Source organism: Kribbella sp. NPDC002412 (assembly GCF_053592935.1).
The window spans coordinates 56733-170235 of record NZ_JBSFBL010000010.1 but is presented as its reverse complement, the minus strand read 5'-3'; the positions used below and the strand labels follow the sequence as shown (position 1 = coordinate 170235).

At 69.5% G+C, this 113503-nt stretch carries 109 protein-coding genes and 1 tRNA gene (1 of these 110 running past the window's edge); 37 read left to right on the top strand and 73 right to left on the bottom strand.

Features of this window, described 5'->3' with window-relative positions; all coding sequences use genetic code 11:
- Positions 1-27 precede the first annotated feature (27 nt).
- The gene (locus ACWCOV_RS11315) at positions 28-1257 is read right to left on the bottom strand and encodes a branched-chain amino acid ABC transporter substrate-binding protein (RefSeq protein ID WP_449829127.1); all 1230 of its coding nucleotides are present in this window, start codon (positions 1255-1257) and stop codon (positions 28-30) included.
- 193 nt (positions 1258-1450) lie between these two features.
- Positions 1451-2041 (bottom strand): ANTAR domain-containing response regulator, encoded by a 591-nt coding sequence (locus ACWCOV_RS11310; protein WP_132320707.1) that lies wholly within the window; start codon positions 2039-2041, stop codon positions 1451-1453.
- Between the two features lie 181 nt (positions 2042-2222).
- Between ACWCOV_RS11310 and ACWCOV_RS11305 the strand changes: the two genes are divergently transcribed.
- Both ACWCOV_RS11305 and ACWCOV_RS11300 read left to right on the top strand, forming a co-directional pair.
- Positions 2223-2296, top strand: a tRNA-Leu gene (locus ACWCOV_RS11305).
- A 35-nt stretch (positions 2297-2331) separates the two neighbouring features.
- Positions 2332-2952, top strand: a complete 621-nt coding sequence (locus ACWCOV_RS11300) for a helix-turn-helix domain-containing protein (protein WP_449829126.1) — start codon at positions 2332-2334, stop codon at positions 2950-2952.
- Positions 2953-3018: 66 nt separating this feature from the next.
- Here ACWCOV_RS11300 and pyk read toward each other — a convergent pair whose 3' ends face one another.
- The 4 genes from pyk to gltB all read right to left on the bottom strand — a co-directional run bounded on the left by pyk (position 3019) and on the right by gltB (position 12211).
- Entirely contained in the window at positions 3019-4473 is a 1455-nt protein-coding gene (gene pyk, locus ACWCOV_RS11295) for a pyruvate kinase (RefSeq protein ID WP_449829125.1), read from the bottom strand.
- A gap of 99 nt (positions 4474-4572) precedes the next feature.
- Positions 4573-6126 carry a metallophosphoesterase family protein gene (locus tag ACWCOV_RS11290; protein ID WP_449829124.1) on the bottom strand — a complete coding sequence of 518 codons (1554 nt, stop codon included), beginning with the start codon at positions 6124-6126 and terminating at the stop codon, positions 4573-4575.
- Between the two features lie 95 nt (positions 6127-6221).
- Positions 6222-7688, bottom strand: coding sequence for a glutamate synthase subunit beta (locus tag ACWCOV_RS11285; RefSeq protein ID WP_449829123.1), 1467 nt, complete (start codon positions 7686-7688; stop codon positions 6222-6224).
- A complete protein-coding gene (gene gltB / locus ACWCOV_RS11280) occupies positions 7688-12211 on the bottom strand; it encodes a glutamate synthase large subunit (protein ID WP_449829122.1) in 4524 nt (1507 codons plus the stop codon). Before gltB ends, ACWCOV_RS11285 begins: the two co-directional genes overlap by 1 nt.
- A 248-nt stretch (positions 12212-12459) precedes the next feature.
- On the opposite strand from gltB, the gene ACWCOV_RS11275 reads away from it, so the two are divergent.
- Positions 12460-13275, top strand: a complete 816-nt coding sequence (locus tag ACWCOV_RS11275; protein ID WP_449829121.1) for an aminoglycoside phosphotransferase family protein — start codon at positions 12460-12462, stop codon at positions 13273-13275.
- 54 nt (positions 13276-13329) lie between these two features.
- On the top strand, positions 13330-14340 hold the full coding sequence (locus tag ACWCOV_RS11270; RefSeq protein ID WP_449829120.1) for a 1-aminocyclopropane-1-carboxylate deaminase: 1011 nt from the start codon (positions 13330-13332) through the stop codon (positions 14338-14340).
- Here the strand turns inward: ACWCOV_RS11270 and ACWCOV_RS11265 are convergent.
- The 12 genes from ACWCOV_RS11265 to hisI all read right to left on the bottom strand — a co-directional run bounded on the left by ACWCOV_RS11265 (position 14337) and on the right by hisI (position 23726).
- On the bottom strand, positions 14337-15062 hold the full coding sequence (locus ACWCOV_RS11265; protein ID WP_449829119.1) for a VIT1/CCC1 transporter family protein: 726 nt from the start codon (positions 15060-15062) through the stop codon (positions 14337-14339). The genes ACWCOV_RS11270 and ACWCOV_RS11265 overlap by 4 nt on opposite strands.
- Positions 15055-16116: a prolipoprotein diacylglyceryl transferase gene (gene lgt, locus ACWCOV_RS11260; RefSeq protein WP_449829118.1), complete on the bottom strand. Its 1062-nt coding sequence runs from the start codon at positions 16114-16116 to the stop codon at positions 15055-15057. Before lgt ends, ACWCOV_RS11265 begins: the two co-directional genes overlap by 8 nt.
- 87 nt (positions 16117-16203) lie before the next feature.
- Positions 16204-16917, bottom strand: a complete 714-nt coding sequence (locus tag ACWCOV_RS11255; protein WP_449829117.1) for a DsbA family protein — start codon at positions 16915-16917, stop codon at positions 16204-16206.
- Positions 16914-17366, bottom strand: coding sequence for a MauE/DoxX family redox-associated membrane protein (locus tag ACWCOV_RS11250; RefSeq protein WP_449829116.1), 453 nt, complete (start codon positions 17364-17366; stop codon positions 16914-16916). Before ACWCOV_RS11250 ends, ACWCOV_RS11255 begins: the two co-directional genes overlap by 4 nt.
- Positions 17367-17437: 71 nt before the next feature.
- Positions 17438-18100, bottom strand: coding sequence for an SCO family protein (locus ACWCOV_RS11245; RefSeq protein WP_449829115.1), 663 nt, complete (start codon positions 18098-18100; stop codon positions 17438-17440).
- Between the two features lie 7 nt (positions 18101-18107).
- Positions 18108-18932, bottom strand: coding sequence for a tryptophan synthase subunit alpha (trpA, locus tag ACWCOV_RS11240; protein WP_449829114.1), 825 nt, complete (start codon positions 18930-18932; stop codon positions 18108-18110).
- Positions 18925-20136, bottom strand: coding sequence for a tryptophan synthase subunit beta (trpB, locus tag ACWCOV_RS11235; RefSeq protein ID WP_449829113.1), 1212 nt, complete (start codon positions 20134-20136; stop codon positions 18925-18927). Before trpB ends, trpA begins: the two co-directional genes overlap by 8 nt.
- Before the next feature lie 75 nt (positions 20137-20211).
- Positions 20212-21018 carry an indole-3-glycerol phosphate synthase TrpC gene (gene trpC, locus ACWCOV_RS11230; protein WP_449829112.1) on the bottom strand — a complete coding sequence of 269 codons (807 nt, stop codon included), beginning with the start codon at positions 21016-21018 and terminating at the stop codon, positions 20212-20214.
- A 13-nt stretch (positions 21019-21031) separates the two neighbouring features.
- Positions 21032-21286, bottom strand: coding sequence for an HGxxPAAW family protein (locus ACWCOV_RS11225; protein ID WP_449829111.1), 255 nt, complete (start codon positions 21284-21286; stop codon positions 21032-21034).
- A 57-nt stretch (positions 21287-21343) separates the two neighbouring features.
- Positions 21344-21886, bottom strand: a complete 543-nt coding sequence (locus tag ACWCOV_RS11220) for a Trp biosynthesis-associated membrane protein (RefSeq protein WP_449829110.1) — start codon at positions 21884-21886, stop codon at positions 21344-21346.
- Positions 21886-23400, bottom strand: a complete 1515-nt coding sequence (locus ACWCOV_RS11215; RefSeq protein WP_449829109.1) for an anthranilate synthase component I — start codon at positions 23398-23400, stop codon at positions 21886-21888. The genes ACWCOV_RS11220 and ACWCOV_RS11215 overlap by 1 nt, the downstream gene beginning before the upstream one ends.
- The gene (hisI, locus tag ACWCOV_RS11210) at positions 23397-23726 is read right to left on the bottom strand and encodes a phosphoribosyl-AMP cyclohydrolase (protein WP_449829108.1); all 330 of its coding nucleotides are present in this window, start codon (positions 23724-23726) and stop codon (positions 23397-23399) included. Before hisI ends, ACWCOV_RS11215 begins: the two co-directional genes overlap by 4 nt.
- 64 nt (positions 23727-23790) lie before the next feature.
- Here hisI and ACWCOV_RS11205 point away from each other — a divergent pair, with 64 nt between their 5' ends.
- The gene (locus ACWCOV_RS11205; protein ID WP_449829107.1) at positions 23791-24885 is read left to right on the top strand and encodes a dipeptidase; all 1095 of its coding nucleotides are present in this window, start codon (positions 23791-23793) and stop codon (positions 24883-24885) included.
- Here ACWCOV_RS11205 and ACWCOV_RS11200 read toward each other — a convergent pair.
- Positions 24882-25736: a GNAT family N-acetyltransferase gene (locus ACWCOV_RS11200; protein ID WP_449829106.1), complete on the bottom strand. Its 855-nt coding sequence runs from the start codon at positions 25734-25736 to the stop codon at positions 24882-24884. The genes ACWCOV_RS11205 and ACWCOV_RS11200 overlap by 4 nt on opposite strands.
- A 167-nt stretch (positions 25737-25903) precedes the next feature.
- On the opposite strand from ACWCOV_RS11200, the gene ACWCOV_RS11195 reads away from it, so the two are divergent.
- On the top strand, positions 25904-26899 hold the full coding sequence (locus ACWCOV_RS11195) for a hypothetical protein (protein WP_449829105.1): 996 nt from the start codon (positions 25904-25906) through the stop codon (positions 26897-26899).
- 109 nt (positions 26900-27008) lie between these two features.
- Entirely contained in the window at positions 27009-27329 is a 321-nt protein-coding gene (locus tag ACWCOV_RS11190) for a Fe-S cluster assembly protein HesB (protein WP_449829104.1), read from the top strand.
- Positions 27330-27411: 82 nt separating this feature from the next.
- On the opposite strand, the gene ACWCOV_RS11185 is transcribed toward ACWCOV_RS11190, so the two are convergent.
- Entirely contained in the window at positions 27412-29208 is a 1797-nt protein-coding gene (locus ACWCOV_RS11185) for an ABC transporter ATP-binding protein (protein WP_449829103.1), read from the bottom strand.
- Positions 29205-31052: an ABC transporter ATP-binding protein gene (locus tag ACWCOV_RS11180; RefSeq protein WP_449829102.1), complete on the bottom strand. Its 1848-nt coding sequence runs from the start codon at positions 31050-31052 to the stop codon at positions 29205-29207. The genes ACWCOV_RS11185 and ACWCOV_RS11180 overlap by 4 nt, the downstream gene beginning before the upstream one ends.
- Before the next feature lie 99 nt (positions 31053-31151).
- Between ACWCOV_RS11180 and ACWCOV_RS11175 the strand changes: the two genes are divergently transcribed.
- Complete coding sequence (locus ACWCOV_RS11175; RefSeq protein ID WP_449829101.1) at positions 31152-31793, top strand: TIGR03085 family metal-binding protein; 642 nt, start codon at positions 31152-31154, stop codon at positions 31791-31793.
- On the opposite strand, the gene ACWCOV_RS11170 is transcribed toward ACWCOV_RS11175, so the two are convergent.
- The 4 genes from ACWCOV_RS11170 to ACWCOV_RS11155 all read right to left on the bottom strand — a co-directional run bounded on the left by ACWCOV_RS11170 (position 31779) and on the right by ACWCOV_RS11155 (position 36713).
- On the bottom strand, positions 31779-32369 hold the full coding sequence (locus ACWCOV_RS11170; RefSeq protein ID WP_449829100.1) for a DedA family protein: 591 nt from the start codon (positions 32367-32369) through the stop codon (positions 31779-31781). The two genes, ACWCOV_RS11175 and ACWCOV_RS11170, sit on opposite strands and share 15 nt — an antisense overlap.
- Positions 32366-33136 carry an MBL fold metallo-hydrolase gene (locus ACWCOV_RS11165; protein WP_449829099.1) on the bottom strand — a complete coding sequence of 257 codons (771 nt, stop codon included), beginning with the start codon at positions 33134-33136 and terminating at the stop codon, positions 32366-32368. Before ACWCOV_RS11165 ends, ACWCOV_RS11170 begins: the two co-directional genes overlap by 4 nt.
- A gap of 3 nt (positions 33137-33139) precedes the next feature.
- A complete protein-coding gene (locus ACWCOV_RS11160; protein WP_449829098.1) occupies positions 33140-35272 on the bottom strand; it encodes an alkaline phosphatase family protein in 2133 nt (710 codons plus the stop codon).
- A gap of 142 nt (positions 35273-35414) precedes the next feature.
- Positions 35415-36713, bottom strand: coding sequence for a family 43 glycosylhydrolase (locus tag ACWCOV_RS11155; protein ID WP_449829097.1), 1299 nt, complete (start codon positions 36711-36713; stop codon positions 35415-35417).
- A 180-nt stretch (positions 36714-36893) separates the two neighbouring features.
- Between ACWCOV_RS11155 and dacB the strand changes: the two genes are divergently transcribed.
- From dacB to ACWCOV_RS11130, 5 genes are all read left to right on the top strand, one after another.
- Positions 36894-38417, top strand: a complete 1524-nt coding sequence (dacB, locus tag ACWCOV_RS11150; RefSeq protein WP_449829096.1) for a D-alanyl-D-alanine carboxypeptidase/D-alanyl-D-alanine endopeptidase — start codon at positions 36894-36896, stop codon at positions 38415-38417.
- Positions 38418-38458: 41 nt separating this feature from the next.
- The gene (locus ACWCOV_RS11145; RefSeq protein ID WP_449829095.1) at positions 38459-39400 is read left to right on the top strand and encodes a GNAT family N-acetyltransferase; all 942 of its coding nucleotides are present in this window, start codon (positions 38459-38461) and stop codon (positions 39398-39400) included.
- A 238-nt stretch (positions 39401-39638) separates the two neighbouring features.
- Positions 39639-39842 carry a hypothetical protein gene (locus ACWCOV_RS11140; RefSeq protein WP_449829094.1) on the top strand — a complete coding sequence of 68 codons (204 nt, stop codon included), beginning with the start codon at positions 39639-39641 and terminating at the stop codon, positions 39840-39842.
- 40 nt (positions 39843-39882) lie between these two features.
- A complete protein-coding gene (locus ACWCOV_RS11135; protein ID WP_449829093.1) occupies positions 39883-40464 on the top strand; it encodes an ArsR/SmtB family transcription factor in 582 nt (193 codons plus the stop codon).
- Positions 40465-40475: 11 nt separating this feature from the next.
- Complete coding sequence (locus ACWCOV_RS11130; protein ID WP_449829092.1) at positions 40476-41732, top strand: MFS transporter; 1257 nt, start codon at positions 40476-40478, stop codon at positions 41730-41732.
- Here ACWCOV_RS11130 and ACWCOV_RS11125 read toward each other — a convergent pair.
- A complete protein-coding gene (locus tag ACWCOV_RS11125; RefSeq protein WP_449829091.1) occupies positions 41729-43309 on the bottom strand; it encodes an MDR family MFS transporter in 1581 nt (526 codons plus the stop codon). The two genes, ACWCOV_RS11130 and ACWCOV_RS11125, sit on opposite strands and share 4 nt — an antisense overlap.
- Positions 43309-43815: a MarR family winged helix-turn-helix transcriptional regulator gene (locus ACWCOV_RS11120; protein WP_449829090.1), complete on the bottom strand. Its 507-nt coding sequence runs from the start codon at positions 43813-43815 to the stop codon at positions 43309-43311. The genes ACWCOV_RS11125 and ACWCOV_RS11120 overlap by 1 nt, the downstream gene beginning before the upstream one ends.
- A 197-nt stretch (positions 43816-44012) precedes the next feature.
- Here ACWCOV_RS11120 and ACWCOV_RS11115 point away from each other — a divergent pair, with 197 nt between their 5' ends.
- The 3 genes from ACWCOV_RS11115 (at position 44013) to ACWCOV_RS11105 (ending at position 48562) form a co-directional block, all read left to right on the top strand.
- On the top strand, positions 44013-45644 hold the full coding sequence (locus tag ACWCOV_RS11115) for a Wzz/FepE/Etk N-terminal domain-containing protein (protein WP_449829089.1): 1632 nt from the start codon (positions 44013-44015) through the stop codon (positions 45642-45644).
- Positions 45645-45650: 6 nt separating this feature from the next.
- The gene (locus tag ACWCOV_RS11110) at positions 45651-47021 is read left to right on the top strand and encodes an O-antigen ligase family protein (protein ID WP_449829088.1); all 1371 of its coding nucleotides are present in this window, start codon (positions 45651-45653) and stop codon (positions 47019-47021) included.
- Positions 47022-47188: 167 nt separating this feature from the next.
- On the top strand, positions 47189-48562 hold the full coding sequence (locus ACWCOV_RS11105; RefSeq protein WP_449829087.1) for a right-handed parallel beta-helix repeat-containing protein: 1374 nt from the start codon (positions 47189-47191) through the stop codon (positions 48560-48562).
- A gap of 117 nt (positions 48563-48679) precedes the next feature.
- Here the strand turns inward: ACWCOV_RS11105 and ACWCOV_RS11100 are convergent, their stop codons facing one another.
- From ACWCOV_RS11100 to priA, 8 genes are all read right to left on the bottom strand, one after another.
- Positions 48680-49162, bottom strand: coding sequence for a MarR family winged helix-turn-helix transcriptional regulator (locus ACWCOV_RS11100; RefSeq protein WP_449829086.1), 483 nt, complete (start codon positions 49160-49162; stop codon positions 48680-48682).
- Positions 49159-49920, bottom strand: a complete 762-nt coding sequence (gene hisF, locus ACWCOV_RS11095) for an imidazole glycerol phosphate synthase subunit HisF (RefSeq protein WP_449829085.1) — start codon at positions 49918-49920, stop codon at positions 49159-49161. Before hisF ends, ACWCOV_RS11100 begins: the two co-directional genes overlap by 4 nt.
- A gap of 80 nt (positions 49921-50000) precedes the next feature.
- Positions 50001-50546: a hypothetical protein gene (locus ACWCOV_RS11090; protein ID WP_449829084.1), complete on the bottom strand. Its 546-nt coding sequence runs from the start codon at positions 50544-50546 to the stop codon at positions 50001-50003.
- A 50-nt stretch (positions 50547-50596) separates the two neighbouring features.
- Positions 50597-51529, bottom strand: a complete 933-nt coding sequence (locus tag ACWCOV_RS11085) for a lysophospholipid acyltransferase family protein (RefSeq protein WP_449829083.1) — start codon at positions 51527-51529, stop codon at positions 50597-50599.
- On the bottom strand, positions 51529-53109 hold the full coding sequence (locus ACWCOV_RS11080) for a lactate racemase domain-containing protein (RefSeq protein ID WP_449829082.1): 1581 nt from the start codon (positions 53107-53109) through the stop codon (positions 51529-51531). Before ACWCOV_RS11080 ends, ACWCOV_RS11085 begins: the two co-directional genes overlap by 1 nt.
- 33 nt (positions 53110-53142) lie before the next feature.
- Positions 53143-54339 (bottom strand): zinc-dependent alcohol dehydrogenase, encoded by a 1197-nt coding sequence (locus tag ACWCOV_RS11075; RefSeq protein ID WP_449829081.1) that lies wholly within the window; start codon positions 54337-54339, stop codon positions 53143-53145.
- On the bottom strand, positions 54336-56627 hold the full coding sequence (locus tag ACWCOV_RS11070) for an HAD-IB family hydrolase (RefSeq protein WP_449829080.1): 2292 nt from the start codon (positions 56625-56627) through the stop codon (positions 54336-54338). The genes ACWCOV_RS11075 and ACWCOV_RS11070 overlap by 4 nt, the downstream gene beginning before the upstream one ends.
- Positions 56624-57397: a bifunctional 1-(5-phosphoribosyl)-5-((5-phosphoribosylamino)methylideneamino)imidazole-4-carboxamide isomerase/phosphoribosylanthranilate isomerase PriA gene (gene priA / locus ACWCOV_RS11065; RefSeq protein ID WP_449829079.1), complete on the bottom strand. Its 774-nt coding sequence runs from the start codon at positions 57395-57397 to the stop codon at positions 56624-56626. The genes ACWCOV_RS11070 and priA overlap by 4 nt, the downstream gene beginning before the upstream one ends.
- A 123-nt stretch (positions 57398-57520) precedes the next feature.
- Here priA and ACWCOV_RS11060 point away from each other — a divergent pair, with 123 nt between their 5' ends.
- A complete protein-coding gene (locus tag ACWCOV_RS11060; protein WP_449829078.1) occupies positions 57521-58642 on the top strand; it encodes a cytochrome P450 in 1122 nt (373 codons plus the stop codon).
- Between the two features lie 29 nt (positions 58643-58671).
- Here the strand turns inward: ACWCOV_RS11060 and ACWCOV_RS11055 are convergent, their stop codons facing one another.
- On the bottom strand, positions 58672-59436 hold the full coding sequence (locus ACWCOV_RS11055; RefSeq protein ID WP_449829077.1) for a class I SAM-dependent methyltransferase: 765 nt from the start codon (positions 59434-59436) through the stop codon (positions 58672-58674).
- Between the two features lie 52 nt (positions 59437-59488).
- Between ACWCOV_RS11055 and ACWCOV_RS11050 the strand changes: the two genes are divergently transcribed.
- Complete coding sequence (locus ACWCOV_RS11050; RefSeq protein ID WP_449829076.1) at positions 59489-59965, top strand: GAF domain-containing protein; 477 nt, start codon at positions 59489-59491, stop codon at positions 59963-59965.
- Here the strand turns inward: ACWCOV_RS11050 and ACWCOV_RS11045 are convergent.
- Positions 59952-60731 (bottom strand): sulfite exporter TauE/SafE family protein, encoded by a 780-nt coding sequence (locus ACWCOV_RS11045; protein WP_449829075.1) that lies wholly within the window; start codon positions 60729-60731, stop codon positions 59952-59954. The genes ACWCOV_RS11050 and ACWCOV_RS11045 overlap by 14 nt on opposite strands.
- A 124-nt stretch (positions 60732-60855) precedes the next feature.
- Between ACWCOV_RS11045 and ACWCOV_RS11040 the strand changes: the two genes are divergently transcribed.
- Genes ACWCOV_RS11040 through ACWCOV_RS11030 form a run of 3 tightly spaced genes read left to right on the top strand, consistent with a single transcriptional unit; the run spans position 60856 to position 63335 of the window.
- Positions 60856-61656, top strand: coding sequence for a GNAT family N-acetyltransferase (locus ACWCOV_RS11040; RefSeq protein WP_449829074.1), 801 nt, complete (start codon positions 60856-60858; stop codon positions 61654-61656).
- A 24-nt stretch (positions 61657-61680) separates the two neighbouring features.
- Positions 61681-62073 carry a YciI family protein gene (locus ACWCOV_RS11035; RefSeq protein WP_449829073.1) on the top strand — a complete coding sequence of 131 codons (393 nt, stop codon included), beginning with the start codon at positions 61681-61683 and terminating at the stop codon, positions 62071-62073.
- A complete protein-coding gene (locus ACWCOV_RS11030; RefSeq protein ID WP_449829072.1) occupies positions 62070-63335 on the top strand; it encodes an RNA polymerase sigma factor in 1266 nt (421 codons plus the stop codon). Before ACWCOV_RS11035 ends, ACWCOV_RS11030 begins: the two co-directional genes overlap by 4 nt.
- A 13-nt stretch (positions 63336-63348) precedes the next feature.
- Here the strand turns inward: ACWCOV_RS11030 and ACWCOV_RS11025 are convergent, their stop codons facing one another.
- The 10 genes from ACWCOV_RS11025 to ACWCOV_RS10980 form a co-directional block, all read right to left on the bottom strand.
- Entirely contained in the window at positions 63349-64704 is a 1356-nt protein-coding gene (locus ACWCOV_RS11025; protein ID WP_449829071.1) for an FAD-binding oxidoreductase, read from the bottom strand.
- A gap of 194 nt (positions 64705-64898) precedes the next feature.
- The gene (locus ACWCOV_RS11020) at positions 64899-66662 is read right to left on the bottom strand and encodes a proline--tRNA ligase (RefSeq protein ID WP_449829070.1); all 1764 of its coding nucleotides are present in this window, start codon (positions 66660-66662) and stop codon (positions 64899-64901) included.
- A gap of 115 nt (positions 66663-66777) precedes the next feature.
- Positions 66778-67149, bottom strand: coding sequence for a DoxX family protein (locus tag ACWCOV_RS11015; protein WP_449829069.1), 372 nt, complete (start codon positions 67147-67149; stop codon positions 66778-66780).
- A gap of 23 nt (positions 67150-67172) precedes the next feature.
- On the bottom strand, positions 67173-67508 hold the full coding sequence (locus ACWCOV_RS11010; protein ID WP_449829068.1) for a hypothetical protein: 336 nt from the start codon (positions 67506-67508) through the stop codon (positions 67173-67175).
- A gap of 54 nt (positions 67509-67562) precedes the next feature.
- Positions 67563-68387, bottom strand: a complete 825-nt coding sequence (locus ACWCOV_RS11005; protein ID WP_449829067.1) for a GNAT family N-acetyltransferase — start codon at positions 68385-68387, stop codon at positions 67563-67565.
- A 27-nt stretch (positions 68388-68414) separates the two neighbouring features.
- Positions 68415-69671, bottom strand: coding sequence for an MFS transporter (locus ACWCOV_RS11000; RefSeq protein ID WP_449829066.1), 1257 nt, complete (start codon positions 69669-69671; stop codon positions 68415-68417).
- Positions 69672-69689: 18 nt separating this feature from the next.
- A complete protein-coding gene (locus ACWCOV_RS10995) occupies positions 69690-70172 on the bottom strand; it encodes an N-acetyltransferase family protein (protein ID WP_449829065.1) in 483 nt (160 codons plus the stop codon).
- On the bottom strand, positions 70169-70807 hold the full coding sequence (locus tag ACWCOV_RS10990) for a VOC family protein (protein ID WP_449829064.1): 639 nt from the start codon (positions 70805-70807) through the stop codon (positions 70169-70171). Before ACWCOV_RS10990 ends, ACWCOV_RS10995 begins: the two co-directional genes overlap by 4 nt.
- A complete protein-coding gene (locus tag ACWCOV_RS10985; protein ID WP_449829063.1) occupies positions 70804-70968 on the bottom strand; it encodes a ribbon-helix-helix domain-containing protein in 165 nt (54 codons plus the stop codon). Before ACWCOV_RS10985 ends, ACWCOV_RS10990 begins: the two co-directional genes overlap by 4 nt.
- A 42-nt stretch (positions 70969-71010) precedes the next feature.
- Positions 71011-71640 carry a CGNR zinc finger domain-containing protein gene (locus ACWCOV_RS10980; protein ID WP_449829062.1) on the bottom strand — a complete coding sequence of 210 codons (630 nt, stop codon included), beginning with the start codon at positions 71638-71640 and terminating at the stop codon, positions 71011-71013.
- A 60-nt stretch (positions 71641-71700) separates the two neighbouring features.
- Here ACWCOV_RS10980 and ACWCOV_RS10975 point away from each other — a divergent pair, with 60 nt between their 5' ends.
- The gene (locus ACWCOV_RS10975) at positions 71701-72078 is read left to right on the top strand and encodes a nuclear transport factor 2 family protein (RefSeq protein WP_449829061.1); all 378 of its coding nucleotides are present in this window, start codon (positions 71701-71703) and stop codon (positions 72076-72078) included.
- Positions 72078-72482 carry an SRPBCC family protein gene (locus tag ACWCOV_RS10970; protein WP_449829060.1) on the top strand — a complete coding sequence of 135 codons (405 nt, stop codon included), beginning with the start codon at positions 72078-72080 and terminating at the stop codon, positions 72480-72482. Before ACWCOV_RS10975 ends, ACWCOV_RS10970 begins: the two co-directional genes overlap by 1 nt.
- On the opposite strand, the gene trxA is transcribed toward ACWCOV_RS10970, so the two are convergent.
- Entirely contained in the window at positions 72465-72797 is a 333-nt protein-coding gene (trxA, locus tag ACWCOV_RS10965) for a thioredoxin (RefSeq protein WP_449829059.1), read from the bottom strand. The genes ACWCOV_RS10970 and trxA overlap by 18 nt on opposite strands.
- A 5-nt stretch (positions 72798-72802) precedes the next feature.
- On the bottom strand, positions 72803-73162 hold the full coding sequence (locus ACWCOV_RS10960; protein ID WP_449829058.1) for a MerR family transcriptional regulator: 360 nt from the start codon (positions 73160-73162) through the stop codon (positions 72803-72805).
- A 65-nt stretch (positions 73163-73227) separates the two neighbouring features.
- On the opposite strand from ACWCOV_RS10960, the gene ACWCOV_RS10955 reads away from it, so the two are divergent.
- A complete protein-coding gene (locus ACWCOV_RS10955; RefSeq protein WP_449829057.1) occupies positions 73228-73458 on the top strand; it encodes a hypothetical protein in 231 nt (76 codons plus the stop codon).
- Here ACWCOV_RS10955 and ACWCOV_RS10950 read toward each other — a convergent pair.
- From ACWCOV_RS10950 to ACWCOV_RS10920, 7 genes are all read right to left on the bottom strand, one after another.
- Positions 73446-73994 (bottom strand): nucleosidase, encoded by a 549-nt coding sequence (locus tag ACWCOV_RS10950; RefSeq protein WP_449829056.1) that lies wholly within the window; start codon positions 73992-73994, stop codon positions 73446-73448. The two genes, ACWCOV_RS10955 and ACWCOV_RS10950, sit on opposite strands and share 13 nt — an antisense overlap.
- Before the next feature lies 1 nt (position 73995).
- Positions 73996-74415 carry a PIN domain-containing protein gene (locus ACWCOV_RS10945; RefSeq protein WP_449829055.1) on the bottom strand — a complete coding sequence of 140 codons (420 nt, stop codon included), beginning with the start codon at positions 74413-74415 and terminating at the stop codon, positions 73996-73998.
- Positions 74415-74669, bottom strand: coding sequence for a DUF2191 domain-containing protein (locus ACWCOV_RS10940; protein ID WP_449829054.1), 255 nt, complete (start codon positions 74667-74669; stop codon positions 74415-74417). Before ACWCOV_RS10940 ends, ACWCOV_RS10945 begins: the two co-directional genes overlap by 1 nt.
- Before the next feature lie 126 nt (positions 74670-74795).
- A complete protein-coding gene (gene ispG / locus ACWCOV_RS10935; protein WP_449829053.1) occupies positions 74796-75947 on the bottom strand; it encodes a flavodoxin-dependent (E)-4-hydroxy-3-methylbut-2-enyl-diphosphate synthase in 1152 nt (383 codons plus the stop codon).
- Between the two features lie 27 nt (positions 75948-75974).
- Positions 75975-77285 (bottom strand): M50 family metallopeptidase, encoded by a 1311-nt coding sequence (locus tag ACWCOV_RS10930; RefSeq protein WP_449829052.1) that lies wholly within the window; start codon positions 77283-77285, stop codon positions 75975-75977.
- Positions 77282-78505, bottom strand: coding sequence for a 1-deoxy-D-xylulose-5-phosphate reductoisomerase (gene dxr, locus ACWCOV_RS10925; RefSeq protein WP_449829051.1), 1224 nt, complete (start codon positions 78503-78505; stop codon positions 77282-77284). Before dxr ends, ACWCOV_RS10930 begins: the two co-directional genes overlap by 4 nt.
- Before the next feature lie 35 nt (positions 78506-78540).
- Positions 78541-79395: an FHA domain-containing protein gene (locus ACWCOV_RS10920; RefSeq protein WP_449829050.1), complete on the bottom strand. Its 855-nt coding sequence runs from the start codon at positions 79393-79395 to the stop codon at positions 78541-78543.
- A 98-nt stretch (positions 79396-79493) separates the two neighbouring features.
- On the opposite strand from ACWCOV_RS10920, the gene ACWCOV_RS10915 reads away from it, so the two are divergent.
- The 4 genes from ACWCOV_RS10915 (at position 79494) to ACWCOV_RS10900 (ending at position 82420) form a co-directional block, all read left to right on the top strand.
- A complete protein-coding gene (locus tag ACWCOV_RS10915) occupies positions 79494-80210 on the top strand; it encodes a type 1 glutamine amidotransferase (protein ID WP_449829049.1) in 717 nt (238 codons plus the stop codon).
- Positions 80207-80785, top strand: coding sequence for a DUF1707 SHOCT-like domain-containing protein (locus tag ACWCOV_RS10910; RefSeq protein WP_449829048.1), 579 nt, complete (start codon positions 80207-80209; stop codon positions 80783-80785). Before ACWCOV_RS10915 ends, ACWCOV_RS10910 begins: the two co-directional genes overlap by 4 nt.
- A gap of 45 nt (positions 80786-80830) precedes the next feature.
- Positions 80831-81994 carry an acyl-CoA dehydrogenase family protein gene (locus tag ACWCOV_RS10905; protein ID WP_449829047.1) on the top strand — a complete coding sequence of 388 codons (1164 nt, stop codon included), beginning with the start codon at positions 80831-80833 and terminating at the stop codon, positions 81992-81994.
- 135 nt (positions 81995-82129) lie between these two features.
- The gene (locus ACWCOV_RS10900) at positions 82130-82420 is read left to right on the top strand and encodes a DUF6458 family protein (protein WP_449829046.1); all 291 of its coding nucleotides are present in this window, start codon (positions 82130-82132) and stop codon (positions 82418-82420) included.
- On the opposite strand, the gene ACWCOV_RS10895 is transcribed toward ACWCOV_RS10900, so the two are convergent.
- Entirely contained in the window at positions 82417-82908 is a 492-nt protein-coding gene (locus ACWCOV_RS10895; RefSeq protein ID WP_449829045.1) for an N-acetyltransferase family protein, read from the bottom strand. The two genes, ACWCOV_RS10900 and ACWCOV_RS10895, sit on opposite strands and share 4 nt — an antisense overlap.
- A gap of 78 nt (positions 82909-82986) precedes the next feature.
- Here ACWCOV_RS10895 and ACWCOV_RS10890 point away from each other — a divergent pair, with 78 nt between their 5' ends.
- On the top strand, positions 82987-83355 hold the full coding sequence (locus ACWCOV_RS10890) for a nuclear transport factor 2 family protein (RefSeq protein ID WP_449829044.1): 369 nt from the start codon (positions 82987-82989) through the stop codon (positions 83353-83355).
- Here the strand turns inward: ACWCOV_RS10890 and rny are convergent, their stop codons facing one another.
- From rny to ACWCOV_RS10875, 3 genes are all read right to left on the bottom strand, one after another.
- Positions 83356-85020, bottom strand: coding sequence for a ribonuclease Y (gene rny / locus ACWCOV_RS10885; RefSeq protein ID WP_449829043.1), 1665 nt, complete (start codon positions 85018-85020; stop codon positions 83356-83358). It abuts the gene before it with no gap.
- Between the two features lie 540 nt (positions 85021-85560).
- Entirely contained in the window at positions 85561-86121 is a 561-nt protein-coding gene (locus ACWCOV_RS10880; protein ID WP_449829042.1) for an Rv0909 family putative TA system antitoxin, read from the bottom strand.
- Positions 86122-86225: 104 nt separating this feature from the next.
- Positions 86226-88484, bottom strand: coding sequence for an ATP-binding cassette domain-containing protein (locus ACWCOV_RS10875; RefSeq protein WP_449829041.1), 2259 nt, complete (start codon positions 88482-88484; stop codon positions 86226-86228).
- A 63-nt stretch (positions 88485-88547) separates the two neighbouring features.
- Between ACWCOV_RS10875 and ACWCOV_RS10870 the strand changes: the two genes are divergently transcribed.
- Positions 88548-89690 carry a helix-turn-helix transcriptional regulator gene (locus tag ACWCOV_RS10870; protein ID WP_449829040.1) on the top strand — a complete coding sequence of 381 codons (1143 nt, stop codon included), beginning with the start codon at positions 88548-88550 and terminating at the stop codon, positions 89688-89690.
- A 638-nt stretch (positions 89691-90328) separates the two neighbouring features.
- Here the strand turns inward: ACWCOV_RS10870 and ACWCOV_RS10865 are convergent.
- From ACWCOV_RS10865 to ACWCOV_RS10855, 3 genes are all read right to left on the bottom strand, one after another.
- Positions 90329-90721, bottom strand: a complete 393-nt coding sequence (locus tag ACWCOV_RS10865; protein ID WP_449829039.1) for an MmcQ/YjbR family DNA-binding protein — start codon at positions 90719-90721, stop codon at positions 90329-90331.
- Positions 90722-91116: 395 nt separating this feature from the next.
- Positions 91117-91596 (bottom strand): regulatory protein RecX, encoded by a 480-nt coding sequence (locus tag ACWCOV_RS10860; RefSeq protein ID WP_449829038.1) that lies wholly within the window; start codon positions 91594-91596, stop codon positions 91117-91119.
- Positions 91597-91868: 272 nt separating this feature from the next.
- Positions 91869-92012, bottom strand: a complete 144-nt coding sequence (locus tag ACWCOV_RS10855; protein ID WP_449829037.1) for a hypothetical protein — start codon at positions 92010-92012, stop codon at positions 91869-91871.
- A gap of 977 nt (positions 92013-92989) precedes the next feature.
- Between ACWCOV_RS10855 and ACWCOV_RS10850 the strand changes: the two genes are divergently transcribed.
- Entirely contained in the window at positions 92990-93553 is a 564-nt protein-coding gene (locus ACWCOV_RS10850) for a hypothetical protein (RefSeq protein WP_449829036.1), read from the top strand.
- A gap of 150 nt (positions 93554-93703) precedes the next feature.
- Here the strand turns inward: ACWCOV_RS10850 and recA are convergent, their stop codons facing one another.
- Positions 93704-94774 carry a recombinase RecA gene (gene recA / locus ACWCOV_RS10845; protein WP_360522352.1) on the bottom strand — a complete coding sequence of 357 codons (1071 nt, stop codon included), beginning with the start codon at positions 94772-94774 and terminating at the stop codon, positions 93704-93706.
- 247 nt (positions 94775-95021) lie between these two features.
- Here recA and ACWCOV_RS10840 point away from each other — a divergent pair, with 247 nt between their 5' ends.
- From ACWCOV_RS10840 to ACWCOV_RS10830, 3 genes are all read left to right on the top strand, one after another.
- Positions 95022-95813, top strand: coding sequence for a hypothetical protein (locus ACWCOV_RS10840; protein ID WP_449829035.1), 792 nt, complete (start codon positions 95022-95024; stop codon positions 95811-95813).
- Positions 95814-95841: 28 nt separating this feature from the next.
- The gene (locus ACWCOV_RS10835) at positions 95842-96405 is read left to right on the top strand and encodes a GrpB family protein (RefSeq protein ID WP_449829034.1); all 564 of its coding nucleotides are present in this window, start codon (positions 95842-95844) and stop codon (positions 96403-96405) included.
- Positions 96406-96551: 146 nt separating this feature from the next.
- Positions 96552-98669 (top strand): MMPL family transporter, encoded by a 2118-nt coding sequence (locus ACWCOV_RS10830; protein WP_449829033.1) that lies wholly within the window; start codon positions 96552-96554, stop codon positions 98667-98669.
- Positions 98670-98696: 27 nt separating this feature from the next.
- Here ACWCOV_RS10830 and ACWCOV_RS10825 read toward each other — a convergent pair whose 3' ends face one another.
- Entirely contained in the window at positions 98697-98891 is a 195-nt protein-coding gene (locus ACWCOV_RS10825) for a DUF3046 domain-containing protein (protein WP_449829032.1), read from the bottom strand.
- Positions 98888-100060 carry an LppM family (lipo)protein gene (locus ACWCOV_RS10820; RefSeq protein ID WP_449829031.1) on the bottom strand — a complete coding sequence of 391 codons (1173 nt, stop codon included), beginning with the start codon at positions 100058-100060 and terminating at the stop codon, positions 98888-98890. Before ACWCOV_RS10820 ends, ACWCOV_RS10825 begins: the two co-directional genes overlap by 4 nt.
- Positions 100061-100160: 100 nt before the next feature.
- Here ACWCOV_RS10820 and ACWCOV_RS10815 point away from each other — a divergent pair, with 100 nt between their 5' ends.
- The 3 genes from ACWCOV_RS10815 to ACWCOV_RS10805 all read left to right on the top strand — a co-directional run bounded on the left by ACWCOV_RS10815 (position 100161) and on the right by ACWCOV_RS10805 (position 106127).
- On the top strand, positions 100161-104750 hold the full coding sequence (locus ACWCOV_RS10815; protein ID WP_449829030.1) for an ATP-dependent helicase: 4590 nt from the start codon (positions 100161-100163) through the stop codon (positions 104748-104750).
- A gap of 3 nt (positions 104751-104753) precedes the next feature.
- Positions 104754-105542 (top strand): DNA-formamidopyrimidine glycosylase family protein, encoded by a 789-nt coding sequence (locus ACWCOV_RS10810; RefSeq protein ID WP_449829029.1) that lies wholly within the window; start codon positions 104754-104756, stop codon positions 105540-105542.
- Between the two features lie 123 nt (positions 105543-105665).
- Positions 105666-106127: a DUF4262 domain-containing protein gene (locus ACWCOV_RS10805; protein WP_449829028.1), complete on the top strand. Its 462-nt coding sequence runs from the start codon at positions 105666-105668 to the stop codon at positions 106125-106127.
- A 209-nt stretch (positions 106128-106336) separates the two neighbouring features.
- Here the strand turns inward: ACWCOV_RS10805 and ACWCOV_RS10800 are convergent, their stop codons facing one another.
- From ACWCOV_RS10800 to ACWCOV_RS10770, 7 genes are all read right to left on the bottom strand, one after another.
- Entirely contained in the window at positions 106337-106624 is a 288-nt protein-coding gene (locus ACWCOV_RS10800) for a helix-turn-helix domain-containing protein (protein ID WP_360522379.1), read from the bottom strand.
- 163 nt (positions 106625-106787) lie between these two features.
- Positions 106788-107279 (bottom strand): CinA family protein, encoded by a 492-nt coding sequence (locus tag ACWCOV_RS10795; RefSeq protein ID WP_449829027.1) that lies wholly within the window; start codon positions 107277-107279, stop codon positions 106788-106790.
- Between the two features lie 264 nt (positions 107280-107543).
- Complete coding sequence (gene pgsA / locus ACWCOV_RS10790) at positions 107544-108164, bottom strand: CDP-diacylglycerol--glycerol-3-phosphate 3-phosphatidyltransferase (protein WP_449829026.1); 621 nt, start codon at positions 108162-108164, stop codon at positions 107544-107546.
- Positions 108161-109975 (bottom strand): MiaB/RimO family radical SAM methylthiotransferase, encoded by a 1815-nt coding sequence (locus ACWCOV_RS10785; protein ID WP_449829025.1) that lies wholly within the window; start codon positions 109973-109975, stop codon positions 108161-108163. The genes pgsA and ACWCOV_RS10785 overlap by 4 nt, the downstream gene beginning before the upstream one ends.
- Positions 109976-110080: 105 nt before the next feature.
- On the bottom strand, positions 110081-110836 hold the full coding sequence (locus tag ACWCOV_RS10780; RefSeq protein ID WP_449829024.1) for a helix-turn-helix domain-containing protein: 756 nt from the start codon (positions 110834-110836) through the stop codon (positions 110081-110083).
- Between the two features lie 116 nt (positions 110837-110952).
- On the bottom strand, positions 110953-111519 hold the full coding sequence (locus ACWCOV_RS10775; RefSeq protein ID WP_449829023.1) for a hypothetical protein: 567 nt from the start codon (positions 111517-111519) through the stop codon (positions 110953-110955).
- 468 nt (positions 111520-111987) lie between these two features.
- A protein-coding gene (locus ACWCOV_RS10770; protein ID WP_449829022.1) for a DNA translocase FtsK 4TM domain-containing protein crosses the window boundary here: on the bottom strand, positions 111988-113503 show its 3' portion. 1112 nt of this gene lie beyond the right edge of the window; 1516 of the gene's 2628 nt are visible here — the last part of the coding sequence; the start codon falls outside the window, past its right edge; the stop codon is at positions 111988-111990.

Below are 113503 nucleotides of genomic sequence, written 5' to 3'. Positions count from 1 at the left end.
CACCCCCGAGGCATGAGGTCGACTCGATTACTTGCTCTCGAAGTCCTTGGTCTCGACGGTGGTCCACTTGCCGCCGGCGACCTTGTAGACGGTGAGCACCTTCGAGGTGGTGTCGCCGTACTGGTCGAAGGCGACCTTGCCGGTCACGCCGTCGAAGGAGACCTTACCGAGCGCCTCGACCGTCTTCTCGCGCGCGGACTCGACATCGGCCGCGTCCTTCAGCGACTCCTTCAGCGCGTTGATGATCGCGTTCGCCGCGTCGTAGGAGTAGCCGCCGTACGCCGCGTACGGGTCCTTGAACCCGGCCGCGTTGTAGTCCTCGACGAACTTCTTCGCCGACTCCAGCTGGTCGATCGGGGCGCCGACCGAGGTGGCCAGGTCGTTGTTGCTGGTCGCACCGCCCAGGCTGATGAACTTCGGGTCGTAGATGCCGTCGCCGCCCATCAGCGGGATGTTCAGGCCGGCCGCCTTCATCTGCTGCGAGAGCGGACCCGCGTTCGGGTACTCACCGCCGTAGTAGACGGCCTGCGGCGCGGACGGCTTGACCGCCGAGATGACCGCCTGGTAGTTCGAGTCGTCCGGGTTGATGGTCTGCGCCGCGACGATCTGACCACCCAGCTTCTTGAACTCCTCGGTGAAGGTGCCGACCAGGCCCTGGCCGTACGCCTTCTTGTCGTGGATCGTGGCGACCTTGGTGATCTTCGCCGTCTCGTACAGGTAGCGAGCGGCGAACGGGCCCTGGACCGCGTCGGTGGTGCAGGTCCGGAAGTAGGTCGGGTACGGCCGCTTCGGGTCGGTCTGCCAGTTCGCGCCCTGGGTCAGACCCGGGCCGGTGTTGGCCGGCGAGACCTGCACGATGTTCTTCGGCGCGAGGACCGGCTGGACCTGCTGGCTGACGCTGGTGTTCAGCGTGCCGACGACGCCGATCACCTCAGGGTCCGAGGACAGCGCGGTGGCGGCGTTCTTGCCGACGTCCGGCTTCGCCTCGTCGTCCTTCGCGTCGACCTCGAGCTTCCACCCGGGGATCGCGTTGGAGTCGTTGGCCTGCTTCACGGCCAGCTCGACCGAGTGCTGGATACCCAGACCCAGCGCGGACAGGTCTCCCGACAAAGGCGCGATCACGCCGATCTTGGCGGTCTTCGTCGCTTCTCCGGAGCCCCCGCCACCGTCGTCGCCACTGCGTGAACCGCAGGCAGTCAGGGCCAACGACGCAACGATCAGCGACGCGCCGACCCGTACTACGGAACGCTGTTGCACTGTTCCTCCCATGTCTGGATAGTCCGAGCAGATCCCCGGACTCCCGCGAATGCCGCGAGCACCCGCAGGTTAGACCTCCCATGGCTCCTGAGGCGATGTCACGCAGCGTGTGTTGTGAGGTCGTTACAGCGGTAAGCAGCGTGAATGCTTGTGATTGCTGTACGCAGGCTGGGCGCCGTACGCGGAGAGTGATTCAGTCGCTACCACCCGCCTCGTCAACGACCAACTCCGCGACCTGGCGCATGGAAACTCTTTTGTCCATGGCGGTTTTCTGGATCCACCGGAACGAGTCCGGCTCGGACAGTCCGAACTTCGTCTGCAGGATCGACTTGGCCCGGTCCACCAGTTTGCGGGTCTCCAGCCGCTCGGCCAGGTCGGCGACCTCACGCTCCAGCTCGGCGAGCTCGACGTACCGGGAGGCGGCGATCTCGATCGCGGGCAGCAGATCGGCTTTGGAGAACGGTTTCACCAGGTACGCCATGGCGCCGGCGTCGCGAGCGCGCTCGACCAGCTCGCGCTGCGAGAACGCGGTCAGCATCAGCACCGGCGCGATCCGCTCGCCGGCGATCTTCTCCGCCGCGCTCAGCCCGTCCAGCTTCGGCATCTTGACGTCGAGAATGACCAGGTCCGGTCGATGCTCGGTGGCCAGCCGGATGGCCTCTTCCCCGTCGCCGGCCTGCCCGACGACGTCGTACCCCTCCTCGGCCAGCATCTCGGCCAGATCCATCCGGATCAGCGCCTCGTCCTCAGCGATCACCACACGCTTAGCAGTCACGCCAGACACTTTATCGATCCGCCCACCAACTGCGGGCACGCGAGGTGCCGATCGCGTCGTGCCAGGCGGACCCGGCCTGCAATCCCAGCAAAACAAGGAGATCGGTTGCTGCGTCGGGCCAATGCCGACGGCGCGCCGCGCGCCCCCACCAGGGCCGACCCGATCGATGGGCTAGGATTCCTGGCGCAGCGCCCTGGTAATCCAATCGGCAGAGATAGTGGTCTCAAACACCATACAGTGTGGGTTCGAGTCCCACCCAGGGCACATTTCTTGTCGGCGCTGCCCGCGAAACTCCTTTCATGTACGACGGGAGGACGCGGGCGCTCGCCTTGGCCGCCATCGCCGCCGGCGAGAGCCTCAACTCGATCAGCAAGCGCCTCGGCACGAGCCGCGCTACGCTCCGTGACTGGCGTGACCGTCCGGGTCGCGCCGACGACCCCACCGCGTGTCCCCGCTGCACGAACGGGAAGCTGGAGCGAGGCCCATATGCGCAGCTGCTCGGCCTGTTCCTCGGCGACGGATGCCTGTCGTCGCAGGCGAAGGGCGTCTACCCACTTCGCATCACCTGCGATGTCGTCTATCCCCGGCTGGTCGAAGAGGCGGCTGCCGCAGTGAGAGCTGTCCACCCGGCGCGGCCGGTGCACCGGACCGAAGCACCGGGATGTGTGGTGCTCACGTCGTACTGGAAGCACTGGCCTTGTCTGTTCCCGCAGCACGGCCCGGGACCGAAGCACCTCCGCCGCATCGAACTCGCCGACTGGCAACAGCAGGTCGTTGCCGACTTCCCTGAGTCGTTCCTTCGAGGCCTGTTCGACGCCGATGGCTGCCGGGTGACGAAGCTGCCTCGCCGGAACGCGCTGTCGGTCGCCCGGTGGCAGGCGGTCGCCAGGCTGGACGAGTTCATCGGCCCGAAGTCTTAGCCCTGAAAGCAGTTGAGGCGGGCGGTCGGATGACCGCCCGCCTCGGGCGACGAACTCTGGTTGGTTCTACCTGGGTTCCGGGGTGCGGTAGGCGGGGGCGATGCCTTCGATGGCGTCGCCCATCCGGTGGACCCGGAGGGCGTTGGTGGAGCCGGGGATGCTGGGCGGCGAGCCGGCCACGATGACGACGATGTCGCCCTTGTTGAGCTTGCCGAGCTCGAGCAGGCGCTGGTCGACCTGGCGGACCATCTCGTCGGTGTGGTCGACGGTGGGGACGATGTGCGTCTCGATGCCCCAGACCACGCTGAGCCAGGCGCTGACCGACGGGACCGGGGTGAAGGCGAGCACCGGGATCTCGGTGCGGTAGCGGGCCAGCCGGAGCGCGGTGTCACCGGACTGGGTGAACGCGACCAGGAACTTCGCGTCCAGCCGCTCGGCGACGTCCGCGGCCGCCCGGGCGATCACGCCGCCCTTGGTGCGCGGCTCCCACTCGATCTCCTTGAGCCGGCTGAGGCCGTGCTGCTCGGTCGAGGAGACGATCCGCGACATCGTCTTCACGGTCTCGATCGGGAACCGGCCGACGCTGGTCTCGCCGGACAGCATCACCGCGTCGGCGCCGTCGAGTACGGCGTTCGCGACGTCGGACGCCTCGGCCCGGGTCGGGCGCGGGGCGGAGATCATCGACTCCAGCATCTGGGTGGCGACGATCACCGGCTTCGCGTTCAGCCGGGCCTGGTCGATGATCAGCTTCTGCACGACCGGGACCTCCTCGAGCGGGAGCTCCACGCCGAGGTCGCCGCGGGCCACCATGAACCCGTCGAAGGCCTCGATGATCTCGTCCAGGTTGGCCACCGCCTGCGGCTTCTCGATCTTGGCGATGACCGGGACCCGCAGGCCCTCCTCGTCCATGATCTTGTGCACCAGCTGGACGTCGGAGGCGTCCCGGACGAACGACAGCGCGATCATGTCGGCCGGCAGGTGCAGCGCCCAGCGCAGGTCCTCGGCGTCCTTCTCCGACAGCGCCGGCACGCTGACCGCGACGCCGGGCAGGTTGATGCCCTTGTGGTTCGACACCGGCCCGCCGACGGTGACCCGGCAGACCACGTCGGTCTCGGTCACCTCCTCGGCGACCAGCGCGATCCGGCCGTCGTCGATCAGCAGCTGGTCGCCCGGCTTCACGTCACCGGGCAGCCCGTCGTAGGTCGTGCCGCAGATGGTCGCGTCCCCGGGAACCTCCCGGGTGGTGATGGTGAAGCGCTCGCCGTAGGTCAGCGTGACCTTGCCTTCGGCGAACTCGGCCAGCCGGATCTTCGGCCCCTGCAGGTCGACCAGGATGCCGACGTTCTGGCCGGTCTCGGCCGCTGCAGTGCGGATCCGCTGATAGATGCGCTCATGCTCGGCATGGGCGCCATGGCTCAGGTTGAGCCTTGCGACGTCCATACCTGCTTGGACGAGTTCCAGGATGCGCTCGGGGGCGGCCGTAGCCGGGCCGAGCGTACAAACGATCTTTGCGCGACGCACGTCACAAAACCCTACTCCTACAAACCACTGTGCCCGCTGGTCCGCCCCCATTACTGGACAGTTAACAGCTGATGGCAATCAGGGGCGGAGCCTGAATCGTCAAGAAGGCAAGGGGGTGTAGGCCCCGACGGTGACCTCGCCACTGAGCTCGGCGGTGACGGACTGGAGGCCGATCGGCTGGCCGTCGGCGTACGTGATCAGGGTGACCTCACCCGGCCGGCGCAACGTGTACCCCAGCGCGAAGGCGTACGCCGCTCCCCCGGTCGTCCCGTTCGTGTACGTCGTGACCGGCAGACCGTTGACCACCTTGTGCTCCGGCCCGACCTGCCGGTGCAGGTGCCCCGACAGCAGCAGCGTCGCGCACCCCCGCGCGGCGGTGTCGGCGAACGAGGCGGGGTCGTGGACGACGAACGTCGAGATGCGCTTGTCCTCCGCCTGCTCGCAGGCGACGTCGGCGAGTCGCTCGGACTGCTCGGCGATCGTCTCCTCGCCCGGCGAGTCGGCGCTGCCGAGCCCGGTCCGGGTCGGGTCGCTGTCGCCGAGGAACCGGATCCCTTCCACCTCGACCGGTTTGCTGTCCAGCACGGTGAACCCGTTCTTGCGCATCGCGTCCTCGATGTGCCCGCCGGCGTCGTGGTTGCCGGCCACCGCGACCACCTTGAGGTCGCGGAAGTGCTGGGCCAGCGAGTTGATGCTGAACACCTCCCACGACTGACCGGACGAGGAGTCGTCGCCGGCGTCGATCAGCACCTTCGCCCCGGCCACCTTCGCCACCTCGGCCGCGAACGGGTCCATCCCGATGTTGTCGTGCCGGTCCGACACCAGCAGCGCGACGGTCTCACCCTCGGTCGCCTGGTGGATCCGGCCGCCGACCCGGCTGACCCGGTCCCGCAGCCGGCCGTAGAACTCGGTGGAGCGCTCGTACGTCTCGACCGCCGTACGGATGACTCCGATACCGCCGGTGGTGGAGAACCCGGACGCGACCTCGACGCTCTTCAGCCGTTCGTCGAAGGACAGCTCGGGCAGCAGCTGGTGCAGCGGCCGCCACTCGGTCGGCGGCACCTCGGCCGGCCGCATCCGGCCCGGGCCGAAGATCGACGCGATCGTGATCAGCATCGCGACCAGTACGACGATCGCGCGGTGCTCGAACCGGCGTTCGTGCTTGTGCACCAGGTCCCACAGCTCACGCCGCCGGCGTGCGCCGAGAGCGGTCCAGACCGTTGCCACCACCACCGCGACCAGCAGGCCGGTGCCGGCGCCGGCGACCGCGTTGTCGACCGCCATCTCCTCGATCACCTGCTGGATCCGGGCGATCTCACCATCGGGCTGGGAGGCGATCAACGCGTCCCGGTTGAGCAGCTCGGTGAGGTTGGTGGCGTCGGTCTCCTGGATGTCGATGTTGACGCCGATCCCGAGCGGCGCGTTGGTGGACAGCCGCAGCCGCGGCAGTACGGCGCCCAGGTCGAGCGTCGCGTGGCCGTCGAAGGTCGGTGAGACGGTGGCGGCGTGCGCGCCGATGGTGACCCGCTCGGAGTCGTTGGCGAACCCGAACAGCCCGACCCCGACCGAGGTGACGAGAAAGAGCAGGCTGAGCCCGGCCCACGGTGCGATCGCACGGAGCCGGGCTCTGGTCACCAGGCGGCGGCTAGCCATGGGTCAACCGTATTGGTCCGGGCAAGGCATCGCATCCCGAACTGCCGCGGGCCGCAGGCAACAAACTGTTGCCTGCGGCCCGGATCATCGTTCCCTCAGACTGCCAGTGGGCGGGCTGTGGGTGGGATGGGCGTCGGCAGGGTCGACGAGCCGGTGAGGAGGGTGTCGACGCCGTTGGCGCAGGAGCGCCCCTCGGCGATCGCCCAGACGATCAGGGACTGGCCGCGGCCGGCGTCGCCGCAGGCGAACACCCCCTCGACCGAGGTGTGGTAGTTCTTGTCCCGCTTCACGTTGCCGCGCTCGTCCAGCTCGACGCCGAGCTGCTCGAGGAAGCCCTCGCGCTCCGGGCCGAGGAAGCCCATCGCGAGCAGCACCAGCTGCGCCGGGATGGTCCGCTCGGTGCCCTCGATCGGCGTGAACTTCCCGTCCTTGAGCTCGACCTCGACCAGGTTCAGCCCGGACACGTTGCCGTGGGCATCGGACTCGAAGTTGACGGTCGAGACCGAGTACACCCGCTCGCCGCCCTCCTCGTGCGCCGAGGCGACCCGGTAGATCATCGGGTACGTCGGCCACGGCTGCCCGGCCGGCCGGTCGTCGCCCGGCCGCGGCATGATCTCCAGCTGGGTGACCGAGCGGGCCCCCTGCCGGTGCGCGGTGCCGAGGCAGTCGGCGCCGGTGTCACCGCCGCCGATGATCACCACGTCCTTGCCGGTGGCAAGGATCTGGTTGTCGACGGTCTGGCCGAGGGCGACCCGGTTGGCCTGCGGCAGGTACTCCATCGCCTGGTGGATGCCGCCGTACTCGCGGCCCGGCACCGGCAGGTCGCGGGCCGCGGTCGCACCGGTCGCGATGACGACGGCGTCGTACCGCTGCTTGAGCTGGGTCCCGGTGACGTCCACGCCGACGTTGACGCCGGAGCGGAAGACCGTGCCCTCCTCCTTCATCTGCTGGATCCGGCGGTCGACCTGAACCTTCTCCATCTTGAACTCGGGGATGCCGTAGCGCAGCAGCCCGCCCGGAGCGTCGGCCCGCTCGTAGACCGCGACGGTGTGACCGGCTCGGGTCAACTGCTGGGCGGCGGCCAGGCCGGCCGGGCCGGAGCCGACGACGGCGATCGTCTTGCCGGTCAGCCACTCCGGCGGCTGCGGCTTCACGTCACCGGTGTCCCAGGCCTTGTCGATGATCGCGACCTCGACGTTCTTGATCGTCACCGGGTCCTGGTTGATGCCGAGCACGCAGGAGGTCTCGCACGGCGCCGGGCACAGCCGGCCAGTGAACTCCGGGAAGTTGTTGGTCGCGTGCAGCCGCTCGATCGCGCTGGACCAGTCGTCGCGCCAGACCAGGTCGTTCCACTCCGGGATCAGGTTGCCCAGCGGGCAGCCGTTGTGGCAGAACGGGATGCCGCAGTCCATGCATCGCCCGGCCTGCTTGGTGATGATCGGCAGCAGCGCCTTGCCGGGCCCACCGGGGTAGACCTCTTTCCAGTCCTTGACCCGCTCGTCGACCGGGCGCCGTCCGGCGACCTCCCGGCCGGTGGTCAGGAATCCCTTCGGGTCAGCCATCAGATGGCCTCCATCATCGCTCGCGTGGTGGCGTCCTCGTCCAGCCCGTCCCGCTCGGCGGCCGCCTTGGCCGCCAGCACCCGGGCGTAGTCGCGGGGCATCACCGTGGTGAACCTGGCAGCGGCGGCCGGCCAGTCGGCGAGCAGCTTGGCCGCCCGTTCCGAACCGGTCTCCTCGTGGTGCCGCCGGACCAGGTCGTGCAGCAGTTCGGACTCGTCCGCGGTGACCGGGTGCAGGTCCACCAGGTCCGGGTTCACCAGGGAGTGGTCCAGGTCGAGCACGTGGGCCACGCCGCCCGACATGCCCGCCGCGAAGTTCCGGCCGACGGCGCCCAGTACGACGACGCGCCCACCGGTCATGTACTCGCAGGCGTGGTCGCCGACCGCCTCGACGACCGCGGTGGCGCCGGAGTTCCGGACGCAGAACCGCTGGCCGGCGCCGCCGCTGATGAACAGTTCGCCGGACGTCGCGCCGTACGCGATGACGTTGCCGGCGATGATCTGGTCGGCCGCGTCGAACCGGGCCCGGCGGTCGGGCCGGATCACCACCCGGCCACCGGACAGGCCCTTGCCGACGTAGTCGTTGGCGTCGCCCTCCAGACGCAGCGTGACACCGCGCGGGACGAAGGCGGCGAACGAGTTGCCGGCCGACCCGGTGAAGGTCAGGTCGATGGTGCCGTCGGCCAGGCCGGCGGACCGGTACCGCTTGGTGATCTCGTGGCCGAGCATCGTCCCGACGGTCCGGTTGACGTTGCGGATCGGCAGCTGCGCGCGCACCGGCTCACCGGTCTCGAGCGCCGGCCGGCAGATCCGGATCAGCTCGTTGTCGAGCGCCTTGTCCAGGCCGTGGTCCTGCTCGACGGTCCGGTGCAGCGCGGCGCCCTCGGGCAGCGCCGGCACGTGCAGGATCGGCGACAGGTCGAGGCCGTCGGCCTTCCAGTGGTCGACCGCGCGCCGGATGTCCAGCACCTCGGCGTGCCCGATCGCCTCGTCCAGCGTCCGGAAGCCCAGCTCGGCCAGGTACTCGCGGACCTCCTCGGCGATGAACTCGAAGAAGTTCACCACGAACTCCGGCTTGCCGGAGAACCGTTCGCGCAGCACCGGGTTCTGGGTGGCGACGCCGACCGGGCAGGTGTCCAGGTGGCAGACCCGCATCATGATGCAGCCCGACACCACCAGCGGTGCGGTGGCGAAGCCGTACTCCTCGGCGCCGAGCAGCGCCGCGACGATCACGTCCCGCCCGGTCTTCAGCTGGCCGTCGGTCTGGACGACGATCCGGTCCCGCAACCCGTTCAGCAGCAGGGTCTGCTGGGTCTCGGCGAGGCCGAGCTCCCACGGACCACCCGCGTGCTTCAGCGAGGTCAGCGGGGACGCACCGGTCCCGCCGTCGTGACCCGAGATCAGTACGACGTCCGCGTGCGCCTTGCTGACACCGGCGGCGATCGTGCCGACGCCGACCTCGGAGACGAGCTTCACGTGGACGCGCGCCTGCGGGTTGGCGTTCTTCAGGTCGTGGATCAGCTGGGCCAGATCCTCGATCGAGTAGATGTCGTGGTGCGGCGGCGGCGAGATCAGCCCGACCCCTGGTGTCGAGTGCCGGGTCTTGGCCACCCACGGGTACACCTTCGGGCCGGGCAGCTGACCGCCCTCGCCGGGCTTCGCGCCCTGCGCCATCTTGATCTGGATGTCGTCGGAGTTCGTCAGGTACTCCGAGGTGACGCCGAACCGGCCGGACGCGACCTGCTTGATCGAGCTGCGCCGGTTCGGGTCGTACAGCCGGTCCGGGTCCTCGCCGCCCTCACCGGTGTTCGACTTGCCGCCGAGCCGGTTCATCGCGATCGCGAGGGTCTCGTGCGCCTCGGCGCTGATCGAGCCGTAGCTCATCGCGCCGGTGGAGAACCGCTTCACGATCTCGCTGACCGGTTCGACCTCCTCCACCGGGATCGGCTCCCGGTCGGACTGGAAGCCGAACAGGCCGCGCAGCGTCATCAGCCGCTCCGACTGCTCGTCGACGCGGGACGTGTACTGCTTGAAGATGTCGTAGCGCCCGGTCCGGGTGCTGTGCTGCAGCCGGAAGACCGTGTCCGGGTCGAACAGGTGCGGCTCGCCCTCACGCCGCCACTGGTACTCGCCGCCGATCTCCAGCTTGCGGTGCGCGGCCAGGATGCCGTCGGCCGGGTACGCGCGCAGGTGCCGGCGCCGGACCTCCTCGGCGATCGTGTCCAGCCCTATCCCGCCGAGCTTGGACGACGTGCCGGTGAAGTAGGTCTCGACCAGGTCCGGCGCCAGGCCGGTCGCCTCGAAGATCTGGGCGCCCGTGTACGACGCGACCGTCGACACACCCATCTTCGACATGACCTTGAGGACGCCCTTGCCGAGCGACTTCACCACGTTGCGGACGGCCTGCTCGGGCTCGACACCCGGCAGGTAGGTGCCCTGGCGGCACAGGTCCTCGACCGATTCCAGCGCGAGGTACGGGTTGACCGCGGCCGCGCCGTACCCCATCAGCAGGGCGACGTGGTGGACCTCGCGGACGTCACCGGCCTCGACCACCAGGCCGACCTGGGTGCGGGTCTTCTCCCGCACCAGGTGGTGGTGGACCGCGGCGGTCAGCAGCAGCGACGGGATCGGCGCGCTGTCGGCGTTCGAGTGCCGGTCGGACAGCACCAGGATCCGGGCGCCGTCCTCGATCGCGGCGCTCGCCTCGGCGCAGATCGCCTCGAGCCGCGCCTTCAGCGCCTCGCCGCCACCCTCGACGTCGTACACACCGCGCAGCACCGTGGTCGCCAGGCCCGGCATGTCGCCGTCCAGGTTGATGTGGCGCAGCTTGGCCAGCTCGTCGTTGGTGATCACCGGGAACGGCAGCACCACCTGGCGGCAGGATGCCGGGCTCGGGTTCAGCAGGTTCGCCTCCGGGCCGAGCGACGAGGACAGCGAGGTCACCAGCTCCTCGCGGATCGCGTCCAGCGGCGGGTTCGTGACCTGCGCGAACAGCTGCGCGAAGTAGTCGAACAGCAGCCGCGGCCGCTCGCTGAGCACGGCGATCGGCGTGTCGGTGCCCATCGACCCGATCGGCTCGGTTCCGGTCTTGGCCATCGGGGTGAGGATGACCCGCAGCTCCTCCTCGGTGTACCCGAACACCTGCTGGCGGCGGGTGACCGAGGCGTGGCTGTGCACGACGTGCTCACGCTCGTGCAGGTCCTCGAACCGGATCAGGCCGGCGTGCAGCCACTCGTCGTACGGGTGCTCGCCGGCGAGCGCGTTCTTCACCTCGGAGTCGGTGATGATCCGGTGCGCGTCGACGTCGACCAGGAAGATCTTGCCCGGCTCGAGCCGGCCCTTCTCGGTGACCGTGGCCGGGTCGATGTCCAGCACGCCGGCCTCGGACGCGAGTACGACGAGACCGTCCTCGGTGACCCAGTAGCGCGACGGGCGCAGGCCGTTGCGGTCCAGGACGGCGCCGACCTTCGTGCCGTCGGAGAAGACCACCGACGCCGGGCCGTCCCACGGCTCCATCAGGGTCGAGTGGAACTCGTAGAAGGCGCGCCGCTGCGGGTCCATCGTGGTGGCGTTCTCCCACGCCTCCGGGATCATCATCAGCATCGCGTGCGGCAGCGACCGGCCGCCCAGGTGCAGCAGCTCCAGGACCTCGTCGAACGACGCCGAGTCGGAGGCTCCCGGCGTACAGATCGGGTAGAGCTGCTCCAGGTCGCCCGGGATCAGGTCGCTGGCCAGCAGCGCCTCGCGGGCCCGCATCCAGTTCCGGTTGCCCTGGACGGTGTTGATCTCACCGTTGTGGGCGATGTACCGGTACGGGTGGGCCAGCGGCCAGGACGGGAACGTGTTGGTGGAGAACCGCGAGTGCACGACACCGATCGCGGAGCTGAGGTCGGGGTCGGTCAGCTCGGGGAAGAACTTGTCCAGCTGGTCGGTGGTCAGCATCCCCTTGTAGGTGATGGTCCGGCCGGACAGCGACGGGAAGTAGGTCTCGGTGTCCTTCTCGGCGCGCTTGCGCAGCCGGAAGGCCATCCGCTCCAGCGCCAGGCCGAGCACCCGGCCCGCCTTGGCGGCGACGAACAGCTGCTTGAAGGTCGGCATCACCGAGCGGGCGGTGGCGCCGAGCAGGTCCGGGGTGGTCGGGACGTCGCGCCAGCCCAGGACGGCCAGGTTCTCCTCCGCGGCGAGCTCCTCGATCCGGGCGACCGCCTTGGCGGCGTCGTCCGGGTCGGCCGGGAGGAACGCGATACCGGTCGCGTAGCTGCGCTGCACCGGCAGCTCGAACTCGCACACCTTGCGGTAGTACGCGTCCGGGATCTGGATCAGAATGCCGGCGCCGTCGCCGGAGTCCGGTTCGGCGCCGGAAGCGCCGCGGTGCTCGAGGTTGCGCAGGGCGGTCAAGGCCTTCGCCACGATGTCGTGGCTGGGTTCACCGGTCAGGGTCGCGACGAAGGCGACACCACAAGCGTCGTGCTCGTGCTGTCCGTCGTAGAGACCCTCGCTCGGGAATGGGGGGCGACCAAACATTCAGGAGCTCCCGTCGTCCTACGGTCAACAACTGGCCGCGGGACAACACTGGCCCAAGCCGGGAGTCCCGAGACTACCTCATGACGCCCGACAGATGGACTTCCATTCCACCGTCACCACGCCCTTCTCACCCACAGTAAGCAAGCGCTCACTACCAGCCCCTATCTTCCCAACAACCCCCTTTCCGAACCACCCTTGTCCCCCAAAATTCACCTGCTGAGACAACCCACGACTGGTAAGCCCTACCCATGACCTGGCAGCCCGCTCGCGAATGGCGTCCGCTGACCTCCGGCACCGGTCAGGCGACCGGCGGCGTCTGGCTCACTGGCGACGGTGAGGTCGTCAAACGCCTTGTGCCCGGCGTGGAGGACCCGAGGCACCACGCCTACTGGCAACGCCAGGCGCTGGTCGCCTCGTCCGGGGTGGTCGCGAGCACCCCGGGCCTCCGCGCACCGGCGTGTCTTGGTGTCGAGCAGGACTCCGGCGGCATCACGCTGCGCATGGCCCGTGTGGAGCCCGCTGTGTGGACTGGAGAGGCTCTGGCTGGCGCTCTAGGCCGGTTTGCGCGGTTGAAGCTGGCCGAGCCCTCGTGGGGTGCGCGGCACGTACTGCGAGACCGTCTCGCGACCGTAGAGCGCCGAGGCGGCTGGACGGCCCTCCCCCACCACCCCGCGACTGAGGCGTTGTGGGTACGACGTGACGCTGCACTGGACGTGCTGGACGCACTCCCGCGCGTGCCGACCCACGGCGATGCCCATCCGGTGAACCTGCTGGGTCGCGACGGGGACGACGTACTGGCCATCGACTGGGAGCAGTTCGGCCTCGCCCCGGCCGGCTTCGACCTCGCCTACCTGCTGCTGGCCGTGGACACACCACTGGACGAGCTCCTGGCAGCTCACGGTGGCGAGGTGGACGCCGTACGACGTGGCGCCGTCCTGGTGGCGGCGTACACGGCCGCGTCACGCGCCGCCTGGTCAGTCACCCAACCCAACCCCGGCCATCACATCGAGCGGCTGAAGCAACTGATGCCGGTCGTCGAGGAGGCTGTCACCCACGCGTCGTAGCGGGCGAAGATAGTCACGGTGGCGTCGTTGGGCGATCGAGTTTTGGAGGAAGACATGGCACTGGACGACTTCCCGCGGTATCCGTTGTTGTTCGGGGCGAGTCCGGTGCATCCGCTCGAGCGGCTGAGTGCGCACCTGGGTGGGGCGCGGATCTGGGCGAAGCGGGAGGACTGCAACTCGGGGCTCGCGTACGGCGGGAACAAGACGCGGAAGCTGGAGTACCTGATCCCGGACGCGCTCGCCCAGGGCGCGGACACGCTGGTGTCGATCGGCGGCTACCAGTCCAACCACACCCGGCAGGTCGCCGCGGTCGCCGCGAAGGTGGGCCTGAAGGCGGTGCTGGTGCAGGAGAACTGGGTGGACTGGCCGGACGCGCTGAACGACCGGGTCGGCAACATCCTGCTCAGCCGGATCATGGGCGCCGAGGTCCGGCTCGACCCGGCGGGTTTCGGGATCGGCTTCAAGGACAGCTGGAAGCAGGCGCTCGCGGACGTCGAGGCGCGCGGCGGCACGCCGTACGCGATCCCGGCCGGTGCCTCGGACCACCGGCTCGGCGGGCTCGGCTTCGCCCAGTGGGCCTACGAGGTGGAGCAGCAGGAACGCGAGCTCGGCATCTTCTTCGACACGATCGTCGTCTGCGCGGTGACCGGCTCGACCCAGGCCGGGATGATCGCGGGCTTCGCCGGGCAGGACCGGCCGCGGCGCGTGATCGGCATCGACGCAAGCGCCAAGCTGCAGGAGACCCACGACCAGGTCGGCCGGATCGCCCGCGCGACCGCGGAGCTGATCGGGCTCGGCCGGGACCTGCGCGACGACGAGATCGTCGTCCTGGAGGGCTGGGCCGGCGACCTGTACGGCATCCCGGTCCAGTCGACCCTGGACGCGATCCGGCTGACCGGCGAGCTCGAGGGGATGATCATCGACCCGGTCTACGAGGGGAAGTCGATGGCCGGGCTGATCGACCTGATCCGGAACGGCGAGATCGCCAAGGACTCCACCGTCCTCTACGCCCACCTCGGCGGCCAGCCCGCGCTGAACGCCTACAGCGGGCTGTTCCGGGCCTAACCGATGCCGGGGCCGACCAGGGTGCCGACGAAATAGGTGAGGGCCGCGGCCAGGCCGCCGAGGATCAGCTGGCGGAGGCCGGAGTACCACCAGGAGCGCGAGGTGACCCGGGAGACGACCGCGCCGCAGAGAAACAGCGCACTCAAGGACAGGATCAGCGCGGGTACGACGTTGCCGGCGCCGAGGAGGTACGGCAGCAGCGGGATGAACGCGCCGACCGCGAAGCAGATGAACGAGGACGCGGCCGCGACGAGTGGATTCGGCAGGTCGTGCGGGTCGATGCCGAGCTCTTCGCGGACGTGTTCCTCGAGGGCTTGTTCCGGGTCGGTGTGGAACTGCTTGGCGACCTTGCTGGCCAGGTCCGGGTCGAGGCCCTTGGCGCGGTAGGTCTCGGCGAGCTCGATCTCCTCGTCGACCGGGTGCCGCTGGATCTCCTTGCGTTCCACCTCGATCTCGGCGCGGGCGAGCTCGCGCTGCGAGGCGACGGAGGTGTACTCCCCCGCCGCCATCGAGAACGCTCCCGCGGCCAGGCCGGCCAGCCCGGCCAGCACGATGAACTTCGAGCCGGACTCGGTGCCGCCGTCCATGCCGGCGATCAGGGCGAAGTTCGAGACCAGCCCGTCCATCGCCCCGAACACCGCCGGGCGCAGCCAGCCGCCGTTCACATCCCGGTGCGTGTGGTCACCGTGATGCTCGGCGGAAACCTCAGGTCCGTTAGTCACGGGCCCCGTCTGACCCGTTGCTCGACTCGACCTTGGACCGATTGGGCTCGGCAGCCGGCCCTCCGGCCGGCTCCGCCTCGCCGGAGTCCTCCGAGCTGCGCCCGGGACCGGCGGAGGTAGCCGCGTCGTCCTCCGGCGCCGTACCGTCTTCCGGCTTCGCGGGCTCGTCGGTCGACTCGGCGTCCTCGAGGGGTTTGCCGGCGGCGGGGCCGACGGAGATGTCTTCCTGGCCTGGGTACTTGACGGCGCTGATGGCGAAGGCGACGACCGCGAGGACGAACAGGACGAACGAGGTCCAGACGTTCAGCCGGAGGCCGAGGAAGTGGTTGACGGTGTCGATGCGCATGTTCTCGATCCACGCCCGGCCGGCGGTGTACGCGGCCACGTAGAGGAAGAACGCGCGGCCGTGACCGAGAGTGAAGCGGCGGCCGGCCAGGATGATCAGCGCGATCACGCCGGCGTTCCAGAGCGCTTCGTACAGGAACGTCGGGTGGAAGGTGGCGAAGTCCTTGAAGCCTTCCGGCCGGTGGTTGAAGGCGATCTCGAGCCCCCACGGCAGGTCGGTGGGCTTCCCGAACAGCTCCTGGTTGAAGTAGTTGCCGAACCGGCCGAAGATCTGGGCCAGCGCGAGCCCCGGCGCCATCGCGTCGGCGACCGCCAGGAACGGCACCTTGGCCCGCCGGCAGGCGATCCAGGCGCCGAGCGCGCCGAACCCGATCGCACCCCAGATGCCCAGCCCGCCGTTCCAGATCTTCAGCGCGTCGACGGGGTTCTCGCCCGGGCCGAAGTACAGCTCGGCGTCGGTGATCACGTGGTAGATCCGGGCGCCGACCAGCCCGAACGGGATGGCCCAGAACATGATGTCGGCGAGCACCGTCGGCGAACCGCCGCGCGCGACCCACCGGCGGCGGCCGAGCCAGTAGCCGGCGAAGATACCGGCCAGGATGCACAGCGCGTACGCGCGGATCGGCAGCGGACCGAGGTGCCAGACACCCTGGCTCGGACTGGGAATGGACGCCGGAACCATCACGGCGGAGATCAGACTAGACGGCATAGTAATCATGGCAAGCAGGAACGCTACTCGACCGTCCCCAGCGCGGCCAGAAACCCGTGGTCACGATGGGGACTCGGTGCGTGAGCCTCAGCCGGCCGCCACGGCCTCGTCGACGGCCTTCTGCAGGCCCTCGGCGGTGAGGTTGTCGGCGTCCAGCTGCTTGTCGTTGACGTAGACGGTCGGCGTGCCGGTCACCCCGCGGTCGTCGGCGGCCTTGGAGACGGTGTCGAGCCAGCCGCCGTAGCTGTTGTCCCGGACGGCCTGCTCGAACTTCGCGTCGTCGATGCCCAGCTGCTTGCCCAGCTCGATCAGCTGGTCGGTGGTCCAGGACTTGGAGAAGTCGGCGTACATCTCGTCGGCGTAGCTGAGCGCCTTGCCGTTCGCGGCCGCGGCGGCGAACGCGTTGGCCAGCCGCGGCGAGGCGTCCGGGTTCACGAAGGTCAGCGGCCAGTAGGTCAGGGTGGCGGTGCCGTCCTGGACGAGCTTGTCGACGGTGGCGCCGGTCTCCTCGTGGAACTCCGCGCAGTGCGGGCAGCGGAAGTCGAGGTAGATGTCGATGTGCGCCTTGGCGCCTACCGTGCCGACGGTGACGCCCTTGCCGGACGTGCCCGGTCCCTGGATCACGGCCGGTTCGGGGCGGCCGTTCGAGCTCACCTCGACCTTGGAGTGGCTGCGCCAGTACTGCACGCCGACGCCGCCGCCCAGGGCGAGCACCAGCACGATCACCACGACGATCCCGGGCGTGATCCGCCGCTTCTTCTGCTGCAGCAGCGGGTTCACGGGGGTTTTGGTCTTGCTCACGACGCCGGGGCTCCTGTCGGGGGTGTGTGCGGATCGGACTCGAGGGCGAACTTACTCACCGGGCTCAACCACAGCCAGACTGCCAGCAGCAGCAGGCCGACGTCCCGCAGGATCTCCTGCAGGTACTTGGTGTCACCCGGGGCGACCTGCCCGCCGCCACCGAAGCAGCCGCAGTCGATCGCCAGGCCGCGCGCCCAGGCGGAGGCCACCGCGGCGATGAACACGACCATGAAAACACCCGCGGCGACCGCCGCGGCGCGGACACCGAAACCGACGATCAACAGCAATCCGATCGCGATCTCCAGGAATGGCAGTCCCCACCCGACCGGGGCGACCAGCGCCTCCGGCAGCAGTTCGTACGCGCGGACCGCCTGGGACGCGGTCTCCGGATCGGTCACCTTCAACGCGCCGGCCACCAGCATCACACCACCGAGCACGAGCCGCGCCACCAACGACACCCAGGGGAACCAAGACTGGTGCTTCGCACGGAAAGAAGATGAAGAAGAAGTCGAAGGGGCCGTCACTGGTTGTCCTCCACCAGCTTTCCGAAGTCATGCGCCAGGTCGCCGATGGCGGCGTTCGACAACCACAGCACGTTCGCCTTGTCGGTCTTGCCGAAACCGAGCACCTGCGCGCCGTGACCGACCTCGTAGCCACCGGACGGCAGCTTCTTCATGCCTTCCACCGGCACACCGACGGCCTTCGCGACGTTCTTGATCTCGGTCAGCGACCCGGTCAGCCCCACGAAGGCCGGGTCGAAGCGGTCCAGGTACTTGCGCATCACCGGGCCGGTGTCGCGGGACGGGTCGGTGGTGATGAACAGCACCTGGACCTGGTCCCGGACCGGCTCGTCGAGCTTGGTCAGCGCGGACGCCACGTCGGCCATCACGGTCGGGCAGACGTCCGGGCAGTTGGTGTAGCCGAAGAACACCAGCGTGACCGGCTTCTTGGTCGAGGTGACCAGGTTGAACGGGTTCCCGCCGGTGTCGGTCAGGGTCTGCGCGGGCATCGCGTACGGCCGGTCCAGCGCTGCCCCGCGCAACCCGTTCGGGTCCTGGGTGGTGCGGATGATCGCGCCACCGGGGTTGTCCGCCTGTTCCTTGTCCTTGCCGCCGCTGCAGCCCGCGAGGGCGAGCAGAGCCACCGCGGCGAGCAGAAGGGCCGCGTTCCTGGTTCGACTCACGGCGTGTTCAACGACCGGCGGCCGCGCGGGGTTCCCGTCGGACACCCTCGGCCAGGTCCTCGGTGAGCTCGCGTACGGCGGCCGGGCCGCCGTCCCCGAGCGCCTTCACCAGCGCCGCGCCGACGATCGCCGCGTCCGCGAACGCCACCACCCCGGCCGCCTGGTCGCCGTTCGAGATCCCGAGGCCGACGCCGACCGGCACCTCGGTCGCCGCCTTCACCCGGGCCACCAGTGGCGCCGCGAGCTCCGACGGCTTGTCCCGCGCACCGGTGACACCCATCACAGCGGTCGCGTAGACGAACCCGCGACAGGCGGCCGTCGTCATCGCGATCCGTGCGTCGGTCGACGACGGCGAGACCAGGAACACCTTGTCCAGGTCGTGCTTGTCCGCGGCGGCGATCCACTCCGCGCCCTCGTCCGGGATCAGGTCGGGCGTGATCAGCCCGGCGCCCCCGGCGCTCGCGAAGTCGGCCGCGAACCGGTCCACCCCGTACCGCTCGATCGGGTTCCAGTACGTCATCACGAGCACCGGGACGTCGGAGTACGCCGCGATCTTCTCGACCGTGCTGAGCACGTCCCGGGTCCGCAGGCCGCCGGCGAGGGCGACCTCGGTGGCGCGCTGGATGGTGACGCCGTCCATCACCGGGTCGCTGTACGGCAGGCCGAGCTCGATGACGTCGGCGCCGCCGTCGACCAGCGCCTTCAGGCCGTCCAGCGCACCGTCGTACGTCGGGTAACCGGCCGGCAGGTACCCGACCAGGGCGCCGCGGCCCGCGTCGTTCGCCGCCCGGACCGCGACCCCGGCCTTGCCGAGGGCAACGAGTTCACTCACGTCCGGTCTCCTTGCCGGCCAGGCCGAACCAGGAGGCGGCCGTGTCCATGTCCTTGTCGCCACGGCCGGACAGGTTCACCAGAATGGTTGCCTCCGGCCCGAGCTCCTTGGCGATGTCGAGCGCGCCGGCGACCGCGTGCGCGGACTCGATCGCCGGGATGATGCCCTCGGTCCGGGACAGCAGCCGGAACGCGTCCATCGCCTCGGCGTCGGTGATCGGCCGGTACGTCGCCCGGCCGGTCTCGGCCAGCCACGCGTGCTCCGGGCCGACACCCGGGTAGTCCAGCCCGGCCGAGATCGAGTGCGACTCGATCGTCTGCCCGTCCTCGTCCTGCAGCAGGAACGACCGGGCGCCGTGCAGTACGCCGACCTGCCCGGCGGTGATCGTGGCCGCGTGCCGGCCGGTGTCGAAACCTTCGCCGCCGGGCTCGACGCCGTACAGCTTCACGTCCTCGTCGGGAATGAACGCGGCGAACAGGCCGATCGCGTTCGACCCGCCGCCGACCGAGGCGACCGCGGCGTCCGGGAGCTTGCCGAGCAGCTCGAGCGACTGCGCCCGGGCCTCGTCGCCGATCCCCCGGACGAAGTCGCGGACCATCGCCGGGAACGGGTGCGAGCCGGCCGCCGTGCCGAGGATGTAGTGCGTCTTGTCGACGCTGGCGACCCAGTCCCGCAGCGCCTCGTTGATCGCGTCCTTCAGCGTCCGGCTGCCGGTCTTGACCGAGATCACCTCGGCGCCGAGCAGCTTCATCCGGGCCACGTTCAGCGCCTGTCGCTCGGTGTCCACCTCGCCCATGTAGACCACACACTCGAGGTCCATGTAGGCGCAGGCGGTCGCGGTCGCGACACCGTGCTGGCCGGCGCCGGTCTCCGCGATCACCCGGGTCTTGCCCATCCGCTTGGTGAGCAGGGCCTGGCCGATCGCGTTCCGGATCTTGTGCGCGCCGGTGTGGTTCAGGTCCTCGCGCTTCAGCAGGATCCGGGCGCCGGCCACGTCCGACAGCCGGGTCGCGTCGTACAGCAGGCTCGGCGCGCCGATGTACTGGTTCAGCATCCGCTCGAACTCACCGGTGAACGCCGGGTCGGCCATCGCCTCCCGCCACGCCGTGGTGAGCTCGTCGAGCGGCGCGATCAGCGCCTCCGGCATGAACCTGCCGCCGAAACGGCCGAAGTGCCCGAACTGGTCGGGCAGCACAGTTGTCATCCGTAACAGCCTTCCAAAGACCCGGCGCCCGCAGGCACGGGGGTAATCTGCCCGGCCGGCCTGCGGCTGGGGGTACTAGTGGCGCTGCTGAATGGCGGGATGCGATCCGGCAGCGACCAGGTCGGCGACCGAGGCGCGGGGATCGCGGCCGGTCACCAGGGTTTCACCGACGAGGACGACATCGGCCCCGGCGCGCGCGAACTCGATTACATCATGCGGGCCGCGGACCCCGGACTCCGCCACCCGGATCAGCTGCGACGGGATGGTCGGCGCGATCCGGGCGAAGGTGTCCCGGTCGACCTCGAGGGTCTTCAGGTTCCGGTTGTTCACGCCGATCAGCTGAGCTCCGGCGTCCACCGCACGCCGGGTCTCCTCCTCGTCGTGCACCTCGACCAGCGGGCACAGCCCGATCGAGTGGGCCCGCTCGATCAGCGAGACCAGCGCCTCCTGCTCCAGCGCGGCGACGATCAGCAGCACCATGTCGGCGCCGGCCGCGCGGGCCTCCCAGAGCTGGTAGGAGGAGACGATGAAGTCCTTGCGCAGCACGGGCACGTCGACCCGGCCGCGGACCGCCCGCAGGTCGTCCAGGCTGCCGTTGAACCGGCGCTGCTCGGTGAGCACCGAGATCGCGGCCGCGCCGCCCTCCTCGTACTCCCCGGCCAGCGCGGCCGGGTCGGTGATCTCGGCCAGCTCGCCCTTGGACGGGCTGGAGCGCTTCACCTCGGCGATGATCGCGATCCCGTCGCCGCGGAAGATCGGCATCGGGTCCTTGGCGTCCGGCTTGCGCTGCGCCTCCAGCTTGAGGTCGTCCAGGCTGACCCGCGCCTGGCGCTCCGCGAGGTCCTCCCGGACCCCGGCGAGGATGTCGTCAAGCACAGTCATGTTCGTGGTCTCCTCAGTGGTGGCCGTCGGCCGGGACACCGAATCCCAGCAGCTGCATCACCTTGCCGGTCAGCGCGCCGAGCACGGCGATGCCGACCGAGATCCAGAACAGCAGCCAGTTCGGCCCGAGCACCATCGCGATGGCGCCCAGTGTGAAGGCGATCAGCACGATGGTCACGGCGGTCCAGGCCGCCGGGCTGTTGCCGTGCAGGTCGTGAGCCTCCTCGCTCACCTGCGTCACCGGTTGATCCGCCGTCGTATTGTCCATGGTTGGCGCCCACTCCTCGTCGTCGTCCCGTCCTATTGTGGCGGTAGCCCGCCGCGATCAGAGAGTCGGGTCCTCCCCGGCGTCGATCGCCTTCCACTGATCCGCTCCGTGACCTGCCCCACTCGCGGCCGGATCACGCTCGTACCGGGCCGTAGGACGCCGCCAGCGGTGCGCTGTCAGCACCGCGATCAGCCCGGCAGCGGCCAGCGCCACTCCCCCGGCCAGTGCGAACCAGGGAGCGACTCCGTTGCTCAGTACGACGCTGTCGGTGACCGCCTGGCTCAGCTCGGGCCGGATCCGGCTCAGCTCGTCCGTGTCCGGCCGCACCTGCAAGGCGACACCGATCGCGGCGACGCCCATCAGCAGGACCAGCGCGCCCAGCACGCGGCGTAGCGCCGTACCGGCGAGTTTGGTGACGACCACGGCGACCACGGAGGCCAAGGCGAGCGTCACCGGCGCCTTGGTGACCGTGTAGCCGTTGAAGTCCACCACCGGGCGGCCACTGCCTGGGTCGGCCGACGACCAGGTCAGGTACGCCGAGAACGCGAGCAGAGCCAGCGCCGCGAGGGTGAGGAGGTCAACCAGCCGCTGCGATCGCATCAGACATCACTGAACGTTCCGGCGACCGCGATCGCGTTGAGCACCGCGGCGGCCTTGGTCCGGCACTCCGCGTCCTCCGCGGCCGGGTCGGAGTCGGCCACGATCCCGGCGCCGGCCTGCACGTACGCCGTGGTGCCACGCAGCACCGCGGTCCGGATCGCGATCGCGGTGTCGGCGTCGCCGGCGAAGTCGAGGTAGCCGACCACGCCGCCGTACACACCGCGCCGGGTCACCTCGAGCTTGTCGATGATCTCCATCGCTCGCGGCTTCGGTGCTCCGGACAACGTTCCGGCCGGGAACGCGGCGGTCAGCGCGTCGAACGCGGTCTTGCCGGCCGCCAGCTGCCCGGTGACCGTCGACTCCAGGTGCATGACGTGGCTGTAGCGCCGGACGTCCATGAAGTCGACCACCTCGACGGTGCCCGGCGCGCAGACCCGGCCGACGTCGTTGCGGCCGAGGTCGACCAGCATCAGGTGCTCGGCCCGCTCCTTGGCGTCCGCCCGCAGCTCCTCCTCCAGCGCGTGGTCCTCCTCCGGCGTGGCGCCGCGGCGGCGGGTGCCGGCGATCGGGTGCAGGATCACCTTGTTCTCGGTGACCTTCACCAGCGCCTCGGGGCTGGAGCCGACGATGTCGAACCCGTCCAGGCGGACCAGGTACATGTACGGGCTCGGGTTCGACCGGCGCAGCACCCGGTAGATGTCCAGCGCGCTCGCCGAGGTCTGCAGCTCGAACCGCTGTGACACGACGATCTGGAACGCCTCGCCCGCCCGGATCTCCTCCTTGGCGTGCTCGACCGCCTGCCGGTACTCCGCACTCGACCGCTGCCGGTGCGGCTCGGGCTGCGCGGTCCGGTCGGCGCGGACGACGTACGACGGGGTCGGCTGGGCCAGGTCGGCCTCCATCGCGTCCAGCCGGCGGACCGCGTCCGCGTAGGCCTCGTCGACGCGCTCGTCGGAGTCGTCCCAGTTGACCGCGTTCGCGATCAGCCAGATCTCGCCGGTCTCGTGGTCGAGCGCGGCCAGGTCGGTGGCGAACAGGAACGTGAGCTCGGGCAGCCCGAGGTCGTCGGTCGTTGTGTCCGGCAACCGCTCCAGCCGGCGGACCGCGTCGTACCCGAGGAAGCCGACCATGCCGCCGGTCAGCGGCGGCAGGCCGGGCAGCCGCGGCGTGTGCAGGATCTCCAGCGTCTCGCGCAGCGCCTGCAGCGGGTCACCGTGGTCCGGCAGGCCGACCGGCGGGTTGCCGGTCCAGACGGCCTGGCCGTCCCGCTCGGTCAGCGTCGCGGCGGACCGGACCCCGATGAACGAGTAGCGGGACCAGACGCCGCCGTTCTCGGCCGACTCCAGCAGGAAGGTGCCTTCGCGCTCGGCGGCGAGCTTGCCGTACACCCCGATGGGCGTCTCGGCGTCCGCGAGCAGCCGGCGCGTCACCGGGATCACCCGGCGGTCCTTGGCGTACTCGCGGAAGGTCTCCAGGGACGGGCTGTTCACCGTGGTGCCGATCTCCAGAGTCACGACGCGACCTCGATCTCGCCGTGCTCGAAGCAGCTCCGCGTGCCGGTGTGGCAGGCCGGGCCCTCCTGGTCGACCAGGACCAGCAGAGTGTCGGCGTCGCAGTCGACGAGGATCTGCTTGACGTGCTGACGATGGCCGCTGGTCTCGCCCTTGACCCAGTACTCCTGCCGGCTGCGGGACCAGAACGTGCTCCGCTTGGTCTCCGCGGTACGGCGTACCGCCTCGGCGTTCATCCAGCCCACCATCAGGACCTCACGCGTGTCGTACTGCTGTACCACTGCCGGGATCAGCCCGGCCGCGTCGAAGGTCAGCTCGTCGATACTCACCCGCCTATTGTCCCCGATCCCGGGTGGCCTTCTGACCATGGTCCGGAACTGCGAGGATGGCCCGATGCCGAGGATGACGGATCTGCTGCGCGAGCACCCGGTGGTCGACGGTCACAACGACCTGCCGATCGCCTTCTACGAGCTCTGCGGCTACGACCTGGACGCGCACGACCTGAGCGGCCCGGTCCCGCAGCTGCACACCGACCTGCCGCGGCTGCGCCAGGGCCACGTCGGCGCCCAGTTCTGGTCGCTGTGGGTGCCGCAGGACGAGCACGCCGTACGGCGTACGTTCGAGCAGCTCGACTTCGTCCGGCGACTGGTGGAGCGGTTCCCGGCGGAGCTCGAGCTGACCTCCTCGGCCGACGACGTCGAGGCGGCGATCAAGGCCGGCCGGATCGCGTCGCTGATGGGAATGGAGGGCGGTCACTCGATCGGTGAGTCGCTCGCCGTGCTTCGGGTGATGCGTGAGCTCGGTGTCCGCTACATGACGCTGACGCACAACAACAACGTGTCCTGGGCGGACTCGGCGACCGACGAGCCGGTGCTCGGCGGGCTCAACGACTTCGGCGAGCAGGTCGTGCGGGAGATGAACCGGATCGGCATGCTGGTCGACCTGTCCCACGTGTCCGCGGACACCATGCGGCACGCGCTCCGGGTGACGAGCGCGCCGGTGATCTTCAGCCACTCGTCCGCGCGAGCGGTGTGCGACGTGCCGCGGAACGCGCCCGACGACGTCCTGGAAACGCTCGCGCGCAACGACGGCGTGTGCATGGTCACGTTCGTGCCGGCCTTCGTCTCGCAGCGGTACGTCGACTGGATCGCGGCCGCCCGGGAGGCGGTGCCGGACCTGAACCCGCTCCGGCCGGACGACCAGGTCAAGCTGTCCGAGGTGTACGACGTCCCGAAGCCGGCAGTCACCCTGGACGACGTGGTGGCGCACATCGAGCACGTCCGCGGAATCGCCGGCGTGGACCACATCGGGATCGGCGGCGACTACGACGGCTGCCCGGAGTTCCCCGACGAGCTGCCGGACGTGGCGTCGTACCCGGTGCTGTTCCAGGCGCTGGCGGATCGCGGCTGGAACGACACCGAGCTCGCAAAACTTGCCGGAGGCAACATCCTGCGCGTGCTCCGGGCCGCGGACGACGCCGCGGGCTAGCCCTTGCGGTAGACGTCCCGCTTGTCGGCGAGTTGCTCGAAACCGGCGGACCGGTAGGTCGCGACCGCGCCCACGTTGAAGGCCGGAGTGGCGACGGTAGCGCTGGACGAGCCCAGCTCCTGCAGAGCGCGAGCCGCTGCGAGTGTGATCGCCTCGCCGTACCCACGGCCGCGGTGTGCCCGGTGCACGCCCATCGGCTCGAGCAGCCCGGGCTTGCCCTCACCAGCCGACCAGACTGTCACGCCGGCGACCGCCTCGCCCTGCTCGTTGCGGGCGATCAGGCACTGGGCGTCGGCGTACGGCGTGCCGGCCGCCATCGCGTGCCAGCGGTCGTCGGTGAACGTGGACCCGTCGAACGAGGCCCGCTGGAGGGCGGTCCGCTCGGCCGCCTGCTCCGGCCCGACCACCTCGACGCGCACCCCCGGATCCGGCACCGGCGAGCTGAGGTCGCGCCGCAGCGGGATCCACGGGTCGTCGAAGTCCCAGCCGTCCTTGTGCAGCAACTCCAGGACGAGCGACCCCACCGGCGCCTCGAGGTACACCTTGCCCTCGATCAGTACGTCGCGCTCCGGCAACGACACGTCCTCGGCCACCCGCTGCGCCAGCTCCTCGTCGCGCTGAAGCTCCGGCGCGATCGCGAGCCGCAACAGCTCGGGGTCGTCCAGCATGCCGACCGCCACCAGCTCGCCGCCCCGGCTCCACGTCCGCACCGCCGCCGCGGTCCGCTCACCGCCGAACCGCCAGAACCACCCCAGGTCGCCCGGATGCAGCTGCATGGGCGCACCTTCCACCTGCCACTCCCGCAACACCCGCACCACACCGCCGAGCCCGTCGACGTCCGCCCTGTCCATCCCGATCACCATGACCCCGATCACACACCACGCCGCCGACAGTCCGCACCCGAGTTTGTGCACCGAGCTTCCATCCCGCGGCTGGAAAAGCACTCACTCCGTGCACAAGGTCGGGTTATCCACAAGGGTCTGAGCGGGCGCGGGCGGCTTCCGGCGATGATCGGGCGGTGGACAGGCTGGGGGCGGACGTGCGTGTGCTGCTGTCCGCGAGCCTTGGTGCGCCGCTGCGGCACGGTGATCTGCTGCAGTTGGGGCTCGAGGCACACGACGTACAACGACTCCTGCGCAGGCGTGTGCTCCAGCGGCTCCACGGCCGGTACGTCGGCGGGCACCTCGACCCACGGCTGGCGCGGATCGCGTGTGCGCAGTCAGCGCACCCCGGGTCGGCGATCAGCCACTTCAGCGCGGCCGAGCTTCGGGGACTGCGCGTCTGGAGGACCGGTTCGTCGGATGCCGTGTGGCTCACCCGGCCACCGGGCAGGGAGCGCAACCTGAAACGTGCCGATGTCGTACTTCGGAGGGCCGGCCTGGCAATCGTGGACCTGCTGCAGCACCAAGGGCTCACGCTGACCTCCGATTCGCGGACTACGGTCGACATCGCGCGCGAACGGCCGCTGCCAGAGGCTGTTGTCACGGTGGACCACGCGCTGACTCTCGCAGTTCCGCGTACCGAACTCGAGGCTGTGCTGGTGCGCCAGAAACGCTGGCCCGGCATCAAGGCCGCCCGGGAGGCCGTCGCTTTCGGGGATCCACGAGCCGAGTCGGCGCTCGAGTCGTACGCCCGGGCCGTCTTCGCGGCGGCCGGGCTGCCGACCCCGGTCCTGCAGGCACAGTTCTGGGACGGGCGCCGCTGGATGCCGGAGCGCGTCGACTTCTGGTGGCCGGAGTACCGAACGGTGGCCGAGGCAGACGGTCTGGAGAAGTTCGAGGCGACGACGGCCGAGCTGCGCCGCCGGCTGCGACGGCGCTCCTTCGAGCGCGATCAGCGGCTGGCGGACCGTGGGCTGGAGCTCGTCCACTTCGGCTGGGAGGACGCCGTACGGCGACCACGACAGCTGGCGGCTCGTCTCCGGGCCGCCTTCGACCGTGGCGCCCAGCGGACCGTAGCCCCGCCAACCTGGCGGGTCGCTCCAGTGACCCAGCCCACTTTGTGCACTGCCTGAGCGTTTCGCGGGCTCCGGCGTACTCGAATCGTGCACAAAGTGGCCAGGTTTGCGGTTGGGCGGATCGGGCACGGGGCGGGCTCAGTGACGTCGAGAGGTTGGAGTAGTTGTGCTGACGCTGACCGAGAACGCGACTCTGGTGATCAAGAGCATCACGGGAGTCGAGGGTGCGCCGGAAGGCGCCGGGGTGCGGATCTCCCAGGAGGACCCGGCCAACCCCGCGCTGGCGGTGACGACCACGGAGGCGCCGAGCCCAGGTGACCAGGTGGTCGAGGAGGCCGGAGCTCGGGTGTTCCTCGAGCAGAACGCCGCGAACGCCCTGGACGACAAGATCCTGGACGCGGCGGTCGACGACAAGGGCGGCGTCGAGTTCCTGCTGGTACCCCAGCCGGGGGCCGGCCGGGAGAACGGTGCCGCCCCGACTCCCTGAGTCGATCGTGTGATGTGAACGGCCGGGACCGCCCCTTTCCTCGGTCCCGGCCGTCGCACGTCCAGCCCACGTTGCGCTGAGTTCAGACAGCGTTGCGTTGCGCGATCCAGCTGTCGTGCAGGCGAGTGTAGATGCCGCCGGCGCCGACCAGCGCCGCGTGCGGGCCGCGCTCGACGATCTCGCCGTTGTCGAAGACCAGCACCTCGTCCGCGGCCTCCGCGGTCGACAGCCGGTGCGCGATCGTCACCGACGTCCGGCCGGCCATCAGCCGCTCCAGCGCCGCGTTGACCCGGACCTCGGTCCCGGGGTCGACCGCCGACGTCGCCTCGTCGAGGACCAGCAGGTCGGGGTCGGCGATGTTCGCCCGCACCAACGCGACCAACTGACGCTCGCCTGCGGACAATGACTCACCGCGCTGACCGACCGGCGAGTCCAGCCCGTCCGGCAGCGACTCCAGCCAGTCCGTCAGGCCCAGCGACTCGAACGCGTCCAGCAGCTGCGCGTCCGTCACCTCGGGCCGCCCGAAGCGCACGTTCTCCGCCAGCGACGCGTCGAACAGGTACCCGTCCTGCGGCACCATCACGACCCGCTCCCGCAGCGACGCGAACGAGATCTCCCGCGCGTCCACCCCGTCCAGCAGGACGGCGCCCGACGACGGATCCATCAACCGGGTCAGCAACTTCGCGAACGTCGTCTTCCCCGACCCGGTCTCTCCCACCACCGCGACCCGCCGATGCGGCTCCAGCCGTACGTCGACGTCCCGCAGCACCAGCTCGCCCTCCGGGTACGCGAAGTCCACGTCGGCGAACTCGACCGTGATCGGCCCGCGCGCCTGCACGACCCCCTGGTCCCCTGGGTCGACCACATCAGCCGGGGTCGCGATCACGCCGAGCACCCGCCGCCAGCCGGCGAACGCACTCTGTGCGTCCGTCAGCACCTGCGTCGCGATCTGCACCGGATCCGAGAACAACGCGACCAGGAACATGAACGCGAGGATCTCGCCGAGCGTCGCCTTCCCGTCGACCCCGAGCAGCACCCCGGCCGTCAGCACGCCGGCGTTGGCCAGACCGGCCGCGAGTCCACCGATCGAGAAGGTCAGGCCGGTGATCGCCTGCGCCTTGGTCGCCGTCCGGCGGTAGTCCTCGATGGAGGCGTCGATCCGCTGCTGCGTGCGCTGCTCGATCGCGTACGCGCGGACCACCTGCGCCCCGACCACCGGCTCGGCGATCGCGGACAGCATCTCGCCGACCTTGGCCCGGACCACGCCGTACGCCGCGGACATCAGCCGCTGCAGGTACTTCAGGCTGGCGAACAGTGGGATGAAGCAGACCAGCACGACCAGAGCGAGCTGCCAGGAGTAGATGAACATCACCACGGTCGCGAGCACCATCTGCCCGATGCTGACCAGGAAGATGAACCCGCCGAACTGCAGGAACTGCGACACCGTGTCAACGTCCGACGTGACGCGGCTGACCAGCGCGCCGCGCCGCTCGGTGCTCTGCGTCAGCACCGGCAGGTCGTGCACGTGCCGGAACGCCTTGATCCGCATCGTCGCCAGGCCGCGCTCGGAGTTGATCGCGAGCCGCACGGTGGTCAGGTACGACGCTACGGCGGTGACCAGCACGCCCGCCGCACAGACCGCGCACATCCAGGCCACGTACGACATGTCCGGACCACCCGGACCGGACAGCCCCTTGTCGATCGTCTGCTGAACAGCGATCGGTACGACGATCCGCCCGCCCGTCATCAGCAGCGCGAGCAGCCCGGTGATCCACCACCCCTGCGCCAGCTCCGGCGAGACGCGCACCCCCTGCCGCAGTGTCTCCAGACCACCCGCATCGTCAGCGTGGTCCAGCCGGCTCGTCTCCGCCGTACTCACGCGGATGCTCCTTCCGCATCGAGGTCGTCTATCTCGGCAGCCAGCTCCGCCTCTTCTTGGCGGCGGACCGCATCCTTCTCGTAGGCGTCGACCAGCTCGCGATAGGCAGCCGACTTCTGCTGCAGCTCGGTGTGGGTCCCGTGGGCGGTGATCCGGCCCTCGTCCAGGAACACCACCTCGTCGGCGAGCGAGATCGTCGCCTTCCGGTACGCGATCACCAGCACGGTCGTGGCGGCCTCGGAGTCGTGGACCGCGGACCGCAGGCCGGCCAGGATCCGGGCCTCGACCTGCGGGTCGACCGCGCTGGTCGCGTCGTCCAGGATCAGCAGCCGTGGTCGCCGTACCAGCGCCCGGGCGAGTGCAATTCGTTGCCGTTGGCCACCGGACAGGGTCGTCCCGCGCTCGCCCACCTTGGTGTCGAGGCCCTCTGGCAGGCCCTTCACGAAGCCGTCGCCCTGGGCGATCCGCAGCGCGTCCCAGACGTCCTCGTCGCTGTAGTCGCCGCCGAGTGTGATGTTGCCGCGGATCGTGTCGTCGAACAGGAACGCGGTCTGCGCCACCAGCGCGACCGAGCCGGCCAGCTCGTCGCGGGCGAGGTCGCGCAGGTCGAGGCCGTCGACCTTGACCGAACCTTCCTCCGGGTCGACCAGGCGGGTCAGCAGCGTGGTCATCGTCGACTTCCCGGCGCCGGTCGGGCCGACCATCGCGACCGTCCGGCCGGGCTGGACGGTGAAGTCCACACCGGCCAGCACGTCCCGCTCGGGCAGGTAGCCGAACCGCACGCCGGACACCTCGAGCCGTGCCGGCTTGGTCGACGTCAGCCGCTGCTCGCCGTACTCCATCCCGCCCTCGGCGACCAGCACCCGCTGGACGCGGTCCCAGCCGACGACCGAGCGCGGGAGCTCGCCGAGCACCCAGCCGAGCGCCCGGATCGGGAAGCCGATCAGCGTGAACAGGAACGCCACCTGCACCACGTCACCCGGGTCGGCGGCGCCCGACCGCACCCGGCCGACACCGACGAGCAGCACGGCGAGCACACCCAACCGGGGCAGGCCGTCGATCACCGGGTCGAACATGCCGCGGGCCTTGTTGACCGCGATGTTCGCGTCCCGCAGCGCGTACGTCGGGGTGCGGAAGCGCTCGGTCTCGGCGGCCTCCCGGCCGAGCGTCTTCACCACCAGGGCGCCGTCGAACGACTCGTGCGCGACCTCGGACACGTCGGCGCGCAGTTGCTGGGCACGGGTCGCGAGCGGCTGCAGGTAGCGCTGGAAGATCACGTTCGCCAGGAACACCAGCGGGAAGACCAGGCAGCCGACCAGCGCCAGCCAGAAGTCGGCCATGAACATCGCGACCGTCGCGAACGCGAGCATCGCCAGCACGCCGATCGCCATCGGCAGCGGCGCGATCACGAACCAGATCGACTCCACGTCGGCGTTGGCGTTCGACAGCAGCATCCCGGTCGGGTGCTTGTGGTGCCACTCGAGCGGGAGCTTCAGGTACTGCCGGGTGACGCGGCGGCGGTACGTCGCCTGCAGCCGGAACTGCATGATGCCGGCGCCGATCCGCCGGCCGACCACACCGATCGCGCGCAGGATCGCGATCCCGAGGAACAGCGAGACCAGCGACGCGATCGCGCCGAAGGTGGTCTCACCGCGCTCCAGCGCCGGCCGGATCACGTGGTCGGTGGCCCAGCCCAGCGCCCAGCCGTCCGCCACCGTCATCGCGCCGTACAGCATGCTGGCCAGCACGGACAGGGCGAAGATCCACGGCTCCTCCCAGATCGCGACCTTGAGAACCGCGAATCCTCTCCGGGTGACGCTGCCCTTGTCGGGGACCTTCGGCATGGGCAAGACGCTCTCCAGGGCAATCAGGTGCGTAGACCGGGCACAGTCATGACAACGATTGACATTCTGCCATTCCACACCGACAACTACGATCGAGTTGTGACCGACTACAGCCGGGTAGAACGACTCGCTCTGTGTGACCTCTTCGATCAGCTCGGCCCTGATCAGCCGACGTTGTGCGAGGGGTGGGACACCTACGACCTGGCGGTGCACCTCTACGTCCGGGAGTCCGATCCGATGGCCGGTCCGGGGATCATGATTCCGGCGCTGTCGGACACCACCGAGAAGCGGATGGCCCGCGCGAAGGCGCAGTACAGCTTCAGCGAGGTGGTCGACAAGGTCCGCAACGGTCCGCCGAAGGTGTCGATCTACGCGGTGCCGAGGTTCGGCCCCCAGCTGAACACGACCGAGTACTTCGTCCACCACGAGGACGTGCGCCGGGCGCAGCCGTCGTACGACGTCCGGACCCTGCCGTCGGGTCAGCAGGCGGGACTGTGGAAGGCGGTCCGGCTGGCGGCCAAGTCGATGACGCGGAAGGCCCCGAGCGGGCTGATCCTGCGGCGGCCGGACGGGTCGACGTCGGTCGCGAAGAAGCCGACCGACCTGGGTTCGGTCACCGTGACGGGTGAGCCGTCGGAGCTGGTGCTGTTCTGCTTCGGCCGGCAGCAGGTGGCCGACGTGCAGCTGGACGGCGACGCGGAGACGGTCGAGCGGCTCCGCAGCGCGTCATTCGGAGTGTGACGTGCGCTTGTTCCGCCGCCAGCGCTGGACCAGGGTGCTCACCACGGTCGTCAGGATGACCAGCACGATCGCCGCGAGGACGCCTTGCCACGGCTCGTCGAACAGCGCGTACCCGAGCAGGCCGATCGCCATGTAGACCGCGGCCCACAGCGAGGACGCCGTCAGGTCGACCAGCGCGAACCGCTCCCAGCGGTAGCCGGCGAGTCCGGCCGCGAGCAACACCGGCACCCGGCCACCCGGGATCAACCGGGACGTCAGCAGCACACCGATCTCGTGCTCGGCCAACCGGTCCCGCAGCGCGTCGAGTGACGCGTTGTCCCGCAACCAGCCGACGCGTTTCGCCAGCCGCTCCCCGCCGAACCGGCAGCCGGCGTACACGATCAGGTCCCCGAGATACGCCCCACCCGCACCCGCGATCAGGACGCCGACCAACCCGATCGGATTGTGGTGCGACGCCAGTACGGCGCCCGTCGACACCGCCGCCCCGGTCGGCAGCACCGGCAGCACGGCGCCCAGCAGCACGGCGCCCGCGAGCGCAAACAGGTACCAGAGATCGAACCGAGGCTCACCGCTCATCCCGGCGCCACCACCTCGGTCGACTCCCCCGGCACCAGGATCTGCACCCGGACCGCGGGATCGAGCTCGGCCATCGCGGCCTTGAACTGGTCCCCCGGCGGCAGGAACAGCTCGGGCTTGAGCCAGTCGCACCCGATCGGCCAGAACGTCCCGAAGTGGATCGGGATCGCCGCCCGGGCCTGCACCCGGCGAACCGCATCGGCCGCACGGACCGGATCCAGGTGCCCCGGACCGAGCGACGGCCCCCACCCGCCGACCGGCACCAGCGCCATGTCGACCGGACCGGCCTCCGCCCCCAGCTCGTCGAACAGATCGGTGTCACCGGCGAACCACACACTCGGCGCCCCCTCGACCCGGAACCCCAGAGCCGGCCCGCTGTACGACGACCACGGCAACCGCCGGCCGTCGTGGTGAGCGGTGATCGCCGTGATGTCGAGCCCGCCGATCCGCACCTGATTGCCTGGGGCAACCTCGATGCACCGGTCCGCCATCTCCGCACCGAAGTCCTGCTGGATCAGCCGGGCCGCACCCCGTGGCACGACCAGCGCGGCGCCCGGCGCCACCAGCGAGATCGACGTGAGGTGCAGGTGGTCGGCGTGCATGTGCGAGATCAGTACGGCGTCGCATTCGGCCGCGGCGGGCAGCGGAGCCGGTCCGCGGCGACGGCGCAGATGCGCGATCCGTGACGTGAGCACGGGATCGGTGAGCAACCGCGTGCCGTTCGCCTCGATCGTGGTGGTGGCATGCCCCCACCAGGTGATCCGCACGCTTCAGGCCTCCACCTTCGACTCGACCCCGGGATCCGATTGTGCAGGCCGGAGGTCCTTGCGGTGGCCGAGGTGCTCGAGCCAGCTGATCAGCAGTGCGTGGACCGCGTCGGAGCCTACGGGAGGTTCGTCGACTTCCCAACGACTGGGGTGCACCAGGACCGCCTCGGTCTGCCAGCCGCCGATGCCGCCATGGCACCCGACCAGCTCCTCGAACGCGGCCACCTCGTGCGTGTAGTCGTCCAGCCGGCTGATCACCACGATGTCACCGTTGTGCGGCATCTCCGCCTGCCGCAGCATCGACGCGGCCGCGAACGGCCCGTACGGCGTCAACGGGTCGTCCCCCTCGATCCGGCCGCTGCGCAGCACGTGGACGCCCGCGCGGCCGATCGCGACCGGCCCCTCGGCGAGCGAGTCGACCACGACGAACCCGACGCCCGGGTGGGTCGCCAGCCCGGGAATCAGCTTCGGGTGCAGCAGCTCGATCTCCTCCAGCGGCACCCGGCCGGGCGTGGTCGCGAGGTAGATCAGGGCGAGGTTGCCGGACGACGTCACGACCATCTGCTCGTCGGCGGCGATCTGCGGCTCGCAGTCCTTCGGGCCGAGCTCGACCTCGCCGGCCCTGGCCTTGCTGTGCAGCGCCTTCCGGGTGACCGACCCGGCCACGCTGCGGCGCAGGCTCAGCTCGGTCAGGAACGCGTTCACCGGGCCCCAGCCCTCGGTCTTGCCGACCGCCGCCACCGGCTCCTTGGTCGTGTCGACCAGGTCGTCGACCACCTCGGTCAGGGTCCGGCCGTACCGCTGCAGGAAGGTCGAGCCCTGGCTCTGGCCGTGGTCGGACAGCACGACGATCTCGTACGAGTGCGGCAGGATGTCGACGATGCGCTGCAGCGCGCCGAGCACCCGGTCCAGGCCCTCCAGCGTCTGCAGCGACTCCGCGCGGGTCGGTCCGGCGTGGTGCGCCACCTCGTCGTAGTCGACGAAGTCGCAGTAGATGACCGGCGTGCCCTTCACCAGCTCGTCGGTGATCAGCGAGACGTTCAGGTCGCGGAGCAGCACGTTGGTGATCGCCCGCAGGAAGATGTAGGCGCCGCCGCGCTTGACCCGGGGCACCAGGTGCCGGACACGCTGCCGGCGGGCCTGGTGCAGCTCCTTGAAGATCTCGGCGACGCACAGCACCAGGCCGCGGGCGGCGCCCTGCGGGCTGGAGAAGAAGCGGACGTACCCGCGGCTGCTGTGGCTCGGCAGCGAGGCGCGGCTGAACACCAGCTCGCACCGGTCCGCGTCGCCGGACCAGTTGTTGCTGATGCTGACCCCGCCGTCGGCGAGCAGGCCGCGACCGGTCGACATCCGGTCCTCGAGCTCGGCGGCGTCCCGGCCGCGGTTGGTCACCATCACCCGGGCGGTGTCTTTCTCGTACCACCGGAACGCCGGGATCTGCCGGGAGCCGCCGTGCAGGATGCCGGCCTGGCTGGCCGGGGTCGTGGACGGCACACCGGTGTGCCAGCCAACCATCGAGTGCTTGCCGTCCCGGATCCAGCCGCCCAGGTTCGGCAGGTTGCCGGCCAGCACCATCCAGTTCAGCAGCGGCGCGGACAGGCCGTCGATCTGGATGATCAGCATCCCGGTCTTCGGTGCGGGCGTGATCTTGCGGGCCCGGCGGTGCACGACCCGCATCACCTCGGCGACGTACGCGTCGTCACTGCCGGCGTACGCGACCCAGCCGACGAACGCGCTGACCGACGCCATCACGATCGCGACCAGCACCGGCGCCTCGACCCCGCCGTGCAGGTTGACGCCGGGGTCGACGGTGATGCCGAGGTAGATGACGCCGAACTGGGACAGCAGCCCGCCCACCAGGACGCCGATCGACCCGATCAGGATCGCGATCCCGGCCAGCACCCAGCGCATCAGCATGCTGAACACGGCCAGCAGCACCACCAGCCGCAGGATCGGCAACCGGCCGTCGCTGCTGATCTGCGGCAGCGTCCAGAACGTGATCATCAGCGAGATCAGCGAGGCCAGGCCGCCGAACAGCATCGCCTGCAGGCCTCGGCCGGTACGGCGACGCAGGTCCAGCCAGACCGGGCGTCGCCGCCACCGGTCCCCGGATATCTGCTCTGGTGGTTTCGCCATCTCCCGCTTTGTGCTCCCCGTCGACGCCTGTGTGCTGTACCGAGCCTACGAGGCATCGTCCAGCACAAACGCTGCGCGCCACGCACCGGGACGGGTGGATCCCGGGTTCAGTCCGGGACCCACCCGGCGATTCCCTGACCGGTCACTGAACCTCGAGGTAGTCGACCTCGGCGTACAGGTCGCCCTTCGTCATGCGGATGGTGTTCCAGCCGGCGTTCAGGGTGATCGAGACCGAGCTCTGCCGCCAGTTGTCCCAGCCGGTCACCGGGTAGCTCACCGTACCCTGGTTGTTGCCGTTGACAACAAGCCCGTGACTGGCGGTCGCACCCGATCCGTTCGCGTACCCGACGTGCAGGGTGTAACTGCCTGTAACCGGAGCGAACACGGTGTTCTGCACCCACGAGTCGGCGTAGTCGATGTACGCGACCACCTTCCCGTCCGACGCCCCGGCCGCGTTCGACCGGACCACGCAGTGGTTCAGGGTCCCGCGCTCGGCCTCGTACCGGACCCGGCTGCCGCGGACCACCGGGTAGTCGTTCGCGTACCCGAGATCGGCGACGTACAGGTGCCTCGACCCGCCGACCCACCCGTGCACGAACACCTTGTCGCCGACGAAGTCCGCGCCACCCGGCCCGCAGATGTGGTTGTCGAACGTCCCGGTCGTCATCAGCGGCCGGAAGGCGGTCGTCCACGGCCCGCTCAGGCTCGGAGCGGTCGCGTACGACGTCAGGTAGTTGCAGTCGGTGTAGCCGCCGCTGGAGTAGAACAGGACGAACTGGCTGCCGCGCTGGACCAGATCCGGCGCCTCGATCACCCCGCTTGCGGTGAGCAGCGCCGAGTTGCCGCCGACCAGGGTCGTGCCGTTGTTCGCCGTACGCGTCAGCCATAGGGTCGACGGCTGCCCGATCGCGTTGCCGTCGTTCTTCCAGAGCAGGTAGCGGGTGCCGTCGTTCGCGACGAACGTGTTCGCATCGATCGCGCCGCCGAGGTTCAGCGGGCAGATCAGCGGCTGGCTGCCGAGCGGCGTGAACGGGCCGAGCGGCGAGGATCCGGTGGCGACGCCGATGCACTGCCGGCCGGAGGTCTTGTGCCAGGCGGTGTAGGTCAGGGTGTAGGAGCCGTCCGGGTTCGGGAAGACGTCCGGCGCCCAGGTGCGGCCGGGCTGCGCCCACCCGGTCGATGGTCCGCCCGGCATCGCGTCGCCGCGGATCGTCCAGGGCCCGCTCGCGCTCGGGGCGGTCGCGACCGGGACGTGGCCGCGGCCGTTGTTGGTCGAGTAGGCGTACCAGGTGCCGTTCTGCTCGAACACGTCCGGATCCGGGAAGTCCTCCCCGATGATCTGGGCCGGGAAGACGGCCGCGGTGGTGGCTGCGTGGACCGGGGGTGACAGGAAGGCGGCCAGGCTGAGCAGGGCGAGCAGGGCCGGCAGAAGTCGTCGCATCGGGACTCCTCAGGTGGGGGCGGATACCTGTGGACCGCACTTTTCCATCGATTCACCTGGATGACCAGAGGTCACCACTGGACCCCGGGGCGTTCCGGGGTGTTGACTCCCGCTAGTTGGATTCCGCCTGGATGGAGGGGTGTTCTCGTGAGGCATTTACCGAGAGTGTCGGGACGCGGGGTGATCGCCGTCGCTGCCGTGCTCGCGACCGCGGTCGGTGGGGTGGTCACCCAGTCGGCCGGCGCGCCGGCCGCTGTTCAAGCGACGCCGCTGCAGGAGCGCCTGGACAGCCTGCTGAACGACAGCCGCTACAACGGGTCACAGGTCGCGCTGGTGGTCCGGGACGCGACGACCGGCGAGACGTTGTACGACCGGAACGGCGGTCAGCGGATGCTGCCCGCGTCGAACACCAAGCTCTTCTCCTCGACGGCCGCGATGGACGTGCTCGGCCCGTCGTACCGCTTCCACACCGACGTGCTGGCCACCGGCCCGGTCCAGGGCGGCAGCCTGCTCGGCAACCTCTACCTCAAGGGGTACGGCGACCCGACCGCACTCGAGTCCGATTACGTCGCCCTGGCCAAGCAGCTCGCCCAGTCCGGCGTCCGCCGCGTCGTCGGTGACCTGGTCGCGGACGACACGTACTTCGACGCCGTCCGGCTCGGCGACAGCTGGGCCTGGGACGACGAGCCCTTCTACTACTCGGCGCAGATCTCCGCCCTCACCCTCGCCCCGAACACCGACTACGACTCCGGTACGGCGATCGTCGAAAGCCGGCCCGGCGCGACGGCCGGTGCGCCGGTCCAGCTCGCCCTGGTCCCGGCGAACGGCGTACTCAAGCTCGTGAACACCGCGAGGACCGGCGCCGCCGGCTCGGCCAACACGCTGAACATCGAGCGGGAGCACGGCACGAACATCGTGCGGGTCACCGGCTCGGTGCCGCTCGGCGCGTCGGTCGGCCAGGAGTGGGTGACGGTCTGGGAGCCTGAGCTGTACGCCGCCGACGTGTTCAAGCGGGCGCTCGCGGCGCAGGGCATCAGCGTGATCGGCAAGGTCAAGAACGCAGCCTCCCCCACCGGCGCTCGCGTGCTGGCCCGGGACGAGTCGATGACGGTCGGCGAACTGATGAACCCGTTCCTCAAGCTGTCCAACAACATGCACGCCGAGACGCTGGTCAAGGCGATGGGTGCGGTCGCGGAGGCTTCGGGTAGCTGGCCGGCCGGACTTGGCGTGGTCAGCGACTACGCGAAGAGCGTCGGCGTCGACACCAGCACGATCCGGCTGTCCGACGGCTCCGGCCTGTCGCGCAAGGTGAACGTCACCGCCGACAGCATCACCGATCTGCTGATCGGGGTGCAGAAGGAGCCGTGGTGGCAGCAGTGGTACGACGCGCTGCCGATCGCCGGCAACCCGCAACGCTTCGTCGGCGGCACGCTGCGCAGCCGGATGGCCAACACGCCGGCCGCCAACAACCTGCACGGCAAGACCGGCTCGCTCACCGGCGTGACCTCGCTGTCCGGCTACGTCACCAGCGCCGACGGCCGCAAACTGGTGTTCTCGATGATCAGCAACAACTACCTGGTCAGCCCGCGCTCCATCGAGGACGCGGTCGGCGTCACCCTCGCGTCCTGGCCGAACCAGACCGCGACCGCCTTGCGCACCACCGCCGAGCCCGCGTGCGACCTCGAGTGGGAGAAGGCCTGCTAAACCGGTTGGACAGGACGGCGGTCGTTCCCCACGATGACGGAATGACCGCCGCACTACCCGAGCCCCTCACCGCCCGGCCGATGAGGATCGGCGATGCTGCGCTGATTGCCGAGCGGTCGGGCGCTTATACGAGCGCGTTGCTCGGGTTTCCGGAGCACAGTGTCGAGGATGTCGCGAACTACCTGCGGGATCCGGGCTTCGATCCGTCGACCGACGGGTGGGTGGTGCTCGACGTCGATGGCGAGTTTGCCGGGTCGGCCACGGCGGCCGCGAACAGCGACGGGTCGCGGGTGAACCTCGAGGTGCTGAGCGAGATCCCGGCGGTCGCGGAGTGGCTGATCGATCGCGGGATCCAGCGGGCTCGAGACGCCGGGCCCGGCGACGTGGTGATCAGCGTCGGCGTGATCCGGCAGGACGAGTTCATGCCGAAGATCGTGGCCGCAAAGGGTTTCTCGATCAGCACCTCGATCCACCGGATGCGCATCACCTTCGACGGCGCCGTCGAGCGGCCGGCGGTTCCAGCCGGAGCGGTGGTACGGCGCGGGGCGCTGGACGAGGCGAGTCGGCGGGCGGCGCACGCCGTACTCGTGGAGGCGTTCCGGACGCAGCCGGGAGCGGATCCGCGGCCGTACGACGAGTGGGTGGCGTCGCGGGAGAGCCGGTCGACGTTCGACTGGTCGCAGCTCACCACGGTCGAGCTCGACGGGCGGGCAGTCGCGGTCTGCGAGTGCAACGACAACTTCGTCAGCACCGACAACTGCGGGTACATCGGCCGGTTGGCCGTCGTACCCGAGGCTCGCGGCAAGGGACTGGCGAAGTACCTCCTGCACGACACCTTCGCCACCGACGCCGCGGCCGGCCGGAGGGGCACCATGCTGCACGTCGACAGCTCCAACCCGACCCCGGCGGTCGGCCTCTACACCGCGGTCGGCATGCGCCCCGACCTGATCAGCGACATCTGGCGACGCACGATCCAGATCTGACCACGCGCACGTGTAAAGGACCCCGCCACGCGGTGGCTGCCTATTACGCCTTCGGCGGCGCGGACCGCGGATGCCGGTCAACGCGATCGGCAGATACGCAGTGGAAGCGGACGGGACAGCGGTGATCGGGGTCGGCATCTTCGAACCGGTTGTGGCGTCGAGTCATCCGGTTGTCGCTTCGCCGGGGCTTCTTGCCGAGGCTGAAGACGAGGTCCAGTAACGCAACCGAGCCCACACCTTGATCGTCCTGACATCCGGACCGACGCCTATCTACTTCACCTTGCGCCCAGGAAGTCGACACGCGCCCGCTGACGTACCGCGGAAGAGCCGCGCCGATCACGTCGACAGCTTCAACCCGACCCCGGCGGTCGGCCTCTACACCGCGGTCGGCATGCGCCCCGACCTGATCAGCGACATCTGGCGACGCACGATCCAGATCTGAGAGGTTGCTCTCACGATATCTGAGAGACTACTCTCGAAACATGTCTCTCAGAAATCCGTACGGCGACTTCGAGATCACCGACCCGCAGGCGATGCGGGCGCTGGCGCATCCCGTCCGGCTGGCCGCGCTGAGCTGGCTGCAGAAGAACGGACCGGCCACGGCGACCCAGCTGTCCGAGCACGTCGGCGCGTCGCCATCGGTGACGAGTTGGCACCTGCGCCACCTGGCCAACTTCGGCCTGGTCGTCGACGAGCAGCCGCCGGACGGAGACAAGCGGCAGCGATGGTGGAAGGCAGTGGCCCGCGGGTTCCGGTACGAGATGCCGGACACGCCCGAGGGCAACGAGGCCGGCCGGCTGCTCCGCGCCGAGATGATGAACCAGGCGCTGGAGTCCGCCCAGCAGTGGCTGGTCGAGACCGAGCCCGAGCTCGATCCCGAGTGGAGCCGGCTGGCGGGCTCGGCGAACACCCGGCTGGTCCTCACCGCCGCCGAGGCCGAGGCCGTCGAGGACGCGATCGAGCAGCTGCTCGCGCCGTACGTCCAGCGGGGCGAAGAGGGTGCGCCCGCGGACGCCCGCGCGGTCCGGTACCTCCGCATGTCGTTGCCTGAAGCAGCGAACTGACCGCGCCGACGATGAAGACTCTGACCGCCACGAGTCTCTGGCGCGACCGGCAGTTCCGCCGATTCTGGTCCGCGCAGATCGTCTCCGAGTTCGGCGACCGGGTGACCGAGCTGGCGCTCCCGCTGATCGCCGTCCTGCTCCTCGACGCCACCCCGGCGCAGGTCGGTTTCCTGACCGCCGCGGTCTGGCTGCCGAACCTCGCGTCACTGTTCGTCGGCGCCTGGGTCGACCACCGGCCCGACAAGCGTCGGCTGATGATCGCTGCCGACGTCTTCCGGGCGATCCTGCTGCTCAGCCTGCCGGCCGCGTACTGGCTGGACCTGCTGACCCTCTGGCACCTGTACGCGATCGCCGTCCTGGCCGGCATCGCCGACGTGGTGTTCGGCACGTCGTACGCCTCGTTCTTCGTCCGGCTCGTTCCCCGCGAGAAGTTCCTCGAGGCGAACTCCAAGCTCTCCGCGACCCGGTCGATCTCGTTCATGGGCGGACCCGCGGTCGCCGGTGCTCTGGTGCAGTGGCTGACCGCACCGGTCGCGATCCTGGTGGACGCGTTCTCGTTCCTGGTGGCGGCGGTCCAGCTCGGCCGCCTGAACACACCGCCGGGCCCGGTCGAGGAGTCGACCGAACCACTGCTGCAGCGCGCGCGGGCCGGGATGCGCTACCTGTTGCAGCACCCGTACCTGCGCCGCAGCCTCGGCTGCGCGACGACGGTGAACTTCTTCAACCTGATCAGCCTGGCGCTACTCGTGCTGTTCGCCAGCCGCAACCTCGAACTGTCCGCCGGCACGATCGGCCTGGCGTTCGGCATCGGCGCGTCCGGTGGCCTGCTCGGCGCACTCGCCGCGTCACCGCTGAGCCGGATCTTCGGCGCCGGCCGGGTGATCGCGGCGAGCTCGATCGTCTTCCCGGGCTCGGTCGCGATCGCGGCCCTGGCGGACGGCCCGACCTGGGCCCGCGCCACCGCCCTGGCCGCCGCCGAGTTCATCGGGGCGTTCGCGGTGATGTGCTTCGACGTGCCGCTCAACTCACTGCAGGCCGCGGTCACCCACGACCACATGCGCAGCCGGGTCGCGGGAGCGTTCAGCAGCATCAACTACGGCGTCCGCCCGCTCGGCGCTGTGGTCGGCGGCTTCCTGGGGACCTGGATCGGCGTCCGCGAGACCTTGCTGATCTCGGCGGCCGGCGGCTTCCTCGCCGTACTGTGGCTGATCCGCTCCCCCATCATCCGCACCCGCGACCTCGACGGCCTGCAACCACCCGACCTTTAGTCGTCCTCCACGTCCAGCTTGGCGACCGTCCGGCGGAGCGGGACCTCCTTGATGAAGAGGACCGCGATCAGGCTGACCACCGCACAGGCTGCGGCGATCAGGAAGATCCGGCCGGTGGCATCGCCGTACGACTGCCGCACCAGCTCGGCCAGCTGCGGCGGCAGGTGACCGACGTCGAGCAGGCTCGTGCTCCCGGAACCACCTTCCTGCACCTTTCGTGCCGCCTCGGCGCCACCGGGTCCGGCGAGCAGACCCTGCACGATCAGGTCCTTCACCCGAACCGCGAGTACGGCGCCCAGGACGGACACTCCGACGGCGCCGCCCAGGCTGCGGAAGAACGCGACCGTCGCACTCGACGCACCGATCTGGCTGACGTCGACGGTGTTCTGCACGGCGAGGACCAGGTTCTGCATGGTCATGCCCATGCCCAGACCCATCGCCAGCATGCCGATTCCGACGTACCAGTACGGCGTGGTGTGGTCGATGGTGCCGAGCACCACCAGGCCGCCGACCAGGAGGATGCCACCGGCAACCAAGTAGCGCTTCCACTTGCCGAACCGGGTGATCATCTGGCCCGAGCCGACCGAGCCGAAGAACGACCCGAGCATCATCGGGATGGTCAGCAGGCCGGCCTCGGTCGGGCTGTAGCCACGGGCGAGCTGGAAGTACTGGCCGAGGAACAACGCGCTGCCGAACATCGCGACGCCGACCGCCAGGCTGGCCACGATCGCCAGCGCGGTGGTGCGTTCCCTGACCACCTTCAGCGGGACCAGCGGCTCGGCCGCGCGGTTCTCGACCACGACGGCGAGGATGCCGAACAGCAAGGTGCCACCGACGAACAGGGCCGACTGCCACGACATCCAGCCGAAGTCGTGACCGGCGAAGGTGACCCAGATCAGCGGCAGGCTGGCGGCGACGCTGATCAGCACGGCGCCGAGGTAGTCGATCCGGACCCGGCGCTTGATCACCGGCAGGTGCAGGTACTTCTGCAGGATCACCAGGCTGATCACCGCCAGCGGGACGCAGACGTAGAAGCACCAGCGCCAGCCGAGCCACGAGGTGTCGACGATGACGCCGCCGATCAGCGGACCGCTCACGGTCGCGACGGCCATCACGGCGCCCATGTAGCCGGAGTACCGGCCGCGGTTACGCGGTGGGATCGCCGCGCCGATGATCGCCTGGGCCAGCGCCATCAGGCCGCCCATCGCGAGGCCCTGCAGGACCCGGGCGCCGATCAGGAACGGCACGTTGTGGGACAGGCCGGCCAGGGCCGAGCCGACCACGAACAGCGAGATCGCCACCTGTACCAGAAGCTTCTTGCTCATCAGGTCGGCAAGCTTGCCCCAGATCGGGGTGGAGACCGTGGTGGCCAGCAGGCTCGCGGTCAGCACCCAGGTGTACTGGGTCTGCGAACCCTCGAGGTCGGCGATGATCGTCGGCAGGGCGTTGCTGACGATGGTCGAGCTCAGCATCGCGGTGAACAGCGCGGCGAGCAGGCCGATCAGGATCTCGAGGATCTCGCGGTGCGTGAGTTCCGGCGCGGTGAGCAGTTCCCGCCGGGTCTCGGTGACAGTCATCAGTCTCCAGTCGATGAGGCACGGCGCGCGCTCTTGGTGACGTCGGTGATGGCCTCCGCGATCCGCTGCATGGTCTGCGCAGCGGCGAGCAGGGCGTCGTCGTCGAGGTCCGCCAGGGCGGCGCGAAGATGCTCGGTGTAGGACGAGTAGAGGGCTTCGAGCTGGGCCTTGCCGCGCGGCGCGAGGCTGACCAGCCCGACCCGGGCGTCGGCCGGGTCCGGCCGACGGCTCACCAGTCCGTCGGCCTCGAGGGCGGCCACCTGGCGGCTGACCACCGAGGCGTCGACGCCGAGCTTGGCCGCGATCTCGCCGCCGCGCTGCTCGCCGTCGCGGAGCAGGACCTTGAGCACGCTGGCGTCGGACCGTCGCAGCCCGCCGTCGGGCGCCAGGTGCCGATGCTCGACACAACGCACCGCACGCACCAGCGAACTGACCCCTTCGAGCAGTTCCTGGGCCGGCGAGTCCCGCGCTGCCCCCGGGACGAGGGATTCACGAGCTAGTTGCATAACCCAACTATATGACTAGATAGTTGGTTTCTGCAACCACATGGAGAGACTGTCGAGTCTCGTTTACGGAGAGTCAACTTTTGGCCGAAGTAGCGCACACTTGGCAACTGTCCGTCTAACATCGCTGTAAGGGGGCGCACTTTGTTCTTGGGGGCGCGGGGTGCACCGAAGTCCAGGTGAGCGACTGAGGTGAGGCCATGCAGGCCAGCACAATCGAACAAGCACGGTTTGAGCCGACGGTCGTGGGGGCGATCCGCCGCTACCGGGTGATGGTCGTGATCGTCGCGATCCTCACCGCCTTGGCAGCGGTGGGGTACTCGTTGACGCAGACTGAGCTCTACCGCGCCTACGCCACGGTGACCGTGCCGCAGAGCAGCACCGCCGAAGGCGAGGCCAGGGCCCAGTACTTCGACAGTCAGGTCCTGCTCCTGCAGTCCCAGGAGGTCGCCGACCGTGCGGCCAGGATCGCCAACGCGGCCCTGAACGACAACGTGCTGACCCGGGCCGACTTCTCGGGTGAGAACTCGTCGCTGGAGATCACGCCTCCGGAGCAGTCCACGCCGGGCGGCTTCGGATCCAGCATCGTCGCCCTCACGTTCACCTGGCCGGAGGCGCGGGTCGCCCAGACCGGTGTGAACGCGGTGCTCCAGGCCTTCGACGACGTACGCTCCTCGGCCATCGCCGCGCAAGGCTCGGCCGACATCGCCGCGATCGACCGCGCCAGCAAGGACCTCCGGACCCAAGGCCAGCTCGCGGACCTGCTCAACCAGCGGACGCAGACAATCGCCGACCTCCAACTCGACCTCGCGACCCATCCGACGGTCGCGTGGGCCGCCGAGCCGCAGGTGCCGATCAACGGCAACTCCAAGCGGTCCGGGGCGATCGGGCTGCTGGCCGGCCTCGTCCTGGGCGCCGGCCTGGCCTACCTGCGGGCCAGCCGCCGGCGGTGCCTCGCCGACCGGCTCGACCCGGGCGCGATCTACGACACGCCGTTGATCGGCGAGATCCCGTCGGCCGGAAAGGGCCGGCTGCTTCCCTCGGCCGCGGATGCGCTGCCGATGGCTGTCGACCCCCAGTCGTCGGCGGCCGAGGCGTTCCGGTTCACCGCGGGATCAGTCGAGCGCCTCTGCGCAGCTCGGGACGACCAAATGGCCGTCGTCTTCGTCTCGGCGGACAGCGGACCCGAGCGGAGCTCGGTCGTGGCCAACGTCGCGCTCGCGGTCGCCGAGAGCGGGCGGCCGGTGCTCGCGGTGGACGCCGATGCCACCGAGAGTGCGCTGACCGGTCTGCTGCTGCCGGGCAGCCCGCAGGCTGACGGTTTCGAACAGGTCGTGGCCGCGTGCTGTCCGGTCTCCGACTGCATCGAGCCCAGTCCGCTCAACGCGGACGTGACCGTCCTGCGCGCCGGACCGGTCCGGGTACGGCGAACCGGCGGCGCGGCGTACTCCGAGGCCGTGGAGAAGCTGATCGCCGAGGCCAAGAAATCCTTCGACCTCGTGCTGATCGACAGTCCGGCGGTGCTGAACCGAGCGAGTGCGGTCGACCTGGTGCAGAGCTCCGACGCGACCGTCGTCGTCCTCGGCGCCGGCGAGCCGGTGCAGGACCACGTCGCGATGGCCGAGCGTCTCGACCTGGTCGAGCCGGATCTCGTCGGCTACGTCTACCGCCGGTCGGGTCGCGGTCCGCGGTTCGTCCGCCGGTTGCGCAAGCTGATCATGAACCGGGTCACCCGCCGGACCGGTCTGGAGGCGCTCCCGTCGGCCGAGCTGCTGGCCTTCCGGCGGCCGCACAAGGACCGCCGTACGTCGGCAGGCGCGCCGCGAGGCTGATCCGGGATGTCGTCGCCCGTCGATGCTTCACGCCGTGTCGGCCTTCTGGCGCGGCCGGGGTCGGGACGGCTCTTCGTCCTGTACGGCCGCCTGCTCGGTCCCCTGCTGGCCGGCTACCTGCTGTTCGACCGGGCCTTCGCCTATCTGCACCTGCCAGGCAGTCCGTTGTTCGTCGGCGAGATGGTGCTCGGGGTCGGCGCGGCGGCTGCTGTCGTATCGACGCAGTACATCAAGGCGCCGCTGCGGGACGAGTCGGTCTTCGCACTGCTCGGCGCGTTCGCGGTCTGGGGACTGATCCGGACGGCGCCGGGCGTGGCGACGTACCAGATGGACGCGTTGCGGGATGCCGTGCTGTGGCTCTACTGCCTGTTCGCGTTCTTCGTGACCGGCGCGCTGGCCCGGTCGCCGGAGCTGCTCGACCGGTGGATACGCGGGCTGCACCGGCTGACTCCTTGGCTGCTGCTGTGGCTGCCGTTAGCCGTGATCCTCTATCCGCTGTCGCCGAGCGCGCCCGTGGTCCCGTTCACCACTGTGTCGGTGCTGTCGCACAAGTCCGGGAGCGCGGCGATCGCGGCGCTGCTCGTCCTCGGCGTGATGTGGCTGCTGCCCGGTGAGCGCAGCGCCCGGAGCCGGGTGGGCTGGAGTTTGATGGCACTGCTGGTGGTCGCCCTCGCCGCCACCCAGAACCGTGGCGGTCTGCTCGGCGTGATGGCCGGCGGCGCGGTCGGGTTGGCGTTCCTGCGGAACCGGGTGGGTCTTGCGGCGCGCGTCGTACTCGTGATGGTCGTCGGGCTGGGCGTGGCCTCGCTGCTGTCGCTGAAGGTGCCCATGCCTGGCCTGCAGGGCCGGGAGTTCTCGGCCTCGCAGCTGGTCGCCAACGTGGTGAGTCTGGGCGGGCAGGACACCCGCGGCAACCTCGGCGGCACCGTCGAGGGCCGTCAGCAGCTGTGGACCCGGATCCTCGACAAGCAGATCGAGGACGGTCATCTCGTCGACGGGTCCGGGTTCGGGCAGAACCTGGCCAAGGAGGTCGGCGTGCTCGACGCGGGCAAGGACACCCTGCGGAGTCCGCACAACTCGCACCTGCACATCCTGGCCCGGATGGGGATCGTCGGCATCGCGTTGTGGATCGCCTTGTGGGTGGGCTGGTACTGGCGGATGGTCGCCGGTTGCCGGCGGCTGGCCAGAGAAGGGCTGCACACCCGGCGTCAGGTCGGTGTGCTCTGCCTGGTGGTGACCACGGCGGTGCTGGTCTCCTGCTTCTTCGACCCACAGCTGGAGGGGCCGCAGGTGGCGGCGTTGTTGTGGACCATGTTCGGGATCGGGGTGGCGGTGACGACGGTCCGGCCTTGGTTCCGTGACCGGACGACACCGTGAGCGACCGGCGGCGGTGGATCGCAGCTGCTTGCGCTTTGCTGGCGGTGGTTGCGGTGCTCGCGGTCTTGCGGTCCTTGGGCGCCGCTGAAGAGTCGAACGAGTTCACGCCTGCTGGGCGGCCGGGTCTCACCGGTCCGGTCGGGCCGGTCCCTCGCTCTTGTGATGGCGTGCCGGTCGGTCCGTCCGAGAACGTGCAGTCAGTCATCGACGCGCATCCGGCTGGTACGACGTACTGCCTCTCTCCCGGCGTCTTCCGGCTGGAGCAACCACTGGCGCCGAAGGAGGGTGACTCGCTGATCGGGCTGCCGGGCGCGGTGATCAGTGGGGCGAAGGTATTGATGGGGTGGCGGCAGGATGGTGCGGCGTGGTCTGTTTCTGGGTTTCTGCCGGCGGAGCCGAGTTACCACGGCGAGTGTGCGGAATCGGCGCCGACGTGTACTTATGCGGAGGACGTGTTCGTCGACAAGCAGCGGCTGACTCGGGTGGGCTCCCGGTCGGCTGTGACCAGCGGGACGGTCTACGCGGACTACAGCACGAACTCGATCACGATCGGCGTCGACCCGCGTGGGCGGTTGGTCGAGCAGGCCGTTGCACCGAGCCTCGTCCAGGCGACCGTCGACGACGTGACTGTCGCCAACCTCGTTCTGGAGCAGGCGGCGAACGAGGCGCAGGTGGCTGCGGTGGAGAGTCGGCAGGTTTCGCCGTACGCGATGGGGTCGGGGTGGCGGATCCTGAACAACGAGGTGCGGCTCAACCACGGCGTCGGCCTGGGGCTGGCGGACGGCGCGGTGGCCACCGCGAACTTCGTGCACCACCAGGGGCAGCTCGGTTTCGGTGCCTGGGGCAACGGATCGCTGGTCGGCGGCAACGAGATCTCGTTCAACGGGGCGGCCGGCTACTCGTGGGGGTGGGAGGCCGGTGGCAGCAAGAGCTGGCGCACCGAGCGGCACACGGTCACGCACAACTACGTCCACGACAACTACGGGCCGGGGCTGTGGACCGACGGCGGCAACATCCACACCGAGTACTCGTCGAACAAGATCACCGGGAACTGGGGTGCCGGGATCCAGCACGAGATCAGCTACGACGCGATCATCCGGTACAACGAGATCTCCGGGAACGGGCGGCGGCACCGCGGCTGGGCCTGGGAGGCCGGGATCCAGATCCAGTCATCCGGTGGGACCGAGCTGATCGAGGTCGCGGGCAACGACCTCAGCGACAACGCCAACGGGATCGCGCTGATCGAGAGCGGTGGACGCGCCGGTGAGGATCCCGCGCCGCACGGGCCGCACGTCGTACGCAACGTCTGGGTGCACGACAACCGCGTCGCGATGTCGCCGGGCCAGCTCACCGGCGCCGTCCAGGACATCGGCGACACCGCCGTCTACACGTCCAACAACAACCGCTTCGAGGACAACACGTACGTCGTCCCGTCCCTCGAAGCCCCCCACTTCACCTGGAACGACACCGACCTCACCTGGTCCGCCTGGCGAACCACCGGCAACGACAAACACGGCCAAGCCAAACCCCCACCCCGCTGAGTGATCCCGACCCCAAGCCACCACCACCGCCTCGCCCGGAGGCCAGCACCTCCACCTCCCGGTGGGAGGCAGGCATTCTTCTCCTCCCCGCCCGGAGCGGAGCGGAGGGCGGTGGTTTCAGCTCAGGTCGTCGTTGAGGCGGGAGAGCAGTCTGCCTAGGTCTGCCAGGTCCGTGGGGTTCCAGCGGTCGAGGAGGGCTCGGAATTCGGTTTGGCGTTGGGAGCGCATGGCGTCGAAGCGGTCGGCGCCTACGGTGGTGAGGCGGAGGAGGCGGGCGCGGCCGTCGTCGGGGTCGCCGACGCGTTCGATCAGGCCCAGCGTCTCCAGCTGGGTGATGCCTCGGCTGACGGTCGACTTGTCCAGGCCGAGCGCCTGCGCGACGTCCGACGCGCGCACCCCCGCCCCACCACCCGCCGTGCCGAGCTCGATCTGGGAGATCAGCGCGTAGCCGGCCGCGTCCATCTCCGGGTGCACCCGGCGGGCCAGCCGCAGCGACGCCGACCGCGACCGCCGGAACAGCGCGGACAGCTGCTGCTCGATGTCCGCAACCAGCTTCTCGTTCTGCTCCGGCCAGTCGGTCTCCTGCGTGTCCACGGTCACCGGACCACGATCCCGGCGTCGCGCAGCGCCTTCTTCACGTCCGCGATCCGGAAGTCGCCGAAGTGGAACACGCTCGCCGCCAGTACGGCGTCCGCACCCGCCTCGACCGCGGGCGGGAAGTGCTCGGGAGCGCCCGCTCCCCCACTCGCGATCAGCGGTACGTCGACCACCGCCCGGACCGCCCGGATCAGCTCCAGGTCGAACCCCTGCTTGGTGCCGTCGGCGTCCATCGAGTTCAGCAGGATCTCCCCCGCGCCCAGCTCACACCCGCGCTGCGCCCACTCGATCGCGTCCAGCCCGGCCGACGTCCGGCCGCCGTGCGTGGTCACCTCGAACCCGCTCGGCTGGTCCGGCGCCCGCCGTACGTCGAGGGACAGCACCAGCACCTGGTTGCCGAACCGGTGCGCGATCTCGCGGATCACCTCCGGCCGGGCGATCGCGCCGGTGTTGATGCCGACCTTGTCCGCCCCGGCCCGCAGCAGCCGGTCCACGTCGGTCGCCTCCCGGACGCCGCCGCCGACGGTGAGCGGGATGAACACCTGCTCGGCGGTCCGCCCGACCACGTCGTACGTCGTCTCCCGGGAGCCCGAGGACGCGGTGATGTCGAGGAAGGTGAGCTCGTCGGCACCCTCCGCGTCGTACACCTTGGCCATCTCGACCGGGTCCCCGGCGTCGCGCAGATCGGTGAAGTTGACACCCTTGACCACCCGCCCGGCGTCGACGTCCAGGCAGGGAATCACTCGCACGGCAAGACTCACGGGGCCAGCGTATTAGGTACGGGTGAGAATTCCCGTGACCAGCCCCACCCGACGCGGCGCCGGCCAGGACGGCCGCGCCTTCAGAGCAGGAGTGCCCGGACGATCGGCCAGGCGATCAGGACGCCGGCGCCGCCCGCGGCCAGCAGCACGAGCACGTGCACGGGATTTCTCTTGAACTCCGGATCGACGCCGAGCTCACGCACCATCTCGAGCTGCCCGACCACGGGCCGGCGCTCGATCGGCACCCGGCCGGCCGACACCGCGGTCGCCATCCGCTCCATCGTGTCCTGGTCCCACAGCCAGTTCGATGCACCGAGGCGTGCGCCGTTCGCGGAGAGGATGACCAGGACTCCGATCGGCAGCGAGTTCTTGATCCGGCCGATCGACAGGATCCGCACGACTTGCGCCAGGTGCAGCGTGCGAGGCCGGCCCCACGGACTCGCCTTGCAGGTGACCGTCTCCGCGTCGACCGCGAACCAGGTGTGCCGGAAAGTGAGCGCAAGCACGCTCACGATCGCCAGCACCACACTGACGAACAGAATCGCAGCCGCGATCCAGCTGATCGCCCAGGTCGCGAGCGACGCGCTCAGAATCGCGCCAAGCACCACGTATGAGCCCGTGAGCACCCAGAACCGACCACCGGCCGAGGCGAACCTCGGCCGGAATACCAGCGGCGTCACTTCCAGGCGCGGCGCTTGGTGCCGGACGGCTTGATCGGGGCGGTCGACTCCCAGACCCGGCGCCAGCGGGCGGCGTCCGGACCGGACTGCGACGGCGAGGCCCCCGCGGCGACGCGGCGGCGGGCCTCCCACCAGGTGGTCGACTCCTCGTCCAGCAGGGCCGACACCGCGGCGGAGATCTTCGGCGCGAACTCGCGGGCGCTCTCGCCCTCGGCCGGGCTGAGCGGGTCGCCGTACCGGACCGCGACCGTCGGGCGGCCGGGCACCGGCCAGCCGCGGCCGCGCGGCATCGCGGCGAACGAGCCCTTGATCCCGACCGGGATCACCGGGACGCCGTGCTCGACGGCCAGGTACGCCGCCCCCATCCGGAACCGCTCCATCCAGCCGTCCGGCGACCGGGTGCCCTCCGGGAACACGACCACGTTCCAGCCGTCCGCGAGCAGGTCGCCCGGGGTCGAGCTGAGCTTGCCGCCGCGGCGCTCGATCGGGAACGTGTTGAACACGATCGCCGACGCGGTGGCCCGCCACCAGGTGTCGAAGAAGTAGTCCGCCGCCGCGGCCACCGCCGTCTTCCGGCGCATCGCGTCCGGCAGCGTGCAGAGCAGCAACGGGGTGTCCAGGTGCGACGAGTGGTTCGCCACGATCAGGGCGGGGCCGTTGACCTTGAGCAGCGAGTCGAGCCCGCTCACCTGCGGGTTCACCTCGAACCGCAGCACCGAGTTCAGCGCGCCCTTCTGCAGCACCTCGCGGACCGCGATCGCGGCCGGGGTCCGGGCCCACTTGGTCGGGAAGACCGAGGTCTCCTTCGGGATCACGTACGGCTCGGCCGACCGCGGCACCTGCGGCCGCCGGCCCCACCGCCACCCGCGCGCGACCTGCTTCACGTCGCGCGCGGTGTCGCGGCTGAACTTCACCAGGCTGGTACCCATCAGCGCACGTCCGCGAGCAGGTGCGGCGGGTTGTGCAGGTAGGTGATCGACGGCGACCGGCCGACCGAGTGGCTGACCATCTCGAGCGCGTCCTGCAGCGTCGACGCGGACCGGAAGCCCATCCGCTCGACCGTCTTGCGGTTCGCGCCGACCCAGACGATGTCACCGCAGTGGTCCAGGGCGTGGGAGATCCAGTACCACATGTAGAACGGGTGCACGCCGTGGTAGGCGTACGACGTCCGGTACAGGTGGATGTACCACGGGTCCTCGGCGTACTGCTTCTCGAACTTCGCCTCGATCGTGGCCGGGTCGGTCGACTCCGACAGCACTTCCTCGAAGAAGTCGACGTACGACGGGTGGTGCAGCTGGCTGAACTCGTACGGCACCGGGTGGTAGAGGATGACCGCGCCGTCCTTGCGGACGATCGGGGTCCCCCGGTACGAGTTGAAGTAGTACCCGAGACCCATGCAGGCGGCCAGGATCGGGTTCATCACCGAGTTCACGTTGTACGGGCCGACGAACGGCACACCCATGATCGCGACGTCGGACTGGCCCTGCACCTCGACCAGGTGCTGGCGGTGCACGTTCTCGATCGTCTTCTCGTGCACCGGCTCGATCTTGCCGGCGTTGATCCCGGTCAGCCCGTAGTTCGAGCGGACGTCGGTGAAGATCTTGTGCCGCAGCTTGTTCGGCGCGGCGGCCAGCGCCCGCTTGGTGGCGAGCATCGAGGCCTGGTCCTTGATCGACCACTCCCACTCGCGCTTCTGCAGGAACTCCAGCGGACCGCCGAAGATGTCGTTGTTCAGCGTGGTCTCGATCTGGAAGACCTTGACGTGCTCGGTCAGCACCGCGCCCATCCGCCAGGCCGAGTGGTGCATCTTCGAGGCCTTGTGGTCCATGAACGACCGCGAGTGGATCATCGTGTGGCTGTTGTGGTGGTGCTTCAGCGACTTGTACGACGCCAGCCCGATCGACGTCGACTTGTGGCCGCCGTCCATCGCCACCAGGTTCACGTTCACGTAGACCAGCAGGTCGGACTCGGCCGCCCGCTTGGAGATCTCGACGTCCTCGCCGTGCTTGGTCTGGCCCAGGTGGGTCAGGTTGGCGGTGTCCTCGGCGTCGAAGTTGTAGAGCTTGCCGTCGGGGAAGAACGACCGGAACACCCGCTCGCCGACGATCTCGCGCAGTTCGTTCGGCGTCAGCCGGCGGTGCAGCGCGTTCGCCGAGATCAGTTCGACGTCGTCGACACCGGCGTCGGCCGCCATCGTCAGCACCGCTTCGATGATGCGCTGCCGGATGTCGGGTTTCTTCATCGGCGGCAGCGGCAGCGAGATGTCGTCGAACGCGATCGTCAGCCGCATCCCGGCGGTGAGCAGCTCCGGCAGCGGTTCGGAGTCGATCGGGTTCAGCAGCGCGTTCTGGATCGCTTCCTCGACGTCCCGGACCGGCGGCAGCGCCTCCGGCGGGTACACCACCCGGGTGCCGAGCGGGAAGCGCTCCAGCAGGAAGCCCTCACCGTTGTGCACGAGCAGCGGCGGCGTCCGGTCGTCCACCTCAAGCACGAAACCTGGCCGAGACATGTCACAAACCCTCTCGTCGTACGTTCAGCGCCCTCATGAGGCCCTCACATCGAAAGCAACCTTGACCGTGCCCAGTCGGCCGGCCGAATGCGCGTGGTCGATCGCCTCGCGCCAGCGGTACAGCGGGTAGCGTGCACCGACAATTCCATCCAGCGGCGCCTTCGCGGCCAGCTCCAGTGCGGTTTCGAAGGCCGGCTGATCGTTCGGCTCCTCCCGCGCGGAGGCATAGCTGCCGGTCAGCTCGAGCTCGCGGAACCACACCGGCGACAGGTCGGCGCCGCTGGCCGGCATCCCGGACAGCACTACCCGTCCGCCGGCCTTGGTCACCCGCAGCACGGTGTCGATCGAGTCCTTGCTGCCGACCGCGTCCACGGCGATGTCCACACCGCCGAGCAGGAACTCCTTGGCCATCTCCGGCTTCAACCGGAAGGCGCCCGTGGAGCGGCGTACCCCGCGGAACACCTCGTCGGGAGCGACCACGTCGCTGGCGCCGAACGCCCGGGCCAGCTCACGCTGCTTCGCGTGCTTGGCGACGACCGTGATCCGGCCGGCCTGAGTCAGCTCACGCAGCGCAAGGGTCGCGAACAGCCCCACGGCGCCGGCTCCGCTGACCAGGATCGACTGGCCCGGCTCCACCTTCGCCCGCAGCGCGGTGTGCACGGCGCAGGCCAGCGGCTCGGTCAGTACGGCGCGCTCGTCGGACATCCCGTCCGGAACGGCGTACAGCTGGCTGCGGTGCGCGACCATCACGTTGCCCCAGCCGCCACCGGTGTCCTGGCAGAACCCGGTCTGCAGACCCGGCGCAACGTGCCCGACCGTGATCCGGTCACACCGGTTGGTGGTGCCGGACGCGCAGCCCTGGCACGGCTCGACACCGCGGGCCGCGCAGGTGAGAACGGAGTCCATCACCACGCGGGTGCCCTTCGGCAGGTCCGCGCAGTCGTCGAGCAGCTCGCCGACGATCTCGTGCCCGGGCACGAACGGCATCGACACCATCGCCGAGAAGTACAGCTTGGTCGAGCCGGTGACCATGCCGAGGTCGGAGCCGCAGATCCCGGACAGGATCGGCCGGATCCGCGCCCAGCCCTCCCGCTCGGCCTTCGGCTCGTTGATGGTGACGAGGCGCAGCGGCGCGGCCGGTCCGGTCAGGATGCCGGGGATCCGGCCGCCGACCGCCTTGGCCGCCAGGAACTTGGCCGGCGACCGGTACATCTCCAGCGCGAGCATCATCGGGCGTTCACCCCTGGCAGCTCCAGTCGGGACGAGGTGGACGGGGTCTTCCAGTCGACGATCTGCCAGCGCGCGGCCCGGGCGGCCCGGAACAGCGACACGTCCGGCGAGACCGCGACCGGATTGCCGACGACCTGCAGCATCGGCAGGTCCGAGTGGCTGTCGGCGTAGGCGTAGGACTTGGACAGGTCGATGTTCGTGCCGCGGGCGCGGTGCTTGATCCACGCGGCCCGGGACTCCCCGACCAGCGGCGGACCGGACAGGAACCCGGTGCACCGGCCACGGTCGTCGACGGCCAGCTCGGCGGCGACGATCTCGTCGAACAGCGGCTCCAGCGGCCGGGTCAGCGGCCGGACCGCGCCGGTGATCAGGATCGTCTTGTGCCCGGCCGCGCGGTGCTCGCGGATCCGCCGTACGGCGTCACCGCTCAGCCGCTCCAGGACGTGCTCGGCCAGGAGCTCGTCGACGATCCGGTTCAGCTCCTCGAGGTCGGCGCCCTCGTAGCGGCGGTAGATGGTCCGCAGGAAGGTGCCGCGGTCCTTGCGCTCGGCCGAGATCAGCTTCGGCAGCCGGCGCAGCATCGAGCCGATCTCACCGATCCGCTGGTGGCTGTCCAGTTCGGGCAGCCGCATCCACAGGTAGGTCTCGATCACGTTCGACGACAGCAGCGTGCCGTCCATGTCGAACGCGGCGATCACCTCGGAGTCCTGCTGCGGCTCGACCTTCTTGAGCACGCCCGCGGACTCGGCCAGCGCCTTGTTCCGCTTCTTCCGGACCACGTCCAGCCGGCGCAGCGAGTCGGTGACACTCGGGCAGTGCACCTCCTGCAGGTAGTGCTGCCAGTCGACCACGGAGGTGTCGCAGGCGAACTTCTCCCGGTCGTCACCCTCGAGCGCGTTGTGCAGCGCCAGCACGTTGTCGTCGACGAACTGGAGCTCGGCCTGCGCGTACTCGGAGTACAGGTCCATGTAGCGGCGCAGGAAGTCCAGCCGGCGCTTCTGCACGTCGAGCTCGCGGGCGTACTTCCGGGTCCGCTCACCGCGCGGGACGGTGGTGATGATCTTGTCCGCGATCTTGTGCGCGCGTTCGCCGTACCGCAGCATGCTCTCGACCGAGTCGCCGCCGGGGAACTTCCACACCGGCAGCCGGACCGCGCCGCGCTCGCCGAGGTCGAACGGGTGCTTGGAGAAGTACGCGCGGACCCCGGCGTACAGCTGCTCGAAGGTCAGCGGGTTCCGGGCGCCGGAGCCGATGTGGTAGTACTCCGGCTTGCTCAGCTCGGGCTCGGTCGCCATCACCGCGCAGATCGCGCCGACCACGTGGTCGACCGGGATGATCTCGATCACCGAGTCCGGCGAGGCCGGGAACTCGGGCAGCTCGCCGCGGCCGTAGGCCAGGATCAGCGGCTCGGCCATCTTGAAGCCCTCGATCCAGCCCGGGTGCGGGCTCTGCACCGCGGACTCGATGATGGCCGGGCGGACGATCGAGGTCGGCAGCGTGGCCGAGAACTCCTCGACCACGCGCTCGCCGAGGGCCTTGGTGAACGTGTAGCAGTCGGTCCAGCCGAGGCTGCGGGCGCGCTCGGTGCCGGTCTCGACCAGCTTCTTCGCGACCCACTCGGTCCGGCGGCGCTCGGTGTCGGCGGCGGCGGTCAGGTGACCGGCCCGGCGGTGCAGCTTCTCGGCGTCCTTGCGGAACTTGGCCAGCATCGGGGCCGACCGGGACTGCTCCTCGACCCGGGCCTTCATCGCCATGCCGGCCTCGGCCTCGGTCCGCCAGTCGACGCTGTGGTCGACCGGCGCCTCCGGGATCGCGCCGCGCCGGCGACCGGCCGTGTACGCCGTGGAGATGTGCACGTAGTGGACCTGGCGGCCGGTCTCGACGATCCGCTCGAGCAGGCTCTTGGTGCCGAGCACGTTGGTGGTGAACGCCTCGTGGATCGGCGGGTCGAAGCTCACGTCGCCGGCGCAGTGCACGACGATGTCGAGATCCTTGGGCAGCTCCGGCACGTCGGACAGGTCGCCCTCGATCACCTCGATCCGGGCGGCGGTGAGCGCCTCGGCGTCGGCGTGCTCGGTGCCCTCGCCGTAGAACGGCTTGAAGATGTCCTTCTTCAGCAGTTGCGCCATCCGCGCGGTGCCGGTCAGCGACCCCTTCGGCCGGATGATCGCGACCACCGTGGTCCCGGGGAGGTCTCCGATGATCCGGTGCAGCAGCGCCTCACCGACGAACCCGGTGACGCCGGTGACCAGGACCTTCTTGTCCTTGAGCTTGTCGGCCAGACTCACTTGTCGCCTCCACGCGTGAGCTCGAGTGCCTCGGTCAGGGTGAACGCACCGGCGTACAGGGCCTTACCCACGATGACGCCTTCGACGCCGTCCTCGACCAGCGTGCTCAGGGCCACGAGGTCGTCGAGGCTGGAGACGCCGCCGGAGGCGATGATCGGCTTGTCCGTGCGCGCGCACAGGTCGCGGTACAGGTCCAGGTTGGGGCCCTGCAGCATGCCGTCCTTGGTCACGTCGGTGACGACGTACCGCTCGCAGCCGGCCGCTTCCAGCCGCTCGAGCACCTCGTAGAGGTCGCCGCCTTCTTTCGTCCACCCGCGGGCCGCCAGGGTCCGGCCGCGGACGTCGAGCCCGATCGCGACCCGGTCGCCGTACTGCTGGATGATCCGGTCGCACCACTCCGGGTCCTCGAGCGCCGCGGTGCCGATGTTGACCCGGCGCGCGCCGGTCGCGAGGGCAGCCTCCAGGGAATCGTCGTCGCGGATACCGCCGGACAACTCGACCTGGACGTCCAGCTTGCCGGTCACGTCCGCGAGCAGCTCACGGTTGCTGCCACGGCCGAACGCGGCGTCGAGGTCGACCAGGTGGATCCACTCGGCGCCGGCCTCCTGCCACGCCATCGCCGCCGCCAGCGGATCGCCGTACGACGTCTCGCTCCCGGCCTCCCCTTGCACCAGCCGGACCGCCTGACCGTCCGCCACGTCGACGGCAGGCAGCAGCACCAGGTTCCCCGACCGGGGTGGTGGGGTGGGGAAAGAATCGGACACAGACATGGCCCACACCCTAGATGGCCCTAGTTCGGGTTTCGTAACCCGCTGCCTCGCTGAGTCGTTGAGATCGAATCTGTCTCAGCAATACCACTCTAGACAGTGGTCTGATGCCTTTAGGGTGGCTGGGTGGTCACCGTGGAGGAGCTCGAGACGGACCCGCATCCGGCGCTGGCGGCGCTCCGCCCGATCGGGTGGGTCTATGCCCTCGATGGCTGGGTGGTCGCCGGTCGTTCGCTCGCTCTAGAGGTACTGCGGGATCCGGAGACCTTCACCGTCGACGATCCGCGCTTCTCCACCGCACAGGTGGTCGGGCCGTCGATGCTGTCGCTGGACGGCGCGACGCACAAGGCGCACCGGGGTCCGTTCGAGGAGCCGTTCACGCTCGCCGAGACCCGTCGCCGCTTCACCGAGCCCGTGCAGCAGACCGTTGACGACCTGGTCGGGGCGATCCGGGCTGACGGTGCTGCGGACCTCCGGCGGACGGTGGCCGGGCCGTTGTCGGTCGCGGTGGTCGCCTACTCGCTCGGGTTGCCGCCCGCCTCGGCATCGACCGTCCTGGACTGGTACACCGCGATCTCCGACTCGGTCTCCGGGGTCGCTGCCGGACGACCGGTGACGGCAGCGGGCTCGGAGGCGTTCGCCGCCCTGCACGCACACGTTGCCTCAGGCATCGATTCCGCCGACTCACTGATCGCCGCGGCCGCCGGCGCCGGCCTCGGTGTCGACGAGGTGGTCGCGAATGCCGCCGTGCTGATGTTCGGCGGGATCGAGACCACCGAGGGCATGATCACCAACGCCCTCTGGCACCTGCTCAACCACCAGGACCAGCTGGATCTGGTGCTGGCCGACCCTTCGCTGCTGCCGAACGCGATCGAGGAGTCGCTCCGCCTCGAGCCGGCCGCGGCTGTGGTCGACCGCTACGCCACCCGCGACGTCGAGCTGGCCGGTGCGTCGATTCGCCGGGGTGATTTCGTCACGGTGTCGCTGGCGGGCGCGGGCCGGGACCCGGCGGTGTTCCCTTCACCGGACGTTTTCGACGTCCGCCGTACCAACGCCCGTCGGCACCTGGCCTTCGCCAGTGGGCCGCACATCTGCCTCGGCATGCACCTGACCCGCCTCGAAGCCCTCACGGCGGTCAGCGCATTACTCGCGTTGCCAGGCCTCCGGCTGGATCCGTCGTCTCCGCCGCCGCGCGGACTGGTCTTCCGCAAGCCGCCGGCGCTCAACGTCACCTGGGATGTGACCTGAGTACGAGCGCGATGCCCAGAAGGCCGCCTCTAGGAACCAGTACGGCTGAGCAGCAGCATCGCGGCGGGGTGGACGGGCAGGCGCTGCTCCGGATCGCGGTCGGCGTCGGCGGCCAACCGGGTGAAGCCGTCCTCGATCTCGTCCTCCGGCAGGTGTTCGAACGTCGACAGCGCCCGGAGCTTGAGCCGGTCGTAGCTCTCGCGCAAGGTGCGTGGCGGCTCGGTGGTCACCCACGCCACGTCGTCGGCCGGTGTCAGGCCTGCAGTGCGCGCGAGGTCCTTTGCGGCGTCGAGGGTCAGGTACATGCCGGCGTCGACGGTTCGCGCGGACGGAAAGTAGGCGTACCAGAACAGTTCCGGCATCAGGTCCGCGAACTGGCTGCGCAGGAACGCCACTCCCCCGGGCTTCAGCACCCGGCGGACCTCCTCGAGCGCCTGCCGCTGGTCCCGGAAGTGGTGGAACGACAGGAACATCAGCACCCCGTCGACCGATGCCTCCGGCAACGGGATCTCCTCGGCGCGGCCGTTCCGGTAGACCACGCCCGGGTGCGTCGCGGTCGTTTCGGCGATCTCCCGCATCCGGTCCGACGGCTCCACGCCGTACACCGGACCGCCGAACGCCTCGGCGAGCCCGGGCGTGAGGCGGCCGGTCCCGCTGCCCAGGTCCAGCAGGGTCAACGGCCGTTCACCCGGCAGGTAGGGCGCGAACGCGTCAGTCCAGCGCTTGACCTCGGCCACGGTCATTCCTCGCCCCGCGGCGTACACACTGCTCAACCGTCCGTTGTAGTCGACCATGATGCGGACAGTAGTACTGGCGAGTACCGCCCGCGGGCCGCACAATGACGGCATGACGAACCTGGCGGACGCGCAGTCGCTGGCCGAGGTCGGCGACATCGTTCGTGTCGAGGCCAGGCTGCTCACCGGTGCGCAGGGCGCGACCTTCGTGCTGCGCGAGCAGGACCGGTGCTTCTACGCCGACGAGGACGCGATCGCGCCGCTGTGGAAGGGCCAACGGTTCCCGATCACGAGCTGCATCAGCGGCTGGGCGATGCTGCACGACGAGACCGCGGTCGTGCCGAACATCGAGCTCGACGGGCGCATCCCGCTGGAGGCGTACCTGCCCACCTTCGTCCGCAGCCTGCTGATGGTGCCGGTCGGCTCACCGAGCCCGGTCGCCGCGATCGGCGCCTACTGGTCCCGCCACCACCGCGCCACCGACGCCCAGATCGAGGGCCTGCAGGGCCTCGCGACCCGCACCGCGGAAGCCATCGAGCGCATCGGCCTGGCCGACGCGCCCTGGGCTCCGACGTTCACCAACCGCTGACGACGTCGTAGCCCAGCCGAAGGATCAGGGCGGAGACGACGACCAGGAAGATGATCCGGACGAACCGGCTGCCACGGGCCACCGCGGTCCGGGCGCCGAGCAGGCCGCCGAGCATGTTGGCCGCGCCCATGATCAGCCCGAGAATCCACAGCGGCGAGCCGTGCAGGGCGAAGATGATGATCGCGCCGAGGTTGGTCGCCACGTTCGCGATCTTCGCCTTCGCGCTGGCCTGCAGGAAGTTGTAGCCGAGGAACCCGACCAGCGCGAAGATCAGGAACGATCCGGTCCCCGGCCCGACCGCGCCGTCGTAGAAGCCGATCAGCACGCCGACCACACTCGCCGCGACGTAGTGATCACGGCCGTCGAACCGCAACGCCGTCCGCGCACCGAGTGACGGCTTCATCGCGGTGTAGATCGCGACGCCGATCAGCAGCACCAGCACGATCGGCTTGAACCAGGACATCGGGATCTTGGTCGCCACCAGCGCGCCCACGGCCGACCCGAGACCGGCCAGGATCGCCAGCGGGATGACGGTCCGCTTGTCCGGGCGCACCTTGACGCTGAAGGTGACCGCGCTGGTCGTCGTTCCGCAGAGCGAGGAGATCTTGTTCGTGGACAGGATCTGCGCCGGGGTCGCGCCCGGCAGCCCGAGCAGCATCGCGGGCAGCTGGATCAGGCCACCGCCCCCGACCACCGCGTCGATCCAGCCGGCCGAGAAGGCGGCGACCACCAGGAAGACCAGGGTCCACAGCGAGAGGTCAGGCACGGCAGCCCACCAGGCGGAAAGCACTCACCCGGCCATCATCAGGTAAGGACGTTGTTCCAAAAAACCCTTACACTGGCGGACGTGACCCAAGACATACCCAGTGCTGCGGTGCCACAGTGGGCGGATGGCGTCCTCGATCGTGCCACCCGAAGGCGAGCCGCTCGCCACGGGCTGGGAACCGGACCTCGCGCCGGCCGACTCCCTCGTCCGCCAAGCGGTCCTCGCGCACGCCTCCTGGGTGACCGAGGGCGCCCGCCGGGCCGGTAAGCCCTGGTACGACGGCGACACCTGGGCCGGCGGCTTCCTCGGCGACCGCGGGCCGTTCACGAACCTGGTGGTGGCGAAACAACCGATCGACCCGGCCGAGGTGATCGCCGACGTCGCGCGCCGGCTGCCGAACAACGTGCCGTACCTGTTCGTCAGCCCCTGGCCGACCCGCGACCTGCGCGAACACGGCCTCGCCCTGGTCGGCCATCCCCCGCTGATGGTCCGCTTCCCCGACACCGCGACGACCCCGCCGGTCACCGATCTCGACGTCCGCCAGGTCACCGACGCCGCCGGGCTGGCCGACGCCGAGCGCGTCTTCATCGACGGCTACCCGGTCCCGGAGCTCCAACCGGTCGAACCCGGTGTGCTGTACAGCGCAACCTTCCTCGACGGCCCGACCGCCGTCTGGGTCGGGTACGACGGCGACGTACCGCTCGCCACCGCAGTCGCCCACAACGCGGCCGACGTGACCGTCGTCGAGAACGTCGCCGTCATGCCCACCGCCCGCGGCCGCCGCGCCGGCGCCGCCCTCACCTGGGCCGCCGCCACCCACCACGACCAGCCGTCGGTCCTGCTCGCGTCCGACGACGGCCAGCCGGTGTACCAACGCCTCGACTACCTCCGCATCGAACGCTGGACCGTCTGGATCCGCCCCTGATCCCTGGATCAGGACAATGGCAGGGTGAAGTTCCTACTGCTGATCCATAACAATGCCGAAGCCCTGGCCGGACTGACCGAGCAGCAGCAGCTCGAGCTGGCGGGCGACCGGGAGCGCGTCGCTGCCCGGGCACGCGAACTGCGGGCGAGCGGGGAGCTGTTGTCCGTCCTCGCCCTGGACGACCCGTCGACGAGCAAGAGCGTCCAGCTGGTCGCCGGGACGCCGGTGATCTCCGACCGGCCGTTCCTGGAGACGAAGGAGTACCTGGCGGGCGCGCTCCTGGTGGAGTGCCCGACGATCGAGCGGGCGCTGGAGCTCGCCGCCGAGGTTCCGGCGACCGAGTTGCGGCGGATCGAGATCCGGCCGGTCATGGAGCTCGGCGACGCCGACTTCGCACCGGGCGCCGCGACCAGGTGACGGACGGCCCGGAGGCGGGCGGCCTGGGGGCGGACGGTCTGGGGGCGGGCGGTCTGGAGGCGGTGATCCGGGCGGCCGCGCCGCGCGCGCTGGCGGCGCTGGTCCGGCGGTACGACGCCTTCGACCAGTGCGAGGACGCCGTCCAGGAAGCGCTGCTCGAGGCGTTCGTGCAGTGGCGGGCGAACGGCGTACCCGAGCAGCCGATCGGCTGGCTGGTCAGCGTCGCCACCCGGCGGCTGGTGGACGGCTGGCGGCGCGACAACGCCCGGCGGCAGCGCGAGCTCAACGACTTCCTCCGGGCGCCCGCGCAAGTGGATGACTCGTATCGCGAGGATGCCGACGACACCGTTCGTCTGCTCTTCCTCTGCTGCCACCCCGCCCTGAGTCCGGCGTCGCAGGTCGCGCTCACGCTGCGGTCGGTCGGCGGCCTGACCACCGCGGAGGTGGCCGCGGCTCTGCTCGTCGGCGAGCCGACCGTGGCGCAGCGGATCAGCCGGGCGAAACGGCTGATCCAGGACGCCGGAGCGCGGTTCGAGCTGCCGACCGGCGCGGAGTACGGCGTACGCCTGCGAGCGGTCCTGCACGTCCTCTACCTGATCTTCAACGAAGGCCATACGGCCAGCGCGGGCGCGGACCTGCAGCGTGTGGACCTGGCGACTGAGGCGTTGCGCATCACTCGGCTCCTGCATCAGGCCGTGCCCGGGTCGAGTGAGGTGACCGGGCTGCTCGCGCTGATGATCCTCACCCACGCGCGCCGCGACGCGCGTACCGGTCCGGGCGGCGACCTGATCCCGGCCGATCGGCAGGACCGCACCCGCTGGTACGCCGACGAGATCGCCGAGGGCACGCGGCTCGCCGAGGACGCGCTCCGCTCGGGACCCGTCGGCGCGTACCAGCTCGAGGCTGCGATCGCCGCCGTACACAGCGAGGCCGACGCGGTCGAGAGCACCGACTGGGAGCAGATCGCCGGCCTGTACCGGATCCTCGCGCAGGTCGATCCCGGGCCGATGGTGACGCTCGGCTCGGCGGTGGCGGTGGCGATGACCGAGGGCCCGCAGGCCGGGATCGCGATCGTCGACGGCCTGGCCGGCGACAAGTACCTCGGTGACCACCACCGGCGGTTGTCGGTGCTCGCCCACCTGCACGAGCTCGCCGACCGGCCCGACCTGGCCCGCGAGAACTACCTCGCCGCCCTGGACCGCACCCGCAACACCGCCGAGCAGAACTACCTCCGCGAGCGGATCGCCCGCCTCGGCGAGTGACTCACTGACTCATTTACGCCGCCGGTGGGACGCGCTCGGCAGGCGGGACCGTGAGGGCGCTGTGGAAGACGTCGCCCGGGTCGACAGCCTGCTTCAGCGCCGCCAGCCGCGAACGGTGCACCGGCGGGTAGCACCGGTCGAGGTCGGCCGTGGTCGGGTGCGACAGGAAGTTCGCGTACGCGCGCTCCGGGCCGAATGCCTCCCAGAGCCACTCGAAGCCGGCCACCTGCGATCCGTGCAGGCCGGTCGATCCGATCAGCACCGAGTTCACCATGAACTGCGCATCGCGGTGCGCGAACGCGGTCGCGTCCGAAGGCATCGCGCCGAACGCACCCCCGAGCGCCCGAATCTCCGCCGCCATCGCGGGCAGCCGCAGCCGGGCCTCGAGGACCTGCTCGCCGAGTTCCGGCGACCACTGGTCGAAGAGGCCGTTGCGCACCCGCGGCGTCCAGTCGGCCGGCATCGACTCGTTCGAGAACACCTGTGCGTACGGGATTTCGGCCACCGTGTCGGTGAGCACCGTGCCCAAGGCCCGCAGCGGTTCGAGGACCTTGTCCCGGGTGACCTCGTCCCCGGCGATGCACACCATCACCGCGACCGGCGCCTGCCGGTCGGCCATCATCGTCGGCGGCAGCTGCAGCGACGACGACAGTTCGTCCGGCGCGGTCACGACGTACTCGGCCCAGCCTTCCAGCACCTGTTCCGCCTGCGTCCACGGGAACAGGAGGGTGCCGAAGTGCACTGTCGGCTGGTGTACGGCGGCGATGTCGTACGACGTCACGACGCCGAAGCTCCCGGCGGCACCACGCAGCCCCCAGAACAACTCGGGCTCGGTGGCCGCGTCGACCCGCCGTACCTTCCCATCCGCGGTGACCACCTCGGCCGCCACGACGTGGTCGATCGCGAGACCGTGCTTGCGCACCATCCACCCGATCCCACCACCGGCCATCAACCCGCCAACCCCGACACCGGCCGTGTCGCCGGACGAGATCGCCAGCCCAGCCTCGGCTAGCCGCTCAGCTACCTGCCCCCACGTGGCCCCGGTCCCAACCGTCACGATGCCATCGCCGGCCACGGCGACCTGGTCCATCCGCCGTACGTCGATCACCACACCACCGTCGTTGGTCCCGAACCCGGCCATATGGTGCCCACCACTCCGCACCGCCACGTCCAGCCCGAACGCCTCGGCGTACCCAAGCGCCGCCGCGACATCACCAGCCTCCGCGCACCGAACGACCACCGCCGGCCGCCCCTGAGCAACCAGCGTCCGCCCAGCCTCCCGATACCCCGCGTCTCCCTCGACAACAACCTCACCAACCACATCCGCCCGAAGCCTCTCGACCCCACGCGCCCCAACACCCTCAGCCATCTCAACCCCTCGATCCCAGCGCCCCCATGGCGCCTCCTCCCCCACTGATCGAAGCCAATCCCCGTCCCTCGACATCCCCCACCAAGAAATCTTCAAAAGGCAGGGGAACAAGGCACCGGCCCCGACTCCGGGGTGGAGTGGGGGCGGGTGGGTGGGGCGTTGGCCGGCAAGCCGCGGTGCGGCTGCCGGTGGGGTCAGCCGCGGACCGTGGTGACGAGGTGGTCTACTACCTCGGCCACGGGGATGTCGGCGCGGGTGTTGGTGCGGCGGTCCTTGACCTCGATGGTGCCTTCGGCGAGGCCCTTGCCGACGACGGCGATGGTGGGGACGCCGATGAGCTCGGCGTCCTTGAACTTCACGCCTGGGGAGACCTTCTCGCGGTCGTCGTAGATGACCGTGAGGCCGCGGGACTCCAGGTCGGCGGCGAGCTCGGCGGCCCTCTCGAAGACCTCGGCGTCCTTGCCGGTGGCAACCAGGTGGACGTCGGCCGGCGCGATCTCGCGCGGCCACACCAGGCCCAGCTCGTCGTGGTTGCCCTCGGCGATCGCGGCCACCGCTCGGGTGACACCGACGCCGTACGACCCCATCGTGACTGTGACGAGCTTGCCGTTCTGGTCCAGCACCTTCAGGTCGAGGGCGTCGGCGTACTTCCGGCCGAGCTGGAAGATGTGCCCCATCTCGATCCCGCGCGCCGTCGCCAGCGGACCGGACCCGTCCGGCGCCTCGTCACCGTCGCGCACCTCGGCGGCCTGGATGGTGCCGTCGGCGGTGAAGTCGCGGCCGTGCACGAGGTTGAGCACGTGGAAGCCGGACTTGTCCGCACCCGTCACCCACGCCGACCCCTCGGCGATCCGGGGGTCGAGCAGGTACCGGATCCCGGAGGTGTTCTCCTTGCCGAGCACTCCCGGGCCGATGTAGCCCTTCGCCAGCGAGGGGATCTTCTCGAAGTCGGCCTCGTCGAAGGCCACCACCTCGGCAGGCTCGAGCTGCGCGCCCAGCCGCTTCTCGTCGATCGCCCGGTCACCGGGCACGCCGATGGCCAGCGGCTCGCGGGTGCCGTCGGGGTGCACAACCATGACCAGTACGTTCTTCAGCGTGTCCGCCGCGGTCCACTCGCGACCGTCGGTCCGGGCGTGCTTCGCGTTCAGCGTGTCGACCAGCGTCTCGATGGTCGGCGTGTCCGGGGTGTCGACGACCTCGGCGGCGGGCACACCGGACGCGTCCACCGGCGCCGCCTGCGGGACCACGACGGCCTCGACGTTGGCGGCGTACCCACCCGGCGAGCGGACGAAGGTGTCCTCACCGTTCTCCGCGATCGCCAGGAACTCCTCCGACCGGGACCCGCCCATCGCGCCGGACATCGCCTTGACGATCACGTAGTCGAAGCCGAGCCGGTCGAAGATGTTGATGTACGCCTGCCGGTGCAGCTCGTACGACGCGGCCAGCCCGTCGTCGTCGATGTCGAACGAGTACGAGTCCTTCATCACGAACTCGCGCCCGCGCAGCACGCCGGCCCGCGGCCGCGCCTCGTCGCGGTACTTGTTCTGGATCTGGTAGATCGACAGCGGCAGGTCCTTGTACGACGAGTAGAGCTCCTTCACGACCAGCGTGAACATCTCCTCGTGCGTCGGCCCGAGCAGCATGTCGGCGCCCTTGCGGTCCTTCAGCCGGAAGATGTTCGGACCGTACTCGGTCCAGCGGCCGGTGGCCTCGTAGGGCTCCCGGGGCAGCAGCGCCGGGAACACCAGCTCCTGCGCGCCGATCGCGTCCATCTCCTCGCGCACGATCCGCTCGACGTTGCGCAGCACCCGCAGGCCCAGCGGCAGCCAGGTGTAGATGCCGGGCGCGGTCCGCCGGATGTAGCCGGCGCGGACGAGCAGCTTGTGGCTCGGGACCTCCGCGTCCGCCGGGTCCTCGCGAAGGGTGCGAAGGAACAGCGACGACATGCGCAGAATCACGGGAGTCTCCAAAAGCCTGACAAAAGATGGATGGAACATCGGACGTCACAGAGGATATCCGTCCGGCGACCATGCTCTCACCACGTTATCCACAGCCTGCGGGTGCCCAGCCGCCTCATTCGGTCTCGCGCGACGCCTTCAGGGCCCATTTGATCAGCGGAACCTGCAGCGGCAGCCGCGCCCAGCCGACCGCGCGCGCGGTCGGCGACCCCTTCCGCTGCAGATCCATCGCCATCTGCACGTTGGCCGGGAAGATCGCCGCCAGCAGCCCCGCGCTGAGCAGACCGGCCGCCCGCCGGGTCCGCGGATGCAGCAGACCGGCCGCACAGGCCAGCTCGGCCACGCCGGACGCGTAGACCAGCTCCTTCTTGCGCGGCAGCGCCCGGGGCACGATCTGCTCGAACGGCTCGGGCTTCACGAAATGGAGGGTTCCGAGTACGCCGAACAGCACCGCCAGCCCCGTGGTGGTCTTGCTCCGAGTCACCATGCGCGGAGCCTACCGGACAGTAATCACGGCAGCTTCCCGTACGGCGAAGCCGCGGCCCGGGCCGCGTAAACCAACGCTGGTTTCAGAATCGGCCAGAACGTCGACGACACGCACGAGTACGCCGGCAGGAACCCCGCGCAGGCCCCGGACGCCGGCCCGATCTCGAACGTGTACGCCGGCACCCCGCGCGTCCCGGACAACCAGTCGTCGGTCGCCCCCGGCGCCAGATACCCCACTCCGCCGTCCCCCGTCGACACCGGATACCCGGTCAGCGCCCCCATCTTCTTGCCCAAAGCAACCAACGCGGCCTTGTCCGGCGCGTCCGTGTTCGTGTAGCCACGTGGCCGATGTCGTCGCATCTGAACAAGAAAGCGCACCAGCGGTCACCGCAGCATCACGGTGGGCGCCCAGTATCAGAACAGGATGGTCGCGAACGTCTCGATGGTCCGGAACCCGACCCGCTCGTACGCCGCCCGCGCGGGCGTGTTGAACGCGTTGACGTACAGCGTCACCACCGGTGCGATCTGCCGGGCCAGCTCGACCACCGCCGCCATCCCCGGCGCGGCCAGCCCGCGGCCACGGAACTCCGGGTCCACCCAGACCCCTTGGATCTGGCAGACCCCGGTCCCCACCGACCCGACCTCGGCCTTGAACACCACCCGGTCGTCCTCGATCCGCGCGAACGCCCGCCCGGCGCGGATCAGTTCGGCGACCCGCGATCGGTAGAACGTCCCGTCCGGCCCGGTCTGCGGCGGTACGCCGACCTCCTCGGTGTACATCGCGACACAGGCCGGGTAGAGGATCGGCAGCTCGACCGGTTCGACCTCCCGGACCAGTGGATCCGGGTCGATGGCCGGCGGACCCTCGATCACCATGAACGGCTGGTTGTCGCGCACCTCGCGGGCGGGACCCCAGTGCGGTTCGAGGGTGCCCCACAACTGCTCGACCGCGCGGGCCTGGCCGAGGATCTGGAAGCAGTTCCGGCCACGCCGCAACGCGTACGACGCGAACGCCCGCAGCGCAGCGTCGTCCGCGCCCACCGGCACCATGTTGCCGCCCGCATGGCACAACGCTTCGAGCACGCCCTTCTCGACGTACCCCCAGACCTCGGCGCCGCGCCGTGGGTCGAGTCCGGACGCCTGCACCAGGCTGTCGACGAACACGTTGACGACCGGGTCGCGACCGATAACGGCACGCGCTGCCGCGAGGTCGCGAGGACCGAGAACCCGAACGCCCACGCGCAGAACCTAGCCGATGATCCCCCGTCAAGCGTGCAACGGGTCGTGAGCAGCCGCGATCCGGCGCAGCGGCGACGTCCACGCGACCAGCACCGCGACGAACCCGAACGCACCCATCACGACCATCGCGGTGCGGACGCCGTACTGGTTCCCGAGTAGACCACCGACGATCGAGCCCAGCGTCCAGCCCACTCCCCAGGACAGCATCCGGCCGGCCGTGTTGACTCGGCCGAGCAACTGCTCCGGCGTGACCTGCTGCCGGTAGGAGATGGAGTTGACGATCACCAGCACGTACGCCGAACCCCACACGAGCAATGCGAGTGCGGCCAGGCCCCAGGCCGGCATCAGCGCCGTCACGATCCCCAGCACCGCCGACATCGGCAGCGCGTAGAGCGTGATCGCGGCCGGTGGCATCCGCTTCAGCAGCCGCGGCAGGCCGAGCGCCGCGATCAGCCCACCGATCCCCCAGGCACCCCACACGAGTCCGAACCGCACACCCGACGTACCGATGTGCAGGATCCGGTCGCACCAGACCACCATCAGCGCGACGAACCCGCCGCCGGCGAACGACTGGAGGCTGCCGACGATCGTCATCGTCCGCACCCCGGGATGCCGGACCAGGAACCGCACGCCCTCCGCGATGTCCGCGAAGATCACCCGCGGCCGCAATGGCAGCTGCCCGTCCCGCCGCTCCGACATCGCCCGCACGATGCCGCGTACGGCGATCGCCGACGCCACGAAACTCAACGCGTCGAGAGTGAGCAGGCTGGCCGGGTTCAGCACCGCGAGCGCCAGGCCGGCGAGCGCCGGGACGAACAGCTCGACCAGGCTGGACGCCGTCCAGACCGCCGAGTTCGCCTGCGCGACCCGGGCCCGTCCGACCAGCACCGGCAGCGCGCCGAAGTTCGCGCCGTCGAAGAACGTGAAGACCGCCTGCACCGCGAACCCGACCACGAGCACCTGCGCGACGGTCAGCACACCGAGCAGGTGCGCGACCGGGATCGACCCGATCAGCACCGCGTTGACCAGGTCGGCCGACACCATCACCCGCTGCCGGTTCCACCGGTCCGAGAGCGCGCCGGCGAACAGCCCGGTCAGCAGGTACGGCGCCGCCTCGAGCGCGGTCGTGAGCGCGGTGAGGAACGTCGAACCGCTCAGCCGGTAGACGAGCACCGGCAGCGCGACCGCGGTCACCATCGACCCCGTGAACGACAGCACGCGGGCGACCCAGTACCGCCGGAAGTCCGGATCGTCCCGCAGCCGCGGCGGGTCAGTGACGGTCATGCGGAGAACCTTGCAACGTCAACCCGTCTGGAGGTCAAGGCTCATCCACATCGTTTCGACGCCGAGGTCGCGGTCGGGAGTGCGGGCCGGATCGCCGAAGCCGTTGGCCCGGTAGAAGCGGATCGCCTGCTCGTTGCCGACCAGGACGTCCAGCAGCAGCTCCGTCGTGCCGGCAGGCAGGGCTTCGATCGCCGCGTCGAGCAGCGCCTTGCCGACGCCCTTGCCCTGGTGATCGGGCAGCACGTACAGCTTCCACATCACCCAGAAGTCGTCCTCCCGGCCGAGCCCGACGACCCCGACCAACTGCTCGCCGTCGGCTGCGACCAAGGTGATCCCGAGCCGCATCCCGCGCTCCACCGCCTCCGGCGACCAGTACTGGGCCAGCCCGTCGGCGATGAACTCCTCCGAGACCAGATCGCGGTACGCGACCGGCCAGGTCTGCAGCCCGATCTGCCGGATGCCCTCGACATCGCCGGGTTCGGCCTTCCGAACCTCGATCACCCGTGCACCACCACCGTCTCCCCGTCCGGATCCACGATCTCCAAACCATCATCGGTCCGGGTGGCCTGCGCTCCTATCCGTCGCAGCACGTCGTCGAGATCCTCGGACGTAGTCAGCCCGAGCCGGACGGCCGGCTCGTCGCCGGCAGCGAAGTACACCTTCTGGTCGACGCCCAGCACCTCCAGCAGCCGCTCCCAGGCCGGCCGATCCGAGACGGTCAGGTGCGGCGTCACCGCCAGACGTTCGTCCGGCTGCGCGTCGAGCTCGCGGTACCCGTACAGATCCTTGCTGCGTTCGTCGATCCACAGCTTCGTCCCGTCCGGGCCGGCCACCGACAGCACGCGCCCGAACGCCTCGTCGAAGATCGTCGCATCCTCGTACCCGGCGTTCTCGAGCGTCGACTTCAGCTCGTCGATGTCTTCGGCCACGAACGTCAGACTGGTCTGGCCCGGCCGCCCGCCGGTGTCGCTGGTGGCCGCGTCGTGCAGCGAGACGGCTCCGCGCCCGGCCAGCAGAACCGCCCAGCCACCGCGCTCGGACTCGATCCGCGCCTGCAGGCCGAGTGTCTCCAGGAACGCCTGCATCGCGTCCACGTCGGCCGTGAACCGCAGCGGCCGGATCACCACATCGTTCATCCTCGTGCCTCCCCATGCTTGTCCAGGTACTCCGTCAGCGCGAGCTCCACCAGCGCGGACAGGCTGACCGCCTCGTCGATCGCCTTGTGCTTCACCCGGCGAATCAACTCCGGCGGCAGGTACACGTTGAACTGCGCCTTCTTCCCGCCGTCGTTACTCATACCTAGGATGCTAGCAATCTAGGGAGCTACCAAGCAAGAGGTCTACTCGAAGTGCCGGGTGCGGTAGTTGCCGACCTTGTGGCGGTTGCCGCAGCGCTGCATCGAGCACCAGCGGCGGTTCCCCGGGCGGGAGGTGTCGTAGAACAGCAGGTAGCAGTCGGCGCCCTCGCACATCCGCATCCGGTCCGCCTTGCCGGTGCCGATGATGTCGACGAACTCGCGGGCCGCGGCGCCGAGGACCTCGGCTCCGGTGATCGGCGCCTGCCAGCGCTTCGCGCCCGTCTCGTCCAGCTCCGATCGCGGCGTCGGCCCGACGGCGTGATTGATCAGCTCGCGATCCGCAGTGGTCAAGGCGACGTCGCCGTACCGGACTCCCGGCATCGGCTTCGTCGCCGCCATCGCCGGCACGACCCGCCAGAGCGCGGCGCGGAACTCCTTGATCCGGTCGAGCTCCGCCGGCGTGATTCGCACCTGGTCCTGCGTGAAGGGCAGCTCCAGCGCCAGGTGGGAGTCGGGCAGCCAGGCCGCAAGGTCGTCCGGAGTGTTCAGGACCTCGTAGCGGTCCCACGGCGGCGGGCCGCCGGTGAGCAGCAACTCCAGCGCGAAGCTGCCCGAGTCGAAGGTGTGTGTCACCCCGTCCGGCGAGGTCAGGCGTCTTGCTCCTGGCGTCATGTAACCACTATAGTCGGTGTCACACCGGTTTAACCAGTTACAGGAGCGAAGGAGATCCAGATGTCCGCGACCCAGACCGTGACGGAGACCCTGCTCGCGCTCGAGGACGAGCTGTGGCGGGCCAATCGTCAGGGCGACAGCGACTTCTACGCGCACTACCTGCGCGACGACGCGATCGCCGTCAGCAAGTACGGCGTGATGGGCAAGGCCGAGGCGGTCCCGGTGATCCGGGAGAACCAGAACCCGTTCATCAAGACCGACCGCACCGACGAGCGGGTCATCGTCATCGACGACCACTCCGCGATCGTCACCTACCGGGTCGACGTGGTCGCCCTGATCGACGGCAACGAAGTCCTTCTGCCGTCCTACGCCAGCACCATCTGGACCGACGCGAGCGGCGAGTGGCGCGTCGCCTTCCACCAGCAGACGGCGCTCTGATGCCGGCCGGGAAAACGAAGGACGCCGGCTGGAACATCGGCGTCTCGAAGACACTCGACCTGCCACTGGCCGACGTCTGGGACTTCGTCATCAGCCCGGCGGGCACGGCGCTCTGGCTCGGCGACGACGTGATGCTCGAGGCCGGGGCGTCGTACGAGACGACGGCCGGAGTCGTCGGTGAGGTTCGGAGCCTGCGCGAGGGCGACCGGGTGCGCCTGACCTGGCGTCCGGCGGACTGGGCTCACGACAGCACAGTGCAGGTGGCGGTATCCCCGGCGGGGAGCAAGACAGTGCTGCGGTTTCACCAGGAGCGGCTGGCGGATGCGGATGAGCGCACCCGCCAGCGCGCGCACTGGCAGCAGGTCATGGCTGCTGTGGTCGACCAGCTAGACGGCGGCGTGTAGGGCGTCGTCTAGCTCCTTCACCAGCTTGTGTTTCGGGCGGGCGCCGACCACCGACCAGATCACCTCGCCGCGGTGGAACAGCATCAGCGTGGGCAGGGCCATCACCCGGTAGCGCGCCGAGATCACCGGATTCTCGTCGGAGTTCAGCTTCACCACCGTCAAGTCATTGCGCTCGGCATCGATCTGCGCGAGCACCGGCACGATCTGGTGGCACGGCGGGCACCACTGCGCCCAGAAGTCCACCAGCACCGGCTGGTCCGCCCGCAGTACCACCTCGTCGAAGGTCGACTCGTCGACCGTCCGCAGGTCACTCATCCTGTTCACGTCCTCCAGCTCTCGGCATCGGCCAGGAGGTCGGTCAGCCGGGACCGCAGCTCGGTGAGCTCGGTGATCCGCCGGTCCACGTCGGCGATCCGGGTCCGGTACGCCGCCAGCGACGCCGGGCACACGTCGGCCCGGTCGTTGCCGGCCCGCAGGCACTCGATGAACGGGTACGTCTGCTCCGCTGTCAGCCCGAGCGACAGCAACGCCTTCACCTCGCGTACGACGACCACGTCGTCGGCGTCGTACGCGCGGTAGCCGTTGGCCTCCCGCCGGGGTTTCAGCAGTCCCTGTGCCTCGTAGTACCGCACCGCCTTGACCGTCACTCCGGCCTCGGCCGCCAGATCGCTGATCCGCATCCCGCCTCCTTCACCCCGACGCTAAACCTTGCCCCCAGGGTCAAGGTCAAGCCAGCATAGACCGCATGCTGCTCGGCAGGTTCAGCTCGCCGGATCTGACGCTCGGCGGCCGCGTGGTCGAGGCGCGAGCAGACGTTGGAGGCGTACGAGGCCGAGTGGAACTGGTGCCGCGGTGGGTGACGGTGGACGAGGCGCTGGCGGCCAACCGGGCTGTGCAGGCTGGTGGGGTCGGCGTGATGCGGTGGTTGGTGCGGGAGACCGCCGTACTCGAATGGTTGGCGGCTCAGGTGACGTAGGCGGTGACCCACTCCCCCAGGACCTTGGCGCTGGCGTCGACCAGGGCGGGCCAGTCGAGGGCGGATTCGTCGGCCGCGTCGGACACGTGCTTCACGACACGGACCGGTACGCCGTACTCGCGGCAGGCGTAGACGACGCCGTACGCCTCCATGTCCACCAACTGCGCCCGCTCCGCGAGCCGGGCCCGGATGACCGGATCGGTGATGAACACATCGCCCGACGCCAGCACGGTCCCGTCCCCACCCTCGACCTCGAGCGTCTCCTGCGGATCGATCCCCAACGCCCGCACCGCATCCGCGTTGATGTCGTGATTGATCACCCGCGACGGCAGGTACAACCCCGCCATCCCATCCCGCAACGCCCCGGTGGTCCCCACGTTCAGCACCACCAGCTCACTGGTGTCCCGCTCCCCCAACGCCTTGGACACAGCCACCGCCGCCGCAGTCTTCCCAACCCCAGTAACCACCACCGGAACCCCCTCCGGCACGTACCGAAGCTCCCCGGCAACAGCCCCGACAACCAAGTACTCAGCCACCTCAGAGCGATCCCTTCGGCACAACCCACTCCACCGGCTGGCCGGTGATCTTCGCGATCCGGTCGTAGTCCTCGTCGTAGTGCAAAACCGTCAGCCCGGCCAACTCAGCGGTCGCCGCGATGACCAGGTCCGGAAGTTTGAAGCCCCGGTGCTGACTCTTCTTCGCGAGCACCCGGTGCACCTCCAGCGCTCGATCCATCGCTTCGGCGGTGACAGCTGCCCAACGTTGTCCGTGCAGCGTCGTCCACAGTCGTTCGTACGCCTTCGGATCCGGGGCGTTGTTGAGGCATTCGAGCAACACCATCTGGCAGAACGCCAGGCGCCCCTCGAGCAGCAGGGTGTCAAAGCGCTGCTTCACCGATTCGTGCCGGCCGCGGAGTACGAACACGGTCGTGTCCGCCAGGTAGGCGGCCCCGGCCATCACGCCGTTCGAGCTTCCCGGGCGTCTTCTTCGAGCCGGCTCAGGTCGCGACCGCCTCCGTAGCTCCAGGCGTCGGCCGAGCGACCGAAGTCCATCTCCACCTCGTCGAGCGCCGCGATGAGATCGTGGGCCTGCTTGCGGACGGCGAACTCGCGCAGAGCCGCATTGATGGTGGCTACCTTGCTGTCCGTGCCCAGCACCTCACGAGCAGCGTCCAGCCACTCATCGTTCACGTCCACCGAGATGCGCGTCATGCACCCGATGTTACACCAAGATCACCGACTTCTTGGTGTATTGATCCGAGCAGGACAGGCACCATGTTCTCAAGCCAAAAGGTGCCACACCCAGGCTGGGTGTGGCACCTTCTGGTACGGCGAAGGTCAGCTGACCGTGACGGTCGGTTCGCCGGGGTCGAGGGATTCGCCCATTTCTTCGGCGATGCGCATGGCCTCTTCGATGAGGGTTTCGACGATGGCGGACTCCGGGACGGTCTTGATGACCTCGCCCTTGACGAAGATCTGGCCCTTGCCGTTGCCGGAGGCGACGCCGAGGTCGGCCTCGCGGGCCTCGCCCGGGCCGTTGACGACGCAGCCCATCACGGCGACCCGGAGCGGGACCTCCATGCCCTCCAGGCCGGCGGTGACCTGCTCGGCGAGGGTGTAGACGTCCACCTGGGCGCGGCCGCAGGACGGGCAGGAGACGATCTCGAGCTTGCGCTCGCGCAGGTTCAGCGACTGCAGGATCTGCAGGCCGACCTTGACCTCCTCGACCGGCGGCGCGGACAGCGAGACCCGGATGGTGTCGCCGATGCCCTTGGCCAGCAGCGCGCCGAACGCGACCGACGACTTGATCGTGCCCTGGAACGCCGGGCCGGCCTCGGTCACGCCGAGGTGCAGCGGCCAGTCGCCGGCCTCGGCGAGCAACTCGTACGCGCGGACCATCACGACCGGGTCGTTGTGCTTGACCGAGATCTTGAAGTCGTGGAAGTCGTGCTCCTCGAACAGCGACGCCTCCCAGACGGCCGACTCGACCAGCGCCTCCGGGGTGGCCTTGCCGTACTTCTGCAGCAGCCGCGGGTCCAGCGAGCCGGCGTTGACGCCGATCCGGATCGAGGTGCCGTGGTCCTTGGCCGCGGCCGCGATCTCCTTGACCTGGTCGTCGAACTTGCGGATGTTGCCCGGGTTCACCCGGACCGCCGCGCAGCCCGCCTCGATCGCGGCGAACACGTACTTGGGCTGGAAGTGGATGTCGGCGATCACCGGGATCTGCGAGTGCCTGGCGATCTCCGGCAGCGCGTCCGCGTCGTCCTGCGACGGGCACGCGACCCGGACGATGTCGCAGCCGGCCGCGGTCAGCTCGGCGATCTGCTGCAGGGTCGTGTTGACGTCCGAGGTCAGCGTCGTCGTCATCGACTGCACGGAGATCGGGGCGTCACCGCCGACCAGCACCTTGCCCACCTTGATCTGGCGGGTCTTGCGGCGCGGGGCGAGGGTCGGCGGCGGCAGCGCGGGCATGCCCAGGTTGATGCTCATGAATCCTTTATCCGTTGAGGTGGTGCGTTATCCGTTGAACAGCCGGATCGGGTTGACGATGTCGGCGATGACGAGCAGGACGCCCATCACCACGATCACACTGGCCGCGACGTACGCGATCGGGAGCAGCTTGGCCACGTCGACGTACCCGGGGTCGGGCCGGCCGAACAGCCGCGCGAAGCCGCGCCGGATGCCTTCCCAGATGGCGCCGGCCATGTGGCCGCCGTCCAGCGGGAGCAGCGGGATGAAGTTGAACAGGGCAAGGAACAGGTTCAGCGAGGCGAGCAGCGAGATCAGGAACGCGATCCGCTCGCCGCCGGTGAGCGACTGGTTGGAGGCGATCTCGCCGGCCACCCGGCTGGCGCCGACCACGCTCATCGGGCTGTCCTCGTCGCGGTCGCCGCCGACGATCGACTTGGCCACGCCGACCAGCTTCTCGGGGAAGTTGCCGATCGCCTTCACGGTGGCGACGGTCAGCTCGCCCATCTTGTTGACCACGAACCCGAAGTCCTGGCGCTCGACCTTCATCTCCGGCGAGACGCCGAGGAAGCCGACCGAGACGATCTTGTCCGACCCGGCCTCGTCGCGGACCTGGTTGATGATCGTGGTGGTCTGCAGCGTCTGCTGCGCACCGTTGCGCTCGACAACGATCGTGGCGGCCTGGTCGGTGTTCGCCCGGATCAGCGGGGTGAGCTGGTCCCAGCTGGTGATCTGGGTGCCGTTGAAGGAGACGATCTTGTCGCCGACCTGGAAGCCCGCGGTCTTGGCCGGCGAGACCTGGTCGCCCGGCTCGCACTTGCGGTCGGCGGTCGCCTGCGAGGCCGGGATCACGCAGTCGGTGACGGTGGCGACGGTGGTCTGCGCGACGTTGGCGCCGTACAGCATGAACAGGCCGCCGAACAGCACGAACGCGATCACCACGTTGACCAGCGGCCCGGACGCCATCACGATCAGCTTCTTCCACCACACCTTCTGGTAGAAGAGCCGGCCGTTGTCCTCGGGCGAGATGGTCTCGTACTCCGCGGTCCGGGCGTTCTCGACCATGGACTGGATCGGGCCGGTGTTGGCCTTGCGGACCTTGCTCGGGTCCTCGCCCTTGGCCGGTGGCATCATCCCGATGATCCGGACGAACCCGCCGGCCGGGATCGCCTTGATGCCGTACTCGGTCTCACCGCGCTTGGTGGACCACAGCGTCCGGCCGAAGCCGACGAAGAACTGGGTCACCTTCATCCCGAACGCCTTCGCGGGCAGCATGTGGCCGAGCTCGTGCAGCCCGACCGAGACCAGGATGCCGGCCACGAAGAGCACGATGCCGATTACGGTGAGAAGCGCGGTCATGCCTTCGTGATCTCCTGGCTGCGGTCGGTCGAGGCGGTCAGCTCACGGGCCCGGGCGCGCGCCCAGGCGTCCGCGGCGAGTACGTCGTCGATGGACAGTTCCTCATACGAGGGTACGTCGTGTTCGGTCACCACCCGTGCCACTGTGTCGACGATCGCGAGGAACGGCAGCCGCCCGTCCCGGAACGCCTGCACGCAGACCTCGTTGGCGGCGTTGAACACGGCCGGCGCGGTCCCGCCGCGGGTCCCGGCCTCGCGGGCCAGCTGGACCGCCGGGAACGCCTCGTCGTCGAGCGGCAGGAACTGCCAGGTGCTCGCCTCGGCCCAGTTCCACGGCGGTGACGCGTCCGGTATCCGGTCGGGCCAGCCGAGGCCGAGCGCGATCGGCACCGTCATCGTGGGTACACCGACCTGCGCGATCGTGGACCCGTCGGTGAACTCGACCATCGAGTGGATCGCCTGCTGCGGGTGTACGACGACGTCGATCCGGTCCATCGGGATCCCGAACAGCAGGTGCGCCTCGATCAGCTCCAGACCCTTGTTGACCAGGTTGGCGGAGTTGATCGTGACGACCGGGCCCATCGCGAAGTTCGGGTGCGCCAGGGCCTGCTCGACCGTCACGTCCGCGAGCTCGCTGCGCGCCCGGCCCAGGAACGGGCCGCCGCTGGCGGTCAGCAGCAGCTTGTGCACCTCGTCGGCCGAGCCGCCGCGCAGGCACTGCGCGATCGCGCTGTGCTCGGAGTCCACCGGGACGATCTGGCCCGGCTTCACCCGGCGGGTGACCAGCGGGCCCCCGATGACGAGGGACTCCTTGTTCGCCAGGGCGAGGGTGTTGCCGGCGTCGAGCGCGGCCAGCGTCGGCTGCAGGCCGAGCGAGCCGTTGATGCCGTTGAGAACCACGTCACACGACATCGCGGCGAGCTCGCTGGAGGCGTCCGGGCCGGTGACGATCTTCGGGATCCGGAACTCGCCCTGCGCGTAGCCCTGGCGCTTCGCCTCGGCGTAGAACGCGAGCTGCAGGTCCTGAGCCACCGTGGCCTTCGCCACACCCACCACCTCGACGCCGAACTCGAGCGCCTGCGCGGCCAGCAGGCCGACGTTGTCCCCGCCGGCCGAGAGCGCGAGCACCCGGAACCGGTCGCGGTTCCGGCCGATCAGCTCCAGTGCCTGGGTGCCGACGGAGCCGGTCGAGCCGAGGATGACGACGGTTCGCGGATTCACGGCGCCATTGTCCCAGGTCCGCGGACTGACCGGTGTCAGGCCAGGTAGAGGTTGAGGGGGAAGCTTCCGAGGCAGATCTGGTCGCCGTCGCCGACGAGCCGGCTGTGGACGCGGACGCCGTTGACGTAGGTGCCGTTGGTCGAGCCGAGGTCGCGCAGCTCGTAGCTCACCTCGTCGATCCGGAGCAGGTCCGCGTGGTGCCGGCTCACCTCCGGGTGCTCCAGGATCAGGTCGCAATCCGGCGCCCGGCCGATCAGCACCAGGTCCAGGATCGGTACGACGTCACCGGCCGGCCCCATCAGCACCGGCTGCGGTCCGGACGCCAGTGCCGCGGCCACATCGGCCACGCCGTCGGTGCGGATGGCCAGCGACAGGATCAGGTCGTCGCCGCTGACCAGTCTGAGGTTGTCCTGAGCGCCGTACCCGAGCAGCACGTCCTCGGAGTCGTCGATCACGACGGCTGACACGTTGTAGTACCCGGGCGGCAGCTGGGCGGGCGCTGCGTCGCCCAGCGTGGTGGTCAGTACCAGCCCGTCGAATTCCGGATGGCTGACATCACTGATGGTGAGAAGCACCGGATCGTTGGCCGTAAGCCGAGCCTCAGCACCGGTGTCGCCCGGCATGAACTCCACGGTGAGTAGCGGCGCCGGACTGGCCTGCGGCAGGCCCACCAGCCGATCCACTGCCGGGACAGTGCCGGTCGGCACGAAGAGTGGCTCGTACTGTCCGTGCGAACGCACCAGCATGTCCAGCTGCGGCTGCACCGTCCTGTCGTTGCCCACCTGCCGTGACTTGCGGCGCGCCTCGAGGAACGCGCTCACCATGCCTTTGCCGAAGTTGAAGGCCACGTCCCCCACTGCGGCCGTCACGAACCCACTGATCGGATCCATCAGCACACCCCCAGCTGAGCCCTGCAGCTCAGTATCGCGGAACGGCCTCGCCGGTACGGCGGATCGCGGTGTGCCGCCGTGGTCTACGGTTGGCGACTGTGTCTGCAGCTGTGCTGATCATCGAGAACGATCCCGACAGCGGACCGGGCCGCCTACTCGGCTGGCTCGAGGCGAGGGGATTTACTGCGGTCGTCGTACGCGCGTGGGCGGGTGAGCCGATCCCATCCGACATCAGCGGACACGCCGCGCTGATCCTGCTGGGTGGCGGGATGCTGCCGGACGCCGACGACGCGTCGCCGTGGCTGAAGGCCGAGCGTGAGCTGTTGCGGGCGGCGCACGACCGCGTGCCGGTGCTGGGCATCTGCTTGGGCGCGCAGTTGCTGGCGCACACGTTCGGCGGTGAGGTGCTCGGCAAGCACGGTCTGCCCGAGAAGGGTGTCACCGAACTGCGCCTGCTGCCCGCGGCTGCGGACGACCCGCTGCTCGCCGGTCTGCCCGCGGTTGTGCGGGCAGTCGAGAGTCACCAGGACCAGATCACCCGGCTGCCTGCTGATGCCGTCCTCTTGATGTCGAGTGAGCGCTGTCCGCATCAGATGCTGCGCATCGGCCAGAGCTGGGGTGTGCAGTTCCATCCCGAGGTGACAGCCGATCGGGTACGGCGCTGGGCCCCGGAGCGACTGCGTTCCCTGGGGTTCGATCCGGCCAATGTGGTCGCGGAGGCGGAGCTTCACGAGGCTGAACTGGAGGCGACCTGGTCAGCAGTGTTCGGCCGGTTCCTGGAGCGGACCGGTAGCGGCGCTACCTTTGGCTCATGAGTCTGGAGCAGCCGCCGCCCGGGCATCGGGCCTCTGACAACGACCGCGAGCGCGCCGCCGCCGTGGTCCAGGAAGCCCACAGCGACGGGCGGCTGGACTTCGAGGAGCTGGACGAGAGGCTGACCCAGATCTACTCGGCCAAGACTCAGCTCGAGCTGCGCAACGCGACCGCCGACCTGGTGCCGGTCGCGCATGGCAGCAACGCGGTCGAGCTGACCATCCGGGCCAAGCACAGCGCCCAGCGGCGGGAAGGTCCGTGGACGGTCCCGCAAACGGTGAACGCGGTCGCCGAGCACTCGGCGGTCCGGCTCGACTTCACCGACGCGGTGATCCGGTGGCCCGAGATCCACGTCGACGCCCAGGCCGTGCACAGCTCGGTGGTGATGATCGTGCCGGAGGGCTGGAGCATCGACATGGACGCCGTCGACATGGTCCACGGCACCGCCCGCAACAAGGCCACCACACCCCGAGCCGGCGGTGTCCGCCTCCGCGTCACCGGCCAGGCCAAGCACGGCACGATCGTCGTCCGCCACCCCCGCAAGCGCCACTGGTGGTGGCCTTGGTACCGGAAGTGAGCTGCGCCGCTTCCTGATCGCGCCGTACCGGCTAGCGTGAGGCTTATGACGGCTTCGCTGGACCTGGTGGATGTGGACTCGTTGCTGACCTCCGAGGAGGTTGACGTTCGGGCCACGGCTCGGCGGTTCGCGGATGAGCGGTTGCGGCCGTCGTTGCCGGAGTGGTTCGAGTCGGCGAGTATTCCGGCGCGGGAGCTGGCGAAGGAGTTGGGCGCGCTCGGGTTCCTCGGGATGCACCTGACCGGGTACGGGTGTGCCGGCGTCGGCCCGGTCGCCTACGGACTCGCCTGCCTGGAGATCGAGGCGGCCGACTCGGGGATGCGTTCGCTGGTGTCGGTGCAGGGGTCGCTGGCCATGTACGCGATCTGGAAGTACGGCAGCGAGGAGCAGAAGAACGAGTGGCTGCCGCGGATGTCCGCCGGCGAGGCGATCGGCTGCTTCGGCCTGACCGAGCCCGACTTCGGCTCGAACCCGGCCGGGATGCGCACGAACGCCCGCCGCGACGGCGACGACTGGGTGCTGAACGGCTCGAAGATGTGGATCACCAACGGCTCGGTCGCCGACGTCGCGATTGTCTGGGCCCGGACGGACGACGGCGTGCGCGGCTTCGTCGTACCGACGTCGACTCCTGGCTTCTCGGCGCCGGAGATCACCGGGAAGCTGTCGCTGCGCGCGTCGGTCACGTCCGAGTTGGTGCTGGAGGACGTCCGGCTGCCGGCGTCCGCACAGTTGCCTGAGGCCCGTGGTCTGTCCGGTCCGCTGGGCTGCCTGAACGAGGCCCGCTTCGGCATCATCTTCGGCGCGATGGGCGCGGCCCGTGACTGCCTCGAGACGGCGCTCGCGTACGCCGGTGAGCGGACCGTCTTCGACAAACCGCTGTCGGGCTACCAGCTGACGCAGGCGAAGCTCGCCGACATGGCCCTCGAGCTGAACAAGGGCCTCCTGCTCGCCGTCCACCTCGGCCGGCTGAAGGAGAAGGGCACGCTGCGCCCCGAGCAGGTCAGCGTCGGCAAGCTCAACAACGTCCGCGAGGCGATCGCGATCGCCCGCGAGTGCCGCACGATCCTGGCGGCGAACGGCATCAGCGGCGAGTACCCGATCATGCGGCACGCCAACAACCTCGAGTCCGTCCTCACCTACGAGGGCACCTCCGAGGTCCACCAGCTCGTCATCGGCCAGGCGCTGACGGGCCAGGCAGCCTTCCGCTGACTGACGATGCATGACGATCGGTGACCTTGGGTACTGAAAGTGAGCGGGGATTACAGAATGTCATCCTGACACCCCGCTGTGTCGTCACCTGTCGTCTCCGCCCCCGGCGTACGCACGCCAGGAAGGAGCAAACACATGAGGATCGGAGCCGGAATCGCGCTGATCGCCCTCGGCGCCATCATCGCCTTCGCTGTCCGGGACACCTCCGAGACCCTGAACCTGACCGCACTCGGCATCATCATCATGCTCGCCGGCGTGGCCGGCATCTGGGTCTCGTACCGGCTGGCCAACCCGCACCAGCGCGACGACTTCACCGTGATCGACCCGGAGGTCGAGAAGCAGTACAACACCGACCCGCCGGAGCAGGTCGCCACCCGGCCGATCGACGTGACCCCGAGCCACCTGCGCGAGGAGCGGAAGAACTAGCCGAGCGGCTTCAGCAGGTAGTCACAGGGATCCGCGTGCGCGTGCACGACGTTGCCGTCAGCATCTTTTTCGGTCCAGCGGTCGATCACCTGGTCACCCTTCCACAGCTGGTAGCCGAGGCGTTCGTACAGCCTGCGGGCGCCCGGGTTGCCGGCGCCGACGGCCAGGCCGATCGCCGGACGGGACCACTCGCCGGCCGCGATCGCCTCGGCCGCGCGGATGATCGCCGTACCGATGCCCTGGCCTTGGACGTAGGCGTGCAGGGCGTTGATCTCGGCGACGTCGTGCGCGGCCCGGACTTCGTCGTACTTCGATTCCCGGAACAGCATCGTGTGGCCGACGACCGCGCCGTCGCGGTGCGCGAGCAGGAACAGGCCGTCACCACGCTGCTGCGTCGCCCAGCGTTCGCGCAGGTGGTGCTGGGCAGCCGGCTCGGCGGGAGCGATGAGACCGTCCACGTCGGCTTGCGTAGCGGGCCTGATGTCCATTGTCCGACCGTACGGCGGCTTGTCACCGGTCGCACCCGCATTTAAGACTGCTTGAAGGGTGCCGGGGACGGTGGAGCCATGGACAGGAATCGCGAGTTGCTGGAGCGGCTGTGGGCGGCGGAAGGTCAGCTGACGCTGTCCGCCGAGGCCGAGCACGAGATGCGCGCCGAGGACTACGTGCTGGAGATGCCGCAGTCCGGCGAACGGATCGTCGGCCGGGACAAGATGCGGGCGATGCAGCAGGAGTATCCGAGCCCGCCCTCGATCCAGATTCTGCGCATCACCGGCGCAGGCGACCACTTCGTCGTCCTCGGGCGCTCGGACTACAGCGGCGACATCTACTACGTCGCGAACGTCGTCGAGTTCCGCGACGGGCGGATCGCGCGCGAGACCCGGATCTACGGCGCCCCGTTCGAACCGCCCGCCTGGCGGGCGAAGTACGCGTGACTACTTGGCGACCTCGGTGGCGCGGGACTCGCGGACGACGGTGACGCGGATCTGGCCGGGGTAGGTCAGCTCCTCCTCGACCTGCTTCGCGATGTCGCGCGCCATCACCTGCGCGCCGATGTCGTCGACGGCGTCCGGCAGCACCATCACCCGGATCTCCCGGCCGGCCTGCATCGCGAACACCTTCTCGACCCCGTCGTGGTGCATCGCGATCTCTTCCAGCCGCTCGAGCCGCTGCACGTACGCCTCCAGCGACTCCCGCCGCGCACCCGGCCGGCCACCGCTGACCGCGTCCGCCGCCTGGGTGAGCACCGCCTCGACGGTCCGCACCTCGACCTCGTTGTGGTGCGCCTCGATGCAGTGCACGACGTCGTCGTTCTCGCCGTACTTGCGGGCCAGCTCGGCGCCCACGATCGCGTGACTGCCCTCGGACTCGTGCGTCAGCGCTTTGCCGATGTCGTGCAGGAACGCGCCGCGCTTGCACAGCTTCGGGTCCAGCCCGAGCTCGGCCGCCATCATGCCGGCGATGTGCGCGGACTCGATCAGGTGCTTGAGCACGTTCTGCCCGTACGACGTCCGGTAGCGCAGCAGACCCATGGTCCGGGCCAGCTCCGGATGCAGGTCGGTGATCCCGACCTCCGCCATCGCGTCCTCGGCGGCCCGCTCGCACAGCTCGGCGACCTCGCCCTTGCTGCGTTCGTAGATCTCCTCGATCCGGCTCGGGTGGATCCGGCCGTCGAGGACCAGCGAGTCCAGGGTCAGCCGCGCGGTCTCCCGCCGTACCGGGTCGAAGCAGGACAGCAGCACGGCCTCGGGGGTGTCGTCGATGATCAGGTTGACACCCGTGGTCTGCTCGAACGACCGGATGTTGCGGCCCTCACGGCCGATGATCCGGCCCTTCATGTCGTCACTCGGCAGGTGCACCACGGACACGACCGACTCGCTGGTCTGCTCCGAGGCGAGCCGCTGCACCGCGCCGGTGATGATCTTGCGGGCCTTGGTCTCGCCCTCGTCCAGCGCCTGCCGCTCGATGTCGCGGACGATCGTGTGCGCGTGCCGCTTCGCCTCGGCCTCGATCGACGCGACCAGCTCGGTCCTCGCCTGCTCGGTGGTCAGGTTCGCGACCCCCTCCAGGATCCGGCGGCGCTCGTCCTCCAGGTCCCGGATCTCGGCCTTGCGGCGGTCCAGCTCGGCCAGCTGGGCGGTCAGCTCGGTCTGGCGCTCCTCGATCGAGCGGTGCTGCTCGTCGAGGCGCTCCTCACGCTCGGTCAGCCGGTGCTCACGGCGTTCCATCTCCAGCCGCTGCTCCCGCAGGTCGTCCCGGATCGACTGCGCCTCCGACTCGGCTTCCCGCCGTACCTCGGACGCCCGCTGCTCGGCCTCCCGCCGTACCTCGGTCGCCCGGTCCTCCGCGGCGCGGCGGATCTCCTCGGCGCGCTGCTCGGCGGCCTCGGCCCGGACCCGCAGGACGGCGGCCGCCTCCTCGGCCTGGCGGCGCACCAGCTCGGCCGCGGACTTCGCGGCGCCGGTGATGTTCGCGGCCTCCAGCTCGGCTGCGGCCGACCCTTCGGCGGCTTTGCGGCGGGACAGGGTGAGGCCGATCCAGGCCAGCAGGCCGGCGATCAGCAGTCCGATCAGAGACAGCCCGATCGACGTGGCCGTCATCGGCGTCTCCCCTCGTTCGAGTCACGCACCAGGCGGGACTGTGGCCTCGGTCGAAGGGATTCGCCACGTGTACGGCGACTGACGGTACGGCTGACCGCACCACCGGCGTACGGCGGTGCGCCTGTCCGTTCCGTTACGGCGGTACCGCCGGGCGACCGGTGGGTGTGCGTCACCCAGGTTCGGTGCTTGCCGCGGTGCCGTCTATCCGACGGCGCTGCGAGTCGCCGTCGTCAGTCTTCAGCTCGGTCGAGCGTGGTGTCGTGTCTTCTCTCCGGCCGGTCGGCCGGTGATCAACCGACCTGCCGGTGCTATACCCGCCACCGTCAGGTGGAGTGATCCCTTACTGATTCCGAGGCTAGGCGTGCCCCATCACCCGGTCAAGACGGACACTCCCACCCCACCCGACCCGTCACCACGGGCACCGGAACCAGCATCCAGCGTCACGCTGCGACCCGGTCGCAGCAGCAGACCACTCGACTCACTGGTCCACTCCAGAACCGAACCGCTCGAGTACGTGCCGTCTCGTGGTGTTTCTCCGAACTACGGGCGTGGGCCCGGGAGGCCTTCCTCGGGCTCGCCGGTCACCGTGCTGCCGGTCTGGGTGCCCTCCGGGCGGGAGCCGGCCGAGCGTGCCGGCTCGGACGACGGGTCCGGCGCCTCACCGCCGACGACTCCCCCACTGGCCGCGGGGTCACCACCGCCACCAGGCGAGGGCACGCCACCGGTCGCCTCACTCTCGGCCGCCGCTGTTTGACCTGCCTCGCCCGACGTACCGGCCTGGCTTGCGGCCTCCGGGGCCCCGTCGTCCGGGGCTGACTCGGCGGACCGGCTCTCCGGCGACTCGGCGGGCCTGTTCCCGGGTGCGTCGGCGGGTTGGCTCTCGGGTGCGTCGGCGGGCTGGCTCGCGGGGGTGTCGCCCGACTTGGAGTCGACGTAGCCGCCGACCTTCTGCTGGACGGTGTCGACCTTGTCCGCGTACTTCCCGCCGGTCTGCTTGTCGATCAAGTCACCGGCCTTCTCCACACCGGCCTTGATCTTGTCCGGGTTCTGCTTGACGACGTTCCGGAGCCAGTTCTTCGCCTGTTCCTGGAAATCGTTCATTGCACCCTCCGCGGTGTCAGGGGCGGATCGACCGAAAATCCCAGCGTACGGACCAGCCCAAACACCGGTCCTACTTCGGATAACACACCGTCACACCCGACCCGTCAACGCCCCTCGCCGTACGGCGGTCGCCCGGCCAGCGCCAGGCTGGTCGGCGTCGAGCGGTCGCCGTAGTCGCCGGGTCGCCCTTCGAACAGGACCGTGCCGCCGTGCCGACCCGGTCCCGGACCCAGGTCGATCAACCAGTCGGCCTGCCGGATCACGTCCAGGTTGTGCTCGACGACGACCACCGTGTGCCCGTGCTCGACCAAGCTGTCCAGCACCTCGAGCAGCGTGTCGATGTCGTCGAGGTGCAGCCCGGTCGTGGGCTCGTCGAGCACGTACGTCGTGGGTGTCTCGGCCTGCCGTAGTTCCTTGGCGATCTTCACGCGCTGACACTCGCCACCCGACAACGTGTTCAGCGACTGCCCCAACCGCAGGTACCCGAGTCCGACGGCGGCGAGCTGGCGCAACGCCCGCGCGATCCGTGCATCCGGCAGCTCCGTGATCGCCTCGTCGATCGTCAGCTCGTCGACGTCGGCGATCGAGTGTCCATTCACCGTGTACGCCAGGACCTCGGGCGTGAACCGCCGTCCGTGGCAGGTCTCGCACACCACTTCCTGTCCGTCCATGAACGCGAGGTCGGTGTAGATCACGCCGAGTCCCTTGCACTCCGGGCACGCACCCTCGGAGTTGGCGCTGAACAACGCGGCGGGCACCTTGTTGTGACTGGCGAACAGCTTCCGGATCGCCGGGGCGATACCGGTGTACGTGATCGGTGTCGAGCGACGGTTGGTGCTCACCGGCTTCTGGTCGATCACGATCGCCTGGTGCTGCTCGACCAGCTCCTGCGCCAGGCTCGACTTCCCCGAACCCGCGACACCGGTCAGCACTGTCATCACCCCGGTCGGGAAGCCGACGGTCACCTTCTGCAGGTTGTTGCGCTCGGCATCTGTCACGGTCAGCGTGCCGTTCGCTCGGCGCGGTCTCAGCTTCATTCCCCGTTTGCGGGCCAGCGCTTGCCCGGTCGGCGTACCGGAATCTCTGAGCTCCGCGAACCTTCCTTGGAACACGAGCCGCCCACCTCCGGCTCCCGCTCCCGGCCCGACCTCGACGACTTGGTCCGCGTGGCGCATGACGGCCGGGTCGTGCTCGACCACGAGCACGCTGTTCCCGCTGTCGCGCAGTTGCTCGAGCAGCTTGATCATCGAGTCGACGTCGGTCGGGTGCAGGCCGACGGTCGGCTCGTCCACGACGTACGTCATCTCCGTCAGGCTCGACCCGAGGTGCTTGACCGTCTTGATCCGCTGCGACTCGCCGCCGGACAGCGTGGTCGTCGCCCGCGACAGCGCCAGGTAGCCGAGTCCGATGGTGACCATCGCCTCGAGCCGCGCCGTCAGCGCGGCCACGACCGGTCCGACGCTTCTGGTGTCGATCTTCCGTACGACGTCGAGCAGTTCGGTGATCTCCAGGCGGGCGAGCTGGCCGATGGTGTGGCCGTCGACTGTCGCCGTACGCGCGGCCTCGTTGAGCCGATCGCCCGCGCAGTCCGGGCAGGTCTCGGACTTCGTGAACTTGCGGATGGTGTCCTGCTTGCGTTCGGACAGGTTGTCGGAGGTGCGCAGGTAGATGCGTTCGAAGCGCTCGACCACACCCTCGTAGTCCTTGGGCGGCTTGTGACCCAGGTCGGCCGCGGCCTGGCCGCCGTACAGCAGTGCTTCGCGTTCCGAAGCGGTCCAGTCCCGCAGTGGGGTGTCCACCTCGAACGTGCCGATGTCGGCGTACTGGCTGTACCAGTAGCCGCCGTTGCCGAAACCGGGGAGCCGGATCGCGCCTCCGGCGAGTGACTTGTCGAGGTCCAGGAAGCGATCGACTGCGCTGACCACGATCTCCCCGAGACCGTGGCACGTCGGGCACATGCCGGTCGGGTCGTTGAACGAGAACCGGTTCGACTCGCCGACGTGCGGCTCGCTGAGCCGGGAGAACAACAGCCGCAGGTACGTCCACGCGTCGGTGATCGTGCCGACCGTCGACCGTGCGTTGCCGCCGATCCGCCGCTGGTCGATCACGATCACCGGGGTCAGGCCGTCGATGTGCTCGACCTCCGGGCGGGTCCACTTCGGCAGCCGGTTGCGCGCGAACGGCGGGAACGTCTCGTTCAGCTGGAACCCCGCTTCCGCGGCGATCGTGTCGAACACCAGCGACGACTTCCCCGACCCCGATCTGCCGACGAACACGACCAGCTGGTTCCGCGGTACGACGAGGTCGAGCCCGTCGAGGTTGTTGGTCCGGGCTTGGCGAATGGTGATGCTTCGGTCAGCCATGGGTACGACGCTATGCGCAGATGTGGCCGGATCCTGGCCGCAATTAGTGCGATCATGGTGGGCATGGCAGACGTGACCGCCCGCATGCTGGCGCTCCTGTCGACCTTGCAGACCGGCCGGTCGTTCAGCGGCGACGAGCTGACCCGGCGCCTGTCCGTCAGCCCGCGGACGCTTCGCCGAGACGTGGACCGCCTCCGCGGCTACGGCTACCCCGTAGAAACCCAACCCGGCCCCGGCGGCTACTACCGCCTAGCCGCCGGCCGCACCATGCCTCCCCTCGTCCTCGACGACGACGAAGCCGTAGCAACCCTCCTAGCCCTAGCCTCCCTAGCCGCCACCGTCCCACCCCCAGGCCCCACCCCGTCCCCCGAACGACCCACCCCTCCCGATCCAACAAACACCCCTCCCACCCCGCCAGCCACCAGCGCCGACGCCCCGGCCACCACCTCGGGTGCGCGAGACACGCCTTCGACCCAACGAGCGACCACCTCCGATGCACCAAGCACACCTCAGGGCGAACGGGGAGCTTCTTCGGGTGAGCGGGGTATCGACGATGCGGCCTTGCGCGCCTACGGCAAGGTCGACCAGTTCCTGCCCGCCCGCCTGCGCGGCCAGGTCGTCTCGGTCCGGGCCAGCTTGGAGACCAGCCCCCTGCCGGCGCCAACCGTCACCGCCGACCAACTCGGCACCATCGCCGAAGCCATCGCCGCTGGAGAGACGATCTCGTTCTCATACATCAACGCCCGCGGCGAACAAGCGATCCGCCGAGTCGAGCCCTACCGCCAGATCCACTACATGCTCCGCTGGTACCTGCTCGCCTTCGACCTCGACCGCGACGACTGGCGAGTGTTCCGCCTCGACCGCATCACCGACGAACGCCGTACCAACACCAGCTACACCCCACGCCCACTACCGGCAGACTCCGCCACCGCCTACCTCCGCCAAGGCCTCAACAAGTCCAAACAACAGCTGACCCTCACCATCGACGCCCCCATCGCCCCGGTCCTCGACGCCCTCAAGTACCAAGACGCCGAAGTCCACCCCATCGACCCCGACCACACCTCCGTGACCATCGCCCTGGACACCTGGCAATGGCTCCTACTCCCCCTCGCCTTCCTCAACGCCGACTTCCACCTCCCCCCAACCTCCCCCTTCACCCCCGCCTACCGAACCTTCGCCCACCGCCTCCTCACCGCCACCACATAACCCGTTGCCCCGCCGCCCCAACACGACCCCAACCCGCAACTGACCGCAGCCGCCCGAGGACACGCGCCCGCCGACCACTCCCGCACGTGCAGCACCGTCCCGCCAACCACCCACGCACATCCAGCACTGGCCCCGCCAAGGACGCCCAGCGCCACCCACGCCAACTGTCGGCCACCACCGCGTAGGCCACCTGTCGCGGCCATCACCGCACACGCCAGCGCCGGATCGCGTTGTTCGAGCAGGCCGCCGACACCCGCACGCACGAGCTGAAGACCCGGCCCAACGCAGCCCAGCCCCTCCTCGCCGCCGTCGACCTACTCCGACTCCCAGGACTCCAGCGATTCCGCCGCCCCGCCACCGAGCAACCCCTGGGTGGCGCTGGCCAGGTCACCGCAGGTCGAGGTGTGCCCTCCGCGAGCGGCGCGAACACAAGCCACCCACCAAGGAGCACCTCGCGTCGGCCAGGCCTACCGCCCGCCGAGGTGCGTCTTCGCGAGTCACCGCGGCGCGAACACCAGCCATCCACCTACGAGCACCTGGCGTAGGTCAGGTCTACTGCCCGTCGAGATGCGCCTACGCCAGTCGAGGCGGAGCGAACACCAGCCACCCACCCAAGGAGCACCTGGAGTAGGCCAGGTCTACTGCCCGTCGAGGTGTGCCTTCGCGAGTTGCGGCGGCGCGAAGACGAGCCACCCGTCGAGCAGCGCTTCCTGAAGGGCCGGCTCAGACACCTTGTCGAGCTCGATCAGCACAGCCGCGTAGTTGTCGAAGTGCGGAATCGTAAAGAACCCATCCCCCGCCCGCGCCGAAAGCACCGCTTCCTTCTCAGCCAGGTCCTCCACCCGAACCGCCAGAATCGGCCCCTCCGGCGGAGTCTCATCCCCAAACCGCCGCAAATCCGCCTTACTGAACGGCCGCTCCCACGCGTACGCCTTCCCCCCGACAGACCAGGTCCGGTTCCCATGCCGCGTAATCTCCGCAGTCTCCGGCAACCCCGCCACCAACCGCTCCACGTCCTCGAACCCAGCCATGTCGCCCAACCTACTCAGCCCCCGGACCACCGTCGACCAACAACCACTCACCCAGGAATCCGCCCGACCATCACCCCAATGCCAGCCGTGCAGCGCGCGGCCGAGCATGGTCCGAAGGTGCGGGCCGGGCTCGAACCTCACACCTGCCCAAGGACACCCCGCGGTATCGCGACGCCCGGCAACTGGTCACCGACTCGCTCGCCGGCCTCGAGGCCATGACGACCGGCGCCGTCCACCGGCTCGACGACTCTCGCCTTGCGATCAGTCGGGGCCGGGGCTGCCTTGCGACAGTCGGGTTCGAGGCTGCCTTGTGATCAGTCAGGTTCGACGCTGCCTTGTGATCAGTCAGGTTCGACGCTGCCTTGCGATCAGTCAGGTTCGAGGCTGCCTTGTGATCAGTCAGGTTCGAGGCCGGAGGAGTCCAGGAGCGGGAGCTCTTCGTGGGAGGCGGAGAGCTCTTCCTTCACGACAGTCATCGCCAGGCCACCCGGATACCCCTTGCGGGCAAGCATGCCGAGGAGCCGACGCATGGCCACCTGCCGATCCAACGAACGCATGGACCTGAGCTTCCGCCGTACCAGCGCACGAGCCGTCTCCTCCTCCTGCTCCGGATCTAGCTCATCAAGCGCATCCCGCGCCATCTGATCATCCACGCCCCGCCGGCGAAGCTCCTGCGCCAGCGCCCGCTTGCCAAGTCCCCGCCCGCGGTGCCGAGACTCAACCCAAGCATTCGCAAACGCCGCGTCATCAATCAACCCGACATCGGTGAACCGATCGAGCACCTCGTCGGCCACCTCGTCCGGAATCTCCCGCTCAGCAAGCAACCCAGCCAACTCAGCCCGCGTCCGCGGCTGCCCCGTCAGCTTGTCCAGCAAAATCGTCCGAGCCACGGAATACGGATCCGAGTCCCCATCCACCGCAGGCACCTCCGCCGCACCCCTCCCCCGCCGAGACCCCCCAAACCCCCGCTTCCGAACCCCGCGCCGCTCCCCACCACGCCCGCCAGCCCGATCACCACGCCCACCGTCCCCACCCCGGCCGTCCGCCTGATCCCCACGCCCAGCACCCCCAGACCACCCGGCACCACGCTCATCCCCCGACCGACCTCCGGCCCGACGACTGCCAGCCACCTCTCCAGCCAGCTCTTCTACCTGATCACCACGCCCAGCACCCCCAAACCGCCCGGCACCACGCTCGTCCCCGGACCGACCTCCGGCCTGACCGCTGCGAGCCGCGTCCACAGCCCGGTCGTCCGCCTGATCACCGCGCCCGGCGCCTCCAGGGCAGCCACCGACCCCCGACCTACGACGGCGAGTCGAATCCGCAGACCTGGCAACAGCAGCCCGCCGCGGCGCCTCCGTGTGGTCCTGGCCCCGAGCCACATCTCCGGTGGTGTTCCAGCCCTCAGCTCCAGCCTCGGCCACAGCGTGTCCGTCAGCCCGCGGGCCAGCGTGTTCCCCAACCGCAGGCCCAGCGCCAGGCTGAGACGAACTGCCCGGAGAAGTCGCATCCGCAGGCTCAGTCGTCAGTTCCTCGCCTGCCTCAACCCCAGCCTGCGCCCGTTGTCCGCGGTCAGGTGCCACGCCGTCCGCCTCCACCGACGGCTCGACGGTGTCAGTGCGCGCCCGACGGCCCCGGTCCGCACCCGAGGTCGGCTCCTCATCAGCCGCAAATGCCTTCGCAGCAGCCCAACGATCGCCGGCTCCCGCATCTCCTCCGATGCCCGTACGGCGACCAGCACCGTCCGACTTCCTCGCGTCCTCGTCCGTGTCACCCCAAGGGTCCACAGCTCCCGCGGCTCGCCGGACTCCCCCAGTACCACGCCCGCCACGACCCGATCCAGTCGCCTCATCGCCCGCAGCATCTCCCCACGGGTCCACAGACGCCCTAGCTCGCCCGCTCCCAGCAGTACGTCGGCCACCACCCGACTCCCCCGCGTCGTCGGCCGCATCACCCCAGGGATCCACAGACCCTGCAACGCGTACTCCGCCGCCACTGCGACGAGCACGCCCCGACTCGGTCGATTGCAGGTCTTCAAGCTCGTCCCACGGATCCGAGGTTCCTGGAGTCGACCGGATCCTGCCAACCCGGCGGCCCGCACGCCCCGAACCGGAGGACTCGTCGGTCGCGTCGTCATCCCATGGATCGTCGGTGTTCGCAGCCCGCCCGAGGCCGCCAGCGCCACGCCGGCGGGATCCCGAGGACGACGGCTCGGGTACGGCGCCGTCCCCAACCGTCTCTGGATCGGCGGTAGTGCGGTTGTTGCCTTTGCCAGCGCGACGGCTCGCACTGCCCGGCACGGTCGACTCGCCGGCGGTGCCGTCGTCTGCGGAGGAGTCGTTCGTGCTCGCCGGGAGCCTGGTGCTGCCGGGTATGCGCGGGCTCTGGTGCGGCACGGTGCCGGGTACGGCGCTGTCCTCTGCTGCCTGTGGGGCGGCGAAGGTGCGCGTGTTTCTGCTCGAACGGCTGCTCGTGCGGTCCGACGGGAACGGATCGTCTGACGTGCCGTCTTCCGGCCACGAGTCGTTGGTGCTCGCCGGGAGCCTGGCGCTGCTGGGTGCGCTCGGGTCCGGGAGCGGCGCGCTGACGGACACGGCCTTGTCCGCTGCTGCCTGTGCTGCAGCGGAGGTGCGCGCGTTGTTTCTGGTCGAACGGCTGCTCGTGCGGTCCGACGGAAGCGACTCGTCTGACGTGATGTCGTTCGGCCAAGGGTCGTCGGTGCGGGGACGTCGCCGGATGCTGCCGACCGGGCGGCGACGCCTTGAGGGCGATGGAGCGTCGAGTTCGGCGTCATCGCCTGCCGACCGTGGACCCGTGGAGGTGCGGCGCTGATTGACCGCGGCGTCGTCAGGGGACGCACCGGGTCCCTGTGCCAGCAGGGAGCGGGCTAGGGCCAGGCGGTCGGCGTGCGGGAGAGACAAGGCCGCGGGGGCAGCGTCTTCGGCGGGGTGCCGAGGATCGCTGCCGCCCGCGATGGGTCGATCAGAAGTCGACATCGACCTCGGCGGCGGCCTCGTCGGCCGGCGCGTCCAGGGTCGGGCCGATGCCCATCTTCTCCTTGATCTTCTTCTCCAGCTCGTTGGCCAGGTCGGGGTTGTCGCGCAGGAAGTTCCGCGCGTTCTCCCGACCCTGGCCGAGCTGGTCGCTCTCGTAGGTGAACCAGGCGCCGGCCTTGCGGACGAAGCCCTGCTCGACGCCGAGGTCCAGCAGGCTGCCCTCACGGCTGATGCCCTGGCCGTAGATGATGTCGAACTCGGCCTGCTTGAACGGCGGGGCAACCTTGTTTTTCACGACCTTCACGCGCGTCCGGTTGCCGACCACGTCGCTGCCGTCCTTGAGCGACTCGATCCGGCGCACGTCCAGGCGCACCGATGCGTAGAACTTCAGCGCCCGGCCACCGGTCGTGGTCTCCGGCGAGCCGAACATGACGCCGATCTTCTCGCGCAGCTGGTTGATGAAGATAGCCGTTGTGCCGGTGCCGTTGACCGCACCGGTCATCTTCCGCAGCGCCTGGCTCATCAGCCGGGCCTGCAGACCGACGTGGCTGTCACCCATCTCACCCTCGATCTCGGCCCGCGGCACCAGCGCGGCCACCGAGTCGATCACGACGATGTCGATCGCGCCGGAGCGGACCAGCATGTCGGCGATCTCCAGCGCCTGCTCACCGGAGTCGGGCTGCGAGACCAGCAGCGCGTCGGTGTCGACGCCCAGCTTCCGCGCGTACTCCGGGTCGAGCGCGTGCTCGGCGTCGATGAAGGCGGCGATACCGCCGGCCCGCTGAGCGTTCGCCACCGCGTGCAGGGCGACCGTCGTCTTACCCGAGGACTCCGGGCCGTAGATCTCCACCACCCGGCCGCGCGGCAGCCCGCCGATGCCGAGCGCGATGTCGAGCGCAATGGACCCGGTCGGGATGATCTCGATGGGGGCCTTGCCCTGCTCCCCCAGCCGCATCACCGCGCCCTTGCCACACTGCCGCTCGATCTGCGTCAGCGCGGTCGCCAGCGCCTTCTCACGATCCGTTGCCGCGCGTTCCGCACTCGTTGCACCAGCCATGTGACTGCCACCTGACCCATCTACGTATCGGGGCCGCTGTCCCAGCCGCCCGAAGGATTTCGTTGTCGCCAGAGAAGGTACGGGTTACGTCGGACAGTTTTCGCCGCCACCGGGAATCTGTGGACAAACTCGGCCGCCCAGCACCTTCAGGAGACCAAACTATCCCGAACACGTGTTCGAATCGCAACTGACACGCCGAAGTTTCCCCGGCGGCCGTCCTGGACCCCGGACTCCCTACCCTTGCGGCGTGGCAGACCGTCCAGACATCCCCGACTCCGCCGTCATCCTCGCGCTCAGCCGGGTCGAGTTCGGCATCGACTCGGTGCTCGACTCGCTCCGCACCCAGGACCCGTTCGGCATCCGCAGCATCCTCACGGAGTACTCGGCCCAGGAGCAGCCCAACCTGGCCGAGAAGGGCCTGATCCTGGCGATCGACCGGCTGCTGAAGATGAAGGTGCCGGGCCACGCCGAGTGGCCGACGCTGCCGCTGGCGGAGCGCTGCGACTGGTGGGTGGAGCGGCTCGGCGGGTTCGCCGCCGTCGTCGCGGGTCTCCCCCGGATCAGCGGTGCCGCCGCCGACCGCCTGCCGATCAAGGACACGCTCGGCGCCGCCGTACAGGCCATGGTGATCGGCGCGGTGTGCCGGGAGTACGGCGTCGAGGCGCATGCCGACCGTACGGCGGTCATCGCTCGCGTACTCACCGACCGGCCGATCACACCGGACGAGGTGCTCAAGTACGACGACCCCAGCGCAGCCGGCCAGGACGTAGCCAAGCAACTGGGGCTCGGCGACGAGTCCGAGGAGGCTGGACTGCGCAAGGGAGTCAGACTGGTCTGGCGGATCAGCAAGCTGTTCGGCGGGTTGGGCGAAGTGTTCGAGGAGCGTCCGCGCGGCACTCTGGCCGCCAGATTCATCGGCAAGCTGCCCGCGATCGGACTGGTCGGCGGCTTCTTCGACGAGCGCAAGGGCATCCGCAAGGCGGCGTACGAGGCCGCCGAGCTCCTCACGTCCAGCGCCTTCCGGGTAAAGCCTGTCTGAGCACCCGCCAGGCTGGGATGATCTCGGCATGACTGGGATCGTCATCGTGAGGGCGGACGAGAGCTGGCCGGCGCAGTACGAGAAGATTGCGCGCGCGGTGAGCGATCTGCTCGGGGAAGCGGCACAGCGGATCGACCACATCGGGTCGACCTCCGTACCCGGGCTGGCAGCGAAGGACGTCCTCGACATGCAGGTGACCGTCGGGACCGAGCCGGAGCTGGACGACGTGGTCGAGCGGATGGTCGCGGCGGACTGGGAGCTGCGTCCGCCCAGACGAGACCACCCGGTGCCCGGTCTGCCCACCGAGGACCTGCAGTGGGTCAAGCGGCTACTGGTCGAGCCGATGTACCGGCGGCGAGTCAACCTGCACGTCCGGGTCGCCGGTCGAGCCAACCAGCGCTATGCCCTGCTGTTCCGCGACTACCTCCGCAGCCACCCGGAGACGGCAGCGGCGTACGGCGAGTTCAAGCGACGGGCCGCAGCACTGCCCATCGAGTCGACCGCGGACTACGCCGACCTGAAGGACCCGGTCTGCGACCTGATCTACCTGCCCGCGGAAGAGTGGGCCGCCCGTACGGGCTGGACGCCCTGACCGACCGGGCATCGAGACGCAGGGTGAGCGCAGTACTACAGCGTGGTCGTTGACCCTGTCCGGCAGAGCCAGCACGCTGGATCGGGGGGTGCGTCGTGGACAGTCCGACGTACGGGCGGGCGTCCCCTCCAGGGGGCGTGGTTGTGGTGGGCGGAGCAGGACGGCTGGCGGCGTTGCCGTGCGGCAAGGTGTCCAAGTGGATCGTGCTGGCGCTGTGGCTCGTTGTCATGGCGGCATCGTTTGGTCCGGCGGGCAAGCTGACCGGGGCGCAGGAGAACGATGCCGTGTCATGGCTACCCGGCAAGGCAGAGTCCACCGAAGTGCTCAAAGCAACAGAGCAGTTCTCCTCGCCCGACGAGATCCCGGCAGTACTCGTCTACGAACGGTCGTCCGGCATCACCCCTGCCGACCAGCAGGCAGTCGCACAGCACGTGAAGCAGTTCGCGGAGTTGCCAGACGTCGATCGTGAGGTGGTCGGACCGATCCCGTCGGAGGACGGCAAGGCGCTGCAGGTACTCGTACCGATCAACGCCGGCTCGGGTGGCTGGGAGACGATCGGCGAACGGGCAGACGACCTCAGGCGCGTCGCAGCCGACCGGCCAGAAGGCCTGTCCTTCCACGTGACCGGCCCCGGCGGTTTCGCGGCCGACTCTCAAGAGGCCTTTGCAGGTATCGACGGCAAGCTCCTGTACTCCGCTGCCGCCGTAGTGATCGTCATCCTCCTGCTGACGTACCGCAGTCCAGTGCTCTGGCTGCTCCCGCTGTTCTCGGCCGGCGCAGCCCTGTTCGTCGCACAGGCGGTCGTCTACTACCTCGCGACCGAGGCAGACCTGACCGTCAACGCCCAGAGCGCAGGCATCCTCACAGTGCTGGTGTTCGGTGCCGGGACGGACTACGCCCTGCTACTCGTGGCTCGATATCGCGAAGAACTCAGACGGCATGAGGACAAGCACGAGGCAATGGCATTCGCGCTGCACCGATCCGGTCCGGCGATCGTCGCCTCTGGCTCCACTGTGGTGGCCGGCATGCTCTGTCTGCTCCTTGCCTCGATGAACTCGACCCGTGGCCTCGGTCCGGTCGCAGCGGTCGGCATCGTGATCGCACTGGCCGCCATGCTGACCTTGCTACCCGCGCTCCTGGTGATCTGCGGTCGCTGGGTGTTCTGGCCGCTCAAGCCGACGTACGGCTCTCCAGACCACACCGAGACGAGCGTGTGGGGTCGCATCGGCCGACGGATCGCCGTACGCCCGCGTCTGACGTGGGTCACCACCACGCTCGTACTGGCCGTCGCTTCACTCGGCATGCTGCGCCTGGACGCCAACGGCCTCAGCAACGCAGAGTCCTTCGTCGGTACGCCGGAGTCAGTGGTCGGCGAGAAGGTCCTGGCAGCCCACTTCCCGGCCGGCGCCGGCAACCCACTCGTCGTGGTGAGTAACGCGGACCAAGCAGCAGCGGTCCGTACGGCGATGGCGTCGACGGACGGCATCGCCTCAGTGGCAGAGCCCCGGGTGGCCAACGGACTGGCCTATCTCGAGGGCACTCTGACGGACCCGGCCGACTCACAGGCTGCGAAGGACACCGTTGACCGAGTCCGGGCAGCAGTGCACGCAGTGCCGGGAGCGGACGCGCTGGCCGGCGGCGGGACCGCGATCCTGCTGGACACACAGCGAGCCGCGGATCGGGACAACAAGGTGATCATCCCGGTCGTGCTGGCGGTCGTGTTGCTGATCCTCATGCTGTTGCTGCGCTCGCTGCTCGCACCAGTGATGCTGGTGGCGACGGTAGTGCTGTCCTTCGGCGCCGCGCTCGGCATCAGTGCGCTGGTGTTCGACCAAGTGCTCGGGTTCGGCGGCGCGGACGTGTCGTTGCCGCTGTTCGTCTTCGTCTTCCTGGTTGCCTTGGGCATCGACTACAACATCTTCCTGATGACCCGGGTGCACGAGGAGTCGAAGGTCCACGGCACCCGGCGCGGCGCGCTGATCGGCGTCGCTGCCACCGGTGGCGTGATCACCTCGGCCGGACTGGTGCTTGCCGGGACGTTCGCGGTGCTGGCCACGCTGCCCGTGGTGGCGTTCGCGGAGATCGGCATCGCGGTGGCACTCGGTGTCCTGCTGGACACCATCGTCGTTCGCTCGGTGCTGGTGACCGCGCTCAACCTCGACATCGGCCGGCACCTGTGGTGGCCGAGCAAGCTGGCGAAGAAGCGGGACCCGGAGCCGACCGACGACCTGGCGGAACCGGAACCGGAGCTGACGAGCACCTGAAGCGGACGCTGACGGCCGGGCGGGCCGTCAGCGCTCGCTGGGTGGGAGCTGCAGGTGGGCCCAGACGGCCCGCCAGACGGTCTTGGCGTGCTCACCGTGGGCCAGGGCCTCGACGACCGTGCGGCCGCCGAGCTCCCTGACGACCTGGGTCTCAGCCCAGGTCCGTGCATAGGCGGGACCGAGATGCTCGTCCATCCGCGCCCAGAACTCCGTCAGTCTCATGCCTGCCCGTCGTCGTCCTTCTGTGGCTGTCCCCAACCGCCCTGTGAACCGCCCTGCGGTCCAGGCTGGCCCTGAGCCGGCGGACGGCCTTGCTGGTCCGGCCCCCAACCGCCCTGCTGCGGCCGACCTGGTTGCTGTCCCCAGCCGCCCTGCCCCTGCTGTGGCGGCTGGCCCTGCGGCCCCCACTGCTCCTGCCCCGGTTGGCCCTGCTGCGGCTGTGGCTGTCCAGGGTACTGCGGCTGACCAGGCTGTCCCGGGTACGGCGCCTGACCCGGCTGACCGCCCGGGCCAGGCTGCCCCGGACCAGGCTGGCCTTGGCCCGGCTGTCCGCCGTACTGGCCGGGTTGACCGCCGTACTGGCCAGGCTGTCCGTACCGACCACCCGGACCGGACGGCGGCGCGTAGCCCTGCTGCTGGCCGTACCCAGGCTGTCCCGGGTACTGCCCCGGCTGGCCGCCGTACTGCGGGCCCCATTGGCCCTGCTGCGGCTGACCCGGGTACTGCCCGTACTGCCCGTAGCCCTGCTGTGCCTTGGCCTTGCGGCTCCGCAGCACGAAGAAGACAGCCGCGCCGATCGCCAGCAACAGCAGCACGACGATGAGGATGATCGCCCACAGCGGGAAGCTGCTGCCCGCCTCGGAGGTCAGCGACACGTTGCCGAGCTTGTCGATGCTGTCGTACGTCGCCGTCCGGCCATCGATCTTGGCGCCGTCGTCGTGCTCGAGGATCTTGCCGGGCATGGTGATCTTGAAGTTCACCGTCGGCTGGCTCCCGGACGGCACGTTGTTGCCCAGGTTGTCCGCCTTCACGGTCACGATGACCTTGTCGCCCTCCTTGCGGAAGCCGACGCCCTCACCGCTCGAGCTGCCCATCTTGTCGAAGGGCACGCTCTCAAAGGTGCAGTTGGAACCGACGTACCGGTCGTCCTCGAACGCCTTGCAGGTGACCCCGTCGGTGGTGGTCTCCTTGATCCCGTTCTCGATCTGCTCGCGGACCTTGTCGAGCGACTGGCCGCTGGACTCCAGCAGCTGCTTGTCGACCCCGATCTGCATGTTGCCCGAGACGGTCTCGTTCGAGCCGACCTTGAGGTCGGCGTCGAGTTTCACGCACCCGGTCAACGCGACCAGGCAGGCCACGAGGACGAGCGCTGCACGCACGCGGTTCATCATGGCGCCGATCATTCCAGAAGCAGGGGACAACGCCGTCACCGGACGTGAACCGCCCTGGTCAGAGGCCGAAAACCGGAAACTGTCCGAGGGACCCGGCAAGATGGGCGACGTGAAGAAGACCAGCGCGTTGAGCCGGTTCTCGCCCGCGACCCGGGCGTGGTTCGGCGACGTCTTCGAGGCGGCCACCCCGGCCCAGCTCGAGGCGTGGGACGCCATCACCGCGGGCCGGGATGCGCTGGTGGTCGCCCCGACGGGTTCGGGCAAGACGCTGGCGGCCTTCCTCTGGGCACTCGACCGGCTGGCGAGCACACCGCCGCCGGACGATCCGAGGCTGCGCTGCCGCGTGCTGTACGTGTCTCCGCTGAAGGCGCTCGCGGTCGACGTGGAGCGCAACCTGCGGGCGCCGTTGATCGGGATCCGCGAGACCGCGCGGCGGCTCGGCGAGGCGCCGATCGACGTCGAGGTCGCGGTCAGGTCGGGCGACACCCCGGCCGGCGAGCGACGGCGGTTCGCCACCCGGCCGTCCGACGTACTGATCACCACCCCCGAGTCGCTCTTCCTCTTGCTGACCTCGCAGGGCCGCGAGGCACTGCGAGGAGTCGAGACCGTGATCGTCGACGAGGTGCACGCGGTCGCGGGGACCAAGCGCGGCGCGCACCTGTCGCTCACGCTGGAGCGGCTGGACTCCTTGCTGCCGAAGCCGGCGCAACGGATCGGGCTGTCGGCGACCGTTCGGCCAGTCGAGGAGGTGGCGCGCTTCCTCGGTGGCGAGCGGCCGGTCACTGTGGTGCAGCCGAAGTTCACCAAGCAGTGGGACCTGAGTGTCGTCGTGCCGGTCGAGGACATGGCCGAGCTGGCGAGCACCGAGGTCGAGACCTCCGGCTCAGCCGCCGGTCCGCCGCAGCACGCGTCGATCTGGCCGCATGTCGAAGAGCATGTCTTCGACCTGATCTCACAGCACAAGTCCACGATCGTCTTCTCCAACTCGCGCCGCCTGGCCGAGCGGCTCACCGCCCGGCTGAACGAGATCGCCGCCGAGCGTGCGGAGCTGGAGCTGCCCGACGCGGGTTCGCCGGCTCAGCTGATGGCGCAGTCGGGTGCTTCGCTGGCAGCGCCGCCGTTGATCGCGCGGGCCCACCACGGCTCGGTCAGCAAGGAGCAGCGGCTCCTGATCGAGGCGGATCTGAAGTCCGGGCGGCTGCCGTGCGTGGTGGCGACGAGCAGCCTCGAGCTCGGCATCGACATGGGTGCTGTCGACCTCGTCATACAGGTGGAGGCTCCCCCGTCCGTCGCCAGCGGTTTGCAGCGGGTTGGTCGAGCTGGTCACCAGGTCGGCGCTGTGTCGCGAGGCGTGTTGTTCCCCAAGTTCCGTGGCGACTTGATCGACACGGCGGTCGTGGTGCAGCGGATGCGCGACGGTCTGATCGAGAGCCTCCACATCCCAGCCAACCCACTCGACGTACTCGCTCAGCAGATCGTGTCGATCGTGGCGTTGGACACGGTCGACGTTGACGAGCTCTTCGCCTTGGTACGGCGTTGCGCGCCGTTCGCGACATTGCCTCGGTCGGCGTACGACGGGGTGCTCGACATGCTGTCGGGCCGCTACCCGTCGGACGAGTTCGCCGAGCTGCGCCCGCGGATCGTCTTCGACCGGGTGAGCGGCGAGATCTTCGGGCGGCCGGGTGCACAGCGGCTGGCGGTGACGAGCGGCGGCACGATCCCGGATCGCGGGTTGTTCGGTGTCTTCCTGGTCGGCGAGTCGACGAACCATCGCGTCGGTGAGCTCGACGAGGAGATGGTGTACGAGTCGCGGGTCGGCGACGTCTTCACGCTGGGCGCGTCGAGCTGGCGGATCGAGGACATCACCCACGACCGTGTGCTGGTCTCCCCCGCGCCTGGTCAACCGGGGCGACTGCCGTTCTGGAAGGGAGACGCGGTCGGACGACCGGCCGAGCTGGGTGCGGCGACGGGTGCGTTCGTGCGGAAGATGGCTTCGCTGCCGGCGGCCAAGGCCGTCGAGCGAGCACGTGCCGCGGGGCTCGACGAGTATGCGGCGAACAACCTCGTGTCGTACCTGGCTGAGCAACGAGATGCGACCAGCCGCGTGCCGGACGACGTGACCGTCCTGGTCGAGCGGTTCCGTGACGAGCTCGGTGACTGGCGAGTCTGCGTGCACTCGCCGTACGGCGGCCAAGTGCACGGACCGTGGGCGCTGGCGATCGCGGCGCGGTTGCGCGAGCGGTACGGGATGGACGCGCAGTCGGTGTCGGGCGACGACGGCATCGTGCTGCGGCTGCCGGAGACCGATGAGGCGCCGCCGGGCGCTGACCTGGTGCTGTTCGATCCGGCCGAGATCGAGGACCTGATCACTGCGGAGGTCGGTGGGTCGGCGCTGTTCGCCTCGCGGTTCCGGGAGTGTGCGGCGCGGGCGTTGCTGCTGCCGCGGCGGAATCCGGGTCGCCGGTCACCGTTGTGGCAGCAGCGGCAGCGGTCCGCGCAGCTGCTCAGTGTGGCCAGCAAGTACGGCTCGTTCCCGATCGTGCTCGAGACCTTGCGCGAGGTGCTCCAGGACGTCTACGACCTGCCGGCGCTCAAGGATCTGCTGACCGGGATCAGCGAGCGGCGGATCTCGGTGGTCGAGGTCGAGACACCGGAGGCTTCGCCGTTCGCGAAGTCCTTGCTGTTCGGCTACGTCGGCGCGTTCATGTACGAGGGCGACACGCCGCTTGCCGAGAAACGCGCGGCTGCTCTTGCGCTGGATCAGAGCCTGCTGGCGGAGCTGCTCGGCCGGACGGAGTTGCGTGAGCTTCTCGATGCCGAGGTCGTGCTGCGGACCGAGGCCGAGCTGCAACGGCTCGCCGAAGATCGCCGCGCGCGTAATGCCGAGGGCTTGTTCGACGTACTGCGGATGATCGGCCCGCTCTCGCTGTCCGAGGCATCGCAGCGGTGTGTGGACGACGCCGATGCCGAGACGTGGTTGACGGAACTGGCGGCCGCTCGACGGGTCGTGCGGGTGCGGATCGCCGGTGAGCATCGGTGGGCTGTCGTGGAGGATGTGGCCCGGCTTCGCGATGCGCTCGGCGTGCCGCTTCCGCCTGGGATCGCAGAGGCGCATGCCGAGCCGGTTGCCGATCCGCTGGGCGATCTCGTGTCGCGGTATGCGCGGACGCATGGGCCGTTCCGTGCGGTGGATCTCGCGACGAATTTGGGCATTGGCGTGGCGGTAGTGACGGATGCGCTTCGGCGGCTGAGTGCGGCCGGACGGGTCGTCGAGGGCGAGTTCTTGCCGGGTGGCATTGCGCTGGAGTGGTGCGACAGCGAGGTGCTCCGGTTGCTGCGACGCCGGTCGCTGGCGGCATTGCGCAAGGAAGTCGAGCCTGTCGATCCGGCTGCGCTCGCCCGGTTCTTGCCAGCCTGGCAAGGCATCACGAGCAGTCGCGGTCGTGGATACGACGTACTGCTCGGAGCGGTCGAGCAACTGGCCGGATGTGCAGTGCCGGCTTCGGCGCTGGAGTCGATCGTGCTGCCGTCGCGGGTGCCGGGGTACCAGCCGTCGATGCTGGACGAGTTGACCGCGACCGGTGAGGTCGTGTGGGCGGGCTCGGGTTCGTTGCCGGGGACGGATGGCTGGGTGTCGCTGCATCTCGCGGACAACTGCGACCTGACGTTGCCCGATCCGGATCCGGCGTTCGAGATCGGTGAGACACATCAGGCTGTTCTCGACGCGCTGTCGGGTGGAGGTGCGTTCTTCTTCCGCCAGTTGAGCGATGTCGTCGGGGCTGCCGCTGGCGTGGTGGACGACGAGACCTTGGTCGGCGTGCTCTGGGACCTGGTCTGGGCGGGTCAGCTGACGAACGACACGCTCGCACCTGTGCGGTCACTCGTCGGCGGTGGCCGCGGCACTCATCGAGCCCGCCGTACGACGCCTCGCGCACGACCTGGCCGTCTGCCGCGGCCTGGGCGACCGGCGATGCCGGCCAGAAGCGGACCGCCGACGGCGGGTGGGCGTTGGTCGTTGCTTCCGGCCCGGAATCCGGACGCGACCCGGCGGGCGCATGCGGCTGCCGAGACCCTGCTCGACCGGTACGGGATCGTCACCCGCGGATCGGTGATCACCGAACGGACTCCTGGTGGGTTTGCGGCCGTCTACAAGGTGCTGAGCGCGTTCGAGGAGTCGGGCCGCTGCCGGCGTGGGTACTTCGTGGCGGGGTTGGGGGCGGCGCAATTCGCGTTGCCTGGCGCGGTCGACCGGTTGCGGGCGATGGCGGAGCTGCCTGGGTCTGGCGGTTCGCCCCGCGGTCGGCGTGATGAGGAGCCGGCTGCGCGTGCCGTCGTACTCGCGGCCTCCGATCCGGCGAACCCGTACGGCGCCGCGCTGCCGTGGCCCGAGCGGGAGAACGCCGGCGGGCATCGACCCGGGCGGAAGGCCGGAGCGCTCGTCATGCTCGTCGACGGACAGCTGATCGTGTACGTCGAACGCGGCGGTCGGACCGTGCTCAGCTTCACCGAGGACCCGGATCTGCTGCAGCCTGCGGTCGATGCGCTCGCCCTGGCGATCAGGGACGGGCAACTCGGCAAGCTCAGTGTCGAGACGGCGGATGGTGAGCAGGTCCGGCATACGCCGTTCGGCGATGCGCTGGCGAAGGCGGGCTTCCACGCGACGCCGCGGGGCCTGCGATTGCGAGCCTGAGTCATGCCTGAGGGCGACACCGTCTGGCGGGCTTGCAAGCGGCTCGACCAGGCTCTGGGTGGGCAGGAACTGGTTCGGACCGACTTTCGCGTTCCCACCTTGGCCACGACTGACCTCAGCGGGCGGACGGTGCTCGAGGTCATTGCACGCGGCAAGCATCTGCTGATGCGGGTGTCGGGCGGCGTGACCGTGCACAGTCACTTCCGGATGGATGGGAGTTGGCATCTGTACCGGCCCGGCGAGCGCTGGCGGGGTGGGCCGGACCACCAGGTCCGCGCGGTGCTGGAGACCTCGTCCTGGCTCGCTGTCGGATATCGCCTGCCGGTGCTCGAGTTGGTCGCGACGGACGACGAGGCGAGCGTGGTCGGTCATCTCGGGCCGGATCTGCTCTCGCCGACGTTCGACCGCGAGCAGGCGATCGCAAATCTCCAGTCCGATCCGGAACGGACGATCAGCGAGGCATTGCTCGACCAGCGCAACCTCGCCGGCATCGGCAACTTCTACCGCACCGAGGTCTGCTTCCTGCTCGGCCTCCACCCCTGGCGCCCGGTCGCATCGGTCGACGTCGCCGCCGCGGTCGATCTGAGCCGTCGCCTGATGAAAGCCAACCTCCGCAACGGAACCCAGGTCAGCACCGGTATCGACCGCCCCGGCCAACGCACCTGGGTCTTCGAACGAGCCAACAAGACGTGCCGCCGCTGCGGCACCAAGATCGAGACCGCCTCCATCGGCACTCCCCCACGCGACCGAGTCACCTACTGGTGCCCCAACTGCCAGCCCGAGCATCCCTAGCCTGGGATCGCCCAACCCAGGATTGCCGCCCGGAAATGCCCTGTGGACAGCCGCAGTGACAGGCCCAAGCGCAGATATCTTCTCCGATGTATCGAACATCTGTTCGAACGAGAGGAGAGGCTCATGTGCGACTCATGCGGCGGACAGACCGACGAGGAGATCTCGCGCCGACTGGTGCGGAACATCCGGACCTATGGCTGGACCATGCAGTTCATCGAGGGCGACGGCGTACGCAATCCCGCCTTCGGCTACACGCTGGGCCTCAGCCTCTACGACCACCCGGAGATCATCGTCTTCGACCCCGACCCGGCCTTCATCCACCTCGGCCTCAAGCCGCTGGTGTGGGCGGTGCAGACCGGTGAGGAGTTCGACGAGGGCGACGATCTCTCGGCCTACTTCCCACCGCCGGAGCAGGCCGCGTTGCTGCGGTTCCCGGACTCGGCGACTCATCTGTTCACTGCGAACACCATGTTCCGCCGACCGGGCGAAGGCCCCATCCCGGCCCTGCAACTGATCTGGCCAACCCGAAACAGCCTCATTCAGGCGGCGTTGACGGCCCTGCCACGCCGGGACGCCGACCGATGACTGACCGCGAGTACGTCCGGGCTGAGTTGAAAGCTCGCAGGGATACCACCACGCCGACAGAGGACAGTCACAAGCTCACAAGGATGCCGGCCAGGCGGGCAGCACGGCCGCTCGGGCGGCTGCCGGAAACGCAGGTGCTGTGGCGCGACGGGACGGAGCCGACAGCTCGTTCGGCCGGCTCGCGCCGGCCGGTAGGCGCGACTGCGCGGTCAGGCGGCGGAGGCGACCTCGGGCTCGATGGTCGGGTGGGCCAGGACCAGGGCCTCTTCACGGGCCAGATCCTCGCTGACCTCGGCGAAGACGGTCGACAACGGGACGTCGAGCGCCATGCAGATCGCCGCCAGCAGCTCGCTGGAGGCCTCCTTCTGGCCGCGCTCGACCTCGGACAGGTAGCCCAGACTCACCCGGGCATCGGCGGATACCTCGCGGAGGGTGCGCCCTTGGCGCAGCCGCTTACGCCGCAGGACGTCGCCCAGCAGGCCACGAACCAGCACCATGAGGTTTCTCCCTTCCGCCTGTCCGGTCGTCTCTACTCGCACGGTAGCTCGACCGTAGGAACCAACGGTACCCGTTGCTGGGTCACTACTCCTCGCAATGTCCAGCTTCGGTGCGCCGTGCCAGTCTGCCCTACCTGTCCCCATGCTGGTCTCAACACGCCGGTCAGTCGAGTTCTTCCGCCACCACAGCCACGGCCAGTTCCAGCACCGCTTGCACACTCCCCCTGCGGATGGCTGTCCGATCCCCGCTCAGCTCTAGCTTGCGCACTTCAACCGCGTCTGGTCCAGCGGCTGCGACATAAACAGTTCCGGCCTCTACCCCCGCCTGCGGGTCCGGCCCGGCCACACCGGTCGTGGCGAGTCCGTAGGTGGCGCCCAGCCGCTCCCGCACACCTGTAGCCAGTGCTGCAGCAGTGTCGGGGTGCACCGGCCCGACAGCGGCCAGTAGGTCGTCAGGAACGCCCGCAAGCCTGGCCTTCAGGTCAGTGGCGTACACGATCACGCCACCGCGGTACACAGCTGACACTCCGGGTACGTCGGTCAGCGCCGCCCCCACCATGCCGCCCGTCAGCGACTCTGCCGTGGCGACCGTCTCGCCACGACGCTTGAGGAGCCCAACTAACCGCCCCAGAACCGCTTCCAGCCCCTCAGACACCTACACACCTCCGAAAGCAGCTGACCATGCTCACCACCAACCACGGCACCAAGCAACAACACACTCACCTGGTCGCACCAAGCCCCGATACCCGCGCCACACCGCGGAGATGCACGAGCTGGCATCCGCCACCCCCGACGCGGCCGCCACGCTCCGGCACCCGTGGCGCCGTGCAACGCTCCGGCAGCCGGGGCGCCACGGCCCGATGGCCCACGCCGACGCACCCGCGGCCGCACACCCACACCCCGTGCCACCTTGCTTGGGTTATGGCAGGGGGCGTTTGGCGGCGGCTCGGAGGCGGAGGGCTCGGCCTACGTAGTCGAGGCCGGTGACGATGGTGACCAGGACGGCGGCGCCCATGAAGGCGACTGCGGTCCAGTGCAGGACTGGCACCGACTGCCAAGGAAGGAGGTAGAGACCGAGCGCAATCGCCTGCAGGACGGTCTTCAGCTTGCCGCCGCGGCTGGCCGGCATGACCCCGTGCCGGATCACCCAGAACCGGAGCGCGGTCACACCCCACTCGCGGACCATCACGACCACGGTGACCCACCACGGCAGCTCGCCGAGGAGGGACAAGCCGATGAACGCAGCGCCGGTCAGTGCCTTGTCGGCGATCGGGTCGGCGATCTTGCCGAAGTTGGTGACCATGTTCCACCGGCGCGCGATGTCGCCGTCGAACCGGTCGGTGACGATCGCGACCACGAACGCGGCCGTGGCGAGCAGCCGGTTGCCGTCGTCGGTGCCGCCGTCGCGCAGCAGCAGCCAGACGAACAGCGGAACCAGAATCAGCCGCAGGACCGTGAGCGCGTTGGCCACGTTCCACGCGCTGGGCGCGCTGAGTGGACCGGCTGCGTGCGGCACCGGGTTCGACGGCGGGTTGGTCACGCGGTCAGGTTAGCTGCCGGACGGCCGTCCCGGGGGTTCACGAGTGCCGCGAACTCCGCGATCAGGTCAACCCCGTCACTTCCGACCACCTTCGCCGTCACAAGATCACCAACACGCACACCATCCGGAAGCCCAGTCACCGAGGTCGACCCATCAACCTCAGGCCCCTGATGAGCCGCCCGCCCCTCGCCAGTACGCCCCTCAGGCTGCACCTCGAGCCCTCCGTCGATGCCCGCCTGAGCGCGGCCAACGTCCGCAGGCGCAGCACCGGAGTCGAGCTCGGAGTCACTCGCCACGGTGGTGGGTTCAGTGTCGATGGATTCGGTGTCGATGGATTCGAGGATGATTTCGACGAGTTCGCCGATGCGGGATTCGGCGCGGGCGGAGGTGAGGTCTTCGGCGAGGCGGGTGACGCGATCCAGGCGGGCGGCGATGGTGTCCTCGTCGAGCTTGCCGTCGTACGTTTCGGCCTCGGTGCCGTCCTCGTCGGAGTAGCCGAAGACGCCGATCGCATCGAGACCGGCGCGGGACAGGAAGTCGCACAGGATGTCGACGTCTTCCTCCGTCTCGCCCGGGAAGCCGACGATCACGTTGCTGCGTATGCCCGCGGACGGCGCGGCCGCGCGGACCTGCGCGATGAGCTCCAGGAAGCGCTCGGCGTCGCCGAAACGGCGCATGCGGCGCAGGAGCGGACCGGAGGCGTGCTGGAACGACAGGTCGAAGTACGGGACGACGCCGGGGGTCGACGTCATCGCGGTGATCAGCGTCGGGCGCATCTCGGCGGGCTGCAGGTACGAGACCCGCACTCGGGTGATGCCCGGCACCTCGGCGATCTCGCCGACGAGGGTCTCGAGCAGCCGCAGGTCGCCGAGGTCCTTGCCGTACGAGGTGGAGTTCTCGGAGACGAGGAAGAGTTCGCGTACGCCGTTCTCCGCGAGCCAATGGGCTTCGCCGAGCACCTCGGTCGGCCGCCGCGAGACGAATGCGCCGCGGAACATCGGGATCGCGCAGAACGCGCACCGCCGGTCGCATCCGGACGCCAGCTTCAACGGCGCCATCGGTCCACCGTCGAGCCGACGCCGCACCACCCGAGGTCCGCTGGCCGGCGCCGCCTGCAGATCCGGCGCCTCGATCTTCAACTCGAGCCCACGCTCGGCACCGTCCGCTGCCAAGAGCTCCGCCGAATCTTCGCGCGCGGCTGTCGACGGCCCACCGAGCGCCCGTGCAGCTGCCGCGGCGTTGCCGGCTGCAGAGGTGCGAGCCGGTGCCGTGAGCGATGCCGCGGGGCCGTCAGGTGTGGCGGGCGTTGTGCGGCCCTTGAGTGAGGCGGGGATGTGGTCGCCGTGGCCGGGGATGGCTACCTCGGTGGCTGACGCGCGGGCGGCGGGGGCCAGTGGGAGGAGTTTGCGGCGGTCGCGGGGTACGTGGGGCTGGTGCTTGGTGCCGGAGAGGATCGAGCGGAGGCGGTCCGAGATGTCGGCGTAGTCGTCGAAGCTGAGGACGGCGTCGGTTTCGGGGAGGGCTTCGGCGAGTTGTTCGCCGTACCGCTCGGCGAGGCAACCGACAGCGACGACGGCCTGGGTGCGCCCACCGTCCTTGTAGTCGGCGGCCGCGAGCAGCGTGTCGACCGAGTCCTTCTTGGCGGCTTCGACGAACCCGCACGTGTTCACAACCACCGTGTCCGCTTCGGCGGCGTCGTCGACCAGCCGGAACCCGCCGGCTTCGAGCCGGCCGGCCAGCTCCTCGGAGTCGACATCGTTGCGGGCACAGCCCAGCGTGACCAGGGCGACAGTGGTGGGAGGCGTAGTCATCACCCACGAGTATGACGCGCCGTCCACCCACCGACCTAACTCACCACCCCATCTCACCCCCACCCCCACATCCCCACAGACAGCTACCTGGTGGGGCTGTGCGGGTTAGTCGGGTTTGGTGAGGGTGCCGTTGGGGTGGGCTTCGAAGCGGTAGAGCTTGGTGGAGTGGGTGTGGCCGTTGACGGTGACGGAGAGGTTGGCGGGGACGCCTACCGAAACGCGGACGTCGCCGGTGGCGGTGACGGTTTGGGAACTGCCGGGGCCGAGGAGGCCCTGGAAGAGGCGCTTGCCCTTCTTGTCGCGGACGGTGACGTAGGAGCCGTCGCCCTTCGCGGTGAGGGTGAGCTTGACCTTGGTCGGGACCGGAGGCTTGGTCGGCTTGCGCTTGGTGGGTTTGACCGTCGGCGTGGGCGTCGCCTTCGGGGTCACGGTGGTGACGACCGGGGTCGAGGTGGCGGTCTTGGACGCGTTCGCCTCGACGTCGCTGGGCAGGGTGAAGAGCCGGACCATGCCCCAGCCCATCAGGCCGACCAGGATCGCGCCGACCACGACCGCCCAGCGCGGGCGGGCGGGGTGCAGGGTCGGGCCCTTGACGGCGGCGCGTTCCTCGCGGCGGGACTTGTCCTCCTCGACCGCGTGCTCGGCGTCGAAGGTGGCGAGAAGCGGTGCCGGGTCGGCCTTGACCACGCGGGCGATCGCGCGGATATGGCCGCGCGCGTAGAAGTTCCCGCCGCAGCGGGAGAAATCGTCGGCCTCCATGGCGACGAGCAGCCCCGTTCTGATCCGGGTCGCGGCGCTCAGCTGCTCGATCGTCATGTCGGCCCGTTCGCGGGCCGCCGTGAGCTCGCTGCCGATGCTCACGTCCCCACCGTCCTCTCCATCGCCCGACTATTCAGCGGACCGTCGACTCCGAAACGCCGACAGCCGGACCGCCGACACCAACTCAACGGCCTTTGTCCGACGGGGTCACGGACGAGTCAGAGTTGTTCCCTGACCGGACACCTGGCATCCGCCAGCATGTGCAAAGCCTGTACCACTTCCCCATGCGACGGCCGAGCCGTCAACCCGAACGGTACCGCGAGTGACGAGCCGGTCAACCGCCGATTCGCATCGGTTGTCTTGCGAGTCGAACTCGGCATCGCGCCCAGGACCGGGCCCGGATCCTGAAGGTGGACGGCGATCCTGCCGTCGTCCAGCAGGTGCCGGCGCTTCAGCACCGTCACTTCTTCGATGTCCTCCCATCGGGTTCCGATCCACTCGTTGCGGATGCGCAGGCGGATGCCGACGTCGTCGGCCACGAGCAGGTCGCCGACCGTCAGGGCTCGCGCGCAGACCAGCGCCAGTACGGCGAACGCGGCGGCGGCGATCCAGCGCAGTACGCCGGTCGGGCTGGAGGAGGCGGAGGCGGCGAAGCCGATCGCGACCAGGAGGGCGCCGACGGCGATGCCGCCGTGCACCTTCTGGGAGGCGCGGACGGTGAACGGCACCGGCTCCGGGTCGAGGTCGAAGCGTTCCTGCCTGGGCAGAGCTTTGGCAGCAGTCATCGTGATACCCCTCGCCCAGCACAACCCGGCCGCTGCGCGACCGGGTGAAGGTGAACGGAGCCGACCCGGGACGTGGCTGGGCTGACGCCCGGTCGGTATGCGCCTGGACGACTGGTCGCAGTGGCGAGCCTGCCAGGCGCTGGGCGGGTAGTAGCACCGCCCCCGCTTGGCGCGGCGGTGGTGTCGAGCCGGGGTGGCGTGGCCAGCCCGGTGGTGCTGTTGGTGGCGAGGCCCGTGCCCGGGGTCAGCCGCGTGGCGGTCGCGCTGGTTGGCGCCGGGGCCGACCGCGAGGCGACGGGACCGGGACGGGCTGGCGTGGGGCGCGCGGTGGCGAGCCTGCCGGGTGCCGGGCGGGTTGTCGCAGTGGCCGCGCTGGGCGCGAGGGTGGTGTGGCGGCGTGGTGGGGTGGCCGGCCGGGTGGGGGTGGCTGGGTGGGTGAGGGGGGTAACGGGGGTGCTGGGGGGCACGTCACTCTCCTCGGAGGGTGGTGATGAAGTCCTCTAGGTCGTCGGGCTTGACGAGGACGTCCCGGGCCTTGGAGCCTTCGCTCGGGCCGACGACGCCTCGGCTTTCCAGGATGTCCATCAGGCGGCCGGCCTTGGCGAAGCCGACGCGGAGCTTGCGCTGCAGCATCGAGGTGGAGCCGAACTGCGTGGAGACGATCAGCTCGGCGGCCTGGACGACCAGGTCCATGTCGTCGCCGATCTCGTCGTCGAGCTCCCGGCTCGGGCCGGCAACAGCGGTGACGTCCTCGCGGTACGTCGGCTGCAGTTGCTCCTTGCAGTGGTCGACCACGCCGCGGATCTCCGACTCGGTGACCCAGGCGCCCTGGATACGCATCGGCTTGCTCGCGCCCATCGGCAGGAACAGGCCGTCACCCTGGCCGACCAGCTTCTCCGCGCCCGGCTGGTCCAGGATGACCCGGCTGTCGGCCAGCGACGAGGTCGCGAACGCCAGCCGCGACGGCACGTTCGCCTTGATCAGACCGGTGACGACGTCCACCGAGGGTCGCTGGGTGGCGAGCACCAGGTGGATGCCGGCCGCACGCGCCAGCTGGGTGATCCGGACGATCGAGTCCTCGACGTCACGTGGGGCGACCATCATCAGGTCGGCCAGCTCGTCGACGATCACCAGCAGATAGGGGTACGGCGTCAGCACCCGCTCGGACCCCGGTGGCGGCTTCACCTTGCCCGCCCGGACCGCCTTGTTGAAGTCGTCGACGTGCCGGAACCCGAACGCGGCCAGGTCGTCGTACCGCATGTCCATCTCGCGGACGACCCACTGCAGCGCCTCGGCGGCCTTCTTGGCGTTGGTGATGATCGGGGTGATCAGGTGCGGGATGCCCTCGTAGTTGTTCAGCTCGACCCGCTTCGGGTCGACCAGGATCATCCGCACCTCGTCCGGCGTGGCCCGCATCAGGATCGAGGTGATCAGCGAGTTCACGAACGACGACTTGCCCGAACCGGTGGCGCCCGCGACCAGCAGGTGCGGCATCTTCGCCATGTTCGCGACGACGAAGCCGCCCTCGACGTCCTTGCCGAGCCCCGCGACCATCGGGTGATGGTCGTTACGAGCCGTCGCGCTCCGGATGACGTCGCCGAGGCTGACGATCTCCTTGTCGGTGTTCGGGATCTCGATGCCGATCGCGGACTTGCCCGGGATCGGGGACAGGATCCGGACGTCGGCCGAGGCGACCGCGTAGGCGATGTTCTTCGACAGCGCGGTGACCTTCTCGACCTTCACCGCGGAGCCGAGCTCGACCTCGTACCGCGTGACTGTCGGGCCGCGGGTGTACCCGGTGACCTGGGCGTCGATGCCGAACTGCTCGAACACCTCGGTGAGCCGGTCGACGACCTGGTCGGACGCCTTGGTCCGCGCCTTGTGCACCGAGCCGGGCTTGAGCATCTGCCCGTCGGGCAGCGTGTAGGTGATGTCGCCGGACAGGCTCAGCTGCTCGACCCGCTGCGGCAGCGGAGTGTGCGGC

Bases quoted from the DNA above. Each gene is read 5' to 3' on its own strand.
- ACWCOV_RS11300 (WP_449829126.1), top strand. From the start codon at position 2,332: ATGTACGACGGGAGGACGCGGGCGCTCGCCTTGGCCGCCATCGCCGCC.
- ACWCOV_RS11290 (WP_449829124.1), bottom strand. From the start codon at position 6,126: ATGGCTAGCCGCCGCCTGGTGACCAGAGCCCGGCTCCGTGCGATCGCA.
- ACWCOV_RS11285 (WP_449829123.1), bottom strand. From the start codon at position 7,688: ATGGCTGACCCGAAGGGATTCCTGACCACCGGCCGGGAGGTCGCCGGA.
- gltB (WP_449829122.1), bottom strand. From the start codon at position 12,211: ATGTTTGGTCGCCCCCCATTCCCGAGCGAGGGTCTCTACGACGGACAG.
- ACWCOV_RS11275 (WP_449829121.1), top strand. From the start codon at position 12,460: ATGACCTGGCAGCCCGCTCGCGAATGGCGTCCGCTGACCTCCGGCACC.
- ACWCOV_RS11270 (WP_449829120.1), top strand. From the start codon at position 13,330: ATGGCACTGGACGACTTCCCGCGGTATCCGTTGTTGTTCGGGGCGAGT.
- lgt (WP_449829118.1), bottom strand. From the start codon at position 16,116: ATGCCGTCTAGTCTGATCTCCGCCGTGATGGTTCCGGCGTCCATTCCC.
- trpB (WP_449829113.1), bottom strand. From the start codon at position 20,136: ATGACAACTGTGCTGCCCGACCAGTTCGGGCACTTCGGCCGTTTCGGC.
- trpC (WP_449829112.1), bottom strand. From the start codon at position 21,018: ATGACTGTGCTTGACGACATCCTCGCCGGGGTCCGGGAGGACCTCGCG.
- ACWCOV_RS11225 (WP_449829111.1), bottom strand. From the start codon at position 21,286: ATGGACAATACGACGGCGGATCAACCGGTGACGCAGGTGAGCGAGGAG.
- ACWCOV_RS11220 (WP_449829110.1), bottom strand. From the start codon at position 21,886: ATGCGATCGCAGCGGCTGGTTGACCTCCTCACCCTCGCGGCGCTGGCT.
- ACWCOV_RS11205 (WP_449829107.1), top strand. From the start codon at position 23,791: ATGCCGAGGATGACGGATCTGCTGCGCGAGCACCCGGTGGTCGACGGT.
- ACWCOV_RS11200 (WP_449829106.1), bottom strand. From the start codon at position 25,736: ATGGACAGGGCGGACGTCGACGGGCTCGGCGGTGTGGTGCGGGTGTTG.
- ACWCOV_RS11180 (WP_449829102.1), bottom strand. From the start codon at position 31,052: ATGCCGAAGGTCCCCGACAAGGGCAGCGTCACCCGGAGAGGATTCGCG.
- ACWCOV_RS11170 (WP_449829100.1), bottom strand. From the start codon at position 32,369: ATGAGCGGTGAGCCTCGGTTCGATCTCTGGTACCTGTTTGCGCTCGCG.
- ACWCOV_RS11160 (WP_449829098.1), bottom strand. From the start codon at position 35,272: ATGGCGAAACCACCAGAGCAGATATCCGGGGACCGGTGGCGGCGACGC.
- ACWCOV_RS11155 (WP_449829097.1), bottom strand. From the start codon at position 36,713: ATGCGACGACTTCTGCCGGCCCTGCTCGCCCTGCTCAGCCTGGCCGCC.
- ACWCOV_RS11145 (WP_449829095.1), top strand. From the start codon at position 38,459: ATGACCGCCGCACTACCCGAGCCCCTCACCGCCCGGCCGATGAGGATC.
- ACWCOV_RS11135 (WP_449829093.1), top strand. From the start codon at position 39,883: ATGTCTCTCAGAAATCCGTACGGCGACTTCGAGATCACCGACCCGCAG.
- ACWCOV_RS11130 (WP_449829092.1), top strand. From the start codon at position 40,476: ATGAAGACTCTGACCGCCACGAGTCTCTGGCGCGACCGGCAGTTCCGC.
- ACWCOV_RS11125 (WP_449829091.1), bottom strand. From the start codon at position 43,309: ATGACTGTCACCGAGACCCGGCGGGAACTGCTCACCGCGCCGGAACTC.
- ACWCOV_RS11120 (WP_449829090.1), bottom strand. From the start codon at position 43,815: ATGCAACTAGCTCGTGAATCCCTCGTCCCGGGGGCAGCGCGGGACTCG.
- ACWCOV_RS11115 (WP_449829089.1), top strand. From the start codon at position 44,013: ATGCAGGCCAGCACAATCGAACAAGCACGGTTTGAGCCGACGGTCGTG.
- ACWCOV_RS11110 (WP_449829088.1), top strand. From the start codon at position 45,651: ATGTCGTCGCCCGTCGATGCTTCACGCCGTGTCGGCCTTCTGGCGCGG.
- ACWCOV_RS11085 (WP_449829083.1), bottom strand. From the start codon at position 51,529: ATGGGTACCAGCCTGGTGAAGTTCAGCCGCGACACCGCGCGCGACGTG.
- ACWCOV_RS11080 (WP_449829082.1), bottom strand. From the start codon at position 53,109: ATGTCTCGGCCAGGTTTCGTGCTTGAGGTGGACGACCGGACGCCGCCG.
- ACWCOV_RS11075 (WP_449829081.1), bottom strand. From the start codon at position 54,339: ATGATGCTCGCGCTGGAGATGTACCGGTCGCCGGCCAAGTTCCTGGCG.
- priA (WP_449829079.1), bottom strand. From the start codon at position 57,397: ATGTCTGTGTCCGATTCTTTCCCCACCCCACCACCCCGGTCGGGGAAC.
- ACWCOV_RS11055 (WP_449829077.1), bottom strand. From the start codon at position 59,436: ATGGTCGACTACAACGGACGGTTGAGCAGTGTGTACGCCGCGGGGCGA.
- ACWCOV_RS11050 (WP_449829076.1), top strand. From the start codon at position 59,489: ATGACGAACCTGGCGGACGCGCAGTCGCTGGCCGAGGTCGGCGACATC.
- ACWCOV_RS11040 (WP_449829074.1), top strand. From the start codon at position 60,856: ATGGCGTCCTCGATCGTGCCACCCGAAGGCGAGCCGCTCGCCACGGGC.
- ACWCOV_RS11025 (WP_449829071.1), bottom strand. From the start codon at position 64,704: ATGGCTGAGGGTGTTGGGGCGCGTGGGGTCGAGAGGCTTCGGGCGGAT.
- ACWCOV_RS11015 (WP_449829069.1), bottom strand. From the start codon at position 67,149: ATGGTGACTCGGAGCAAGACCACCACGGGGCTGGCGGTGCTGTTCGGC.
- ACWCOV_RS11010 (WP_449829068.1), bottom strand. From the start codon at position 67,508: ATGCGACGACATCGGCCACGTGGCTACACGAACACGGACGCGCCGGAC.
- ACWCOV_RS11000 (WP_449829066.1), bottom strand. From the start codon at position 69,671: ATGACCGTCACTGACCCGCCGCGGCTGCGGGACGATCCGGACTTCCGG.
- ACWCOV_RS10990 (WP_449829064.1), bottom strand. From the start codon at position 70,807: ATGAACGATGTGGTGATCCGGCCGCTGCGGTTCACGGCCGACGTGGAC.
- ACWCOV_RS10985 (WP_449829063.1), bottom strand. From the start codon at position 70,968: ATGAGTAACGACGGCGGGAAGAAGGCGCAGTTCAACGTGTACCTGCCG.
- ACWCOV_RS10980 (WP_449829062.1), bottom strand. From the start codon at position 71,640: ATGACGCCAGGAGCAAGACGCCTGACCTCGCCGGACGGGGTGACACAC.
- ACWCOV_RS10975 (WP_449829061.1), top strand. From the start codon at position 71,701: ATGTCCGCGACCCAGACCGTGACGGAGACCCTGCTCGCGCTCGAGGAC.
- ACWCOV_RS10970 (WP_449829060.1), top strand. From the start codon at position 72,078: ATGCCGGCCGGGAAAACGAAGGACGCCGGCTGGAACATCGGCGTCTCG.
- trxA (WP_449829059.1), bottom strand. From the start codon at position 72,797: ATGAGTGACCTGCGGACGGTCGACGAGTCGACCTTCGACGAGGTGGTA.
- ACWCOV_RS10960 (WP_449829058.1), bottom strand. From the start codon at position 73,162: ATGCGGATCAGCGATCTGGCGGCCGAGGCCGGAGTGACGGTCAAGGCG.
- ACWCOV_RS10955 (WP_449829057.1), top strand. From the start codon at position 73,228: ATGCTGCTCGGCAGGTTCAGCTCGCCGGATCTGACGCTCGGCGGCCGC.
- ACWCOV_RS10945 (WP_449829055.1), bottom strand. From the start codon at position 74,415: ATGGCCGGGGCCGCCTACCTGGCGGACACGACCGTGTTCGTACTCCGC.
- ACWCOV_RS10940 (WP_449829054.1), bottom strand. From the start codon at position 74,669: ATGACGCGCATCTCGGTGGACGTGAACGATGAGTGGCTGGACGCTGCT.
- ispG (WP_449829053.1), bottom strand. From the start codon at position 75,947: ATGAGCATCAACCTGGGCATGCCCGCGCTGCCGCCGCCGACCCTCGCC.
- ACWCOV_RS10930 (WP_449829052.1), bottom strand. From the start codon at position 77,285: ATGACCGCGCTTCTCACCGTAATCGGCATCGTGCTCTTCGTGGCCGGC.
- ACWCOV_RS10920 (WP_449829050.1), bottom strand. From the start codon at position 79,395: ATGGATCCGATCAGTGGGTTCGTGACGGCCGCAGTGGGGGACGTGGCC.
- ACWCOV_RS10910 (WP_449829048.1), top strand. From the start codon at position 80,207: ATGAGTCTGGAGCAGCCGCCGCCCGGGCATCGGGCCTCTGACAACGAC.
- ACWCOV_RS10905 (WP_449829047.1), top strand. From the start codon at position 80,831: ATGACGGCTTCGCTGGACCTGGTGGATGTGGACTCGTTGCTGACCTCC.
- ACWCOV_RS10900 (WP_449829046.1), top strand. From the start codon at position 82,130: ATGAGGATCGGAGCCGGAATCGCGCTGATCGCCCTCGGCGCCATCATC.
- ACWCOV_RS10895 (WP_449829045.1), bottom strand. From the start codon at position 82,908: ATGGACATCAGGCCCGCTACGCAAGCCGACGTGGACGGTCTCATCGCT.
- ACWCOV_RS10890 (WP_449829044.1), top strand. From the start codon at position 82,987: ATGGACAGGAATCGCGAGTTGCTGGAGCGGCTGTGGGCGGCGGAAGGT.
- rny (WP_449829043.1), bottom strand. From the start codon at position 85,020: ATGACGGCCACGTCGATCGGGCTGTCTCTGATCGGACTGCTGATCGCC.
- ACWCOV_RS10880 (WP_449829042.1), bottom strand. From the start codon at position 86,121: ATGAACGATTTCCAGGAACAGGCGAAGAACTGGCTCCGGAACGTCGTC.
- ACWCOV_RS10875 (WP_449829041.1), bottom strand. From the start codon at position 88,484: ATGGCTGACCGAAGCATCACCATTCGCCAAGCCCGGACCAACAACCTC.
- ACWCOV_RS10870 (WP_449829040.1), top strand. From the start codon at position 88,548: ATGGCAGACGTGACCGCCCGCATGCTGGCGCTCCTGTCGACCTTGCAG.
- ACWCOV_RS10865 (WP_449829039.1), bottom strand. From the start codon at position 90,721: ATGGCTGGGTTCGAGGACGTGGAGCGGTTGGTGGCGGGGTTGCCGGAG.
- recA (WP_360522352.1), bottom strand. From the start codon at position 94,774: ATGGCTGGTGCAACGAGTGCGGAACGCGCGGCAACGGATCGTGAGAAG.
- ACWCOV_RS10835 (WP_449829034.1), top strand. From the start codon at position 95,842: ATGACTGGGATCGTCATCGTGAGGGCGGACGAGAGCTGGCCGGCGCAG.
- ACWCOV_RS10825 (WP_449829032.1), bottom strand. From the start codon at position 98,891: ATGAGACTGACGGAGTTCTGGGCGCGGATGGACGAGCATCTCGGTCCC.
- ACWCOV_RS10820 (WP_449829031.1), bottom strand. From the start codon at position 100,060: ATGATGAACCGCGTGCGTGCAGCGCTCGTCCTCGTGGCCTGCCTGGTC.
- ACWCOV_RS10815 (WP_449829030.1), top strand. From the start codon at position 100,161: ATGGGCGACGTGAAGAAGACCAGCGCGTTGAGCCGGTTCTCGCCCGCG.
- ACWCOV_RS10810 (WP_449829029.1), top strand. From the start codon at position 104,754: ATGCCTGAGGGCGACACCGTCTGGCGGGCTTGCAAGCGGCTCGACCAG.
- ACWCOV_RS10805 (WP_449829028.1), top strand. From the start codon at position 105,666: ATGTGCGACTCATGCGGCGGACAGACCGACGAGGAGATCTCGCGCCGA.
- ACWCOV_RS10800 (WP_360522379.1), bottom strand. From the start codon at position 106,624: ATGGTGCTGGTTCGTGGCCTGCTGGGCGACGTCCTGCGGCGTAAGCGG.
- ACWCOV_RS10785 (WP_449829025.1), bottom strand. From the start codon at position 109,975: ATGACTACGCCTCCCACCACTGTCGCCCTGGTCACGCTGGGCTGTGCC.
- ACWCOV_RS10775 (WP_449829023.1), bottom strand. From the start codon at position 111,519: ATGACTGCTGCCAAAGCTCTGCCCAGGCAGGAACGCTTCGACCTCGAC.